Genomic DNA, 115343 nt, shown 5'->3' with positions numbered 1-115343 from the left:
CAAAAAAACTGGAAAATGAAGGATTTTTGTCCAAGGCGCCTACGGATGTGGTGGAAAAAGAGCGCAATAAGGAGAAAGACTACCGTGACATGCTGCAAAAGGTAAAGCAGCGTCTGAAAATGCTTGAAGGATTAAAATAAGTCAGGTGAGTCAGGGGACGGTTCCTTGACTCAAATTATGAGTCAAGGAACCGTCCCCTGACTCATCCCTGACTCAATCCCCGAGAAAGAAGGGAATAAAATGGCAAGTTACAAAGAAGCTCTGGAATACATCCATGGCTTGAACAGATTCGGTGCAAAATTGGGTCTGGAGAACATAACGCACCTGCTCGATATATTAGGCAATCCCCATCAGGGCGTAAAAATCATCCATGTGGCGGGGACCAACGGAAAAGGCTCCACATGCGCCATGCTGGATTCGATTCTTCGGGAGGCGGGATATAAAGTTGGCCTTTATACGTCGCCTTATCTCGAGGTTTTTAATGAAAGAATAAGAATAAACGGCCAGAACATTTCCGATGACGATATAGCCCGAGTGACTCAGAAGGTGCGGGATGCCATATCCATCATGCTTCAAAAAAATTTAAACCATCCCACGGAGTTTGAAGTTGTCACTGCAATCGGGTTTGTTTACTTCAAAGAGCAGGCTGTGGATTTTATCGTGCTGGAAGTGGGCATGGGAGGCAGGCTGGATGCTACGAATGTGGCGCTTCCTCTTGTGAGCGTCATAACTCCGATTAGCTTTGACCACCAGCAGTACCTGGGGAATACGCTGGGCGATATCTCCTGGGAAAAATGCGGAATAATAAAGCCGGGCGTACCGGTGGTGTCCGGCCCCCAGGAGCAGGAAGCTCTGCAAGTAATACGCAAAACGTGTATTGAACTAGGATGCCCTTTGACTCTGGTGGCGGGAAAACATGTTGATTTTGATATCCGGGCGGAGCAATTAATAAAATATACATCCTTGCAAAACAGTATTGGTGGCCAGATTTTTAATGTTTATACCCCAAAAAATGATTATAAAAATTTAAAAATAAATCTATTGGGCGACCATCAGTTGGAGAATGCTGCAACTGCAGTGGGAGCCATTGAAGCCCTGGAGCTTTCCGGAATAAAAATACCGAGAAAAGCAATTTATTCAGGTCTCGAAAAGGCCCGCTGGCCGGGAAGGCTTGAGATATTGAGAGAAAAACCGATTGTACTCATAGACGGAGCTCATAATATTGCGGGCATAAAAATGCTGAAAAAAGCCATATTAAAGTATTTTCCACAAAAAAGAAAAATCCTTGTGCTCGGAATTCTGGGAGACAAGGATTATAGAAATATGATAGGAGAAATCGCACCTATAGCAGATGAAATAATAACCACTGCCCCTGATAATCCCAGGGCCCTTTCGGCTAAGGCCCTGGCGGAGGCTGTGAAAGAAAGCTGCGCATCGATTGACGGTAAAAAAATTCGGGTTAGCGAAAAAAATGAAATCAGAGAAGCCGTAGACCTTGCGCTGGATTTGGCCTCCCCGGAGGACGTTATTGTTTTTGCAGGCTCTCTTTACATGATAGGAACAGTTAGGACAATTTTCATGCGCCATTAGAATTTTATTTATATAATTTAAACAATGATGTCTTCACATATTCCTCCCAACATTGCATAAAATGTATTATAGATTTATGGGAGGAAGCTGTGATGATCGGGAAGCCTGATGCAAAACATGAAAAATGGGAGGAAAGTTTTCTTGAGGAAATATCAAGAGCCAGAAAGGAGATAGAGTTAGCTGAAAGGGCTTTTCAATGGACGGCAAACGACTCAGAAGCACTGGATGCCGCGCTCTCTAGGATAGAGGCATCTATTGAGCACTATAATTTTTTGATAAAGCAGGCAAAACAAATGGGCATTTATTTAAGTGACAAAGCCCTGTATGCAATGATTGTCAAAACTGTGAGATAATTCAAAAGAGCCATTATGTGCAGGACATTTTATTAAATTGCTGGCTATGAACTGGGGACAGATCTGTGCCCCAGGCCTATAACAACTTCGTTGAGATTTAAAAATCCCACTCCGAAGAACATGGCTACGCTGATGTGCTCACCCCATCGGGCTATGCCGATTTTTCCGCCCACATTTAAACCCATAGCTTTCTGCATAACCTGGGAAATGGCTTCGCGGGTTGCTCCGACCACGGCGCCTTCCAGCACGTGGGTTTCTTCAATTACACCTTCCCGCTTTGCCGCCACAACGGCCCTTTCAATGATTTTTTTTATGGAATTGGCAAAGTCGCCTCCAAAATCTACAGCTGCTACGCGAACCTGCATCTTACCATAGTATGCTTTCAATTCCTGCTCTTCGCTGCGGCTTGAAAGGGCCATTTTAATAGCTATTTTGGCAACATCAATGCTCTCCACAATAACGCCTCCCAAAACAATTTAAATTGCCAGATTCTCCACTTCATTGGGGACCATTCCTTTTCCTGCCCTGGAGAAAGACCCTGGAAAAGGAGTTTGTCCCCTAACCTATTTTATCATGCATTTCAAGGTCCTGGCAATAGTATTTCGAATATTTTCACAAGACACAAGGGACAACATAAACTGCAAAAACCAGGCTGGCAACCGTCCCCTGTCTCAGAAAGAAAAATGCGACAGAAAAAGAACCGTCCCCCCTGTCGCGCAGAAAAAGAACCGTCCCCCCTGTCGCGCATGTCGCATGCTATTCTCACTTACAGTATTTTTCTATGGCTTCGCCCAGCAATCTGGCGTGCACTTCTTCGTCCCGGGCGATTCTCAGCAAAAGTTTCTTCACATGTTCGTCGTCAATCCCAGCAGCCTGCCTCTTATATTCCCGGATGGCGGCCATTTCCCCTTCACGGTTAATGCGGAGAATGCGGCATAGGTCCCGCTCATAATTTACAAAACCGGCATTCCAGTATTTCCCTGTATGCTGGTAGCGCGGGTCAACGCCAAGCAGTTTTATTGCTTCTCCCAGCATGTGAAAATGGTGCATCTCCACCCGCGATATACCCATGAGAAGCTGCGCGACTTCAGCATTGGTTACTACAAGATTGCCGTAGATATACTGGAGGATGGCGGTAAGTTCGCTGTCCCTGCCCGCATAGTCTCCCATGAGGATTTCGGCATATTCTCTGTTTGGGCCTTCCACACTGACGACCGGATAAGGTTCACGGGCATAAAAAACCATTGGTCCTCCCATTGATTGTATAAACATGATCATCCCTCCTGATATATATTATTTTACAGGGATGATTTTTGTGATACCTATTGCATCAGGCGGCTGAGCAAAAAGGCTGCTAGGAATCCCGCCAGAAGGCCCAGGTTTTCTAGGCGCGTTCCTATCTTATGGGCTTTAGGAATCATATCGGTGCCTGTCATAAAAAGGATGGAACCTCCCGAGAAAGCCATTATCATACCCAGCCATACAGGGCTCAAGTTTCTGAGCAGATAGTAACCTGTAAGCGCCGCAAAAGGGTCCAACAGAGCTATTAGAGAGGCCAGCACCATTGCCGTTCTAGGAGAGAGCCGGGCTTCGACTACGAGGTCGCAGGTCGATGACAGGCTTTCCGGAATATTGTGGAGAAAGATGGAAAGAGCCAGCACTATCCCCAGCCTGCCGCTATCGGTAGCAAAACCTATACCCATGCTCAGGGCTTCCGGCAAATCATCTAGGGCGGTCCCCAGTATCATGCCTGTTCCCCTTGCCACGTGTTTTGTCAAGAGCCCCTCGATTACAAAAAAACTGACGCCTCCCACCAGGAAAGCCACAGAAGTAAAAACGGGCCCCGATTGCCGGTAAGCCTCGTGCATGAGAGAAAATGAAAGCACCGCAAGAAGCACTCCGGAACCGAAGGTCAGCACGAAAGCCAGAAGCTTGTCGGGTATTTTCTTCGCACCGAGATATCCTCCTATAATTACGGCCAGACCGGATATGGAACTGTATGTAAAGATCTTGAAAAAAGTGTTCATATTCCACCATCCTAAAAAAAGATTTGTTAAATTTATTTAAACGAGCAGGATTTAAGAAAAAAATGAGGAATATTATTATGTAAAATAGATATATAAGAGCGAAGCGGAGAAATCAGGGTTAACAGAAGGTTTGGGGGGTCTATAGTGCCTTATACCACATGTCCGTACTGCAATAAACGTTCGTACTCTGCTGCAGACTTAAAAGTTTGGATATGCCCTTATTGCGGAAAAAAGATAGAAGAAGAAGACGAAAAAGATAAGGAGCAATCTACAGAAGAGCAGGCTTAAGCGGCCTTGCTCTTTTGTTTTTTACCAGATTTGTGTTAAAATATAATTGTGTGTGTTCACTCACAATAATAATATAACCGAATATAAGGAGGGTAATCCGGGTGGATTTTAAACTGAAGATTGCGGGACTTTTATTGATTATTATTGCGGCCGTTTTAATGCTTGCGGGTTTTCTCACGGAAATAATGTGGTTTAAATCCGTGGGTTATTTAAATGTATTTTGGATAATTTTGTATTCCAGGTGGGCGGTAAGGCTGGTCAGCGGCGCAGTATTCTTTGTATTTCTCTACATCAATCTGCTTTTGGCGGGCCGCGGCCTTTCCAATGTGTGGAGCTTAAAATACAGGGAAGGCATAGTGAACGACGTGCTTTCCCGAGCTTTATCCGGGAAATGGATTAAGAGATTATTCTTTGCTTTCAGCATTGTGATAGCCCTGATATTTACCGCTTTTACATCGACTTACTGGCTGGCGGTTCAAAAGTTTCTCCACCCCGGCACTTTCGGGATAGCGGATCCCATATTCAAAATTGATATAGGGTATTACATATTTAAACTCCCGTTTTTGCAGGCGGTTTATGAGCTCGCGGTCAGCATGGTTTCGATAACCTTGCTTCTTGTTTCAATGCTTTATATAATAGCCCATGTGGAAGAAGGCCCCGTACGGTGGCTTTACATACTCGCCCGGGAGAAACAGGTGGCAGTGCTTCTTGCCACGTTTTTCGCATTGAAGGCTTACGGTTACAGATTGTCAATGTTTAACTTGCTTTATTCGCCCCGGGGCGTAGCCTTTGGAGCAAGCTACACCGATGTCCATGCCGTGCTGCCGGGTCTTAAGATTTTGATGACAATATCCATTGCTCTGGCTTCTATGCTTCTCATAAATCTTGTAATAAACAGGCCTAAGATGCTTTTGTGGGCGCTCGGGACACTGGTGATATCTTCAATACTTCTTCAGGGAATATACCCCGCTCTCGTTCAGCAGTTTCAGGTTACGCCCAACGAGTTTGTGAAGGAAGAGGCATATCTAAAATCCAATATTGAGTTCACATTAAAAGCTTACGGCCTTGACCGGGTGGAAAGGAAGGAGTTTCCGGTCAGGGAAAACGTGTCAGCGGATGTAATAATGAACAGCCCTACGGTAAAGACGCTGCGTTTATGGGACTACAGGCCCCTTCAGCAGACATATAACCAGCTTCAGCGCATTCGCTATTATTATGACTTCAATCAGGTGGATGTGGACAGATATACCATTAACGGCCAGCTGCGCCAGGTGATGCTGGCCGCAAGGGAACTGGACCAGGGCAGGCTTGAGGAAAGGGCTAAAACGTGGGTAAACCGGCGACTTCAGTACACCCATGGTTACGGCCTTGTAATGAGCCCGGTGAATACAGTTACTGCCGAGGGGCTCCCCAACTTTTTCATAAAAGATATTCCGCCGATCACAGTGGATCCGGCGCTGAAAGTGGATGAGCCTCGTATATACTTTGGAGAGCTTACCAGAGAGTACGTGGTGGTAAATTCCAAAACCGCGGAGTTTGATTATCCATCCGGGGAATCCAATGTATATAACGAATATAAGGGAAAGGGTGGAATTCCTCTTAACATATGGTCGCGGTTGCTTTTTGCTATCCGGTTCTGGGATTATAAGCTGCTGGTTTCAAATAACTTTGATTCTAACAGCAGGATAATGTTCGATAGAGATATAAAAACAATGGTTGCCAAAATCGCACCTTTTTTAAGATTTGACAGAGATCCTTACATGGTGGTGGCAAAAGGCAGACTGTACTGGATGATGGATGGATATACGGTATCCGACCGGTATCCTTATTCGGAACCAATAAACGACATAAATTATATAAGGAATTCGGCAAAGGCGGTTATAGATGCCTACGACGGCACGGTGGATTTTTATATCGCGGACGGCAGCGATCCCATAATAAAAAGTTATAACGCCATTTTCCCCGGCATGTTCAAGCCTCTGGACAGCATGCCGGAAGAACTGAGAGCTCATATTCGGTACCCTGAGGATCTGTTTTTGATACAGGCCAGGATATACACCCTTTATCACATGGAAGATGCGAGGGTTTTTTACAACAAGGAAGATGCCTGGCAGATTCCCGACGAGTTATACGGCAGCGAGAGAAACAAGATGGAGCCCTACTATACAATACTCCAGTTGCCTGGTGAAACAAAACCGGAGCAGGTGCTGATGCTTCCGTTCACCCCATCCACTATTGAGAACATGAGGGCATGGATGGCGGCGAGATCCGACGGTGAGAATTACGGCAAACTGGTGGTATACCTGTTTCCCAAGGACAAAACCGTTTACGGCCCTATGCAGATTGAAGCCCGCATAAACCAGGACTCCCAGATATCCCAGCAGCTGACACTTTGGGACCAGAGGGGTTCCAGGGTGATCCGCGGAAATCTTCTGGTGCTTCCCATAGATAGCTCTATATTATATGTGAGGCCGATATTTATCCAGGGCGAACAGAGCCAGCTTCCCGAACTTTCCAGAATCGTGGTGGCATACGGAGAGCATGTGGTCATGGAACGGACCTTTGAAGCGGCCCTGGCAAGGATTTTCGGCGAACCCGCAGTGGAAAAAACCGTGCCGACAGTTCCCACAGAAGAGATGACCGCTGATGAACTGATAAAAAGAGCCGCCACTATTTATGACGAAGCTATAAAGGCCCAGCGGGATGGGGACTGGGCTACCTATGGTCAGAAAATAAACGAACTGGGAGATCTGCTTAAAAAATTAACGGGTAAACCGTAAATGGTTTACCCGTTGAGAATTATTTTCCGCCTATCTGCTTTTCTGCCATTTCAATCATTTTTCGGACCATATGACCTCCAACGGCTCCGCAATCCCGGGAAGCGATATTCCCCCAGTAATCCTCGGAACCGTGGTACACGGGGATATTGAGCTCCCTGGCCACTTCATATTTAAAATTGTCCATAGCGCGATGTATGCCTTTCACCACGTGGGTCTTTCCACCCTGACCTGCTGCCATGATTTATTCCCCCTTCCCTGTCTATTTTATAGATACCCTGAAAGGAGAAATAATATGTTAGGATTTAATGGTCTATTTTCCTGTCCGGGAAAAGTCTTTGAAATTTTTATCAATGTTTAAAATATAAGTTGCAAGATTAAAAGCGTGGTCTCCGACACGCTCCAGATTATTGACTATATCAAGAAAGATTACCCCTGAAGAAGGATTGCATGTTCCTTCATTCAACCTTTTTATATGATGATTCCTGAGCTTGCTTTCCATAATGTCGATTTCTTCCTCGTTTGCAATAATCTTGTTTGCGGTCTTTTTATCACTGTCTAAAAAGGCATCGATAGCCAGCCGGAAAGTTTCGTTTACTTTAGAAGACATTTCCACCAACTCGCTGAGGGCTTCGTTGCTGAAGGGAAGCCTGTGTTCCTCCTTGTATTCGGCCAGTTCCAGGATATTCATGGCATGATCTCCAACTCTTTCCATATCGTTTACCGCATTGATCATATAGGTTATTTGATTCGATTCATCGGTAGAAAGCGGCATCCGGGAGAGCAGGGCCAGGTATCTGGTTGTAATCCGCGCCAGGTCGTTTATCACTGATTCTTTTTCTCTGGTTAGCCTGCCCTTCTGTTCATTGTAATAGAGGAAAATATTCATGGTGTCTGCAAGGGTCTCCAGAGCCAGATTGCCCATTCGGCAGATTTCTTTCTTTACCTGGACGATGGCTATGGGCGGGGTTTCCAGCAGCCTGTCGTCTATGTATTTAGATCCTCTTTCAACAATTTCGGGTGTTCCGGGAATTAAATAAGTAACCAGCTTTACCAGCAGGAAGGCAAACGGCAGCTGAATTATGGTGTTTGTCACATTAAAGAGAGTGTGCGCATTGGCAATTTGCCGCACAGGGTCTGATGACGTATAGCTTACCAGCACCTGAACCAGGGGTAAAATAAGCATAAAAATAATAGTTCCTATTACATTAAACGTTAGATGAAGCAGAGCCGCCCTTCTTGCCGTGATGTTGGTGCCGATGCTGGAAAGGAGCGCAGTGACGCAGGTGCCGATATTGTCGCCGAACAATATGGGCAAGGCTATAGAAATATTTACAACACCCTGGTCCGCCAGCGCCTGCAGGATGCCTATGGTGGCGCTGCTGCTCTGAACTATACCTGTAGTCACGAAACCAGCCACCACACCCAGCAATGGCGTTTTTCCAAAATTAGACATGAAACTGATAAACTCCGGCATTTTCGCCACCGGTTTTAGCGCCACCTCCATGGTCTGCATACCGAAAAACAGGAGGCCGAAGCCCAGTATAACCTGTCCTATAGATTTTTGAGTTTTATGCTTTGCGAAGAGATGGACCGATACGCCGATGCCGATTGCAGGTAAAGCTATTTTTGTAAATTTGAATGCGATAAGCTGGGCTGTCATGGTTGTACCAATATTGGCCCCCATGATGACGCCTATAGCCTGCATCAAATCCATAAGTCCGGCGTTTACGAGGCCCACCACCATCACTGTTGTGGCGCTGCTGCTTTGAATTATACTGGTGACCAGCGCCCCTACCAGCACTCCCATCACCCTGTTTCTGGTGAGGAGTTCCAGAAGGTATTTTAGCCTGTCTCCGGCTGCCTTTTCCAATCCCTCGCCCATGAGTTTCATTCCGTAGATAAACAGGCCCAGGCCTCCAAAAAGAGTAAATACAGAATCCAGAAACAAAATATCCCTCCCCCATCAATATTTTTTCCCTCACCTATTATACCAGATAAACTATTTAAAAGATACTGCGGATAAAATATTATTGAATCAGGCTTAACAGGGGAGGCGTCATAAAGTTATAACCTATTAACCATTTACAATCTCTGAGTGATAAGAAGTATGCCGATGATGATAAACACGATGCCGGCGCCAATGTGGATGTAATGCAAGGGCAGCGTATTTGAAATAAGGGTTCCCAGATATACCCCGATAACCGTATTTGCAATCAAAGCCAGCGAAGCGCCCAGAAAAACGCTTATAATAGACTCGTTGTGAGCGGCCATCAGCATTGTGGAAAGCTGAGTTTTATCCCCCAGTTCGGCCAGAAAAACCAGCGCAAAGGTTGCAATGAAGGTCTTCCATAGGAGCAAAATTACAGCCCCCTTCTGAGCAGCCTTCTCTTTTTATGGGGGAATAGCCCGATTATCTTTACTCCGTTTTTCATAAAGTCTACTACGCTGCCTAAAACGAAACCCAGACCCGCCCCAAGCAGAATGCTGTAAACAAAGGCATCCCCGCGGCCCAACGCTAATTCGAGATTCAATCCGAGGGCGGCCGGTATCCCCATTACCTGTCGGACAGCGCCCATATAGTCGGTATAATAAGGGATCCAGGCTATAATACTCCAGATTATACCAAAAGACAAGCCCTTCTTTTGAGATACAGAAATCATGGTAACACCTCCCGTTTTTTATTAAAATTTTATTCGATTAATACTGGATATATTCGACATAAAAAAAGATTAATCATAACGGACTTATTTAATGAATACAAATTAATAGATAAAAGCGAGGGGGTGGAAAAAATGAATAGAATGCGATTCAATAAAAATATTGTCACATGGATTGCGTGCCTTTTAACTATTCTCGCGACTGCCTTTTCCTGTTTATATACAAATTTGCCCAAATCTTTAAGTGTCTTTGGAAGGATTGACCGCATGGTCCCCATATACAGAGTGGAAACTCAAGAAAAAAAGGTGGCTATCTCTTTTGACGCCGCATGGGGGTCGGACATTACGCCAAAATTGCTGGATATACTGAAAAAACATGATATAAAAACAACATTTTTTTTAGTAAAATTCTGGATGGATAGATATCCAGAAATGACACGCCTGATAGCAAAAGCAGGCCATGAGATCGGAAACCACTCGGCAACGCATCCTCAAATGGGCCGCATTCCCAGAGAGAAAATAATTAGCGAGCTGAAAGAAACGCATGATAAAATAAAAGAACTTACGGGACAGAACGCCAAACTGTTCAGGCCACCCTTTGGAGATTACAGCAATACCCTCATAACCACAGCCAATGAGATGGGCTATCATGTAATCCAGTGGGATGTCGAGCTTCTTACATAAGTTTAGCAAGTAGTAAATTGAGAAAATATTTAACTGCTGAATTAATTGTTCATTTAAAAGAAAAGGGGCTTGATGAAAATTAAAAATACCTAATAGGGGCATTTTTTATTGCATTTTTCAATAAAATGTTTCAATAGGGATATGTGTTCTATTTGAAATATTTCAAAATTAGAAAAAGAGACTGTTTGAAACAAGAATAACAATGTTACTTTAGGGTATACCCCAGTGAAACATTTAAATATTCAACTAGGGGCCAATAAGATATTTCGATAAAATTATAATGAAACTAGAAATAAAAAATAATCTGTGTCATATTTAAGACTGGTTAAGAGAGGATGAATCAAATATGAAAGTCGGCTATATTCGTGTTAGTACAGATGAGCAAAGAACATACAGGCAAGAGGATATTGTTGCGGAATTAGGGGTTGATAAAGTTTACATAGAAAAGCAAAGTGGTAAAAGTGCAGAAAGACCGGTTTTAAAGGAAATGCTATCTTTTTTGAGGGAAGGGGACACTTTAGTGGTAACATCAATTGATAGATTTGCCAGAAATGTGAAAGACCTACTTAATCTGGTAGATACATTAAGCAAAAAAGGAGTAAAGTTTGTCAGTCTTAAAGAAAATATTGATACAAATACTTCAACCGGCAAATTCATGCTGACTGTATTTGGGGCAATAGCCGAGTTGGAGTGGAATTACATAAAGGAAAGGCAAAGAGAGGGTATAGAGGCCGCTAAGAAAAGGGGAGTTTACAAAGGCCGTAAAAAGATTGAACCCGATAAAAAGTTATTTGAAATGATATATAAGCAATGGGCTGAGGGCAGGATAACAGCCATTGCAGCCATGAAGACTTTAGGACTAAAAAGAAATACATTTTACCGTAGAGTCAAAGAGTTTAGAGAATCAAAGGGTACGTGTTTATTACGATAAATCAATTTTTAATTCCTAGAGTTCTTTCCCCATTATATGCTAAACCTATGTCATAATCCGGTGCATTATATAAGTATAGCATAAATGATTGAAAGATATCCTCTGCGTCTAATCCAACTGTAGTATAATTCCTGATAGTGCTGTGTATGTATTTCATTATCGATTTTTTATTTTGAATGGCATATTTTATAGTGGCCTTTCCCCAACCCTGAGTACTCTCTTCCTCTATAGGGGAAGAATAATATAGTTGACGTAATTGTGCTGCTGTTACAACCATTTAATACCCCCTTCCTATATAATTTTAACATTTTTACCCAATGCTGAAAACTGTATCCAGCATTGAGTATATTAAATTTTTATTGGGTTGGTTCATATAAACCAACCCTTCTTAGTCTATTTTTTACCCCCTCGGCTGTCATGCCATATTGGGCGGCAATCTGGCCGGGGGTACACCCTAATAAATATAGTAGTCCGATGTCATAATCACTGACATCGGACCTCTTGGTGTGCCCGGCATGGGTAATAGCTCGGCAGTGAAAGTCTGCTATGGGGCTGGCAGCGGCGACCATTAGCCAAACAGCAAGGGTGTCTATCGTGAGATAGAATCTGAAGGAAGCTGTAAGCAAAGCCACGGCCTGAGGAACACGAACCGCATATAAGGCTATACAGTTCGGATGAGTTTGCCAAACAAAACGAAATCCAACACTGCCAAGGGGCTGTGTAGTAAATGCGGCAGGTATACGGGGCGAAGGCTATTGCTCTTACCCGGGGAGGTCTGGCGGAAACGTTAGGGAAACTAACAACCCGGGCCGAGAGACCCGGCTGAACCGTCAGAAGTCAGCAGAGGCCATAATAGTCGGCATAGACGTCATGCCGACGAAGGGCCGAACACGAAGCGAGGGATAAAACTTGGCAAGTTCGAGAAACATACAACGACAGCAGAAAACCCCGCAAGGGGCCTACCCTGGGAAAGAAGCGGTGAAGCCGCAAGGGTCCCAGGGAGGGCCGAGTATGTATCCGGCACAACCCGAGAAGATATCCCCGAAGGACCATGATATCCACCTGATGGAGAAGGTAGTATCAAGAGAGAATATGACAAAAGCACTGCGACGGGTAGAAGAAAACAAAGGAGCGCCAGGCGTAGACAGTATGCCGGTAGAATCCCTCCGGACATACCTACGAGAAAACTGGCCTCACATAAAAGAACAACTTCTTACGGGGACCTACAAGCCTCAACCAGTGCGCAGGGTCGAAATCCCGAAACCCAGTGGAGGAGTGAGACTGTTAGGAATCCCCACCGTCACAGACCGCCTAATCCAGCAGGCTCTGTTGCAAGTACTAACACCCATCTTTGACCCGGAATTCTCAGAATCAAGCTACGGATTCAGGCCCAACCGAAGAGCCCACGACGCAGTAAGGAAAGCACGCCAATACGTAAACCAAGGATATAACTGGGTAGTGGACATGGACCTTGAGAAATTCTTCGACAGAGTAAACCATGACATACTCATGGCCAGAGTAGCTCGCAAGATAAAAGACAAACGCATATTAAAGCTCATACGCAGCTATCTTGCGGCAGGAGTAATGATAAACGGAGTAATCATGATTACCGATGAAGGAACACCTCAAGGCGGGCCCCTAAGTCCACTTCTTGCAAACATAATCCTTGACGACCTAGACAAAGAACTAGAGAAAAGAGGACACAAATTCGTAAGATACGCAGACGATTGCAACATCTACGTCAAAAGCAAAAGAGCCGGGCAACGGGTAATGGAAAGCATAACAGCTTTCCTGAAGAATAAACTAAAACTCAGAGTAAACGAACAAAAGAGCGCAGTGGACAGACCATGGAAGAGGAAATTCCTTGGCTTCAGCATGTATATCGCCAAAGATGGAACAACCAAAATAAGAATCGCACCACAGAGCATAGACAAAGTCAAGAATAAAATCCGAGAAATAACCTCAAGAAGCAACGGACACGGAATAACACAGAGAATAGAAAGACTAAACACATACCTTGGCGGATGGCTGGGGTACTTCGCGCTATCAGAAACACCCAGCAAACTTGAAGAACTCGACGGATGGATAAGAAGAAGACTACGCATGTGCCTGTGGAAACAATGGAAGAAGGTTAAGACAAGATACCGGGAACTGAGGAATCTGAAACTTCCGGAATGGGCGGTCCATAAACTTGCCAACGCCCGAAAGGGATACTGGCGTATGTCGGGGGTATTAAACACAGCCCTCAACAACGCCTATTGGCAGGGTCAAAGACTCATGAGCTTAGCAAAGAGATATCATGAAATTCGCAAAGCTTGGTGAACCGCCGTATACTGAACGGTACGTACGGTGGTGTGAGAGGTCGGGGGCTAATCGCCCCCTCCTACTCGATTTCTGCTTTTATTATTTTCAATATTTCTTTCCTGGTCATTGTCCACCCCCCTTATGGTATTCACCATAGAACAGGCTTAATACCTGCTCTATGGTAAATATATCACATTGCCCACAAATTTTTTGTGGGCAGGTCAGACAATAGAACTGCTCTATTGTCTGACCCACTCCCTCTAAGAGGGAGCCTCTTCCTCGGGATAGTAGAAACCCGAGGAAGTTCTCGGGACTTCGAATATTTCTTATTTGTTTCAGAAACTCCTGGATTTCATGCTCCAGGAGCCCTTGACTATTTAGTTGCTGGAGTAACTCCAGCAGCCTTTCTCTAAATCCCGATATGCTACTAATCATAAAAATCCCTTCCTTTTGATTTTTTTAGTTTTTTACAAATATCACAAATAAGCTATTTTTTAAAGACTAAAAATATGAATCATTATGTATCTATCGAAATCTGATTACGTAACACCTAAATTATAAAAGATATAAATAATTCCCATAAACGCTATAATGATGCTATCAGGCAAAAAGAAAGACCGCATCAATTTCGATGCGGTCAATTAAAAAAAAGCAAGAAGGAAGCATAGACATGAATAAAAACTAATAAACAATTTATTATCAATAGGAGTATTTTTACATAGTTATTTCATCGCTTAAGTTAATAAAACATACTTTCTTTTAAACTTTAATGCGTATTGATGCGCTTTGGAGCCCGCCTTGCACTTAATCAGGACATCATCGCCAATTGACTGCTCTATCTCTGTGTCCATTCCCAAAAACACGACCTCTTTAACCCCTATTCCTGAAACACTACCAAACGAGCATTTGACTAACTTGACCGTCTCCGGCACGACTACCTTCTCCAGATTACCGCAATTATCAAAAGCAAAAACCAGTCTCTCAACCGTATTAGGTATTACTACTGACTTGATAGTTTGATTACCTGTAAACCTCTCTACTGTCACGACTGGGTAACCATCAATATGTGATGGAATCACGACATTCTCCTTATTTCCAGTGTACAGGTAAATTTCTGCTTTGTCGTTTTTTACATTATACCAGAACCCATAGGCCTCATCGGCACCATTGAATGTCGTATAGGTTTCTACTCCTCCTGTTAAACTGCCTGTTTTTCCGTTTATTACCGCTGTTGAACTGCAATTTTCAATTCCCTTCGGACTACCGCTGCCAGTTATAGCGCTTACATAATCATTACCGCTTATGTTCCCAGCCGTATAGCAATTGCTTATAAACCCAACATTCGTCCCCGCAATACCTCCTACGTATTTTTCACCCTTAATGATTCCGGTTACTTTAACATTTTCTACCCTGCCCCTATTAAGACCTGCTACTCCCCCTACCTCAATGCCTCCTACTATATCAACGTTTTCTAATGTTAGATTTTTGATAACCCCGTCACCAATTTCCTCAAACAAACCTGCGTACATACTTGCAGGTTTATTTACTCTTAAATTGCTTATTTTATATCCGTTACCGTCAAGTATGCCATCAAAAGGCACCCTCTCGCCTTTCTCTGTAATATACATAATTGGCTCCCAATTACATCCCGATAAATCAATGTCGTTCATTAAAATGAATTTTCCCTTGTAATCATTTTTAATATTGTGTAGATCTTCTACCGTGTAAATTGGAATAAATCCTTCAGGTATAACTACACTACCTAAAACTGTTGAAAAACCAAAATTATGTTTATATATGTCTTAAGTATTGTATTAAAAGGGCTATATCCAATGAGTGCAGCCACGAAAGGTGTATTATTAGGGATAGCATAGCTACAGAAGATGGCGAAGAGCTATCCATCTTTGATATAATACCAGATGAAAATGCAGAAGTGTCTGTAAAAGCTTCAGCAGAAGACATTATGAAAGAGATTAAATGTTATCAGTTTTTGGAATATAAATACAATGTGAACATTTTTTTAATCATTTATTTAAGATTGATTCTGGTGTAAAAACCCCCGATTTTCCCATCCAAAATTAACCAAATACAACTTTAAAAATAAAAATTAGCGAAAACACAATAAAAACTACCAAATTATCATGATTTATGCTATAATATATAGGGACAAAGCCAAATACGAACAATGGTAACCTAAAATCATGATAAATGAGGTGTAAAAATGTTCAGGGAAAATACCAACTCCGATGATTAACTTATTGACAACTTCTACTTCAATTACCTGGTAAACTATGCAGTGGGAATCCGGGTCCTGGGAGAAATAAATCTGGCAGAAAAAACCCTATATGATTTCAGAGCAAGAGTATATCGCTATCTGGTACAACACCCTGAACAGGAAGATTTAATCTTTGCCTCCTTTTTAAACCTTACAAAAAACTTTATCAAAGCAGCCGGCATATCTACTGAAGAACAGCGCATGGACTCCACCATGTTCATGAAAAACTAAAGAAAGCCGGAAGAATAGCATTAGCCTTTGACGTTTTGGAAAGGGCAGTAAAATCCGTACCTGAAGACCTTCTTACACCAAACCTCAAAGAAGTCTTAAAACCCGAATTCAAAACAGACATAATCTACAGAGCAAAACCATCGGAAAATGAAAGCAAACTGGACATGCTCCTGAACCTTTGCCTTGATGTTAAGAACATCATAGAAAAAGCTCCTGAAATAAAAGATCCCGATACCTTGAGGATACTCACAAGATTCATATCAGAGCAATCCGTATTTGATGAACAAAAAAACAAACTCAAAGCCAAAGACAATAAAGATATTCCTACCAACTCCTTGCAGTCAGCTTATGATGAAGATGCCACATACAGAAAAAAGGGAGATAAAGCCCAAAGCGGATATACACTAACCATTACAGAAACCTGTTCAAAGAACAATCCATTCCAGATGATCACAGACTACAAGACAGATCAAAACATCAAAAGCGATGCAGAAGTAGGTCAGGAAAGAATACCCGTTATCAAAGAAAACACCGACTGCAAACACCTCTATTTTGATGGTGGATACTACTGTCCTGAAGTAATCTTGCTGGCCCCTCAAGAGAATTGGACCAAAACGCACAACATGATAAAATAACTCTTGAAGGGGGAATTTTTCTATGGCAGCGAGAAAGAATTTTACTACGGAAGAAAAGCTCGCTATCTTATCCGAAGCTCAGAGTTCATGTACCACTAAAATAGCTGTCTGTAGGAAATACGGCATATCAAAAACTACAATCGATTACTGGAGAAAAAAGCTTTTAAACCCTAACGATAGTAACGATGATGACGAAAAAGTAAATCTCAGAAAAGAAAACATCATGCTTCGTTCTATCATCGTTGATAAAGACCTCGAAATTGCTTATCTAAAAGAGCTACTAAAAAAAACCAACCGTCTATAGCCGATAAAATCGATCTAATAAAGCATTTATATTCTGAGGGCTATAATCTAGATTTTCTACTTAAAATTTCTAATATACCCAAAAGCACATTTTTCTATGAACCTCGACAAGAAAGTACGGATTCAAAGCGGGGATGCTCAAAGCCGGGTTATTCAGAAACACTTAGTGGTGAATATATATCCGATGAAATGATAAAGACCCTACTTTTTGATTTAGCTGAGGAATTCCCATTCTTTGGGTATAAAAAACTTACATTTCTCTTAAGGTCAAAGTTTGGAATTATTATCAACAAGAAAAAGGGTTACAGACTATGCAAAGAAATGGATCTGCTTTTGCCAGTTATTAAACACTACGCTTCTTCCAATACTGAAATAGTTTTCAAAAAAGTATCTGTCGAGGCCCCGAATACCCACTGGCAGATGGATATTACATATGTGACCATTTTCCCTAGAATAATCTTTATCCTGGATATAATAGATACATATACCTTAGAGATAGTAGGCTATAAGGCTGGTTTTTCGATAACAAAGAGCGATGTGATAAAAACCGTGACAAAAGCCATTGCATCAAGGCATATAACAGACAGTTTAACAATCAGAACCGATAATGGGCCGCAGTTTAAGTCAAAAGAATTTCAGGAATTTTGTACTAAACAGGGTATACTGCATGAGCGAATACCAGTAAGATCGCCTGAAAGAAACCCAAATATTGAAAGATTTCATAGAACCTTGAAAGAAGAATATGTTAATTTAAATGATTTTGCAAGTTATAGTTCATTTTTTAAAGGCCTGGATGATTATATAAAATTTTATCTTTGCGAAAGGCCCCATGAATCTTTGAATTATATGACACCTTCAGCATTTTATGAAGCATTTTTAAGAAATACTGTGAATCGTGGCGTGTTGGTCGTTTAAGTCCAAATAATAGGGGGCCAGTACAATGTAACATGGTTGTAGGATTTAAGATATTAGCCCATAACTTCAAGAGGTTTGCAAATTACATGATAGAGCAGACCAAAAAACTCATGCCTGAAGATACAGGGATAAGTCTGCCTATTTTAAGCCAATAAATGGTAAAAGGTCCCGGAAAGGGTAGTAAAATACCGGATATTAGATGTGAATATAGCAAAAATTATTCTCGAAGCTAAAATATTTTCCAGTTTATACCTTGTGAAGTTTTCAAGGTTCGGATAAAGGGGTATAAAAACAGGATTTTTACACTGGAATCAAGATTAAAATTAAAAAATAATACTGAGAAGCTGGAAGAAATGCTGGAATTGCTTGTAGGTAAGAAATCTATTGAGAGATTGACCAGGGATGAGGACTTCTTAGAGCTTATCCAGTACTTAGGAGAGTTAGATGAGGAAGATGTAGTTAAGGTTCTAGAAAATACAATACATGGAGCAAATATAATTAGACGCATTGTAAACTAGGGATGAAATTAAATAAATTTAAAGGAGGATTCCCATGAGTAAAAAATACTTTTCCATCAAGAAAATCTGTATACCTTTATTGACCGCCTTAGTATTGAGCCTGCAAACTTCACCAGCTTTTGCATTGCCTGCTGATAGCTTGAATTTCTTTGCTAATTCGCAAACAGCTATAGTAGCTGTGGTGGATACTACCCAATTAAAGTCAGGCTTTTCAGATGTTAAAAGTTCAGACTGGTTCTACAAAGACGTCTTAGAAGCCCAGAAACAAGGATTAGTGCAGGGTATGGGTCATGGTTTATTTGCCCCTAATAAAACCATAAGCTATGCCGAATACATCACAGCGTTGTTAAGGGTAATCAATGTGGATATCAGCAAATACTCACAAGGAAGTCACTGGGCATCTCAAAGTATAGAAGCCGCTAAAGATTCAGGAATAGTAGCAGGAGAATTTACCAATCCTGACGAAGGCATTCCCAGGCAGGACATGGTGAAATATGTTTGCAAAGCATTAAAACTTGAGCCTGCAGATACGCTTCAATACATTTTCGAGGATACCAAAGGGAAATCTGAAGAAGATATCAAGTACATCAACACTGCATTTAATGAATACCTCACAGAAGGAGTAGGTCGTGCACCTTCCGGATTGAGGTTATTTGGCTATGACAAAGTCACTAAAAGAAGTGAGCTGGCAACCATGCTGTTAAGGATAAAAGCATATAGAGCAGACCCGGTAGCTTACAAGAAAGAGCGGGCAGCAATACGGGCACAGGAAGAACAAGCATGGCAGTCAAAGAGTGCCTGGGAGAGGCTTGCTGAAAGCGGAGGAATTACGAGTGAGAGTCAGTTGACGCCGGAAGTGATTGAAAAGATTAAGAGCTTCGAAACATACTCATGGACAGGCTCCATGCATAAAATAGGGACGGTAAAAGGGGAATACTGGGCAACCCCTTCAAGAGAAGATATAAATAAAGCATATATAGAAGCAATTAAAAAATTTTATTCAGATAGAAAATCAGCGGTAACATCAAAAGAATTGTATTTTGAGCGTGAGAATCTTGGTTTTAATGATAGATGGTATAGAGTAATAGTGGATGGTAAGGAAATATATGATGTAGAAGTAGTATATACGGATGGGATGACCAATATACCTGAGGTGACAACTGAAATTGATATCAGTAAAAATATATTTGAAGGCAATTGATTAAAAGGGGGTTGAAGAAGTGAATAAACTAAAGAATAGAATTTTAACAGTCTTAGTTTTGATACTGTTTATTTGTACAACAATGCAATTTAGTGCGGTTGCCGATGAAAATAAAGAATCATTTCCATATGATTATTACGATAAAAATACGGATAGCACTGTAAGATTGGATATTGAAGAAAAAGGTGAAATTGAAAGCAGGGAAAAGGGATTTGAAATAAAATGGTCTGAGCCAGATGAAGCAGGAAATAAATATATAGATGCTATTAAATTTAAAGAGCAATCCACCTATGCCGATTGGCTTCCAAATCATTACTACTACAGAACTGTAGGCTACAGGTATTACCTAACAGTAAAGCCTATGTTGTTTGTAGATGATGATTTGAGCAAAACTACTAATAATATAGTTGCTATATCATCGAGATTCGACAGCACCGGCTCACAATCAAAAGAGTCCGAATTAATGAGGGAGCTAATAAGAGAGAAGTTTAACAGCGCATTTAGTGAACCATATGTCACCAGTCAAACATATCCGGCAGAGTTCTTTGATAAACTTTTTAAAGTAAATGATGTTTTAAAATTACCCGATGTAAAACCAGTATTATGTTTCGACCCAAGATATAAAATTAGTGATGCAAATTATTTAATAAGAGCGGCAGAAATAGAGTTTATAAAGACGGATGACAATAGAGTAGCACACGTAATATCAGGTAAGGAAAATGATGGTATTACAGATATAGGTGTCGCAACGGCTGGGAGTGAGAGTACTGAAAATGCAGAGGCTATAGTTAAAACCCTGATGACAAAAAATAAGACAGGTCCTATATATGATGATTTTATACCGGATTTTCTGACACGTGCTGTTTGTATCCCATTGAGGACTCCTGAAAAAAGAGATGAAGGTGGGGATGCTGGCGGCGGTATAAGGTCTGCTTTTGAATTAAAGCAGATTGATATTATTGAAGATTCCAATGGTAATACAATCGGAGTTAATATTCAGGATGCAAAACTGGATGGGAATAAAATAATAATAGTGCCATATAGCGGTGCAACTCTGAAAGAGTGGGCACTCTCAACAAAGAGGGTGTTACCATTTGATGAGAGTAATATTACTTGGGATAAGGTTAAGAGTTTAGATAAAAGGAGCACAGGTGGACCAAGTGATATACCTGAAATAAGCGAGCTCAATAACTTTTATTTATATGTTAGATACACCATAGGCTCCCAGGGCAATAATCAAAATGTAAATAGCAATGCTATTCTGACCCAAAAGCGTATAACTCGTAATCTGAGTTTATCGAATCTTGGCAATTTACCAACATTTACTTTCAGCTATCCCTCTGCTGGAAAGCACACTCATTACTATACAGATGGTAGTAGTTATGATGTTCCAAGAGACGTTGCAATCGATGATAAATACGAGTATATTATAGGCTATAACAAAGATAGTTTAAATGGCGAAGCAATAGCCAAAACTGGAGACCAATTCACTCCAAGGTTTAAAGGTACCAATATAAAATCTGGTACAGCGGTATGGACTGAAGGCAGCGATAGCGTATCTCCAAATCTATATTTTAATATATGGCGTGGAAAAGACGTACCCACACTAGCATCTTATAAAGAAAGCAGTAATCATCCTCTACTGAGCCTTGGGCTAAAGATAGGGCATACTCCACAAACTGCTAGAAGTAATTCTGGAGGATACTCCGATACAGCTCAAATCAAAATGGACGAGTCTAGCAGAGGCGATTACGAAACGACATATAGGTGTCGCATATGTACTGATGAAAGAACTCAAGACCATGATACCTCCGATAGTTACAATGCAGACGTAGATTTAACAGTTCAATCGTTTATAGGTTCTCCAAATACTGGTAGTGCAGTGCCAATTACCAATATTACATCTTTCCAAATTGGGAATATAACCTTTAATAATGCCAAAGGTTATGCAATTCCGCATAGCGATATGATAAAATTTTATCCTTATGTTCAAATGGCTTACGACCATTTTACAGATGGCAGTGATTCCGCCAGTGTTAAAACGGATGCAGTTAATGTATTAGCCCAGCATGAATCCGCTATAAAGCCTGTAGATTATGTGGAGGTAGGCTGGTATAATCCTAACCCAGCCAACTCTTTAGGTATACAATCAAACATGTGGTCCAGCTATACACGTGCAGTCAATGCATTTGGAAAAAACTCAGTCTTACCGGGTGGCGCTATCTATACATTGAGCACTCCCAGTCCAACAAAAGTAGGTATCAGAACATGGCAGGTTTATATAGACGACAGTTTAAGAGGATATTTAACAGGAGGCAACCAATACAGCAAAGCCAGAGCCGTTAATGAGGATGCCAGCTTTGTTAAGGAGGTTAAAGATACACTGGATACTCTTGATGTAGTCCAGTATGTCTCATCAAATCCAAAAGCTAGCAATGCATTCGGTGGCGTTGAAATACTAGCCAAAGGAGGTCAGGTATTAACAGGTTTAACTGGAGTAAAAACCTCCAGTTATGATAAATACTGGTTAAAGAGGGGAACACCTCAAGCAAGTAAAGGGGCAAATGAGGCTGACTTGGATATTTTAGATGAGTCCCAATCAGTGACCATTTATAGGGTCAGGTCAGATGTAAACGGGAACGTTTACATCGAAAAGAGTACAAATAGTGGTGCTAGCTGGGCCAACTTGCAGACTTTGGGTAAAACTCAGACCATAGCCAATCTCACCAATGCCGAAGCCAAGGGTTTAAATGATAGGACAAAAATCATTACTAATTTCTTATCTGCTTTGGATAGGAATCAGGGTAATGATAGTTCTGTAAGTAACGGTCCAACCTGGTATAATGAAGCATGGGACGGAATCTATGTCTTACGCACAGACAGGATTATTGACGTAGGCTTCGGGAAGCCAAGTACTCTAAGGTCAGTAGCATTAGACCCGAAGCTATGCCCACCATCAAGTGATTTAAGCGATATGTTTACTAAGTATTATCTTAGTCAATTTAGACTGTCGAGTAAGTCATATATAAGATCCGGAGAAGCGGCAGGATATCTTGGGACTTTTGGAGCTGTTAAAATATACATGCCATCAATGGAGAGCATGTATATGACAAGAAAATGGTGGATACCAAATGCAACGGTGATGGATATAGATTTCACGAATTAGTTTATTTGAATAAAGCCCTGCTTAAATAAGAGCAGGGCTTTTTGATTGATAAAAATTATGGTATAATTTTTAAAAACGACTAGAGAAAGGCGGATAATATGAGCATAGCCAGAGCAATGTTTGAAATCATGTATGCATACCCAAAATTAGAGGCTATGGACGAGTATTTTGATACTAAAGCATTATTGCTAAACATGGCGAATGAAGAAGTTATAGAGGATATAAGTGCAAATGGAAAAACAGCACTGCACAGATGGACTAAGCAGCTATCAGGAACGATAATTGGAAATAGGCAAATAATCAATGGGTTAAGGACAAATGAATTAATCCTGCCAGAACCTGCAGTAAATATTCTAAAAGGTGTAGCAGTTACTGATAAGACTCCAGAAGGTATCGATTTGGATGGAGTTTACGGGTATTTTCCACTGCAAGGATTCTTTAAAGTTGTAATAAAGAAACAGCGTGGAGCTATTTTTGAAGCTTACATGGAAATCGAAGGTACGAAGACAGCCTTTAAATTAAATAGCTCTATGGCTATTTATGGAAATGAAGACTACTCCATAGCTTTTAGAACTCTTGACAATTCTTTTGGGTTTGCTTTTATGTATGGCCCTTCAATAGTTGGTGCAAAAGGTAAAAACATGGTAAAAGTCTCTTATTTTGACAAATATGCTTATTATGTTGATGATGCATCTAAATATATAGACGTAGGAAATTTCGGTCAAGGGCTGGATTGACATGAAAAAAGACTATAATTATTTATTGAATAAAGTCTCTTTTTTAGAACCAGTCAATGAAAACGAAGACTGCTCAGAATGTGCTGAGAGAGCTAAGCAGGTTTTAGGAATGGGCAGGATAATAACTTTTATAGGATATAAAAATGGAGAACATTATATCTCTCAATTTAAGGCACCAGGAAGCCTGTATGATAGAGAGTGGTTGTATCATACAGTATTACTAGTATGTTTAAACCGTGAAAAATATATTTTGGACATAACATCAAATTTTAAAGTAATCAAGTATGAGGAATATGTAAAATTTTTAAAAGGTATGAACAGTGAATTAAATTTTCGGCTGTACTATACACGTGATATATGGAATGAAGTAATATACACTTTAAGATGGGATAAATTACCCGGCGGAAAGGTTGTTTAGCATATGATAGGGATTAATTGGGGCTTGTTTAATAGTATGATTCTTTAACCAATAAGGTGGAGGATAACAAAAGACGAGGATGCCGTTAGCGGTGTTTAATACAGTTGGAAGATATAAGCGACTACATCAAAACAAGAAAAAAATTTATAAAGCATGAGAGGTGATTGTATGAAAAAATTTATTTGTTGTATGTTGTTAGCAATTATTTTATTAGCGTCATGTAATATAATATATGCCGATGATGCAGTAGTTGTAAAAGAGGCGGAATACAATGTTAAAGTAAATAATCAAATTGTTGATTGCAATTACGTAATTAGTGATAGCACTTTTGTTAGGTTGAGAAGTTTAGCAGAAAGTTTATCATACACTTCCAGCCAATTTGATGTCGTATGGAATAGTGAGAAAAATGCAATAGAAATAATCACTGGAAAGCCCTATAGTGTTGAGGATATCTCAGACTATAGTTATATGGAACCTTACTATTTGAATAAAAAACATAGTATATTACCAATTAAAATTTATATAAATGGAAAATTGCAGGATATAGAAGCATATAGTATAGATGGAAATACCTATGTTAAATTAATTGATTTGAGTAAGTTGATTCCATTTGACATAATATTAAATAATAAAACTAATGAATTAGGAGATTTATACAAGCTGTTTCACATGCAATGGAATGGTAAAGATAGTAAATTAATAGTTTTACCTGTAATTCCTGAGAATGCATATAGAGTTGAGGTAAATTCCAGTAAATATAATAATGGCGTATCATGCAGGGTTGAGAGATGGAAAACAACTGTGAAGTCTTATATTGTGGATAATAAGGACGATACAATAAGCGTTATAGAGTATAATGAGTATAGCAGGGAAGTGACCATTGAAACTTATGATAGCAATTATAAGTTGATGAAGACAAAGAGTGTAAAAATGGAGTTACCTTTATTTGGAGGATTTTATAGCGGCGAAAAGTATAACTACATAGCATTTGGGCAGGAAAATCTTGAGGAAGATGATGACAAAGAAGTCATAAGAATAGTTAAATACGATAAAGAGTTTAATAGAATAGATAGCGTATCAATATCTGGGGGTGAGTGTTTTACAAAAGATCCATTTGAGGATGGCTGTGGTAGACTGGCCGAACATGGGGATACGTTAGTATTTCATGGGTCACGTACTTGTTATGATAAGAGTGGTAAAGAATTTCAGGCTCAGATTACAATTGAGGTTGACACATCAAACATGAAAGTTAGGAACAGTCTGCAATTGTTTCAAAATTGCCATGTAAGTCAATCATATGACCAATATGTGCAGTTTGATGGAAACGTTTATGTGCTTTTAGACCATGGTATTGCATATCCTCGTGCAGTAGTATTACAAAAACAGGCTGAAGAAGGGTCAGAATATTATAACAGGGCTAATTTATTTAATATACCTGGAGATTTAGGGGCAAATTGCACTGGAGTTTCTTTAGGCGGGTTTGAAGTATCATCTGATAATTATATAGTTGCAATGAATACAATTGACCATTCTAAAGTCAGCAAGTATACATCTTATGAAATGGCAGGATTGGATTTAGACCAGAGAGACATAATTTTATGTGTAATACCAAGAGACAATATTAAAGACGATGCTGTAAAACATATTACAATTGGAAAATACATTGGAAGTGATAAAGTAGCTTCCGTTCCTCAACTGGTAAAAATATCGGACAAAGAGTTTATGGTGTTATGGCAGGAATTTGATGTTCAAGCAGCTAAACAGATGAATGCTTCTTCTGGATATTTATATATGTATGAGCGTGCTAGCAGAATGGTAGGCGATTTAAAATATGTTTTAATTGATGAAAATGGCAATGCAGTAAGTGAAATAAAGACAATCAAATATTTTAGACTATCCGAATGCAAGCCGATGGTTAAAGATGGCAAAGTGCTTTGGTATTTTAATAGTAGAGATGGCTTCAGATATTTTTATACTATTCCTTTTACTGAGGTGGAAGATAAATAGAGGCTTGAATAGCGAATTGAATAATAACATGGAAAATTAGTTGAAGGTTATAAGAATGAATTGTTTCTGGGAAGAAAGCAAGAGTTTCTTCCCATTTTCGTTTAATAGGTGGATGGGTTTGTATTTAACCCACATTTCGCACCCTTCCATGTAATGGATCAATAATTTTTACCAAGTGAAATATAAGTATCTATTCAATAAGATAATGCGGATATTCCCTAATCGAAGTATAAATATCCGGCGTTAAACCGATTAGGGAAAGTATCTTTTCCAAAGGCTCCTCATTAGGAATCTCGGGAAGAGCCCGGCATTCCTTGTCACCTTCAACATAGCCTATGGTCTGTATAGGCTTTAATAACTCAAGAATCCTATTGCCGGTTGGTTTTTCAGTCTTTACTTTGCCTGCTACGAAGATATATTCTCCCTGTTCTTCCAGAGCTTTTCTCATACGCCTTTGCAGTATCTGGTAGATGAAAAGAGCAAGAAAGAGCACATAACACAAAGCTTCTATTCGGCTTTCCTTCTTTAAATATATGGCATCAAGAAAGATGGGGCTCTTTAAAAATCTAAAGGATGTCTCTACAGTCGTTTGATTTTTATACTCTTTTAGAATATCATAAGGAGATTTATCCAGCCTGTTTGTAATAAGTACAAAACAGCTGGCCTGCTCTAAAGCTTTTTGCTTGGCATCGTTGTCGAGTTCACCTAAAGTGCATTTTATCTGGTATACTGTCTTAGTTTGAGGTATATAATCCTTTGGGGGCCTACCTTTACCTTCTCTTTTTACAGGTTTTGTTCTTTCAATTACTTGAAAGTCCAATGGGTAAAAATCATTATCATGATCTTTTTTGAAAAGCTCTATTTGCTTTTGAGCATCGGCTTTGCAGAAAAACTCTCTTGAGCTTAATTCTCGAGTTTCTTTTTTAAGTGTTTTGCATAGTTCATCCAGTTTTTTATCTATGCTTTTGGTCTTTCTTTTATCAAGTTTGGAGGAATGAACTACTACAAACTTGTATTTAATGTCATCAATTGTCCTGATAAATTCCTGAACTTTATACTCGGCGGCATTTTTTTGATTGGAGATTTTGCCTATAAAGGTCCAATCATTCTTTTTCCATGCAAGGTCAATGAGGTTTTTCTCCAGTTCAAAGGTGGCGGGAAATCTTGAAATAAAATACAGTTTTTTATGCATCTTTTTTAGGTTATCTTTTGTTATTAGAGCCGAATCTGCTACATAGATGAGCGATGTTAAGTCAATTTTATCAAGGTCTTTTGACAGGACATCGATAAATTCATTGTTCCATGTTTTATCATCTTTATTTCCATCTAGAGGCTGCCCTAATACCGGTATACCATCTTGATTTACACACAGGCCTATTTTTAGCTGTTTTAGATCCGGGCGGTGATCTTTGCTATGGCCACATACCAGCTTTATGAATGAATTTAGGTCATCGTCTTCTTGATTTTCATATTCACCGTAAACACTTACAGATGTGGTATCTGAGTGAAGATGTGTAATGGTTATATCCTCGCTGCTTAATGCTTGCAGAATAATGGATGATATTATTTTCTTGGGGTTTGATTCTGCAAGTTTATCTAATGCTCTTGCAAGGCAGTCATCGTTTAAATCTTGCAAAAGGACTCCTTTACCAAAGAGGTTGGCAAGATCCTGGTAAAGGTAAAATCTGCTGACTAAATAAAGGGGTGCTCTTGTTGCAAGGATGTTTATGACCAGAGCTTTTATTCTTATCCCCGGGGATAATTTGCACTGGGAAGCATCCCAGGGTAAGAGTTTATCCAGGTTTTTGCCTATATTTAGTTGCTCCCATATGGCGGAGATAACTGGTGCTGGGCCTGCGTTGAATATTTTCATTTTGTTCATCATAACATCACCAGTTATCATAATACAACAATTCTGAAAAAAGTACAAGTCCAATTTTTACCAATTTGGCTTTTTTTGAAAAATTTTTTGAGATGTTCATTAAAAAATGTTAATTTGTTTTTTGAAGGGGTGCGGAATATGTGATTTAAGACAATTTTAAGGGGGTTTATAGAGGATTTTTTATTTTTTAAGTAAAGAAATAAGTAAATTAAAAATCGAAGGTTTAAATGGTATTTTTGCAAGTGTTTAACAAAAAAGTTAAAAATATATTGATAAAATTAAAAATCTAAGGTAGAATTATAATAGAAAATTTGTTTTTGGGGTGTATGGCAAATGAAATATAGACTTAGAGAGTATGTAGATAAATATAATGATACTCTGGAGAATTTGGCAGAGTATTTAGGAATAGCATATCAAACATTATCACGAAAAATGAATGGACATGTAGATTTCACGTTGTCTGAGCTAAGAAAAATAAAGAGGCGTTACAATTTAACTGATGAGCAGATGGGTTATATCTTCTTCGACGATACAGCTGATATTAGGGTTCTTGAAAGAAAAATAAATGGCATAAGCGCATAAGTTACTAGGTTGGCATAGTGCCTTTGAGGCGGATAGAGCTGTCAACGAAACCAAACGGTGCCTATAAATATTGTCGAATTGCTGAGTTTGAAATGGTAATAGCTGGGGTAGTAGTAAGCAACAGAATTTTTGAAAAGTATAAAGAAGCAATGCCATATTATAGAAACGTTCAGAAGGAGGGGGTAGTGTTATATGAAAGAGAAAGTTGACTTATGTAAATATAGACTAGAGCAAGCACGGGAGAGTTTGCAAGATGCACAGTATGGTCTGATGAATAATCGTCTAAAGCTAGCTGTAAAGAAGGGCATTAACAATAATAGACAACTCAATATGATAAGCTTGATCAGGAAGGAAGGTCTTTAAATGGAAAAGGTAGAAAAAGAAATAGCAGCAAGTAGTGAAGGACAGAAACCGAAGTCTAGGATACCAAGAGTTTATGAGTCAATATATTTCTTTGTATCACAGCAAATCAACAGCCTAAGAGACTTTGTAGATATGAAGTTAGAGTCTTACAGGAGAGAGAATGAAGCTAAGTTTAAAGAATTATCTGATAGAATGGATAAGAAATACGAAGAGTTGTCAGGTCAAATGGACAAGAAGTTTGAAGAAGTCTATAGCGAGATAAAGGACATAAAAAATGAAATAAAGGAAGTACGAAATGAAATAAAGGAAGTAAGAAATGAAATAAAAGACATATTAAAATGGGCATTTGCACTATTTGTAACAATAATTCTAGGGTTTGTTGCAGTATACTTAAAATAAAAGAGCTTATTTGAACAGGTACATGGGGGATATTACTAATGTGATAGAATCAAAACTAGTAAGTAAGGAAGGATGAATAGATGACTCTCGAAGAATTGCAAGACATAATACAAGCAGGGGAAGATTCAAAAACACAATTTAAAAGAATGTTTACAAGTCCAGATGCATTGGCTGCTGAAATTGGTGCATTTGCTAATTCTGAAGGTGGTAGGATCATTGTTGGTGTGGATGATAATGGTGATATTGTCGGAATATCAAAAGAAGATGTGACGAGGCTTAATCAAATGATTTCAAATGTATGTGTTCAGAAAATTGACCCTGCTATAAATGTTACTACTGAGAACATAAGATATAAAGACAAGGTTGTTGTGGTGATTAAAGTACCTATAGGTCCAAATAAGTTTTATATGTCAAATGGGACCGATATCTGGGTTAAAGTTGGAGCTGATAAGCGTAGGGCAAAGAGGGAAGAATTAAAAAGATTGCTTCAAGAGTCATCACAATTATTTGCTGATGAACAGATAGTGGATGGCACATCTATTGAAGATTTGGACATATATATGATTAGAAATTTTGTAGAAAAAAGATTTGGCAAAACACTAGATGAAGTTGAAATACCTATTGAAAAATTACTTACAAACTTAAAGATTATGAAAGATGGCAAATGCACTCTCGGAGGACTATTATTATTTGGATGGAAGTCAAGTTTAATCTGGGAACAATACAGTATAAGTGCCGTATCATTTTATGGGAATGACATAAGCGGCACCGAATATAAAGAAAGCGAAGACATTTATGGAAATGTTAGAAAACAATTTGTAGATGGTATAGCATTTATAAAGAGACAGTTAAGAAAAGTTCAGGGTAATCAAAAGTTTAACAGTGTAGGCATTTTAGAAATACCGGAGATAGCTCTGGAGGAAGCATTGATAAATGCCATTGTTCATAGAAATTATTTTATAAACAGTAAAATAAGAATCTTTGTTTTGGATGACAGGGTTGAAATAATTAATCCTGGCACTCTACCAAATACATTGACTGTAGATTCTATTAGTGCCGGCATTCATATAGCTAGAAATCCTGTTATACTGTCTCACATAAAAGAGATACCAGACATTCCATATCGTGGTATAGGCACTGGAATAAGAAGAATCATCAATGAGTGTGAAAAAGCAGGCATCAAAGTTGAATTTTTCAACCAAATAGAAGTTGGGCAATTTAAAGTGGTTTTCTGGAGAGACTTAATATAAGGGCGTGTATTAAGTGCCGAGTCTAATAAATAAAGGAAAAGAGGCATTAAAATTTCATATGAATAATGGCATGATAGCTGAACTGAGTATAGTAAATTATGATATATTGCCTGAAATGCTAAAATCCGGTTAAGTCTAAAGTTAAGGGCTAAAAGTATTGTTATATAAGCTTTAGGAGCTTTACAGCTGAGCGCGATAAGGGCTTAGATACAACTTACTGTGAGCACAAAGCTCTCCATTGTTATTGGTTTGGAATTCGATGTGGTAATATTCGGCCTAGAGAAGTGTAAGAAAAGATGGGTGTTGGTATGGAAAAAGTTACCATGGCATAAATAAGCAAGCTATAGATGATTTTGTACGCATGGTAAAGGAAAGGTACAAGGATAAAATATTAAGAGTAGTTTTGTATGGGTGTGATAATTACTTATTATACAGCACACTTTTTAACCTCAAAAAGTATAAAAAACAGCAAATTAAACTAACCCGGGACCTTCACGTCAGATTGAATAATCCGAATTAAAAGGTGTAAGATTATTTAATCTGAACTTTTTTGTTTAAAAATGGTATAACTTGGAACAATAAAAATATAGAGGGAAAGACCAGACAATTGCTTTCCCTCTAAATAAAATTGAAATTTGATTGTCATGATTAGTATAACCAAATTTCAAGTAATTATTACAAGATATGCAAAATTAGGGAAAGACAATGATTTTCCGGTAATTTGCGGTTGTAGAAACTGTGGGTATGAGGGAAAGCTACATCGCCACGGTTTTTACCAGAGATATGTCATAACACAATATGAAGTTTACAAGGTTTTCATCCTCCGGGTAAAGTGCCCTTCATGCAATAAAACTTATTCACTAATACCGAGCTTTTTGATACCCCATCGTCAATATTGCTTTTATCATATATTCCTTTGCCTTTATTATTCCTTTGTCAAAAGGTACTCCTATCTTAAGATTTTAGAAGTTTTTAAGGGTCTAAATCCTCATACCTTATTTAGCTCCGCCAATATATATTTTTTTAGAAAGCGCATGATAGATGTGACCCCTCATGTGAATCTGTTCTTTGCAAATATCGATGACATGTATTTTGATATGGCAAAGCCCAGTGTATCCTGTATTGTCAATAAAATCTGGCTGTTTATTGAAAAAAAGCAAGACTTTAACCTTGTATACTTTACAAAAATGCCTGCATACTTTTTTAAAAAAATTTCATAGAGAGAATGCGAAGGGACAGGTATGTACTTTTTTAGGTTTTTCACCTCATTTTGGGGTGTTTTTTTGTTTTCTTTACTTTGTTTTAACCTCAAAGATAGATTTTTAACTGGCCTTTTTTGGTATTTTTTCATCCCACATAATTTTTTAAGGGTAAAAGATAGCCTCCTGGTAAAAATATGGATAAATATCAAAAGGAGGTTACTATCCATGGATGAGAGTTTAAAGCAGAAAATAGCTTTGTTTCGGTATTCTTTGATTGCTCCACTTGTGACGGAGACTTTTGCTCAGCCTACTGCCAGAGAGTATCTTGAAGATGTATGCTCAAAAAAATATGATACTCCCCGGGGCACTAAGGAGGAGTTTGCTCCTGAAACTTTAAAGGAATGGCTGAGGAATTACAGGAAGTATGGCATTGATGGCCTTTACCCCAAAGGGCGCTCTGACAAGGGTAAGTCCAGGAAGCTTCCCGATGAGGCAAAGGAGTTTATCGTAAGTTCTAAGGCCAATTTCCCTAGAAGGTCCGCTAAGGCCATATATCAGGAGCTTATCGCCAAAGGGTATATCGGTTATACCGATATTTCTTTGTCTACGGTTCAAAGGTTTATTTCTAAAGCCGATATTTCTAAGATAAAGCTTGAGCCTGTAGATAGAAGGTGTTTTGAGTTTGAATTTGCCAATGAATGCTGGCAGTCGGATATTTCGGTAGGACCCTATCTTACTATAGATGGCAGAAAGCACAAAACATATATTATTGCCATTATTGATGATGCCACAAGGCTCATTATCCACTCTCAGGCTTTTTTCTCCGATAATCTTTTGGCTTTGCTTTCGGTATTTAAAAATGGTGTTGCTAAAAGGGGTATACCCAAAAAGCTTTTTGTGGATAATGGCAAGGTGTATAAAAGTGATCAGATGCAGTTTGTTTGTGCTTCTTTGGGAACTATTCTTTGCTATGCCCGCCCTTTTTCCCCAGAGTCGAAGGGCAAGATTGAGAGGTGGTTTAAAACCCTTCAGGACCAGTGGATGAATGTTATCGACTGGGCAAGTTTTAAGTCTTTGGATGAACTGAATGTTTCTTTGACTCATTATGTTGAGGAAGATTACAACAATAGAATACATTCTGCCATCGGTGCAAAGCCTATGGATAAGTTTTTAAGCCATATAGAGCGCATAAGGTTTGTAGGTTCAAAGCAGGAGCTTGATTACATTTTTCTTTACAGAATTTCCCGCAAGGTTAAAAATGACGCTACGGTATCTATTGATAATTTGCTTTTTGAGGTTCCCATGAATTACATAGGTGACAGAATCAATATCCGCTATGACCCTTCGAGTCTTGATAAGGCGTTTATCTTCTCGGAGGATGGTAAGCTTATGGATACTATTTACCCTGTGAAGAAAATTGATAATTCCAGGATACGAAGAAATGAAAACGTAAAACCCATGGATTTTTCCTGTTTTACAGTAAACTGATTTGGAGGTGTTTTCTTGTGTTTCAGGCTTTTTATGGTCTTTGTTGTGATCCTTTCCCAAAGGATATGGATGTGAAGCATCATTTTAAATCTCAGGATTTTTCCCAGGCTTTAAATAGGCTTGAGTTTTTGAAAAATACTTTGGGTTTTGGGCTGTTAACCGGTGAGCCGGGTGTTGGTAAATCTTTTTTGCTCCGGTATTTTGTAGGCACGCTTAATCCCAATCTTTACAAGTGCGTGTATATACCTATATCGACGTTGACTGTAATGGAGTTCTACAGGGCTTTGTGCAACGGCCTGGGAGTTATTCCTTTCCATAAGAAGGTGGATATGTTCCGCCAGATCCAGGAGTCTATTTATATGTATCGTCAGAGCAAGAATATCACTCCGGTAATTATTATTGATGAGGCTCAGTTTTTAAAGAATCAGGTGCTGGATGATTTGAGGATTATTTTTAATTTCGAGATGGATTCTAAGGATTATGCTATTTTGATTTTGTCTGGTCAGATTCCTTTCATTTCTCAGCTTTCAAGGCAGCCTCATGAGGCGCTTCGTCAGAGGATTGTGGTTAATTATTGTTTGAAGGGGCTTACGAAGGATGAAACAAAAGAGTATGTTTTATCAAGGTTGAAGATAGCAGGATGTTCTGAGCCTGTTTTTACTGATAATGCTTTTGAGCTTTTGTTTTCCAGCACCAATGGTTGTTTGAGGCCTTTAAATTCTCTTGCCAGAATGTGTCTTATCTCTGGTGCTAATGAGAAGTTAAAGTCTATTGATGCTGAGGTGGTTTTTCAGGCTCAAACGGAGCTTAATATTACTGCTTAAGGTGTGTCTTCTCCTTCAGGGAGGATAGGGCTCTGTAGGGATACAACCTGAGCGTCCTGAGGGAAGGGTTATACGCTTAAATCTTCTCCCCCTCTCTCTGGGGGAGAAGGCACACCTTGCTATATTGGAAGGTTTAAGCGGTTACCCTTTAAAAGCGTAAAATCCTGGGGGTCTAAGGGGGCAAAGCCCCCTGTTTTTTATGCTTAAGGGTGGAGCAATGTGACTTTTTTGTTCTGTTTTCAAGGTGCAGATTGTTTAATCTGATTTTTTATGCAGATTAAAACCTGTTTTTAGTTTAATTTAATTTGATTTTTTGAGGATGGAATAATGTGCTACGGAACAATTACTTATGAGAAACAAAAGGCAATTAAACAGGGAAGAAATTTTAAGTTTATTAAGCGAACTTGGTAATATTTTATACCAAAGAAATATTCAAGCTAACATGTTTGTATATGGCGGCACAGTAATGTGCATAGAATACATGATTAGATACCAGACATTTGATATAGACTGCATTTATGATAGTGGAAAATCAGTTAAGAGATGTATTGCTGGAGTATTTTAAAATAGAATCGATACGTGAGAGAAATAAACGGTATAAAAACATAATTGGACGGTTTATAAAGAAGCTATCAGAAAGGTTGATGCAAGATGCTAAGGGTATGTTGTAGCCTCTCACACTTTCTGACCGCATTCTGCTCAAATTGAACGTCCGCAAATTTAACTCACTTTATTTGACCATAAAACCCGGACCTTGAAAATCCCCCTCAAAAGAGGCAAGCATTCACTCCTGCCGTCTTTTGAGGGATAAATAGCTTATACCGCAAACTCATTTTCAATTACAATCCTGACCATATGGTCATCTATCAAACGCTTTTGACTGGCTGAGGCCGAAAGCAGACAGGCAAGGCAGACATTGTTTATCTTTCTTGCAATGCCTCCGGAATATTCATAGATAACATCCAGAGCATCATCAGTGAAGATTGAGGAAGTTGCTCCGGCAATCTTCAGATGGTGGCAAACATATTCTTTGGATTCCTGCCTGTCCATGGGTGGTAGGTGATACCGGAGATTTACTCTCTGAGCAATGGCTTCATAGACTTGAAGCTGCAATACCCTTTTAAGTTCCGGCTGGCCCACCAGTATGAGACTCAAAGGGTTGTAGGAGTCCATCCGGAAATTGAGTAAAAAGCGCATTTCTTCCAGCATTTCTTTATCCAACAGGTGTGCTTCATCGATTATTATGACTGGTGTTTTTCTTTCATTTTCCGCAAGGTCCAATATTACCTGATGAAGCTGTCTTTTAGCCTGGCCCCGGTTAAACTTTGGTTCACATCCAAGCTGCCTTAAAGATTCCCAGTAAAAATGCCTGGGGGTAAGGGCTGAGTCGCTGATGTAGATAACCCTGTATTTATTCGGATTTAAAAGCTCAAGAAGTTTTCTTAAAGCAGTGGATTTCCCCGAGCCCACTTCGCCTGTTATTAGGGCAAAGAGGCGTTTTTCTGCAGTGTATTTTAGCCTTGATACTAACTCTTCATAGGCCGGGGTGCTGAACAGTTTTCCTACAGGCACATCTTTTTGAAAAGGAGTTTTTTCAAATCCAAAGAAAGGCTCAAACATTGTTTTCCCCTCCTTCCATACGGCGGAAGGGGATGGCACCTAATTTGTCTTTCATGCGGTTTTGAGCTTGTTTTTCCAATATGCTCAAAAGTCTTGAACCGGATGATTTTTGAGGAGTTGGGGCATCTTTTTTGCTATAGGACACTTCATTGTATTCTCCTATGATAAGCGGCCTTGCTAAACCCCGTTTTTGACCTTTATGCCATACTTCTATTTCTTCAAGGTCAAAGGGGTCATAGCGTAAATCCACAGTCTTTCTTACCCATTCAAGGCCCACTTCATAGGTTTTGCCGCAAAGTTTTACACAGCCGGTTTTATCAACTTTTCGGCTTTCTTCTCGAAGGAAAGCATCCCTTAGCTCGTCAATATTGGCAAAGCGCAAGCGTCGGGTATCCTTTTGGAATCGACCGGCCGGGGTTTCACCTTCTAAGGAGCTGTGGGAATGATGATTGTATCCTTCTTCCACCCAGGCAAAGAAGGCTTTGTTTAATTCGTCCAATGTCCCGGGGTTTTGGAGGCTTACCTCGGCTAAAAAATCCTCTACGGTGCGGTTAATTCTTTCAATTTTGCCCTTAGACTCTGCGGAATATATTGGGGTATTTATATGGCGGATGCCCAGTTTACCGCAGGCTACTTTAAACCAGTGTGAGATGAATATCTTGCCATTGTCTACATATACCGCATCGGGGATGCCTCGTTTAAGTATAGCTTTCCTGAAACAATCTTCCAGTATGGGAAGCTTTTGATTTAGATAAAATTCACCATGGCATATTAATCTTGTGGCATCATCGATGAAGCATATGAGGTATGAGCGTATCTTTTTCTTTGGATTGGCCGGGTCCGGAAGGTAGGGGCCGTATTTGACGTCAGCTTGCCATAATTTGTTTCTGTGCTCTTTTTGAAATCTCCTGAGGGCTTTGGGCTCTTTTTGCTTTAATTCTTTTTGGGTTAAACCTAAGTTTGCAAGATACCGTGTAAGGGTGGATCTTGCTACATCCCCGGGGGATATGAGCTTTTCCCCCTCCAGGATCTGAAGTATCCTTGTAACACTTCTTTGGGGCAGTTCTTGTTTTAGACTTATGGCTTCTTTTAGGATATCTTCCGGTATGGCTCTTGTTTGTCCCTTATCGGAGCGCTCTTTTGGCATTAATCCATTAAGGCCTTTTTGCCTGTAGGCCTGTAAGTAGCGGCGCAGGGTCCTCTCTGAGATTTGGCCTTTTGAAAGTATTTGGCATCTTCTTTTCCTTCTTTCCGCTGCTTCAAGGTCTTCTTCCAGAAGGGGTGAGATTAGTGCGAAGCGCTCCAGGGCTTTTTCCATACTTTCTTTGTTCATTTTGGTCATCTCCCCTGTTTTTTGTTTATCTAAAGACTACCACCAGGGGGAGACGGCCAAAAGAGCAAACTATGTTGATTTTTTTCCTAAAAGCCACAGGTTTGTGTTTTCCACGAAAAGCCAGGTGTTAATCTTTCCGAACAGGCAGCAGGAAAGAATATCGGGTAATAGTTTTAAAACGGTTTTTAAACGGCTAAAGCAGCTTTCTATTTCCCCGACTATGGATGACGTCTTGCCATACAGTCTGAACGCTATGCTCTCCAGAGTGCCTACAATTTCGCTTGAGAGGAGTTTAAATGTTTTTACCCAGCGTTTTGTGGTGGATATGTCCTGCTCTCCCTCTGTATATTCCGGTGAAATCCGTTTTTCCACCACATCTTCCACCGCTTCTTCAATCACTTTTGCCGGGTAATGCTTATAGGGCAAGATGAAATCCGGTATTATCGCATGGGTTTTCTTGCATCCCGGGCAGTAGTATCTGGCTATTGGGAATTCTTCTTTCCCGGCCGTTGTCTTTATCTTCCTAAGGTACATCCCATAACCTACAAGGGCGCTACCGCATATGGGACAGTGTAGTTTCATTTGAGCTAATTTATGCAAAAAAATATTACGATACTCCTTTACTGTTGAGCCTAAAAATGTTACAATCATAGTGACTTGATATTATGGAGAAGGCCTTCAGTAAGGGTAGGTCGGAAACTATCACCTTACTTGAAGGCTTTCTCTTTTTTCTCCCTCCCATGACTTGCTTCTTTCTCTTTTATTTCTTCAATAGGTGTTAAATTCCTTCTTAAAACGGTCAGGAAATTTGAGCAGGAAGGAGACAAAAAGAGTGGGAGGAAACAGTATGTAGCATAGAAGAATTATTAAACATGGAATTGGAGGGATTAAACTTTGAAATAAGGGAAATCCTGCATAGAATAAAATATAATCAAGAAGATTATATTGAATGGCTATTTAATGTAGATTTAAGCAACATAGAAAAACTAAACAAGAAGCAATTTAAAAACCTTTGCATCCTGGCAACATTCATACAGGTAGCTTTTGCACTCAGGGGAGATGCACCACCAAAGTGGGTAGGTGATAAGAGGCTGTTTATGGAGAGAGCTTTTGTAAGCGATAATTGTTCTGAATTTGATATATTTGAAGCTTATCAGGCGGAATTTGACCATAATGTATTTTATCCAAAGGCTTCTTTCGAGATAATATAATTGCAAAAATTGGTTATATATGGTATAATTAGTTAGAGTTATGAGCCCTTTTATAAACAGCACTTTATGTGCTGTTTTTTATAATAGATAACACCTTTGGGGGTATAACCTATAAAATATCACTAATATTTATATAATTTTTATAAGGGAGAGTGATTGCAGTATGGGGAAAAAAGTATCATCAGTAATACTAGTATTATTGTTAAGCCTGCTAATCCAGGTGCCTGCTTTTGCCAATGAAACCATAAAGACTTCCATCTGCCCCTTGTATAGCACTATAGATAGCTCTTACACCAGCACCTGTATAAAAATAGCAAAACTAATCTACGACAAATATAATTCAAGTGACTTTGGTAAAAAAGTAGATTATGACATTGGGATTAAGAGTTTTGATGGAGAAGACCCAAGAGATACTTTATTCAAAGTCCAACAGTTATTAAGATACTGTTATAAAATAAATATTGATGGAATAGGTATACAGGAAGCGAAGAGTGGGTATTTAATCTCATTGCGTGGTATAGGACCGTCGTTACAGGATGAGATAATACCCGAAGTAGAGGATGAAGTAGATGAATTACTGGGAAAAGCTTTAAAATATAAGTCTGTTAGAGAACAGTTAGCATATATTAATGATACTTTAGCGAATAGAGTAGAATACAAATATTCGTTTGTACCTAGCATTAATAATGTATTGCATATGATTTTAGTAGATAAGAAAGGTGACTGCGGTAGTATAGCGGAAGCATTAAGCGTGTTGTGTGATAAGTTGGATATAAAGAATATCATAATGTTTACGAATGTGCATGCTGCCAATCTTATATATCTAGACGGTGAGTGGCATCTATGGGATTTAACAGCCAATATAAATGATACTCCGGGATTAAAAAGAGTATATGATGTACTTCCAATAGGTAATAAAATCAAAGCTATTGAAGTGCCTGCAGAGAGAACAAGGTTTTTAGTCCCAGTAGATAGTATTACTTTTGAGCATATTTGTAATTATTTACATAGCTATAAGTTGAGTCCAGAGAATTGGAGTTTTATAGAGGCTGAAGTAGCCTTGAAATATCCGGAGTTGAGCCAGAGTTACAATAGCACTGACTACAACGATATAGTAGTTGATGTAGACCAACTCAAGAAAGAAATTGCAGAGGCTGAAGGTTTATATTATGCACCACAAACTCCTCCAGTACAGCCAAATGAGAACCAGAATGTGAATGAGAGTAAGCCAGTAATAATTGATAATACACCAGATTTCATTCTTGATAGTTCTGGTCATCTTAAAGTAGTGCCAAAGAAGTAAGATAGTGTAGGAATGAAGCATAACAGAATACGTTTAATAGTAAAGGACTCATGGTAATAGTTGCCATGAGTCTTTTATTTTTGCCATGAGATTGACTGTTGACAAAGTAGTTGTCAGTAGTATTTTGTATGCATACTTAAAGATAACCGTGGTAATCATTGGGAATGATGAAATGTTAAGGAAAAAATAATAGACCAGATAGAATTAGTGCTTAATGTTATATAATAGCATACTATTATTTTTATATACAGTACTACATCGACCAAAAAAATAATTTTGGGGGATTTTTTCTGTGTGCCATACATTGGCTATTTTTTAAAGGGTGCTCTATGATATTTTTATCAACATGCAAATAAAAAAATGTGAAGTTGATTAATTTATTTCACGGTTAATAAAAACTTGATTGCTTTTGCTTGCTGGCCCCTCAAGAGAATTGGACCAAAACGCACAACATGATAAAATAACTCTTGAAGGGGGAATTTTTCTATGGCAGCGAGGAAGAATTTTACTACGGAAGAAAAGCTCGCTATCTTATCCGAAGCTCAGAGTTCATGTACCACTAAAATAGCTGTCTGTAGGAAATACGGCATATCAAAAACTACAATCGATTACTGGAGAAAAAAGCTTTTAAACCCTAACGATAGTAACGATGATGACGAAAAAGTAAATCTCAGAAAAGAAAACATCATGCTTCGTTCTATCATCGTTGATAAAGACCTCGAAATTGCTTATCTAAAAGAGCTACTAAAAAAAACCAACCGTCTATAGCCGATAAAATCGATCTAATAAAGCATTTATATTCTGAGGGCTATAATCTAGATTTTCTACTTAAAATTTCTAATATACCCAAAAGCACATTTTTCTATGAACCTCGACAAGAAAGTACGGATTCAAAGCGGGGATGCTCAAAGCCGGGTTATTCAGAAACACTTAGTGGTGAATATATATCCGATGAAATGATAAAGACCCTACTTTTTGATTTAGCTGAGGAATTCCCCTTCTTTGGATATAAAAAACTCACATTTCTTTTAAGATCAAGGTTTGGAATTATTATCAACAAGAAAAAGGGTTACAGGCTATGCAAAGAAATGGATCTACTTTTGCCGATTATTAGACATTATGCTTCTTCCAATACTGAAATAGTTTTCAAAAAAGTATCTGTCGAGGCCCCGAATACCCACTGGCAGATGGATATTACATATGTGACCATTTTCCCTAGAATAATCTTTATCCTGGATATAATAGATACATATACCTTAGAGATAGTGGGCTATAAGGCTGGTTTTTCGATAACAAAGAGCGATGTGATAAAAACCGTGACAAAAGCCATTGCATCAAGGCATATAACAGACAGTTTAACAATCAGAACCGATAATGGGCCGCAGTTTAAGTCAAAAGAATTTCAGGATTTTTGCACTAAACAGGGTATATTGCATGAGAGAATACCAGTAAGATCGCCTGAAAGAAACCCAAATATTGAAAGATTTCATAGAACCTTGAAAGAAGAATATGTTAATATAAATGATTTTGCCAGTTATAAGTCATTTTTTAAAGGCCTGGATGATTATATAAAATTTTATCTTTGCGAAAGGCCTCATGAATCTTTGAATTATATGACACCTTCAGCATTTTATGAAGCATTTTTAAGAAATACTGTGAGCCGTGGCGTGTTGGTCGTTTAAGTCCAAGTAATAGGGGGCCAGTACATTGCAAAAATAGTTTACAATCGACATATTACGACATTAAATATTTTGATGATGAATAAGTATTGAAGATATACCGAGAGAGTATGAATAAGTATTTAGATTAAGCTCTATCTTGGTTAATAAGTATTAGAATCAACGTTCTAACGAAATACGGGGCTAAGTGACAAATTTGAAGTCTTAAGAATTGCAAGGTGAATAAGTATTGTAGATATACCTTGATGGGGTGTATAAGTATTATGTGTCTACGTTAATCCGGGAATATGTAATTGGGTTCAAAACTAAAATTTTCAAGGGTTTCAGGGATTAAAAGGATATAATTGAGCGTTGACAAAATACCGTTTATTGAGGAGTGTAAATAGTAGCTTTAAAATAATAAGGATATGGAATTTAAATTTCTTTTCTAATATTGGTTATAAAATCCTGATTCATTATATTGAATCAGAGACTTATTTATTGAGAATAGCATATGTGAAATGGATAGAGTATCTGGATTTTTTTTATCCTTTTTCTAACTGGTTACGAAATTGCTCAACATATGAACCGAAAATGATTTAATTCTATTTTTATAAAATAGATATTTTTCATATCCATTGTACGACTAGTTTTATATAATTATCTTCTATTATGGAATTTATAAATATGACCAAGAAATTGTTCTTGGCTAGCCAATAAGACATTCGCAGCTAAACAGCCTAAAAAATCATAAACATATACAAAAGATTATGTAATTATTTCATAAATTTATTATTTATGTATGAAGAATTAATCAAAAAATGAGTAAAGAGAATTCCGCATGGATTTGGAGGGTTTTTTCTGCTGGGAATTAGGTGTTTTGCCGGAAAATATATAAAGTGTAAAAGGAATAGGGGATAGTTTGAAAAAATAATCAAAAAAATTTTTTTTGGAGTTTGATATTTGAAGCAAAGTATGAAATTTAGGAGGTATTTTCAGTACATGTATTATATGACAGATCATGCAAAGATGAATCTGAGAACATAATAGAACTTTCTAAAGACCTCTATATTTTTATTGACTGTTGTTAAAAAAAGCAGTACATCCAGAAATTGTGACAATTACACTGAAATAGCATTTAAAGATAATAGGGAATCACCTATTAAAAATAAAAATGCCATATTGGTACTTATAAAGAGAGCTCTTAAATGGGCTCTTTTTTTCATGTACATTTGGCTGAAAGAGTCGATTAAAGGGCTTGGGTACCAACAAAAAAGCGTAAATTTATTATAAGCATCTTCATAAAACTAAAGGAGTATGGTGGCTAAAGTTGTCAAGACATTTTTTTGACCTTATATAAGGTGATAAAATTCTCATCCTCCTTTGTTAAAGTTTGGTAATATAATACACAAATGTAATATATTAACTGGAAATTTTCTTTTAAGCTTTTGGCAAAAATTAGTAGTCGGAGCTGTGTGATACTGTGGATAAGTCGAGCATGTCTTTTGCGAGACTTATCCAAGGCACTGTGGAGCTTGTGTGCAAGTCTTGTTTTTCCGACTTGCACACAAATCCATCAGGGCCGGCAGTATCAACAGCTGGTAGTTATTCAGCTGAAGGTATTTATTCAAAATCTTTCAATGTATAGTTCCCGTAGTATACTTCTGCTGGCGTTAAATACTTTAATGATTGATGGGGCCTGTAGTTGTTGTATTTGTCAAAGAACCTTGTGAGGCTTATGCGAGCTTCTCTTGGGCTTGCATAATCGTTTATGTATACTTCCTGGTGTTTAACGGTACGCCAGAGCCTCTCTGTGAATATATTGTCCATAGCCCGGCCACGGCCATCCATGCTTATTTTTATATTGTTTTCGAGCAATATATTTGTGTATTTAAGGCTTGTGAACTGGCTTCCCTGATCGCTGTTTGCAATCTCTGGTTTGTTGATTTTTAATGCCTTGTTGAGGGCTTCTAATACGAAGTCTACTTCAAGGGTATAATCCAGTTCCCATGCCACTACGTACCTTGAAAACCAGTCCATGAAGGCTACAAGATACAGCCAGCCATTTTTCATGGGGATATATGTTATATCGGTGCCCCATATGTGGTTTGGGTATTCTGCCGTGATGTCACGGAGCAGGTAAGGGTATATCTTGTGCTCATGGTTGCGGCGGTAAAGGTTCGGCCCGGGTCTGATTGCGGATATCCCCATTTCCCGCATATATTTTTGTACCGTTGGCCTGCTGATTTTAAAGCCATTACGGTTCAGTATGGCTGTAATTGGTCTTGAGCCCATATATGGGTCATCTGTGTATATACGGTCAATTTCGTGCTTTATAGCGATTTCCTCAGGTGAAGGTGGTACAGGCTTGTAGTAAAGGCTTGAACGGTTTAATGAAAGAAGTTCTGCCTGGACCGTAAGTGGCAATTTCCGGTTTTCAAAGTCCACAAGTTCAATTCTTTCAGCTCTAGTCGAGCTTGATGCCAGATTTTTTTTTGAGCCAGTTGAGCTTAGTGGAAAGCTCACCGATTTGTGTGTAAAGTTCTTGAATATGGTTTTTTAATGCCTCTTTTTCTTTATCCCCCTTTCTGCGGCCATCTTCAAGAAGTTGAGGAAGAGCTTCTAATGCCTCCTTTTTCCATTTTATCAACTGGTTTGGATGAACTTCATACTCGGATGCGATTTGGGAAATGGTTTTTTCTTCCTTAAGAATTTCCAGTACGACTTTGGTTTTGAATTCTCCTGTGTATGTTTTTCTCATATGACTATTATACAATCTATCACCTTAAAGCAATCCGTTTTTTTGTCTGAATTTCTTTATCCATTATAGAGGATGCTAAAACAAAATGAAAAAAGTACATGCGGTACAACCTGGCGACACGTTATATCCCTTTGGTGCTGGTAATAAAATTGATATAGGAGCGCCAAAGGGAGGGGGTTATATTGGGACGGAAATTATTATCGGTGGAGACAAATACAAATTAATGGTGGACGAGGCAGGAAATAGATATCTTGTAAGGTATAATAAAAAATACAAAGTATGGGTGCAATTGAAGTTTATAGGCAATAATTATGACAATTTAGAATCTATAATAGTTGACACTTTACAAGAACAATTTATTCATAGAATTTTAGGAGAGAACCGAGGTTAATAGCCTCGGTTCTTGAATTTTTCTCGAAATAAACGATATAATTATAGCAAATAACATGCGTTAGGGGTGCGATGAAGTGGATGTAACTAAACGGGTAGCTTGTTTATACAGGGTTTCCACGAAAATGCAGGTTGAAGAAGACGATATACCTATGCAAAAGAAAGCCTGCAAGGAATTTATAGAAAAAATGCCTGACTGGAGATGTGTTAAGGAGTACTATGAAAAAGGCGTATCAGGTTTCAAAAAAACATCAGAAGAACGCGATGTCTTAACTGAAATAAGAGAAGACGCTTTAAAGAAAAAATTTGATATACTGCTAGTTTTCATGTTTGATAGGCTTGGAAGGCGGGATGATGAGACACCATTCATTGTCGAATGGTTCGTAAAACAAGGTATCGAGGTATGGTCCGTAAAAGAGGGCCAACAGAGATTTGATTCCCACGTAGATAAGTTACTTAACTACATAAGATATTGGCAAGCAAGCGGTGAAAGCATAAAGACATCTATTCGAGTAGATACTAAGCATCGGCAAATGGTAGAAAACGGCGAGTTTAGAGGAGGGGTACCGCCTTATGGATATAAGCTCGTTAAATCCGGCAAAGTGAATAAAAAAGGCAAGGAACTAAAGGAGCTAGCCATTGATGAAGAAGAAGCAAAAGTAGTGAAACTGATATATAACCTAGCGTTAAATTATGGCATGGGTGGACAACGGATAGCGCAATACTTGAATGAAAATAATATATCGCCCAGAAAGGGGAAACAATGGAATTTAGCTGTTATTAACTACATGTTACGAAATCCAATCTATAAAGGTTACCTTACATATGGAAAGACTACGTCAAAAGGTAAAAAACAGGGCAGGATAAGCCCCAAAAATTGGCTATTATCCCAAGAAAGAATTGATGAGCTAGTAATCATTCCAGAGGAAACGTGGGATAAAATACAGGTTATCCGTAATAGTAGGACACCGGATAAGTATAAAATAGAGAACTTAGACTATAGTAAATATCCTTTGCAGACAAAAAGCTCTTTATTGTTTACAGGGTTTATACGCTGTGGATGTTGTGGCTCTAAACTATCCACGGGTTACAGCCGGCATAAATGGATAACAAAGGATGGGGTTTCACATGTAAAATCGAAAAATGTTTATAAATGTGTGGGGAAGACTTCGGGTAATATAGGATGCTCAGGTAGATATACATATTCTCCAGAAAAGATTGAGGGTCCTGTGCTAGAAGAAATATATAAATATTTAGATACATTAAAAAGTGTGGATTTATCCCAAAAAATAGATGAAATAAATAAAAAGAATATTGAAGATGATGAGATAAAAGTTCATAAACTGCAAAAATTGATTGCAGACTGTGAAAAAGATATAGAAGTAATGAAAAAAGAGATACCTAAAAGCCTAATAGGTGAAAGTGCATTTACACCTGAGATATTAAATTCGGCCATCAAAGAAAGGATTAATGAACTTGAAGAATATAAAAAAGAGTTTGAAAAAGCCTCTAGGATTCTTGAAAAAAAGAAATTAGAAATTAATGATATGATTCAGTTACAGAATATGATACCAGTATGGCGCGAGGAATTTGAAAAGGCTCCAACAGAAGTAAAGAAAATGCTTCTGAGTCAAATCATAGATGAAGTAATAGTATATCCGGAAAGAATTGAGATAAAGCTTAAATTGTTCATAGAGGAATTTTTAAAACTTACAAAAGAAAATATTCCAGAAAGCAGAAAACAGGAGCAAAACCTATATAATAGCCGATTCCCTGGATTGGAAGGATTTGAGCGCTGACGCCATATACGACAGAGTCATGAAACAGATAAAACCCGGCTCAATTGTGCTGTTTCACAATAACGGCAAACATACGGCGGAAGCCCTGGAACCGATCATTGTTGAATTGAAAAGTCGGGGTTATGAAATAGTCCCGATATCCGAACTTTTGATTAAAGGTGATTATTATGTCGACAAATCTACCGGCGAAATGAGGAGTGTGAAGTAGGCGGTAAAAACGTCACCGAAGTTTTGCAAGAAAATGTTGACTTAATATAGATGAAAATCTATAATAAAAGCAGGAATACGGTCAAGAAGTGTCTTGACCTTTTTTTGTAGCAATAGGAAGAGGGGAGGATATTGATATGGCAGATATCAGGATACTCATGGTGGATGACGAAAAGCGCATGGTGGAGCTGGTCAAACTTTATCTCGAAAAAGAAGGGTACACCGTCGACGAAGCTTATGACGGCCAGCAGGCTCTGGATATGATAAATAAAACGAAGTATAACCTTATCATACTTGACCTCATGCTGCCGGTGGTGGATGGATGGACCGTATGCAGGGAGATCCGCAAAAAATACGACATACCTGTAATTATGCTGACTGCCAGGGGCGAGGAATTCGACAAAGTGCTCGGATTCGAGCTGGGCGCCGACGATTATGTGGTAAAACCTTTCAGCCCCCGGGAACTTACCGCAAGGGTAAAAGCTCTTCTCCGCCGCCTGGGCCCCGGCGAGGAGCAGGAAGTAACTCTGGAATTTCCGGAACTTACAATAGAACCGGAAGCCAGGATGGTGAAAGTGAACGGGAAAGATGTGGACCTTACTCCAAAGGAATTCGACCTGCTATATTTTTTGGCCAAAAATAAAGACAAAGTATTTACACGGGAAAAACTGCTGGAAGAGGTCTGGGGATATGACTTTTTCGGCAGCCTCAGGACCGTAGACACCCATGTAAAGCAGTTGAGGGAAAAATTGGGGCGCAGTAAAGCGGCTTCATATATAAGTACGGTATGGGGAGTCGGGTATAAATTTGAGGTGGTTAAATGAACCCCAACAAAAGCATTATTTTCAAGCTCTGGCTTTATATGATTATCCTCACCGTCGTTACTCTTTTATTTTCAGGATTGATTCTATCCAGCGTCTTTGAAAACTTTTATTTTAACATCAGACAAAATGAGATGATAAATGAAGGTCAGCAGCTGATAACATTAATTTTGCAGGGAATTGATCCCATGGAACTTATGGATATAAGCAAGTTCATAAACGCCCATGCGGTGGTTGTAGACAGGCAGGGGCTCATTCAGGCCAGCTCAAATATTTTGAAGTTTAAGGGGATGCCGATGGCCGGTAAGGAGTTCTCGGAGGTGTTGAAGGGTAGTATTGTGATTCATAAGGGCTTTATATCCCAGTTCGGTGCGGCTATGCTGACGGTGGCGTTGCCTATAAAAACTGAAATGGGAGTAATGGGTGCGCTCATTCTTTATTCCCCAATGGCTTCCATTGAAAATTCCATCTGGCAGATCCGCCGCCTCATACTGCTGGCAGCGGCAGGTGCGGTTGTAATGGCTACCGCATTGAGTTTCGTTCTTTCAAAGACCGTATCAAGACCTCTGGTGGAGATGAAAAAACTGGCGGAAAGCATGGCTGAGGGCGATTTTGAAGGAAGGGTAGAGGTTGCCACTGAAGATGAAATAGGAACTTTGGCAAGGACAATCAACTATCTTTCAGATGCCCTGAAAAAAAACATAAATGCCCTGTCCCAGGAAAAAGAACAGCTTAAAAAAGTGCTTTTGAGCATGACCGACGGAGTTATTAATTTCGACGCAGATGGCCGGTTGATAATGGCAAATCCGCAGGCCATGGACATGCTTCGATCCGGGATGGAAGACGAAGAAAAAGAAGGGTTTAAGATGCTGTATCCCCTGCTTGATAGAGTCAGGGAAACCAAAAAACCCCTTCAGGAGGAACTGAAGCTGAGCGGCAGGATCATCAGCGCCAGGATGGCCCCCCTTATGGATGAGGGCATGAATCTCTGGGGGGCGGTGGTGGTGCTGCAGGATGTGACCAGGGAAAGAAAACTGGAGCACCTGCGCAGGGAATTCGTGGGGAACGTTTCCCATGAGCTACGGACTCCGCTATCGTATCTCCAGGGATATACGGAGGCCCTTCTCGATGGAATGGTAGAAAACCCCGAGGAAAAGAAAAAATATTTAAATATAATACTTGATGAAACCCTGAGATTGCGCCGCCTGGTAAATGATCTTCTCGATCTGTCCCAGATAGAAAGCGGTCACCTTAATCTGAAAAAGGATAAAATATCCCTTAAAAATCTTATAGAGAGAGTTGTAAAGAAGCTTGCCCCTCTTTCTCAGAAAAAAGGAATTAATATATTTACGGAATATGAAGAGCTTCCGTTGATAATGGCCGATGAAGATAGAATAGAACAGGTAATGATAAACCTAATCGACAATGCTATGCGGTATAATGAGGATAATGGGGAAATCAGGATAAAAGCTAAAAAAGGCGAAAGTGGCGTCGTGGTTTCCGTAAGGGACAGGGGCCCCGGCATTCCAGAAGATGAACTGCCGTTTATCTGGGAGAGGTTTTACAAAGTGGACAAGTCCCGCACAAGAAATACCGGAGGCACCGGCCTGGGCCTTGCCATTGTAAAAAATATCATAGAAGCCCACGGCGGCCGCGTTTGGGCCAAAAACTGCCCGGAAGGCGGCACGAGTTTTTACTTTTCTCTGCCCGAGAGCCTCGAAGAAGATCAAACTTGAAAATCCCCGGAAAATCCGGGGATTTTATATTTACATGCCCTTCAATACATCTTCCACCGGGCAGTAAGGCAGATTGTGGGCTTCGGCCACCGCTTTGAACGTTACTTTTCCGTCGAGGACATTTACACCTTTTGCCAGAGCGGGATCATCGATTACGGCCTGCTTCCAGCCCTTGTTTGCTAAGTTAAGAGCATATGGCAGTGTGGCGTTTGTCAAAGCGAGAGTCGATGTCCTGGGAACCACGCCGGGGATGTTGGCTACCGCATAATGCACGACCCCGTATTTTACGAAAACCGGATCCGCATGTGTGGTGGGATGGTCTATGGTTTCAACGCATCCTCCCTGATCAATGGCTACATCTACAATGACACTGCCGGGTTTCATGTTCTTTACCATTTCTTCAGTGATGAGTTTCGGGGCTTTTGCACCGGGAATCAGGACGGAGCCAACGACCAGGTCGGCGCCGCTTACGGCTTCCATAAGGTTGAACCTATTTGAATAGAGGGTCTCTATACTGTTTCTGAAAATATCTTCAAGATAGCGCAGTCTATCGATGTTTATATCTACCACTGTCACTCTGGCGCCTACGCCCACAGCCCTCTTCACCGCACTGGTGCCTACCGTGCCGGCACCTACCACCACCACCGAGGCGGGTGGTACTCCTGCGACGCCATCCAGCAGGACGCCTTTTCCGCCATTTATTTTTTCAAGGTAAGTAGCACCGACCTGGACCGCCATTCGACCGGCGATTTCGCTCATGGGAGTAAGCAAGGGCAGGCTTCTGTCCGACTTTTGTACCGTTTCATAAGCAATAGCGACAACTTTCTTATCCATCAAGGCTCTGGTCAGTTCCGGTTCGGGAGCAAGATGCAGATATGTGAAAAGAATGAGGCCGGGTCTGAAATACTTGTATTCCGAAGGCAGCGGTTCTTTTACTTTTATTATCATATCGCTGCGTTCCCAAACGTCGGCTGCATCGGCTACTATTTCCGCACCCACTGCTTTGTAATTTTCGTCGGGGAAACCCGCACCTTCACCTGCTCCCTTTTCAATCAGCACTCTATGACCGGCTGCTACCATGGAATCAACGCCGGCGGGAGTCATGGCGACACGGTTTTCCTGAGCTTTTATTTCCCTGGGAACACCAACAATCATTATTTTTTTCCTCCCTCAAATTTGATAATTTTTATTTATATTATTTGCAAGAAGCGTGCCAAAGGCTTAAAGGAGGGCGGAAAGTAATTTTTTCGGCGCTAATTACAATAAAAACACCTATTAATGTAAATAATATAATTTCCATATGGAAATAAAAAGTTCCACATGGAATTGTTAAATAGATAAACCGTACTTTTTAATCTTCTTTATTACCGTGGTATGGGAGACGCCGAGTATCTTGGCGGCTTTCCTGGCGCTTCCTCCCTGCGAAAGAGCCCGTATCAGCGTTTCCTTTTCTGTTTCTCTTACGGCATCTTTCAGATGATAATACTTTTCGGAAGGAGATACCAGGAAATCCGGGGCATTAATTATTATGTCTCGGGGTTTTATTATATTATCCCTGGAGAGATTCATGGCCCTCTCCATGACATTTTCTAGTTCCCTTATATTGCCCGGCCAGTCATAACGCATGAGGCATTCAAGGGCTTCTGGGGATATGCCCTGAACTTTCTTGCCCAGCCGCTGATTGAACTTGTTGATGAAGTAATTTACCAAAACGGGGATGTCTTTTTTATGTTCTCTGAGAGGAGGGAGATATATAGGTATCACGTTTAGTCTATAAAAAAGATCCTGTCTGAAGTCACCCCTCACGATCATTTCTTCCAGAGGGCGGTTGGTAGCGGCTATGACCCGGATGTCCACACGTATTTCTTCCATTTCTCCCAGCCTGCGGACGCTTCCCTCCTGAAGCACTCTCAGAAGCTTTGCCTGCACATAAGGAGGTAATTCCCCTATTTCATCGAGAAATATGGTGCCGTGGTGTGCAAATTCGAAAAGCCCCTGACGCCCGCCCTTTCTCGCTCCGGTGAAGGTCCCGTCGGCATAGCCAAAAAGCTCGCTTTCCAGAAGAGTGTCGGGGATTGCCGCACAGTTGACCGCCACAAAAGGCCTGTCTTTGCGTGAACTGGCCATGTGAATGGCCCTGGCGAACAGCTCCTTGCCGGTGCCGCTTTCTCCGCGGAGGAGTACGGTTGAATCTCCATGAGCGATGGTTCTTGCAAGTTCGATTATTTCCTTCATTTTCTTGCTTTCATATATTATATCGTCGAAGGTCACCATCACCGGTCGAGTGAGGGAGTGAGCCAACCGGCGCACCTCGGACATCTTTTGAAAGCTCATCACGGCACCGGCCGGCTTCCCTCTGTCGTCAAAAACGGGTTTTGAATTTACCATAAGTCTCAACCGGCCCCGGGAAGTGGGGATGCTGATTTCTTTTTGCTCCAGCGGCATGCCCTCCTGAAAATGTTTTAAAATTTCCGGCGGAATCTCAAAAACATCGGTCAACGGTTTACCGACAGGTGGCTGTTCCAGGTCCAAAAGCTCCGTTGCCCTCAGATTGCAGGTGTTAATGACAAAGTTTCCATTTACTGATAAAATTCCATCCTGGACCGAGTTTATGACATTCCTGAGCTGCTGTTCCGCAAGCTCGTGGGGCATCCATTCTATGGGAGTGACTTCATAAACATCCTGTATTAAAGCAATCTCCTGGGTAATGTAACGTAATTTTTCTTCGTTCAATGGTTCCATCTGCAGGTAAATTTCTCCGGGCCGCACAGAAAGAGAAAGGATATTGGCACCGCATTTTGCCACTATTTCCGAAATATCGCGCACCATTCCCACCCTGTCATCAAACCTGATACGGTATCTGTATTTTTTCAAATTTACACCCCCATATTCAGGATATATTTATTATATAATTCGATATTAAATTTTACATATCCTGCATGATTGGAAACTATGGAAACAAAAAATTCCATTTTAATATTGCAATAATTAAATAATAGCAATAAAATTGTAAAATATGACATTGGTATGTATTTTGCAAAAAAATAATGTATAATATAATTATTAGCAAAGTTACCTGCTAATTACGGTATAATAAATTCATAAAAATTTATACAGCAATTCGATCTGTCAATTAATAATTCAAGGGGGGATGAACAAATGGTGTAAAATGACGTAAGCAGTAATCTCATTAAAAAATAACATAACATTGAACAGGAGGGTTTTGTTTGGACGCATTAAAAAATTTTTTGGATACGGTTGACGGTATAGTATGGGGGCCGCCGATGCTGGCACTGTTAGTTGGTACTCATATATACTTAACTTTCAGGCTGCGAATAATTCAGCGGTATATTTTTCCCGCCATTAAACTTTCGCTCACCAGGACTTCGGAAGGAGAAGGAGATGTAAGCCACTTTGGAGCTTTGACCACCGCTCTTGCAGCAACCGTGGGAACAGGAAACATAGTGGGCGTGGCTACCGCGGTAGGTCTTGGCGGGCCCGGCGCGGTATTCTGGCTGTGGATTACAGGCGTTTTCGGTATAGCCACCAAATATTCGGAGGCGCTTCTTTCAGTTAAATACCGTGTAAAAAATTCCATCGGGCAGATGGCCGGCGGCCCCATGTATGTTCTTGAGAGGGGACTCGGCATGAAATGGCTCGGTGTTATATTTGCGCTGTTTACAGCCATTGCGGGCTTCGGAATAGGCGTTTCCACCCAGGCTAACTCAATAGCAGGTATGGTAAAAGCCACTTTCAATATTTCTCCATGGGTGACCGGACTTGTAATTGCGGTTCTGACCGGAATTGTCATTATCGGCGGTATAAAGAGCATAGCAAGAGTATGTGAGGCCCTGGTGCCTTTTATGGCGATAATCTATATCCTGGGATGCCTTATCATTTTGGGGATGAATATTACCGCTCTGCCCGGAGCCATAGTCACCATACTCAAGAGCGCTTTTACCGGCCAGGCGGTGGTGGGAGGATTTGCCGGAGCGACCATGATGGCAGCCATCCGGTATGGTGTCGCCAGAGGACTATTCTCCAACGAGTCAGGTCTTGGCAGCGCCCCTATAGCCGCAGCAGCCGCCCAGACGCCCAATGCCGCAAGACAGGCGCTGGTCCAGATGACGGGAACATTCTGGGATACAGTGGTGATATGCCTGATGACGGGCCTGGTGCTTGTAACGACCGGTGCATGGCAGACGGGCCTCAAGGGAGCAGAGCTTACCAAGACGGCATTTGATCAGATTCCGACAATAGGACCAATTACGCTAACCATAGGGCTTTTGACCTTCGTATATTCCACAATCCTTGGCTGGTCATACTATTGCGAAAAGGCTGTGGAATATCTCTTCGGCGTTGGAGCCGTCAAACCCTATCGGTGGCTGTGGGTCGCGGCTGCCTTTGTTGGCTCAGTAACAACTCTTGACATAGTTTGGGCTTTTTCTGATATAATGAATGGCCTTATGGCCATTCCAAACCTGATATCGCTTCTTGCCCTCACCAGCGTGCTGGTGGCTGAGACCAGGAAATATGTATGGGAGGGCAATATACTGGAAGAGGATAAGTCAATAATGGGGGTATAAAAATTCAAAGCCGGGATTTAGCGCATGAGTAAATGTGATGGTAATCAGTTTGTCTATGGTAGTAAAAGTTAAAAAAATATTTCATTATGTCGGCAAGGAACGGTATATTTTTACCGTTCCTTTAAATTTCTATAATTTGAGATAAATGTTTTATCATCAAAAAAAATCGGCAGGAAATATGACCTGCCGATTGGAGGGCTTATAGCCCTTATAAAATAAAGGGGGATTTTAGGAGGATTAGCCTTGCTGTTGGTAGTTCCTCCTGCTGGTTGCAATTATATTATAACCTCGAATTTTGGTGAAAATTTGGCTAAATTGTGAGGTTTTTGTGAGGGAAAAATATAACTTTTTCATCGCTATGTAAAAACGTGACTTGTCTGATATAATAAAAATATAATAAAAACAGGCATCAAATAAAAAAGATTGGATGCACGGAGGGTTTTATGGAAGAAAAAATAAACCGGGACGAGGATTTCTGCGATGTTTTTTGCCTGAACGAGGATAAAGTGAAGAAACTCATGGGCAAAGTCCCTGATATGACAGGGCTGGCAGAGCTTTTCAAGGTGCTGGCCGATGAGACCAGAGCAAGAATAGTATATCTGCTGTCCAAAGAGGAGCTCTGCGTGTGCGATATCGCCACAATCCTGGGCACAACGGTCTCCAATGTGTCCCATCATCTGAGGATTCTCAGGACTTCGCACCTGGTGAGATTTCGGAGGGATGGGAAACAGGTCTTCTATACCCTTGATGACGACCATGTGGACCACATCATAAAAGAAGGATTTGACCATGTAAACCATACTGCGGGGGATAGGTGAGAACCTTCCCATCTGTGATATAATGTTAGGTGACACACCTTCTTTTCTAGGGATAATAGGTATGGGGACGCACCTCCTTATAGCAGAGGTCGGACTTCAGAGCTCAGATTAAGTAGGATTTGCCGAAAGGCAAATCCTTCTATTCCGACTTCCGACATCCGGCTTCTGATATTGGGGGAGGTGGAGGAACATCCCCAACTAGGCTGGGGTAGGCGAAGGAGTGGCCCCAATAAAGTGGGAGGGATTATTTATGTTCAATCCCGAAAGGATAGCTTCATTTCCGGAAAGACCCGGAGTTTATATAATGAAGGATAAGAGAGGCAAAATTATTTATGTGGGAAAGGCCGTTTCTCTAAAGAACCGGGTAAGGTCCTATTTTCAGTCGCCAAAAAATCTTCCCGTCAAAGTGGCTTCCATGGTACCCATGATAGAGGACATTGAATATATCGTCACGGATTCTGAAGTGGAAGCCCTGATTCTGGAATGCAACCTCATAAAATTTCATCGCCCCAAATACAATATCCTTCTCAGGGACGATAAACAGTATCCCTATATAAAAATTACATTAAATGAAAAGTTTCCGCGCCTTTTGGTGGTGCGGAAAGTGAAAAAAGACGGCGCAAGGTATTTCGGCCCTTATGCCGATGCCGGAGCAATGAGAGAAGCCATAGACGTGATAAGAAAAATATTTCCGGTGAGAAGCTGCAAAAAGGATTTGAGCGAAGTGCCGTTAAAGGAGAGGCCCTGCCTGAATTTCCATATAAATCGTTGTCTTGCTCCCTGCCAGGCTAAGATCAATGTAAACGATTACAATGAAATTATCAGGAATGTAATAATGTTTCTGGAAGGAAAGCAGCAGACGCTTATTGATATTCTCAGGCAGAAGATGGAAAAGGCTGCTGAAAACCTTGATTTCGAATGGGCGGCTGTATTGAGAAATCAGATACTGGCTCTGGAAAAAGTGCTAGAAAAACAAAAGATCGTGTCTTTCGACACGGCCGACAAAGATGTGATTGCCATGGCGAGAGGCGTTGACATAGTATGTGTTCAGGTATTTTTCGTGAGGGAGGGCAAACTCGTGGAACGCGAGCCCTTTATACTGAAAAATACCGAAGGTGCCGAAAGAAAGGAAATCCTCGCATCTTTTATAAAACAATTTTACGACAGTGCATCATTTATACCGAAAGAAATCATTGTGGACGAAGAGGTCGAAGATATCGCCACCATTAGGGAGTGGCTTACCCGGAAAAAAGGCTCGAAGGTATGCATTACCGTTCCAAGTCGCGGCGAAAAAAGGAAGCTGGCGCAGATGGTGGCGGAAAATGCCAGGACTTATCTTGAACAGAGGGAAAGTGTGGAATACAGGGAGAAGATAAAGAATCAAAAGGCTCTGGAGGAGCTTAAAGCATATTTGAATCTCGACGGGATTCCTGGCCGCATAGAAGCCTTTGACATATCCAACACTCAGGGCGCCGAATCTGTGGCATCCATGGTTGTCTTTGAAGATGGAAGTCCCAAAAAACAGGATTATCGCAAGTTCAAGATCAAAACCGTGGAAGGTCCAAATGATTTTGAGAGCATGAAGGAAGCCGTAACCCGCAGGTTTAAGAGAGCGCTGGAAGGAGATGAAAAATTCAAAGAACTGCCGGATTTACTGCTCATAGATGGAGGGAAGGGGCAGCTCAAGTATGTCAGGGAAGCGCTCAGGGAGTTAAACCTTGAATATATTCCCACTATTGGCCTTGCCAAGGAATTCGAGCATATTTTTGTGGAGGATAGAGACGACCCGATCATTCTCCCCCGGGATTCTGAAGCGCTGTATTTGATACAAAGGGTCCGGGATGAGGCCCACCGCTTTGCTGTTACATTTCACAGAAATCTGCGCGCAAAAAGGAACCTTCATTCTGCGCTGGATGATATCCCCGGCATAGGCAAAGTCCGGAGGCTGGCCCTGCTTCGCACCCTTGGAAGCGTTGAAGGCATAAAAAAGGCTTCGGTGGATGAACTGTCTAAAGTTCCGGGGATGAACCGGAAGGCAGCGGAAGAGGTTTATAATTATTTTCATAAGAAGATATGATTACCGGGCCATCTCCGGCAGCGGATTTGATTTTTACATCTTAAAATTCCCATATTGGGGCCGCTTTTAACGGGTCTTCTCTTTGCACGGGGTGCAGGAGTAATCACCGATATACTTGATATAATTTACTATACAAAAGTAAACAACAAAAGTAAACAGGAAGTTAAAGACTCTTATGTAGAAATGTTTTTTAAGTCCGGCGTATCAACCGGGCTTTATTTTATGCAAATGTTTGATGTCATCCTTCATAACAAAAAAAATTTTATATATCGAGAAGGAATTTTGAATTTAATATCGAATTATATAATTAAAATAGATAACGATTACATAAATAAATTAAAAAACCACAGAAATCGTTTCAAACATATCTACAATATAAAACAGGGAAGGGATATAAAAAATGCCGACCATAAAAGACGTGGCAGCAAAAGCAGGAGTTTCAACCGCAACGGTCTCCAGAGTTCTAAATGGGGAGAAAGTAAAGGAGGAGACAAAGGAAAAGGTTTTAAAAACAATTAAACTTCTCGGGTATAGGCCAAACCAGATAGCACGTAGCCTGAAGACTCAGAAGACTCACACCGTCGGTTTCGTCGTTCCTGATTACGGTCAATTCTTCATGCAAATAGCCAAGGTCGTTGAAGACGTTTTAAACGGCTATGGTTACAGCCTGGTGGTTTGCTACAGTGATGAAAATCCTGATAGAGAAAAAGCAAGAATAAGGATGCTGATGGAAAAGCAGGTAGACGGCATGCTGGTAGTCCCCACCAGTGATGAGGATAATTATCTTATGGAGCTAAATAAGCGAGGTATACCTGTTATTCTTATCGACCGTATGGTTAAAGACATACAGACTGATTGCGTCCTGGTGGACAATGTAAACGGCGCATACCAGGCGGTTGAACACCTCATTACAAAGGGATACCAGCGTATAGGCATCATCAACGGACGCCAGGAAGTCACCACCGGAGAGGAGAGGTACCGCGGATACTTAAGGGTACTTGAAGATTATAATCTACAGATAGATAGAGATATTGTCCGTTTTGGTGACTTTTCTACGGAGAGCGGCTATACGTTGATGAAAGAATTGATGTCTTTGCCTAACCCGCCTGATGCAGTCTTTGTTGCAAATGCCTACATGACCATAGGCGCCATGCTCGCGATTGACGAGATGAAAATAAAAGTTCCGGATGATGTGGCGATAGTGAGCTTTGACGACACGGAACTCACGCGCCTTTCAAACCCGCCGCTTACAGCAGTGGTCCAGCCGGTGAGGGAGATGGGCGAAGCAGCGGCAAATCTTCTGTACAAAAGAATATGCGGGGATACATCCGATTATCCGAAAATGTACAGATTGAAGACAAAACTGCTTGTTCGCACTTCAACTGACCCTGGATGGAGGATGAATTTAACAAAAATGGAGGGAACACAGAAATGAAGAAATATGGAGTGTTAAACAAGGAACTGGCCGGAGAGCTTGCGGGCCTCGGCCACATGGATGAATTCATAATTTGCGACGCGGGTTTTCCTGTACCAAAAGACGCGAAACGAATCGACCTTGCGCTGTCAAAAGGAATACCTACATTTATGGATACCCTAAGAGCCGTGCTGAGCGAAATTGTAGCAGAAAAGATAGTGATTGCCGAGGAAACTCAGAAAGTAAGTCCCGAACTCTATAATGCGTGGAGAGGCATATTCAAATACCAGAAGTTTGAACTTATCCCCCACAGCCAGTTTAAGGAGAGGGCCAGAAATGTAAAGTTTATTGTGAGGACGGGGGAATTTATCCCCTACGCCAACATGTTGATTGTGGCGGCCTCTCAGGCGGAAGAATTTAAAAAGAATTTTGATGTTACATTTTAAAATATATATTTTTAATAACCCAAAAATTGGAAATAGCAAAAAGAGGAGGAATTGCAAGTGAATAACACTAATTTCAGATTAATCGGCAGCCTACCAAAGATAGGAATACGGCCAATAATAGACGGCCGGCGCAAAGGTGTCAGGGAAGCACTGGAAGACCAGACTATGGGAATGGCCAAAGCCGTGGCCCAATTGTTATCTAAAAACCTCAAATACCCCAATGGCCAGCCGGTGGAATGTGTCATAGCGGATACGACTATCGGCGGGGTTGCGGAAGCGGCAAGGTGCGCTGAGAAATTCGCACGGGAGGGCGTCGGAGTATCCATTTCTGTCACACCATGCTGGTGCTACGGATCAGAGACCATAGACATGGATCCTTACATTCCCAAGGCAATCTGGGGATTTAACGGTACGGAAAGGCCCGGTGCCGTATATCTGGCGGCGGCTCTGGCGGGCCACAGCCAGAAGGGCCTGCCTGCTTTTGGAATATACGGCAGGGATGTTCAGGATGCCGCTGACAAAACCATACCTGAAGATGTGAAGGAAAAACTGCTGCGATTTGCCAGGGCGAGCCTCGCGGCTGCGCTGATGAGAGGAAAGTCGTACCTTTCGATGGGCAACGTTTCCATGGGCATAGCCGGTTCAATTGTCGACCCCACATTTTTTGAAAGCTATCTGGGCATGAGAAATGAATATGTGGACATGTCCGAATTTATCCGCAGAATCGATGAAGGAATTTACGATAAAGAAGAGTTTGAAAAGGCATTAAGATGGACCAGAGAACACTGCAAGGAAGGAAGGGACAACAATTCTCCGGCCATTCAGTCGACGAGGCAGCGAAAAGACTGGGAATGGGAATTTGTTGTAAAGATGGCCATGATCGCGCGGGACCTCATGGTTGGAAACGAGAGGCTGGCCGAGCTCGGTTTCGTGGAAGAAGCCCAGGGGCACAATGCTATAGCTGCCGGTTTCCAGGGCCAGAGGCAGTGGACGGACCATTTTCCCAATGGAGATTTCATGGAGGCCATACTCAATTCATCCTTTGACTGGAATGGCATAAGGGCTCCCTATATAATGGCCACCGAAAACGATAGCCTTAATGGCGTAGCCATGCTGTTCGGCTATCTTTTGACAAATACCGCTCAAATCTTTGCTGATGTTAGGACTTACTGGAGCCCTGATGCAGTAAAACGCGTCACCGGCAAAGAACTTACCGGTATGGCGGAAAACGGCATCATACACCTGATAAATTCTGGAGCGGCTGCGCTCGATGGAACCGGGCAGCAAACAAAAAACGGCGAGCCTGCTATGAAACCCTTCTGGGAAATAACCGAAGAAGAAGTCAAAAAATGTCTGGATGCCACAAGCTGGAGGCCGGCCAACAGGGAATATTTCCGCGGCGGCGGATTCTCCTCCAATTTCCTCACAAAAGGCGGAATGCCGGTCACAATGATGAGACTGAACATAATAAAAGGGCTCGGCCCGGTTTTGCAGATTGCTGAAGGATATACCGTAGACCTGCCGGAAGACGTTCACAGGACCCTTGATGAACGCACCGATCCCACATGGCCAACCACGTGGTTTGCGCCGAGATTGACAGGCAAAGGTGCATTCAGGGATGTTTATTCCGTCATGAACAACTGGGGAGCAAATCATGGCGCTGTAAGCTACGGCCATATAGGGGCGGATTTAATAACGCTGGCTTCGATACTTCGTATACCGGTTTGCATGCACAATGTTTCTGAGGATAAGATATTCCGGCCCAGCGCATGGAACGCCTTCGGCACACAGGATCTGGAAGGCGCTGACTACAGAGCCTGCAAAAATTTCGGGCCGCTTTATGGTAAGGGAATGTAGGGCGCACATCGATTGAGGTGGTAAAAATGGGTGAAATTCTTGTAAAGATGGAAAACATTGAAAAATCCTTTCCGGGCGTTCATGCCCTCAGTCAGGCTCAGTTTGAATTGCGCTTCGGAGAGGTGCATGCTCTGGTTGGCGAAAACGGTGCCGGAAAATCGACTCTGATGAAAGTGCTTACCGGGATATATCCTAAAGATTCGGGACGAATTGTCTATAAAGGAAAGGAAGTTGAAATTCCAAATCCAAGAGCTGCTCAGGACATGGGGATAAGTATTATTCACCAGGAACTTAATTTGATGCCCCATCTTACTGTGGCCCAAAACATTTTTATCGGGCGCGAGCCTCGCAAGAGTGTGAATTTTTTTCTGGACGAGAAGGAAATAAACGAGAAGACAAAAGAACTGCTCGATATGATGCATCTTGAACTGGATCCACAGACAAAGGTCTCGAATTTGACCGTAGCCAAGCAGCAGATGGTGGAGATAGCCAAAGCGCTTTCCTTTAGCTCTGAGGTGCTGGTAATGGATGAACCCACTTCAGCACTTGCCGAATCGGAGATAGAAGAGCTTTTTCGCATCATATGCCAGCTTCGCGACAGGGGGGTGGGGATAGTCTATATAACTCACCGCCTGGAGGAGCTGTGGCAAATCGCAGATAGGGTTACTGTCATGCGGGACGGCCGCTATATAAATACTGCGGGGATAAATGATGTCACAAAAGACCAGATTATAAGCATGATGGTAGGGCGAGAGATTTATGAAACCGCTCGTCCCGAAGCGAAAAGCAAAAGTCATGAAATCGTTCTGGAGGTTAAAAACCTCAATCGCGGCAGAGCGATAAAAAATGTAAGTTTTTATCTGAGAAAAGGGGAGATACTTGGCTTTGCGGGTTTGATGGGGGCCGGGCGTACAGAGGTTGCGCGGGCTATATTTGGAGCCGATCCAGTTGATTCCGGCGAAATATTTATTAAAGGCAAAAAAGTAACTATAAAAAGTCCCAAAGATGCTGTTAAATATGGTATCGGATATCTATCTGAGGATCGCAAAAGGTATGGACTTGTACTCGGAATGGATGTAGAAACTAACATTGTACTCGCCGCTTATGAAAAATTTCAAGGCGTTCTGGGATGGATTAAACAAAACAAAACACGCAGGGAAGCAAAGTCGCGTGTAGACGAGCTTAAAATCAAGACACCCAGCCTGCAGCAAAAAGTCAAGTACCTTTCCGGCGGCAATCAGCAGAAGATTGTCATAGGAAAATGGCTGACCAGAGATTGTGATATCCTGATTTTTGATGAACCAACCCGAGGTATAGACGTAGGTGCAAAGAGCGAGATATACAAGCTGCTCAACGATCTGGCGGAAAGCGGCAAATCAATCATCATGATTTCTTCAGAATTGCCGGAAATATTGCGCATGAGCCACCGGATCATAGTAATGTGTGAAGGTCGCATCACGGGTGAGCTTGATGCAAAAGATGCAACTCAGGAACGCATCATGCAATATGCCACTAAACGTGAGAGTGCAACACACACTGAAATTGGGGGTCTGAAATATGCTTAATAAAACCGCTGACGGCAATATAGTTCAAAAAAAGACCTTGTTACGATCAGATGCTACACAAAAAATCCTGGCATTTGGCAGCTTAATTATAATGTTTATCGTGTTTTCACTGGCATCACCCAATTTTGCAAAATTTGATAATATAGTTGGTATTTTACTAGCTACCGCTGTAAACGGTGTGCTGGCTGTTGGTGTTACTCTCGTTATTATCACATCGGGCATAGACCTTTCTATAGGAACCGGCATGACATTTGCCTCAGTTATGACAGGAGTTTTCATAACTTACTGGAAGTTACCCATAATTATCGGCGTTCTGGGCGGCATCACGTCGGGTGCTTTGTGCGGTCTGATAAATGGTACAGTCATATCGAAGATGAAGATTCCACCTTTCATAGCAACACTGGGAATGATGATGATAACTAAAGGTCTATCTCTGGTAATTTCCGGTGCAAAGCCTATATATTTTACCAATACACCCGTTTTCAATCAAATAGCCATGGGCTCCATTGCAGGTATTCCCAACGCAGTTCTCATTTTTTTCGGAGCCGCCATTGTTGTAAATATTATACTTACAAGGACGGTACTGGGACGATATACCTTTGCAATGGGCAGTAATGAGGAAGCTGCCCGCCTCTCCGGCATCAACGTTGCCGGATGGAAAATTGCCGTTTATACAATGTGTGGCATACTTTTTGGCTTGGCAGGGGTTCTGATGGCTTCCCGCCTTAATTCTGCCCAGCCCGCACTGGGCCAGGGTTATGAAATGGATGCCATTGCCGCAGCGGTTATAGGCGGCACTTCTCTGAGCGGAGGAGAAGGAACCATCCTGGGGACCGTAATAGGTGCATTTATTATAAGTGTCCTGACAAATGGCCTGCGCATTCTTTCGGTTCCTCAGGAGTGGCAGATGGTTGTTACAGGTTCCATTGTTGTTATGGCTGTATATATGGATATTTTGCGTCGCAAAAAATCATGATGAGGGGGGATCATTATGTAAGCTCCAAAATAAATAAATGCAAAATACAGGAAGGAAAAAAGAAAAAAACGGGAGGGAAAGGTAAATGAAAAAGGTTCAAAAGATTTTTGCTGTCGTAGTAAGTTTATTGCTCGTAGTGGCGTTACTTGCAGGCTGCGGTCAAAAAGCAGAACCCAAGCAGGAAGAAACCAAACATACCCAAACTCAGCAGACAGAAACAAAATCCACTGAACCTCAGAAGATGTATATCCCTGTTATTTCCAAGGGATTCCAGCATCAGTTCTGGCAGGCTGTTAAGTTAGGCGCAGAGAAAGCCGCCAAGGATTATAATGTGGAAATTACTTTTGAAGGGCCGGAAACCGAAGCAATGGTTGATAAGCAAATTGAAATGCTTCAGGCTGCTCTTAATAAAAACCCTAGCGCCATTTGCCTTGCCGCCCTGGACAGCAAAGCAGTGATACCTTACCTCGAGAAGGCAAAAGAAGCAAACATTCCCGTTATCGGATTTGACTCCGGCGTAGACAGCGACATCCCGGTAGCCACCGCTGCCACAAACAATGTTGCCGCCGCAGCGGCTGCCGCTGACAAAATGGCTGAACTTATCGGGGGCAAAGGGGAAGTCGCCGTTATCGTGCACGATCAGACTAGCCGTACCGGCATTGATCGCCGTGATGGTTTCGTAAGACGAATCCAGGAAAAATATCCGGACATCAAGATTGTGGATATACAGTACGGCGGCGGTGACCAGCTTAAATCTACCGATCTTGCCAAGGCCATAATTCAAGCCCATCCGAATTTGAAAGGCTTCTTTGGCGCCAATGAAGGATCTATAATCGGTGTATTAAACGCCGTGAAAGAATTGAAAAAGGAAGGAAAGATTGTCGTAATCGGCTACGATGCAGGTAAACAGCAACTGGATGCCATCCGTAGCGGAGTGGAAGCCGGCGCCATCACACAGGATCCTATTGGTATCGGATATAAGGCTGTGGAAGCTGCCGTCAAGGCTGTGAAAGGTGAAAAACTGGAGAAGAACATCGATACTGGATTCCATTGGTATGATAAAACCAATATAGACTCTGAAGAAATCAAGCCTCTGCTGTATGAATAATTTAATTATGAAGTTAATTATGAAGGCTTGAGAAGCCAAAAGCCGGGTCATTCCATTGGCCCGGTTTTTTTTTTACGGTTTCATGATTTTCAATGCCTTTCATTGGAAAGTGCTTTATCAGCTTCTTATTCCAATCTTTTTGAAAGATTGTCTAGAACAAAACATACTGCTCGTGGTATAATAAATAAAAATGAATTCAAATAATAATTCAGATAAGGAGGTATGGCGAATCATGGGTAATGCAAAAATAGAGATAGAAGTGCCTTCTGAATTGTTAAAATATGTGAACTATAGAGACAAAGATTATCAAAAGAGAATCCAGGAGCTTATGATATACGAATTAATAAAGGATGGAAGGATATCTTTTGGCAAGGGTGCCGAGTTGTTGGGTATAGATAAAATAGCACTGATAACGGACCTGGGAAAAATGGGCATACCTTATTTCGATCTTGATATTGAAGATGTACTAACAGATGTTGCTAATATCGAAAAAGCCCTGGGAGGCTTAAATAAATGCAAGTAGTTAGCAATACTACTCCAATCATTTCATTTGTAAAAATTGAAAAATTGGATTTGCTTGAAAAGATTTTCGGTAAAATTATCGTTTCAAAGGGCGTTTACTCTGAATTAACATCAAAGGCAGGGCTCAAAGAAGTAAATTATATAAAGGATTCGAGTTTTATTGAGGTATTAGAAGTAAAAAATGAATTTGCAGTTAAAATAATACAAAAAGCGTTTAACCTTGATAGGGGCGAAAGTGAATCAATCATCCTTTCTGAAGAGTTAAACGCTGATTTATTATTAATAGATGAAAAAAAGGGAAGAAAGGCAGCAAAATCAATGGATATTAAAATATCCGGAACATTAGGCATATTGTTAGAAGCTAAGAAAATGGGATTAATTTCAGAAATCAAGCCTTTTATGGATAAGTTGGTTGAAAATAATATTCGTATCAGCGATAAATTATATCGGGAAATCCTTGAAAAAGAATAGTTCATATCTTCCATAAAAGCCAAAAACCGGGTCATTCCATTGGCCCGGTTTTTTTTATTACGGTTTCATGATTTTCAATGCCTTTCATTGGAAAGTGCTTTATCAGCTTCTTATTCCAATCTTTTTGAAAGATTGTTTTACCAGTCAGGGCTCCCTCTTCCAGCTTTTCCAATAACATTTTATTTAAAACGGCATGATATGTGGTATAATATGTTGCAATGATAATAAATAGACGGTAATTTGCGAAAAGTCGCAATCCAACAAAACCTTCCACTGCAATGGCATGACTATTGCATAAAATGTGAAAAGAGGTGATGCCTATGAAAGACCGCCTTTTGCAGCTTATCAAGTCTGAGGATAAGAAAAACCCGTATACGGATGACCAGCTTGCCGGAATATTGGGAACACGCCGGGATGAAGTCACCATATTAAGAGGAGAACTCGGCATACCGGATTCAAGAGAAAGAAAGAAGCCGTATCTTGTGAATGCACTGAAGGAATTGCTTTTGCAAAACCTAAAAATATCCGACAGGGAATTGACCCGTCTGCTCAACCGCCAGGGCTTTAATGTATCCAGGTTTATCGTTTCTCAGTTGAGAAAAGAGATAGCGGAAAAGATATCCTTGAAAAATGCATCCGGTATTGTGTCCGCTACTGTAGATAACGCAAATAATCAGAGTGTTGAAAAAGCGGGTAATTTCGGAACGACAAATAACAGTATAGCATCCAGAGCCTTTGAAAGGATAATAGGATTTGATGGAAGTCTGAAGCCCCAGATTCAGCAGGCGAAGGCTGCAATCCTTTATCCCCCCCACGGTCTTCATACACTGATACTAGGCCCTACCGGTGTTGGAAAGAGCAATCTGGCTGAAGCCATGTACAATTTCGCGATTGAATCAGGGAGACTTTCAAAGAATGCTCCTTTCGTTATATTCAACTGCGCGGATTATGCGGAAAACCCCCAGCTGCTTCTGTCGCAGCTTTTTGGCCACGCAAAAGGGGCGTATACAGGAGCGGATACCGCCAAAGAAGGCCTGGTGGAAAAAGCCGATGGAGGCATCCTTTTCCTTGACGAAGTACACCGCCTTCCTCCCGAAGGGCAGGAGCTGCTTTATTATTTGATCGATAAGGGCAAGTTCCGCCGCCTGGGAGAGACGGAAACCGTCAGGACTGCCAACGTCATGATAATTGCCGCTACCACTGAAGACATAGAATCGTCGCTTCTTTTGACTTTTCGAAGAAGGATCCCAATGATAATAGAACTTCCACCGCTATCAACGCGGCCCATATTGGAGCGATACAACATAATAAAGGAGTTTTTCGGCAAAGAAGCTGACAGAATAGGCGCCTCAATAAAAGTAACTCAGGAGGCATTAAGGGCTTTATTGCTTTACGATTGCCCGGGAAATATCGGCCAGCTGAGAAGTGACATACAGGTGGCCTGCGCCAGAGGGTTTTTAACCTATGTGGGCGGGCAGCAGCAGAGAATTGAGATAGATCTTATTGATTTGCCCATACATGCCCGCAGAGGGCTTCTCAAGATACAGAACCGCAGCCCTGAAACGGAAATATACCTGAAAGGCGACTTCATTGTAAGTCCCGGGCAGATGAATACTAAAAACATGCCGAAAGAGGACTTGTATATTTTCCCGCAGGAAATTTATCAGTATATTGAGGAGAAATATCAGGAACTCCAGGAACAGGGATTGAGCCAGGAGGTCATAAACAGAGTAATCGGAGGCGAACTGGAAATAAGGTTCCAGCAACTGGTAAAGCAGTTTGAGACAAACCGCCAGCTGTTGGGCAAACAAGAACTGGAAGGAATTGTAGGCGAAAAAGTGGTGGAAATGGCTGAAAAGATGGTAAAAATTGCCGAAAAAAAACTGGGCAAGATGGACAGCCATCTGTTCTACTGCCTTGCCATCCACTTGAGCGCAACGCTGGAACGACTACAGCATAACAAGCCTATAATAAATCCACAGCTTGAAAAGGTTAAAAATGAATACAGACTGGAATACAAAGTGGCAAAAGAAATGGTGGAAGCCGTAGAAAAAATAGCCGATTACAAAATGCCGGAAGACGAAGTCGGTTTTGTGGCAATGTATCTTCGCACCATAACCCATCCGGTTGATGTAAAGAAGGGCCGCGTCGGAGTGGTGGTGCTTACCCACGGCCATGTGGCTCAAGGCATGGTGGAAGTTGCAAACAGGCTGCTGGGCGTAAACCATGCGGTAGGCATAGAAATGTCCCTGGATGAAAAACCCGAATCAGCCCTTCAAAAAGCCATGGAAGTAGTGCGGAAGATAGATGAGGGGAAAGGCGTTCTTCTCTTAGTAGACATGGGTTCACTTATCACTTTTGGAGAAATCATCACCCAGAAAACCGGAATCCAGACCAAAACCATCGGCAGGGTCGATACCATTATGGTCCTTGAAGCCGTCCGCAGAGCCATACTGCCTGATACTGATTTGGATGAAATTGTGGCAAATATTGATAAGGATAAGGTGGGCCTTGGAAGGTTTATCCCTGTCGAAGACTTAAAAATAGAGGATAAAAGAGAATATAAAAAGGCGATTGTTACATTGTGTATTACTGGAGAAGGAACTGCCATAAAATTGAAAAAACTCATCGAGAAAATGATTCCTGATATTTTGGAAAGTGCAGATATAATTCCCATAGGCATAATTGGCAGAGAAGACGGTTCAAAACAAATTGAAAAAATAAAAGCTGAAAGATGCCTGGCAGCTATTGTTGGGACTGTGAATCCGAAAGAAAGTGACATTCCTTTTATTTCTGTTGAGGAATTGATAAGCGGCACAGCGATAGAAAAGCTCAGAGACGTGCTGAAATTAAAAAGCAAGCCACATTCACATCCGATTCAAAAATCAGTCGTTTTGCCGCTGGCAGAAGTTTTATTCAACGATTTGATTCTGGTTCAGGCTGATTTTGCTACAAAAAACGATGCAATAGACGGGCTTGTGGAAGTGTTGCTCAAAAAAGGGTATATGTCAATGAAAAATATCTGCTTGATGTTTACAAGCGAGAAGTAATGGGTCCTACGCTCATAAGAAACCATATAGCCATACCGCATGGCAATTCAGAAAATGTATTAAAGCCTGCCATCGCTATAGCTTTTTTGAAAGAACCGGTTGCATGGTCGGCAGATAAAGAGGCAGACGTTGTTTTTATGCTGGCATTGAAAGAGGATTCGAAGGATATATTGAATGATTTATTTTATGTAGTAAACGATGAAGATTTGATTTATAAGTTGAGTCTATTAAAGGATGGCGATGAGGTCAAGAAAGCTATATTGGAATATATAATAAGTCGCAACTAAACCTGCCATTTGAATTGGTACGGTATTTGCTTGATTATTATTTGTGAAATTGAAATTTCATGCCAAATCTCATTGAGTTATATTTATTTCGCCCAACACTCCAAATATTTAAGTTTTACTAATCAAAAAACAGCTTAAAACTTTCCACAATTTGAAGGAGGCTAAATAATGCCACAATTAAACTTTTTAAATCCCGAACTCATACAAATCGATGCAGAAGCAGAGGGGAAAGAGGAAATAATAAAAAAGCTGGCAAGTTTATTGATTTCTAAAGGGTATGCGAAAGAAAGTTATTTAGAGGCGATTTTGGAGAGAGAAAAGGTGTTTCCTACAGGCCTTCCTACAGAAGGTGTTGGAGTAGCAATACCGCATGCGGATATAAAACATGTTATAAAACCTGCTATTGCTGTAGCAATACTTAAAAACCCGGTCCAATTCAATGTGATGGGGAATCCAGAGGAAAAAGTAAACGTTAAAATAATTTTTATGCTGGCAATAACAGATCCGAATGTTCAATTAGAATTGTTGCAGGATTTAATGGAAGTATTTCAAAACAAAGAGCTTTTATTGAAACTATCGGTTTCAAAAGATGTGGATACTGTTTTAAGGCTTATGACGGCAAAGGATGATGACAACGCAGAAAAAATGGATATGGCTGGAAACTATTAAATAAAATCCACTTCACTATTTAATTAAGGAGGTGATGGATAAAAGTAAGAATAAAGAATTTCAGTATAATAAAAAGCATAATGCAAAAAAATAAGGAGGGTGTTTATGAGCATTAAAGCAGCGGTTGATTTTGTTTTAGGTTTGGGTCCCTCGGTCATGTTGCCAATTATTTTAACAATATTTGGCATGGTTTTGGGACAGGGATTTAAGAAATCTTTCAGAGCAGGTCTTACCATTGGCGTTGGTTTTGTAGGGATTAATCTGGTAATCGGTTTGCTGACGAGCGCTTTAGGACCCGCAGCCCAAGCCCTGGTCAAATCCATGGGTTTAAATCTTGACGTTCTTGACGTGGGCTGGCCAATTGGTGCCGCCATCTCGTTTGGGACACCTGTTGCTCCATTGTTGATTCCCATCGTACTCGTATTAAATGTTATACTGCTGGCTATTAATTTTACAAAAACAATGGACGTGGATTTGTGGAATTACTGGCATTTCATATTCGCCGGTTCAATTGCTTACTATGCTTCCCACAATATGTTCTTCGGCATTTTGGTGGGTTGCCTGACGGCAATAGTCATTTTCAAACTGGCGGATTGGACCGCACCGGTTCTGGAGCATCACTTCGGCCTCCCAGGCGTATCGCTGCCCCATACGGAAACTGTAGGTTGGGCTCCGCTTATGTATGTGCTGGAAAAGATAGAAAGCAAAATACCGGGTTTGAACAATATTCATGCCAGCCCGGAAGATGTTCAGAAGAGATTCGGTCTTTTCGGCGAACCTCTTTTGATGGGTCTTATCCTCGGTTTGATAATGGGTGTTTTAGGGAAGTACGACCTCAAGGGAATATTGACGCTGGGCGTTCAGATGGCGTCGGTATTGGTTCTGATGCCCAAAATGGTGGCTATTTTAATGGAAGGGCTAATACCTCTGTCCGAAGGCGCCCGTGAATTCATCCAGAAGAGATTTCCTGGCAAAGAAGTTTATATCGGACTGGATGCGGCCATTGTAATAGGGCATCCTGCCGGCATGGCTGTTGCGCTGATAATGGTACCGATAACAATTTTGATGGCTGTGGTCCTGCCGTACAACCGCATGCTTCCATTCGCCGACCTGGCTGTTCTGCCGTTCATAGTAATTTGGGCTACCGCTGTATCAAGAGGCAACATCGTAAAAGGTATTCTGAATTCGATCATTTGTATGGCGATAATATTCTTCATAGCCACAAACTTTGCAGAATTGGCAACCACCATGGGCAAAGCGGTCGGTTTCCAATTCCCTGAAGGAGCCAATATGATAAGCGGTATAGATCTAGGATCCCATGTGGTACCGTGGATTATCATAAGAATATTGCAACCCGATAGCCCTGCGATATTTGTCGCAGCCATAGTTTGTGCCATTGTTTACGCAGCACTGTGGTGGTGGGTAAGAAACGATATAAGGAAGCAATACGCAGAAGAAATTAATGCAAGCAAATAATAAAAATTATTAAAACTTTTGGAGGTCCTAATCATGGCTAAAAAAAGAATTTTAGTCGCATGTGGAACAGGAATTGCGACCTCTACCATGGTCGCAAAGAAAGTGGAAGAAGCTTTGAAAGCACGGGGCTATGATGTATTGGTTGAACAGTGCAAGGCTGCCGAGGCTCCTGCAAAGGCTCCGAACTATGATCTAATTGTTAGCACAACCACTTTGCAGAACTGTGGTTCCACACCAGTCATCAGAAGTATATCATTTTTATCCGGAGTAGGCGTCGATAAAGATATTGAAAAAATCGTAGCAGCTTTAGGAGATAAGTAATTTAAAGAAGCAAATTCACTCTAGCTTATTACAGCTAGAGTGAATTTGCTTAGGTTTCATATTTTAAAAATGCCTCACTGAGGAGGATATTGCTTGAAGGTTTATAAGTATAAGTATTCTTATTATCTTATATCCCAATTAATTCCTGCAATTTTAATAATCGGTGTTTTTGTGTGGTCCATCTACCAACGCATATATTTCCCGGAAAATATTCTGTACAGACTGCTGATTGTAGTGATGCCGGTAGTTATTATATCGACTTTTATAACCTTAAACACTCCTCATAAAGTAATAATAGATGGCGACAATATACATTTTTTCAGTTTTGGAATGAAACATTCTTATAACCTGTCTAAAATAAAGAAAATAAATGTCAACGAATTTATTTTCAGCGACAAATATCTGGTAAGGGTAGGAGAACCCAGCGTTCTGAGGGGGCGCTACTGGATCAGCAACAATATACTAGGGCATGATGAACTTCTAGCTTTCTTTAAAGAAAAAGAGAAATATTTTAATACAAAAAAGCAATATGATAGCAAAAAAACAAAAAAAAGAAAATAAATCTGCTTCAGGAGTGGTTATAGTGAAAGCAAGTGTTTTTTATGATGTAGGAGATTTCAGGTATGAAGATCTTCAGGTTCCAAAAATCAACGATGATGAAGTTTTAATTAAAATGAGAGCATGCGGATTGTGCGGAACAGATGTCCACAAAGCTGTGGCTAAAACCGTTACTCCCCCAATCGTGCTGGGTCATGAGGTTTCCGGTGATATTGTAGAGGTGGGTAAAAATGTGACGGATTTTAAAGTGGGCGACAGGATATTTGTTGCACATCACGTTCCATGTTTTACCTGTCATTATTGTCTCCACGGTCACCACACTTTATGCCAGCAGTTTAAGACCACTAATATAGATCCAGGAGGATTTTCGGAATACATCCGCATACCCGCTCTAAATGTAAAGCATTCGATGCATAAAATTCCTGATGATATGACGTATGAAGAGGCTGCTATGGCTGAACCGGTGGCATGCTGTATCCACGGCCAGAAATATGTGAAAATAATGCCTGAAGATACGGTCCTGATCATGGGAGCAGGTCAGATTGGAATAATCCACGGCCAGCTGGCTAAAGCCCAGGGAGCCGGAAAAGTATTTATCAGCGATATATCGGATTTCAGGCTGCAAAAGGCTCTGGAATTTGGCATGGATATTGCAATAAATGTTGCGAAAGAAGATTTGGCTGAAAAAATTAAAGAACTTACCGGAGGGTTGGGCGTCGATTTAGTCATAATTTCTGCAGGGGTTTCCAGCTTGCTTACTCAAGCGGTTGAAGTTGTGAGAAGGGGAGGAAGCATTATAGTTTTTTCGCCTTTTGACAAGAATCCCATGATTAATATCAATTCGCGCAGATTTTTTGAAGATGAAATATCGATTATAGGAACTTATTCTTCCACTCCTTTTGAGTATATTGAAGCTCTGAAGATGATTCACGACAAAAAAGTAAAAGCAAGAGAAATGATCACACATGTCTTTGATTTAAAGGATTTGGGGAAAGCCATAAATCTTGCATCCAATCCAAAAGAAAAATACTTAAAGGTAATGATTCGAGAGGATTCGTAAATCAATAAAAGATATTAAGGAGATATCCAAAATGAGTTTTACAGGCAATACAGCAGTGATAACCGGTTCCGGCAGCGGCATAGGGAAGGAAGTGGCAATCTCCCTGGCCTCTAAAGGTTGTGAAGTGTTCTGTATGGATATTAATGAGGGAGACGGCCAAAAAGTGGTGGAAGATATCAATGCTGCTGGCGGAAAAGCTTATTTTTATCATGTGGATTTAACAATTGAAAGCGATGTGGAAAAAACCGTTGAAGAAATATTAAAAAACCATAGCAAGATAGACATTCTTGTGCATAGCGCAGGAATATCTACAAAATGTGCACTGGCCGATGTAACCCTGGAAATGTGGAATAAAATATTGAATGTTAATCTGACCGGTACCTTCCTAATTACAAAAGCAGTAAGTAAGGCTATGATTAGACAAAATTATGGGAGGATTATAATCATATCTTCAGGCTCTGCTATAACGGGGTCGGGTGGCGGACCGCATTATGCCGCTTCCAAAGCAGGCCAAATAGGGCTTACCCGAAGTCTTGCCAACGAACTGGCGGGTTATAATATTACGGTTAATGCCATTGGTCCCAGGAGTATAGATACTCCGTTGCTGGATAAGCTGTATGGCGAGGAATACAAGAAGGCTATTATAAAAAAGATTCCTGTGAGGAGAATGGGGACAGCGAAGGATGTGGCGGAATTGGCGGTATTTCTGGCATCGGATGTCAGCGGCTTTATAACCGGTCAGTTTATTTTGGTGGACGGCGGCCGGACATTTTCAAATTGACTTATATAAACTAATAAAATTGACTTATATAAACTAATAATAGGAGAGTGAAAACAAATGAAACTGGCAATAGGTTGCGATGAAGCCGGATTTGATCTAAAACAGGTGATAATGGAATTTTTAAAAGAAAAAGGTATAGACTTTGATGATATGGGGTGTTACTCGAAAGATCCTGTGCTATATCCCGATGTGGCGGAGAAAGTGGCACTGGCGGTGGCTGAAGGTAATTATGATAGAGGAATATTAATCTGCGGAACGGGAATAGGGATGGCGATTACCGCAAATAAAATTCCAGGTGTGCGTGCGGCATGCTGCCATGATGTATACTCTGCCGAAAGAGCCAGAAAAAGCAACGATGCCCAGATAATGACAATGGGTTCGAGGGTAATCGGCCCTGAACTTGCCAAATCGCTGGTGGCTGTGTGGCTTGAAAGCAATTTTTCTGGAGGCAGGTCTATACCAAAGGTTGAAAGAATGAATGAAATAGATGCGAAATACAGGGCTACAAAGAAGGTGGGATAAGACATGGGCAAAGTAACTGTACTGGGTGCAGGAGTGATGGGAACAGCTCTGGCAATTCACTTGGCGAAACAAAAAAATGAGGTTAAATTATGGGGTACTAGGTGGGATACCAGTACTATTGAAAATTACAGGGCTACCGGAAGATGTGAAAAATTAAATTCCGATATTCCTCAAAGCGTGGAATTTTTTATGGCCGATGAACTGGAAAAGGCACTGCAGGACAGCAGTATTATAATACTGGCGGTCACATCCGATGGAATCCGAGACATAACCAATTCCATTTCAGGTTATATTGACGAGAATGTTATCATAGCAAACATTGCTAAAGGTATTGAGGAAGAATCCCTGATGACCATGTCGGAAATTATAGAAGACTGCCTGGCCGGGCAACAAAAAAATATTCCGGTAGTAAAAATCGGAGGCCCGTTGAGAGCGATTGAAGTTGCCAATGAAGTTTTTTCCGAAGCAATTTTTGCCTCAAAAAATATTGAAGCCGCCAGAGTTCTGCAAAAAGCTTTTAAAGCGCCATACTTCAAGTCGAACGTTACTCAGGATATTATTGGGGTTGAAATCTGTGCAGCTTTGAAAAATTCTTACGCTATAACAATAGGAATTTGTGAAGGAATGTATGAAAATATGGACAATCCAAAGGCAGCATTGATTGCCAGGGGATGTATGGAACTTGCTGCGTTGGTAAAGGCAAAAGGCGGAGACGTAGAAACGGCTCTGGGGCTTGCCGGTGTCGGAGACCTTTATGTGACATCCCAGGGGGGAAGGAATAGAACTTTAGGGAAACTGCTGGGGCAGGGCAAAACCATGAAAGAAGCAGTCGAAGAAATGAAAAATCAAACCGTAGAAGGATACCCGGCGGCAAAAGTGGGATATAAACTGGCAGCAACCCTTGAACAACAGGGAAAATTAAACTTAAGCGATGTTTCTTTGCTGGTAGAACTTTACAGGATTTTATACGAGGGCAAACCCGCCGTCGAGGCATTAAAAGATTACTGGAGCAACTAAAAAATTACCTTAATAAAAGACAATAAATCCCCGTTATCCTCAATAACGGGGATTTTTAAAGAAAGGCGGTGGCCACCGTGAAACTTGTAACTATAGATATCGATGGGACTCTCATTCGAGATGATCTTAGCATATCGCAGCAAACTGTAAAAGCAATAAAAAAAGTGATGGATAAAGAAATATTAGTCGCACTTTGTACCGGTCGGCCCCATGTAGCGGCCGAACATTTTGCGAAAATGCTTGGCATAGAGGGTTTTCAGATATCTCACAACGGCGCTTATATAAAACATAACATTAGCAAGGAAACGATACTTCACGATACTTTGCCAAAGGGCGTGGCGGAGGATATAAACACAATGTGCAGGCGGGATCCAAGACTTTGCCTCTCGCTCTTATATGGAGATTGCTGTTATTATGAGAGATATGATGACTTTGCAATGCATGTAAACATCGATGTCAATTTTGTAACTCCTATAAGAGTAAAAGATATTAATGAACTAGTTGCACAAGAGGAAAAAAACCCCACAAAAATATTAATAACCGGTGAAGAAAGGCCACTGGATGAGTTCATGGCTGCGCTGAAAAAATTGTATGACAGTCAGGTAAATATATTGAAATCAGGGCCACGTTATCTGGATGTAATAAATAAAAAGTCATCCAAAGGGAGAGCATTGAAAATATTATCTGCGAAATTGGGAATAGATAGAGATGAGATAATGGCTATAGGTGACAACTTTAATGACATGGATATGTTGGAATTTGCAGGGATAGGAGTGGCGATGGGAAATGCTCCGGAAGAGGTAAAGAAAATGGCTGATTTTGTGGCTCCTACAAATAATGAAGACGGCGTTGCATATGCTCTGCAGAAATTGCTTTCGTGAAAGATTATTTGCCGACATCATATAATCGTATTGCATATGAGGCAAAGAAAATATATGATAAATCAAAGGAGTTGATGACAAATGAAAATTTTATTGCTGGGCGGGACATCAGACACCAAGGCGGACAAACTTTCCAAGCAGTTGATTGATGGATGCAAGAAAAAGGGAGTGGAAGTTGAGATTATAACAGCCAATATATTTGCCAGCGATTTAAAAGAAATCGAGCAAAAGGAAAAACCCGATGTGATTGTTTTGGTTGGCACGAAAAAACTGGAAACGACGCTTCCTGTAGTCAATGGTCTGCCTCTTGTTTATCCATGGATGGGAGCAGAAAAAGTAATTGATGAAGTAGTGAAGTACAATAAGTAAAGACGGGGGAATTTTCACGTGATTGTCATCGGCATTGATGTGGGAACCCAGGGGATACGCACGATAGCAGTCGATGAAAGAGGAAAAATGATTTTTACAGCCCACGAGGCGCTGCAGCCATCCGTTAGCAGGAAAAACGGATGGAAGGAACAAAATCCGGGCGACTGGGAGAAAAAATTCAAGATTTGTTTTTGTAGATTAATTGAGGGAATAAAAAAAGAAGGATACCATTTGTCAGAGGTCAAGGCTATCTCAGTGGATGGCACATCCGGCACTGTTATCCCCATTGACAGGGAGAAAAAGCCCCTTACAGATGCCCTTATGTACAATGATTCCAGGGCGACGGAGGAGACAAAGAACATACAAAGACTGGCTGCCGATTTTTCTGAAAAAGTTGGCTATAGCTTCAACTCATCCTTTGCGCTGCCAAAAATACTTTGGATTAAAGAGAAGTTGCCGGAAGTGTACCGCAATACATGGAAGTTTATTCATCAATCCGATTACATTGTCGGGGTTATGACCGGAGTTTACGATATTACCGATCATTCAAATGCCCTTAAAACAGGATTTGACCTGGTGGATTACAAATGGCCGGAAGCTATCATCGAAAAATTGGGTCTTGATATGGAAAAATTCCCACAGGTTATCAGGCCAGGGTATAGGATAGCGAATATAAATAAGGAGTTTGCGGAACAATCGGGGCTTTCCACCGATACAGCAGTGGTAGCTGGGATGACCGACGGGTGTGCGGGACAGGTGGCCTCTGGAGCTGTAAAGGAAGGCACATGGAATTCCATTCTGGGGACTACGCTGGTGGTAAAGGGTATCACAAGGGATTTGATCAAGGACCGGCAGGGCAGGATATATTCCCACCTTCACCCCGAAGGATTCTGGATGCCTGGCGGAGCCAGCAACACCGGCGGTGAATGCCTTGAAAAAATTTTCCCCGGCATAGATTATAAAGAATGGGATATTAAAGCCGAGCAGTATTTTCCTACGAATCTGATAGTGTATCCTCTGGTGAAGAAAGGAGAGAGATTTCCCTTCATAGATCCTGGAGCTGAAGGGTTTATTGATGGGAATCCGAGAGACGATATTGAACTTTATGCAGGATATATTGAAGGCGTTGGCCTTTTTGAAAGACTGTGTTATGACATGCTGGCAGATCTTGGAGCGAGAATATCCGATGAGGTCTATGTCACTGGAGGCGGCACCAGGAGCAAAATCTGGATGAAAATAAGAGCCGGCATTTTAAACAAGACCCTTCTGAAGCCGGAAATCAGCGACCCATGCATGGGGAGCGCTGTAATTGCCGCATCCAGAACAGTTTATAGCAATATTGTAGAGGCTGCCTCGAATATGGTAAGGCCGGGGGAAGTCATTCAGCCGGATCAATGTTTTGTAAGCATCTATGAAGAAAAATATAATAAATTTAAACACATTATGAAACAAAAAGGTTTCATCCCATGAGGAGGTCTTTATGAGCATATTTAAAGCCTGTGATATTAGAGGAACATATGGCAAGGATTTGACAGCAGACGATGCGTTCAATATAGGCAGGGCTTTTGGCACGATGATTGAAGGCAGAAGTGTGGCGGTAGGCGGAGATGTAAGACTCAGCACACCCGCGCTGAAGCGGGAATTGATGAAGGGGCTTTCCATGAGCGGATGCAAAGTAATCGATATCGGTACTCTGCCGACACCGGCTTTTTATTATGCAAAGCGCCGCCTTGACACATACGCCGGGGTCATGGTGACCGCATCCCACAACCCCGCCCGCTATAACGGATTTAAGATAGCATTCGGTACACTGCCTGTGCAAGAAAAAGATATCGAGTATCTTGAAAAATTGACCAAAAGTAAGGATTACAAGCCTGGATACGGCTCTATTGAGAATAATCCGATGCTGGAAGAATACCGGAAATATATTAGAAGCCTCTTTAAACCAATCTCAGGTAATTTTAAAGTTGTAATCGACGCAGGCAATGGGGTATGCGGCCCGGTTGCTTTGAGACTATTTTCGGAACTTGGATACGAGACGGTACCGCTTTTCTGCGAGCCCGACGGAAATTTTCCAAACCGGGAGCCCAATCCTGCCATTGCCGAAAATCTGGAACATCTGCGAAATATGGTTATTGAAACAAAGGCGGACCTAGGGATTGCCTTTGATGGAGATGGCGATAGAGTTGCCTTTGTAGACGAAAAGGGCCATATTTTATCCAGTGAAAGAGGCATAATAATTTTTGCAAAGCATTTATTTGAAAAATATGGTCCCGGCAAAGTAGTCTATGACCATAAATGTTCCACCATAGTAGAAAAAGAAATTCTTAAAGCTGGGGGCACCGCCATAAGGGAAAAATCCGGGCATGCCTTTATCAAGCGGAATTTTCTCATGCAGAATGCAGTGATGGCGGGGGAAATCAGCGGCCATTACTTTTTTAAGGAACTTGCCGGCGATGACGGGATTTACGCTGCCCTGCTGATGGGCGAAATATTGAATACAAAGGGGGTAAAATTGTCCCTGCTTTCATCACAGATACCGGATTATTATATAACCCCTGATATTCGCATACCTTATCCTTATGATGATAAAGGAGAACTTTTAAAAAGCGTAAAAGAAAGATTTAAAGAATACCCCATCGATACACTGGACGGAGTGCGGGTGATATTCCCCAAGGGCTGGGGGCTTATCAGGATTTCGGTTACGGAGCCCATGATTACCATGAGGTTTGAAGGAGATACCCCTGAAGCTCTCGCTTCAATAAAAGAAGAGTTCATGGGGGCTGTCCCAAAAATAAAGGCACTTGTCAAGGACTAAATGGTAAACCTCCACCAATCGGATGTCGGATGCCAGATTAAGTTAGAATTTGCGACTCGCAAATTCCTTCTATTCCGACTTCTGACTTCTTAAAAAAAGCGGCAGAGAGCTGCGGTGCCGGGTCATCTACGGCAGGAAAGTGATTTATTGCACAAAATCAAGATTGATTTTAGAGTAGGAGGATTTTTTTCATGATAAATCTCGAAATGAAAGAAGAAGTGGTGAAAATAGCTAAAAAGGCGGATCAAATGGAACTGTGCCGCCACAAGTCAGGCAATTTCAGCGTGATAGACCGAAAGGAAAAGCTTATTTATATAACGCCGTCGGGCATATCCCGGGAAGATCTTACACCTGAAAAAATAATCGTAGTGGACATGGAAGGCAATATAGTGGATGGGAACCTTCAGCCATCAATAGAAACTTCCATGCACATTACGGCGTATAAAATAAAGCCGGAAGCCGGAGGGGTAGCCCATACCCATTCCAGGTATTCTACCATTTTTGCATGCATGGGAAAAGAGATTCCTCCCGTGAGCATAGAGGCTATTCATTATGGCGGAAAACCCGTAAAAGTGGCTGAGTTTGCGCCTCCCGGGAGCAAGAAACTTGCCCAAACCATAGTTGAACCCATGAAAGAATCCGATGTGTGCCTGTTAAAATACCATGGAGTCATTGCCGTTGGCGAAGACCTGGAAAAGGCGCTCATAAAACTGATTTATGTGGAGGAAGTGGCTTTTCTTTACTATCATATGCTCGCCCTGGGGCAGAAAGAATTCATGCCTTTAAATCTTTTCGATGCGATATTGAATGGCTGATTTTGTATATTTTATATTTCTACCTCATAATAGTTTTTCACTTGAATCTATTTGGCAAATTGTGATAAAATAAAAGCGGAGGGAGAGTAGATGGGTATGCCGCTGGAGGATATGGAAAAAGCCAAAAAAGAAGCTGCGAGTGGAGTGGACGAGCAGCCGCAGAAAATGCCGGAGATGGGATATTTTCTTTTGGCTCAGCAAATCAATTCTTTGAGTCAGCAGATGAGTTCTTTTCGCACGGAGTTGAAGCAGGATATCAATTCTTTATGGACTGAAACTAAGCAAGATATTAGTTCTATCCGTGCGGAGATGAGTTCTCTGCGTGCGGAATTAAAACACGATATAGACTCTTTGCGGGCTGAAACAAAACAAGATATTAGTTCTCTCCGTTCAGAAATTAGTTCTCTCCGTTCAGAAATGAAGCAGGAAATAAATTCTTTCCATTCAGAACTAAAACAGGGATTAGATTCACTGAGCAATCAAGAAAAACAAGACATAACAGAACTAAAACGTGAAATAAATTCTTTCCATTCAGAACTAAAGCAGGGATTAGATTCATTGAGCAATCAAGAAAAACAAGACATAACAGAACTAAAACGTGAAATGAATTCTTTCCGCTCAGAAACGAAGCAGGATATATCAGGGATAAAAAGTGAAATAAATGAATTGAGGTCAGAAATGAAAACGTATATAAACACCATACAGGCAGAAATTGCAAGCCTCCGCCTGTGGTCAATAGGAACAGTAGTGGCAATATTTATTGCTGCCGTAGGATGGTTAATAACATGGATAGCAGCAAAACCGTAATCCTATACAACTGCTCCCATTACATCTTCTATATATTCTTTAATTATCTTAGCGGATTTTTTAAGGTCCGCTTTTTCGCTGTTGGAAAGCCTTGGTATCAAAACTCTATCAGCTCCACGTTTATTTACCACGCACGGCAGGCTGAGGTACACATCCAGGACCCCGTCCAGGTCCTCGACATATGTGGATACGGTGAGAATGGAATTCTCATCTCTCAGGATGCTCTTCACTATCTTGGCAACAGCAAGGGCTATGGCATAATTTGTGGCGCCTTTTTTCTCTATGACGGTATATGCCGAGCTGCGGACTTCATTTTCAATTTGTTTTTTAATGTCAGCCCTGCAACCGGGGATGTAACTATGACAGAATTCATCAAAATTAATTCCCATGACGTTGGTGAGGCTCCAGGCGGCAACCTGAGAATCGCCGTGTTCACCCAGGATGTAGCCGTGAATATTTCGTGCATCCACCCCCAGCTTTGCGGAAAGTGCCGCCCTGAACCGGCAGCTGTCGAGAACCGTCCCGGAACCGATTACCCGGTTTTTGGGAAAGCCCGAAAGCCTGAAGGCAGCATAGGATAGCACATCCACCGGGTTTGTGACGATGAGCAAAATACATCTATCGTTGTATTTTATTATCTTCGGTATTATCTCTTTAAATATTTCATAATTCTTGCCTGCCAGATCAAGCCTTGTTTCATTTTTCCCAATGCTAGGCCCTGCGGATATTATAACGATTTCGGCCCCTGCTAGATCGCAGTAATCACCAGCGTATATTTGTACGGGATGGACGAACGAAGTGGAGTGCGTAAGGTCCAGTGCTTCACCTTCTGCCTTGTCCATGTTTGCATCAATTAATACCATCTCCGAAGCTATTCCCTGAAGCAATAATGCATAGGCTGTAGTGGCACCTACATAACCTGTTCCGACCAGTCCGATTTTCACATTGAACCATCCTTTCTGATATATTGTTATTATAATATTCCATAAATGAGGCTTTTTAATTAAAGTTTTTCCAGTGAAACGATTGTAGAAAAACTTGACTTGCCATTGTGGATAGTATATTATTCTTTATAGATTGAAAAAAAGTATTCCGCAGAAGTCTTTTTTCACTGCATAAAGCGAGCGGAGGATGGTGGAAGCTCCGCAGCATAAAAAAGGCGTGGCAGCGGAATATAATTTTCGCTTCTGAATGCTGTGAAACATTGGCGAAATGACCGGTTACAGCTTCGGAGCGGAAAAATGCTAAAAAATGAAAAATCGTAAAAAATCGTTTTTAAAAGCGGCAGGCAGTAACCCCTCCCTTAAACAATTATTATTTGCCTGCAACTAGGGTGGAACCGTCCGTGCAAACTGGACCCCTAGGCCGTTGGTTTGGCCTGGGGGTTTTAAAATGCTTCATAAAATCTTAGAAAAGACGCCGGCCGATATTCGGCCCTTCAGGCGCCTTAAAAAATAAAATTGGAAAATAATATTGGAAAGGGGAATTTTTGTGGCAGAAAACGGCGAAAAACTCATGAACAAGATCATTTCCTTGTGCAAGCGCCGGGGCTTCGTGTTTCAGGGTTCCGAGATATACGGCGGCCTTGCTAATACCTGGGATTACGGCCCCCTGGGAGCCGAGCTCAAACAAAATGTGAAGCGCGTATGGTGGAAAAAGGTGGTCCATGAGAGGGAAGATGTGGTGGGCCTCGACAGCGCTATACTGATGCACCCCAGAGTGTGGGAGGCTTCCGGCCATGTGGCTGGCTTCAACGATGCGCTGATTGACTGCAAACAGTGCAAGTCCCGTTTCAGGGCCGACCACCTTATCGAGGATGCTCTGAATATGCATGTAGAGGGAAAGAGCGTCCAGGAACTGACACAGATCATACACGGCAATAAAATAAAGTGTCCGGTCTGCGGAGATGTGGCCTGGACCGATGCTCGGGTGTTCAACTTGATGTTCAAGACCCACCAGGGGGTGACAGAGGATTCCAGTTCTGTGGTGTACCTGCGCCCCGAAACCGCCCAGGGTATCTTCGTAAATTTCAAGAATGTGCTGGATACAAGCAGGGTGAAGCTGCCTTTCGGCATCGCACAGATAGGAAAGGCTTTCAGGAACGAAATAACACCGGGGAACTTTATTTTCAGGACAAGGGAATTCGAACAGATGGAACTGGAATACTTTGTAAAACCCGGGGATGATATGAAGTGGTTTGATTTCTGGCGCAACTTTACAATGGATTTCTTCCTGGCACTCGGAGTGAAAAAGGATAATCTGCGCCTTCGGGACCATGCTCCCGAAGAACTTTCCCACTACTCAAAGGCAACCACCGACCTTGAATATAAGTTCCCCTTCGGCTGGGGAGAACTCTGGGGTGTGGCAAACCGCACCGATTTTGACTTGACCAGGCATATGGAGTACTCCGGCAAGACCCTCACATATTTCGACCAGGCGGAGAACCGGCAGATCACACCGTATGTCATTGAGCCATCGCTGGGCGTGGATAGAGCCATGCTGGTAATCCTCTGCGATGCTTATAGGGAAGAAGATGTGGAAGGGGAAACAAGAGTAGTTTTGGGCCTCCATCCCGAAATGGCCCCCATCAAATGTGCGGTCCTGCCGCTGTCTAAAAAGGAGCCCCTTGAGGAATTGGCAAGAAAAATCTACCACGACTTAAAAAAATACTATCATATGGAATATGACAACACAGGCAGCATAGGCAAGCGCTACCGCCGCCAGGATGAAATCGGTACACCTTATGCCATAACAGTGGATTTCGACAGCCTGGAAGATCATAAAGTTACGGTAAGGGATAGGGACACCATGAAGCAGGACAGGATAGACATTGCAAACATAAGAGAATACTTGATGGATAAAATGGGATTTTGAGTTTATATATTTTGATTTTGAAATACTTAGATTGCGAACTATTAAAAAATTATATTGCTGATAAAAATAAAAAAATATGCCCTTGATATGCCCTTGCAAAAGGGCTTTTTTCATATAAAAACAATTTTATGTTAATGCTATAATTTGTTAATATAAAATTTTTTTCTCAATTTTTATTAACCTAAGAAGGATTTTATGTTTTTTTGTAGAATAATATAAACAAACAGTTAATAAGAAAATATTTTATTGTTGTTATTAATTGTAACCCCTTACAAATTAGAAAATTGCAAAAAATATCATGAAAAAGGCAAAAAAGATAAAGAAATAAAAAAGGTTTCAAGCTTATGTTTATTTTGATATATGTAACCGCTTACAATTATAAATTACTAAATTCAATTTTAATTATGTTAAATTATCGAATTATGAAAAACTTATGCTAATCAGTGTAAAATATAAATTTTAATTAAGGAGGGAAAAGATGAAATTAAATTTTATTGAAATTTATGTTTGAATTTATGTTACTAAAATAAAATAAAGGAGGAGAACGATGTTTGAACATTTAAATGTGCGTGTTAATTATAGTAATTTAAGTTATGCTGATTTAAATATTGATAAAAAAGATAGAGATGTTTTAAGAAATTTAGCTTATAAAATAGCTGAAATTTCGAATCGACCAGAACAGGAAGAGAAGAAAAAGTTATGGATTAAACATAATTCGCTTGGAGATACAAGGGCATTAATAATGTGCGATCCAGAAAATGGATGGAATGAGATAATTACAGACGAACATGTGCTTTGCGAAAATGAAGTGGCCAGGCATTGGGAAGTAACCTTAAGAAAGCAATTATTTTGGGGAGAAAAAATGGGTGACGATACTGTCATTGAACCATATTTTGACATACCATATGTTTATACAGAAAGTGGCTGGGGAATGCAGGAAAAGAAAATTGGTGGAGAGATAAAAACGTATAGACTAGATGGCGGTTCATACCGATGGGATCCTCCTTTGAAGGATTTTAAAGATATGTCTAAATTGTCTTTTTCAAAAATAATTATTGATTATGAAACAACAGATAGAGTATTTAATATTGCTAAAGAAATTTTTGATGGAATTTTAAATGTTCGTTTAAAAACTATCTGGTGGTGGTCTTTGGGTTTAACAGATGATTTGGTTCATTTGAGGGGTATGGATAATATTTTATATGATGTGTATGATCATCCTGCTGAACTCCATAAACTTATGGCTTTTTTGAGAGATGGTACATTAGATAAAGTAGAATTTTTAGAGAAAGAAGGTTTATTGTGTCTTAATAATGATGGTACCTTTGTAGGTTCTGGTGGCTATGGATGGTCTTGTGAACTTCCTCAAAGGGATTTTAATGGCAAAGTGCGTACAAAGGATATGTGGGGAATGAGCGAAAGTCAAGTCACTATTGGTTTTTCACCCCAAATGTTTGAAGAATTTGTCTTTCAATATCAATTGCCAATAATAGAAAAATTTGGATTAAATTGTTATGGATGCTGCGAACCATTAGATACAAGATGGGAAATTATAAAAAGAATACCCAATTTAAGGAGAGTTTCAGTGTCACCATGGGCAAATGTTGAAAAAATGGCTCAGAATCTTCAAGATAAATATATATTTTCTTGGAAACCTAACCCTGCAGATTTGGCAACATCCACAATAAACGAGGATGATATAAGGAAGAAAATACGCGAAACTTTAAAAATAACATCCAAATATAATTGTAAGGTTGAAATTATAATGAAAGACAATCATACAATCGGGGGAAATCCACAAAATGTAATAAATTGGTGTAGAATTGCAAAGGAAGAAGCTGAAAGATTATAAAGCTTTTGGAAAGTAAATACATTAAAAAACTAATAATTTTTATCAAGGGAGATGAAACTATGGAAATATTAAAGGAAATATCAGAATATTTGCAAGCGGGTAATGCACCAAAGGTGAAGGAATTAGTAAAAACAGCATTAGAAAAAGGATTTTCACCGAAAGATATTTTACAAGAGGGTCTCATTGCCGGTATGGATATAATAGGTATTAAATTTAAGAACAATGAGGTTTTTGTGCCAGAAGTATTAATAGCTGCTCGCGCCATGTACGCGGGGATGGAGGTTTTAAAACCGGTTCTCAGTACATCTGGAGTGAAGTCCTTAGGCAAGGTCGTCATTGGAACGGTAAAAGGAGATTTACATGACATAGGTAAAAACCTGGTGAAAATGATGATGGAAGGTGCAGGTTTTGAAGTAATAGATTTGGGTATTGATGTGTCAGTGGAAAAATTTATCGAAGCTATAAAAGAAAATAAACCGAATATCGTAGCTATGTCTGCATTATTAACCACTACCATGCCGTACATGAAAACAGTTATAGATGCTATAGAAAAAGAAGGATTAAGAAATCAAGTAAAGATTATAATTGGTGGAGCTCCAATAACCGAGAATTATGCTAATAAAATTGGTGCCGATAGATATGCACCAGATGCTGCATCAGCCGCTGATGCATGTAAACAACTTATTAAGTGTTAAGTTTATTTTGATATTATTAAAAGCTTTAATGCTTCAAGCCTAAGAAGCCAAATCCAATTTATAGAATTAAGTAATGGCAGTCTTGACAAGGAGGAATGACATGAGTTTTACACAAAAGCTATATAAAGGGACTATGCCAGTGGCACCTCTTATGGGATTTCCAGGAATTCAATTGACCAAGACAAGCATAAAGAAGAATTTGGAAGATGCTGATGTACAGTTCAACACATTGCGGAAATTAAAACAAAAGTTTAACCCCGATGCAATGTTTTTTATGATGGATTTATCTGTAGAAGCAGAAGCACTTGGTTTAAAAATCAGAAAACCTGAAAATGAATCTTATACAGTAATAGAACATCCTATAAGAAACATAGAAGATTTGAAAGATTTATTCATACCTGACCCTTATAAAGATGCCAGAATGCCATTGTTTCTCGATGTTATAAAAAGAATGTCAAAAGAATTTTTAGATATACCTAATATCGCGTATTGTATTGGTCCATTCACCCTGGCGGGTTTAATGACGGGCGCAGAAGAAACATTAATGAATATTATTTTAAATCCGGAATTTATAGAAGAAGAAATAAAATTTACTACCAGAGTAATAAAAGATTACGGCAAAGCCCTTATTGATGCTGGAGCAGATGCAGTCTGTATATTGGAGCCTACTGCTACGGTACTGTCGCCGCAGATGTTCGATAATTTTTCCGGCAAGTTTATAAAGGAATTGAAAGAATCATGGAGCAAACCCACTATTTTGCATATCTGTGGTGATACTAGTAGAATAATTCCAAATATGGTGAAAACAGGCTGTGATGGCCTCAGTCTTGATTACGCGGTAAATTTAAAAGAAATAAGAGATGAAGTTCCTGAAAATATCTTTATCATTGGTAATATCAATCCCGTAGCTTCAATAGCTTATGGCAAAAGAGAGGATCTGGAAAATGAAGTAAGAGAATTAGTGGAGAATATGAAAGATAGAAAAACATTTATACTTTCCTCGGGATGCGATATTCCATCCGATGCAAATCTTGATAATATACAATTGATGATAGATATAGCAAGAACAATAAATTTTTAAGCGAGGCGATTTAATGCCTATAATTTCTATGCCGGTTAAAATAAACAAAGTTGCAGTTTTGAAGAATCTCGGATATAAGGATATAAAAAAAGAATCCGTTCCTCAAGAAATTTTAAGTCTAATTGAAAAGACTATTGAAAAATCTTATAATATTATAACTCCAAAGATATGTTATGAAAAGTATAGTTTTTCCCTTGATGAAGCGGCAAAAAAGATTATCTTTGAGAATGGTAATTATTTTTCTGGGGATTATATTGTTAAAAAACTTGCTGGAGCGGATTATTTGATAGTTTCTGTTGCAACACTTGGAAGCGGCATTGACAAAAAAGCTTTAGAGTGTTTCTCTAATAGCGATTATTTGAAAGGCATGATTTATAATGCCATTGGAGACGAAGCTCTTAGCTATATATGCCGAAAGTTCTGGTTGGAATTAGTAAAAGACGCTAAAAGAGAGGGATGTGGTATAACTCACAGACTTTCCCCGGGTCATAATGATTGGGACATTAAAGATCAAGCGGTGGTATTTCAGTTGTTGAATACATGTTCCATAGGGGTAACCTTGAATGACAGTTTCATGATGGAACCAATTAAATCTGTAAGCGTCATATACGGTTTAGGTAAAAATATCGAAATTTCCACAGTGGATCACGATTGTATTGATTGTGAATTAGAAAATTGTAATTATCGGTTGATGCCAAGAAAATTTATTTAAAAATATAAATAAAAAATCAATAATATAGTTCTATATTTAAAGAAGGAATTTTTAAGTTTCTGTAGAATTATATAAATAAACACTAAATAAAGAAACCATTAATTTTTCAATTTATACTGTAACCCCTTACAAAATAGAAAATTATGAAAAATACTTTCTAATCAGTTTTTTAAAGAATTGTATTTAAGCCCAATAAATGAAACCGCTTACAATATTCTTACAAATACAACAATTTACTTTGCTTATTATACTTTAGTTATCTATAAAAAACATCAAAAAATATAAAATTTTAAAAGCGGAGTGTTTGTTTATGCCTGTAACAATTTATGACGTGGCCAAAAAAGCAAGAGTTTCAATAGCCACTGTTTCAAGGATTTTAAATAACAGTGGTTCCGTATCGGAAAAAACCCGTCAAAGGGTAAAAAAAGTAATGGAGGAGTTAAATTATACCCCTAATGTTATAGCATCAGCTTTAACAAAAAAATCCACACTAACTTTAGGGCTTTTAATACCAGATATATCCAACCTTTTTTTCGCAGAGCTGGCAAGGGGGGTTGAGGATGCCTGTAATGATTTCGGGTTTAATATAATAATATGCAATACTGATTATAGTTCTGAAAAAGAAACCACTTATATTAATCTTTTAAAACAGAAAAGTATAGATGGGTTTATTATTTCTTCAGCATATTACAATGATCAGAATGTAATTAAACTTTTAAAAGCGAATGTCCCTTTGATACTATTAGGCAGGGATATCGATGATTCTGAAGGGCTTCCTATAGACATTGTGGGTTCTGATAATGTAAAAGGAGGATATATTGCTACTAAGCATCTTATAGAACTAGGACATAAAAATATTGCTTGTCTACTGGGTCCTCCGCAAATTAAAGTCAATTTGGAAAGAGAAAAAGGATATTTGAGAGCCCTGGAGGAGGCAGGCCTAAAAGCATGCCCTGAAGCAGTTGGATATGGAGATTTTAAAATTGAATTTGGTTTTAAAAAGACTATGGATATATTAAAAGGGCCTTGTAAACCGACAGCTTTCTTCGCTGCTAATGACTTAATCGCATTAGGTGTAATAAGAGCTATAAGGGAGTTCGGTTTAAAAGTCCCACAGGATATTTCTGTAGTTGGTTATGATAATACTATGTTTGCTGAAATGATTGAACCTCCGTTGACTACGGTAAATCAGCAGATGAGAAATATGGGATATATTGCTACGGAACTTTTAATAAAGAGGATCAAAGGCGAAAGAATGCCAGGCGAAAAAAAGATTCTGGATACGGAGTTAGTAATAAGAAAGTCAACTAGCAAAGTAACTAATGGATAGAAGATAAATATCTAAAGTATATGCAGGCTTGAAACCATAATATAAAAAGAGAGGGGGATAAAAAATGAGCTAATTCAGCACAAAAATTTCGAGTAGCGCTGGCAAACTGTTAAAAATTTGATTATGAAAGGGGTAGATTTAAATTGAAGTTAAACAAAATTTTGGTAATTACATTAATCTTTATATTAGGCATCAGTTTATTAGTAGGTTGCGGTAAATCCACATCTCAAGAAGGAGTAGAGCAACAGAAAGAACAGAATCAACAAGGAGAAACAAAAAGTAAGAAAGTTATCGGTGTATTGCTATGCGACTTTAGTGATCAGTTCCAGGTTTATATGAAAAAGGGTATGGAAGAAGCTGCGAGTAAATTGGGTGATGATTACCAAGTGGTTTTTTATGATGCAAAATATGATGCCAATAAACAGTTAGAAGAAGCAGAAAATCTTATTAGTCAGAAAGTAGATGTTGCGGTTTTAATGCCAGTTGATGCTGAAGCTGCAAAGCCGATAGCTTTATCTTTTAAAAAAGCCGGAATTCCTTTAATAAGTGTTAATAGAAAATTAGCAAATCAAGAATTAGCAGTATCTTATGTAGGTTCAGATAGTGTGCAATCGGGAGAAATTGAGATGGAAGCTATGGCAAAAGCCATGGGCGGCAAAGGAAATATTGTAATTTTGCATGGTTCATACGGTCATGAACCTGAAATAAAGCGTCAGCAGGGATATGTAAATATATTAAAAAATTATCCTGATATAAAGATTGTTGCTGAAGATACTGGCGATTGGTATAGAGATAAAGCCATGTCAATTACAGAGAACTGGATACAATCTGGTTTGAAATTTGATGCAGTTGTTGCACATAATGATGAAATGGCTATAGGAGCTTGTTTAGCTTTAGAAGATGCCGGTTTACTCAAAAAGATATTAGTTGGAGGAATCGATGCAACACCGGAAGCAATTAAGTTTTTAAAGGAAGGTAAATTAACTGTTACCGTTTTTCAAGATGCAAAAGGCCAAGGGAGAAAATCTATAGAAGTTGCTGCACAAGTAGCTAATGGTGAAAAGGTTGATAAAGAATACATGATACCTTATGAGCTTGTAACTCCAGAAAAAGCCGATGAGTATTTAAAGAGATATCAATAATAATCTTAATTATTAAACTCCAAATTTTTAACATTGTTTATTAAAAGGAGATATAAAGAGGGTGAGCGCAATAGATCAAAATGCTGATTTTGCGCAAACCCTCTCCAATGAGACGTGAAATGGGGTATAGACTATGAGTAAAGAATATATTTTGGAAATGGAAGGGATAAGCAAGGAATTTCCCGGTGTTAAGGCATTGAATAATGTGCAATTTAAAGTCAAAAAAGGGACTATACATGCCTTAATGGGAGAAAACGGAGCTGGGAAATCTACCCTCATGAAGATTTTAAACGGCCTTTATGCTCCGGATTCCGGGAAAATAAAATTTAAAGGCAAAGAGATTAAATTGCGTTCACCTCATGACGCAATATGCAACGGTATTTCCATGATACATCAGGAATTAAATCCAGTTCCTTATATGACCATTGCCGAAAATATATTCCTTGGAAGGGAACCGATTAGAGGGAAAACTGGATTTGTAAATGATAAAGAAATGGATAAAAAGACAAATGAGCTTATGCAAATGCTGGATATTAACCTGGATCCAAAAATTAAAATGAAGGATCTAAGCATAGCCAATATGCAAATGGTGGAAATAGCCAAAGCTATTTCATGTAATGCTGAGTTAATAATAATGGATGAACCAACATCTGCTATTTCGGAAGAAGAAGTAGAACATTTATTTGAGATTATGCGTTCGTTAAAAGAAAAAGGGGTATCCATAATCTTTATTTCACATAGGATTGATGAGATATTTGAAATCGCTGATGAAGTAACTGTCTTGAGAGATGGAGAATATATTGGAACAGAAAAAATAGAAAATCTTACAAAAGACAGATTAATTGAGATGATGGTCGGCAGAGAATTGAAGAATATATTCCCTAAAGAAGAGGTAGAAATAGGGGAGGTAATATTTGAAGTTAGGAATTTTACTAAAAAAGGAAAGTTTTATGATATAAATTTTTCAGTACGTAAGGGTGAAATACTAGGTATAGCTGGCTTAATGGGTGCCGGGCGAACTGAGGTCGTAGAAAGTATTTTTGGTATCACTAAACCAGATGCGGGAGAAATTTATATAAAAGGTCAAAAAGCAAGAATTAACTCTCCTACGGATTCAATAAAATATAAAATAGGGTTGCTTACCGAAGATAGAAAATTAACTGGCTTGTTTTCACCTCTTTCAGTTAAAGACAATATAATAGTCGCCAGTATAGATAATTATATTAAAGGATTTTTTGTAGATGGGAAAAGAGTCCATGAGGAATGTAGAGATATGATTGAAAAGCTAAAGATAAAGACACCGGATTTAAATCAGATTGTGAAAAGGCTAAGCGGTGGTAACCAGCAAAAGATTTTAATCGCGAGATGGCTTCTTACTTATCCTGAAATATTGATTCTTGATGAACCTACAAGAGGGATAGATGTAGGCGCAAAAGCCGAAATTCACAGACTTATGGTTGGCCTGGCCAGAGAAGGTAAAGCGATTATTATGATTTCTTCGGAACTGCCGGAGATACTTGGTATGAGTGACAGGATTATCATCATGCATGAGGGTAGGATTACTGGAGAATTAACCAGAAATGAGGCTACTCAGGATAAAATAATGAGATACGCAACAGGTTTATAAATAAAAGAGCATTAAACTATGAGAAAACTATTTTGGGAGTGAACAATATTGAATGCGAAAAATATTGAGGTTAAAACAGATTATCGAAAAAAATTGATAATTGAATTGCAACGCTATAGTATAGCCTTTGTTTTTATTTTGATGATTATAATTATGACCATGCTTTCTCCAAATTTTTTAGAACCCAAAAATTTAATGAATGTTGTCAGGCAAATTTCGATAATAGCACCAATAAGTTTTGGCGCGACGATGATTATTATAACTACGGGTATTGACCTATCTGCAGGTTCAGTAGTTGCGTTGGTTTCTGTAGTTTGTGCCAGTTTTGCACATCCAAATGAGTATCCTCTTATAGTGCCTATATTAATAGGGATTTTAGTAGGGGGATTTACAGGCTTAGTTAATGGAGTATTAGTAGCAAAAGGAAAGCTTCCTCCTTTTATTGCAACATTAGGCATGATGACAGCTGCCAGAGGCCTTGCATTGATTTATAGTGATGGCAGGCCAATAACAAATTTTTCTAGCGAATTTGATTTTATTGGTAGAGGTTATCTATTTGGAATAGCTTTCCCAATTTATGTATTGATTATAGTAGCGGTTATTTCGCATTTGCTATTAAAACATACGAAATTCGGTAAATATATATATGCTATTGGAGGTAATGAACAAGCCGCAATAGTTTCAGGAATTAATGTTGATAAATACAAAATAATGGTTTACACTTATGCTGGATTCATGACAGCGATTGCAGGTATACTTCTAACGTCTAGATTAAGTGCAGGACAGCCTACAGCAGGCGTTGGATATGAAATGGATGCCATTGCTGCGTCGGTTATTGGAGGAACCAGCTTAAGTGGTGGAATTGGAACAATCCCTCAGACTATCATAGGTGCGCTGATAATGGGTGTTTTGAATAACGGGCTTGATTTATTGCATGTTTCCGCTTACTGGCAACAGGTTGTAAAAGGACTTATTATAGTCGGTGCAGTTCTTATGGATAAGCAAAGAAGAGTTTAAAATTATGGAGGTGATTTAATGAAGATTTGTTTCAATGAGGCAACGACATTAAAAAATTCGAATCTCAAAATGGATTTGGAGTTATGTGAAAAGTATAATTATGATCTTATAGAGATAAGGTTAGATAAGCTGAAAGAATATTTATCAACTAACAATTTAAAAGAATTATCAGCCTTTTTTAGCCACAGCAGACTGAAACCATTTGCTTTTAATGCACTGGAATTTGTAACGTTTAGAGATGAATCTGATTACAAAAAAATAAAAAAAGATTTGGAGTTGTTATGTCAGGTGGGCGATGAGATCAACTGTAGAAAAATAGTTGTTGTTCCAAGTTTCGACATAGGAGGTTATACTAAAAAACAAATCAAAGAAGAATCAATTAAAATTTTAAATGACCTTGCCGACTCAGCTGAAAGATTTGGTATTAAACTGGCTTTTGAATTTGTTGGATATCCGAATTGTTCAGTCAACACTTTTGGCCAGGCTTACGATATTGTCAAGGCAGTTAACAGAGATAGCGTGGGCATTGTGTTAGATTGTTTTCATTTTCATGCAATGAATTCAAAGATTGAAGATTTAAAGAAAGCTGATGCAGACAAAATATTTATATTTCATATAGACGATGCAGAAGACTTACCATCGGGCGCTTTGAGAGATGAAAATAGGTTATGGCCGGGTGATGGTATAATTGATTTGGATTCAATTTTGAATACATTAAAAGAAATAGGCTACAACAAAATGGTATCTGTAGAATTATTCCGGCCAGAATATTGGAACTTGGATGCAGAAGATACAATAAAAATAGCAAAAGAAAAAACAGAAAAAGTTATCAAAAAGTATTTTGAAATAAAGTAAGTCATATATAAAAAAATTTTAGCTATAAAAATAAAGTCAAGTAAAGTTAAGAAAAAAATTTACCTTAAGGTCTTTTTACAATTCAAGACCTGAAGGTTGTTAATAAAAATAAAAATATTCTATGTTGGAGGGATCTTATTATGACAAAAATGAAAGCGGTTACACTTGTAGCCGACTGGGATCCAAGACCAGAATTTAAGCTGGGAACCAAGGATATCGAAGGGAGGCAGACCTATCTTGGTAGCAAGGTATGGAGAAATCCAAAGCTGGAGATAAGGGAATATGACGTTCCAAAGCCGGGCAAGGGTGAAGTGCTGATCGAGGTAAAGGCCTGCGGCATCTGCGGCAGCGATGTCCACATGGCCCAGCCCGATGATGACGGTTACATCTTTTATCCCGGGCTTACCGGTTTTCCCTGCATCCTGGGGCATGAGCTTTCCGGCGTGGTAGTTGAAGCCGGTCCCGGTGCCATCGACAAAAGGACAAACAAACCTTACAAGGGTGGAGAAGCGGTGACAGCCGAAGAGATGCTGTGGTGCGGGGAGTGCCAGCCCTGCGCTGACGGATGGCCAAATCACTGTGAGAGATTAAATGAAATTGGTTTTAACGTCAACGGTGCCTTTGCAAAATATATCGTGCTGCCGGCAAAATACCTGTGGAGCCTCGAGCCTTTGAAGGATCGCTACAAGGGCGACGACCTGTTCCTGGCCGGGAGCCTTGTAGAACCCACTTCCGTGGCTTATAATGCCGTCATCGAAAGAGGCGGCGGCATAAGGCCAGGCGACAATGTGGTGATTTGCGGAGGCGGTCCCATAGGCCTTGCTGCATGCGCAATCTTAAAGAGGCACGGTGCTGCAAGAGTCATCCTTTCGGAACCTTCTGCAACAAGAGCTGAATTGGGCAAAAAAATAGGAGCAGATTATGTAATTGATCCGACCAAAGTGGATTTTGCCGAGGAAGTGCTGCGGCTCACCGATGGATATGGTGCCAGCTTGTACCTTGAAGCCACAGGTCTGCCCACAGTAGTATATCCCGGCATAGAGAAAGCCATATGGGAAGGCAGGACCTTGAACTCCACAGTGGTGGTCGTAGCCCGGGCCGATGCCAAAATGCCGGTGACGGGAGAAGTGCTGCAGGTAAGGCGTGCAAGAATTATCGGCGCTCAGGGGCATTCCGGCCATGGCACCTTCCCAAGGGTAATCGAGTGCATGGCTACCGGCATGGATATGACACCGCTTATAACAAAGAAGATAAAACTGGAAGAAGTTCCGGAAAATATCATTATGCTCAGGACCGACAGGAAAGAGTGCAAGATAACCTGTGTCATGGATTAAAAAGGTGTGAAACCGGATTTTTCAGGCATAAGACTGTGTTTTCTGCTGGAGTTGACTTTGCACCTCCAGCAGAAAAATAACTTTCCATAATAAAACAATGATTAACTATAGACATGAGAGGAGATTAACCATGGAAAAGCCAAAGGACAAGAAATGGATTTTGACAGAATATCCTGCCATAAAATTTGAAGACAACGAAGTCGGCAGATTAAAGAAGCAAATCTGGGATGCTTCCGAAGAAGAAATCGATGCAATTTTGAAAGAATATGAAATTCCGTCCGAGTCCGAACTGGGAAAACCGGGAACATATATTCAGAATACACCCAGAGTTAAAGTAATAGAAAAGCGTAGAAAGAACGATATTGTATTTGTGCCTATTGGATGCACCGAAAACCATGGTTTGCATGCCAACAGTGGGCTTGACACATTTATGGTTACACAAATATTGGAAGGTGTCCGCCGCTATACCGCAAAGCAGGGAAGGGAAGTAAGCTTGGCATTTCCACCGTTAAATTACGGAGGGCACCCGTACCACCATCTTGGCATGCCCGGCACTATCGTTATGCCCAAAGAAGTGGTGGAAGAAACCATCATCTACACGATGCTTGGACTCTGGAATGACGGGTTCAGGAAGATAATCCTGGTAAACAACCACGGGCACCTTTGGATGCTTGAATCGGCCATTCAGGAATTCATGAAGAGATTCCAGCTACCCGGAATCTTCCAGGTGCTTGACTGGCACAGGGCAGTAAGAGAATTCTTCTATCCAACCGATAGAGAAGACAGCCTGGAAACTCATTTTGTCCACGCCGATGAAAGCGAAACATCCGTAGGATTACTGCTATTCCCCGGCATGATTGATATGAGCGTTGTCCAGGACGCTCAGGGAGAAAGCTTCCTCCCCGATGGTCATTTTGATACCTCTGTCGACCCATTCGGAAGGCCGCACCGCTGGTCCGAAGGAGAAGGCCACGCCGCTATAGAGCGGGCTGCCACGCCGCAGGGAGTTGTAGGCAAACCGAGCATCGCCACTGTGAAAAAAGCCAAACGCCCCATTGCTGCTATACTGAAATATTTGACCCTGCTGCATGACCAGATTCTAGAAACTTTTCCGCCGGGGACAGTGCCTCCTGTGGAAAAGGTTACACTGAGGACGGAAGAAGAAATGAAACCATTCCTGAAAGAACCTTTAAGTGAAGGTTGGAAATCCGTATATGAACTGCCTGCCATAGGTGTTTTTCATAAACTATAAAAAAATTTTTAATAAGATTTCAAAGGTGATTACTTTCATGCCGGAGATGAACGACATCTCCGGCAATGATATAAACTTCCATGGGGGAATTAAAAAAGTATTTAAAACAGTATGCAAAGAGGGTGATGTAAATTATGGATAAAAAAATGAAAATAGGAATCATCGGTGCAGGAAGAATAGGCAAAATGCATGCAGAAAATATTAGAGCAAATTTCAGCAATGTAGAAATAAAATCCGTTGCTGATCTGTTTGCGGACAAAATAAAAGATTGGGCAAATAATATCGGTATTAAAAATGTCTATACGGATCCCGAAAAAATACTAGAGGATGAAGAAATTGATGCAGTTCTTATATGTTCTTCAACTGATACTCATTCTCGTTTGATTATTGAATCAGCGAGGGCAGGAAAACATATATTCTGTGAAAAACCGATAGACTTTGATCTGGAAAGGATACATCAGGCTCTAGATGCTGTAGAAAAAGCCGGTGTCAAGTTGCAGATAGGATTTCAGAGAAGGTTTGATCGGAGTTTTAAAAAAGCTTTTGAGATGATAAGGCAGGGCAAAATAGGAGACCTTAATATTTTAAGGATTACTTCAAGGGACCCACAACCTCCTCCCCTGGATTATATAAAGGTTTCGGGCGGAATTTTTTTGGATATGACCATTCATGATTTTGATATGGCGAGATTTCTTTCGGGGAGTGAAGTTACTGAAGTATATGCATCGGGAGCGGTACTTGTGGATCCAGCTATAGGAAATGCCGGCGATGTTGATACAGCAGTAGTTACTTTAAAATTTGAAAATGGGGCAATTGGAGTAATTGACAACAGCCGCAGATCTACCTATGGATATGACCAGAGGGTGGAGGCATTTGGATCCAAAGGGTGTGTATCTGTATCCAACGATGTTCTGACAAATACGGTGCTTAGCGATGAGAATGGGATTACAGCAGACAAACCAAAATATTTTTTCATTGAAAGGTATAAAGATGCATATGTTGAAGAAATAAAAGCCTTTTTAGACAGCATAATAAATGATAAAAAGCCTCTGGTGACGGGCATAGACGGGCTGGAGCCAGTAATCATAGGCCTTGCCGCTAAAAAATCCCTGGCAGAAGGCAAACCGGTTAAGATACAAAGATAATATGTTAAAAAGCGGGTGGATATTATCAAATGAAATTAAGTATTACAATGGCTAATGATGCAGGTGAAATGGCTCCAATAGTTTTGAGGGGAGATTATACAGAAAATATTAAAAAAGCTTCTGAGTTGGGCTATGATTGTGTGGAAATTCATGTAAACAATCCTAAAACCCTGGACGTAGAACAAATTTTAAAGGCATGTAGAAAATACAATATCGATGTTTCGACCATCGGTACAGGCATGGGATATGTAATAGACGGATTGAGTTTTACCAGTCCCGATGAAGATATCAGGGAAAAAGCTGTAAAGCGGATCCTTGACCATATCGACGTGGCTGAAAAATTGGAAGCAGGGGTTATAATAGGCTCAATGAGAGGTGTAATCCCCGATAGTAGAGAATTTAAAAAGTATAAAGAATATGCTGTAGAATGTACAAAAAAATGCCTCGAAAAAGCTGAGTCAAAAAAGGTTACTCTTTTAATCGAAGCAATTAACAGGTATGAGACCAATTTTATTAATACGGCTGCTGAGGGAATGGAGTTTATCTTGCAATTTAATTCGGAATTTCTCAAACTTCACCTGGATACTTTCCATATGAATATAGAGGAAGACGATATTGCAAAAAGTATAATTCTGGCGGGAAAACACCTGGGTCACATCCACTTTGCAGACAGTAACCGCTGGTACCCCGGCAAGGGGCATATAGCATTCGATGAAATAATTAAAGCATTGAAACAAATAAATTACAAAGGCGTCATTGCTTTTGAATGCCTGCCGCTTCCGAACCCGGAAGATGCGGCAAAAAAAGCGTTAAATTATATTAAATCCATTGAATTATTAAAAGAAAATAATCTCTAACCAGCAATAGTTGTAGGAAAGAAGAAATTTTGCAAAATATCATATGAATATATAGTACAAAAAACTGCCCATCCTAAATTCTTAGGAGGGCAGCTTATGTATTTACTGTAAATTCTTTTTTGCTGCCGCGACTTTTTCATCATAAGAAGGCTAATTTTGAGTCTTATAATGGCTCTTTTAAAAGCTGATGGCTATCTGCAGCTCCTGGCGCAGGGTCCGCTTACCTGGAGCTACTGGAGCTATATGACTTCAAATCTTTTACTGAAATCTACATACATCTTTTCCATCTGTTCATACATTTTATCTTCTAAACTATGCACCATTAGCAATACCCCTTTACAAAATTTATTTATGTTAAAATCTTCATTTTAAAAAATCAAAACAGTCTTAGCGGTTTCAATGCATCCTGTATCTCATTCTTTATTTTTTCTAATCCTTCTTGAGTTCTGGCCTCACACCGCACTATGAGCTCCGGCCCTGTATTGGAACTCCTCACAAGGCCCCAGCCTTCGGGGAAGAGCACCCGGGCTCCGTCCACTTCGATCATGGGATATTTATCCCTGAAATACTCCTTCACTTCTTCAACCTTTTTGAATTTTTCCTCATCGGGGCAGTGCACCCGAAGTTCCGGCGTCGAGTAATAGCGGGGCACATCGGATAAAAGCACTGAGAGCTTGCGGGAGGTTTTTGACAGGATTCTGAGCAGCCGCGCGGCGGCATACAGCGCGTCATCATAGCCGTAGTATTCATCCGCAAAGAACATATGGCCGGACATCTCGCCGGTAAACACTGCACCGATTTCCCTCATCTTGGCCTTTATGAGGGAATGGCCGGTCTTATAGAACATGGGCTTTCCGCCCAGCTTTTGTATCTCTTCCGGAAGGGCCTGGGAGCACTTTACTTCCACGATGGCAGTGGCGCCGGGATGCTTCGGCATGATCTCACGCCAGAAGAGTATCATCAGCATGTCGCCGAATATGACGTTTCCGCTGTCATCCACCACGCCTATGCGATCACCGTCACCGTCAAAACCTATGCCAAGGTCCAGCTTTTCTTTCAATACCAGGTCTCTCAAATCCTTGAGATTCTCAGGCTTTACCGGGTCGGGAAAATGATGGGGAAAGCCCGGGTCGGAATCGCAGTATATGGGATAGACATCAATACCCAGACGTTTGAACAGTTTTTCAGCGAAAAAGGATGCGGTGCCGTTTCCGCAGTCCACACCTACCCGCAGTTTTCTATCAAGATGTATCTTTTCGCAAATCATATTTATGTAATCTTCGGTGGGGTCCAAATATGATAAATTCCCGTTTCCCGTGAGAAAGTCGCCCTTTTCCATCATCCTGCGAAGGTCCTGGATCTCTTCGCCGTATATGGTACCTGGACCGAAGCCTACCTTGAAACCGTTGAACTCCCCCGGATTGTGGCTGGCGGTGACCATGATGCCGGGTTTTATATCATAGCGGATCCGGGAGTAATAAAAGATGGGGGTGATGACGGTGCCAATGTCAACCACATCGCAGCCGGTGGATAAAAGGCCGTCTATTAGAGATTTTTTTAAAGAAGGAGAAGAGGAGCGGTTATCGCTGCCTACCAAGACCTTTTTTTCGCCGTTTTTGACGGCAAAAGTTCCAAATGCCTTGCCCAGGATGTTTGCCAATTCTTCATCAAGGTCCTGTCCCACAATACCTCTTATATCATATTGACGAAAAATATTGGGATTTATTTTCACAAAGACACCTCCGCAAATTTTATCTTGCAGCATCATAATTCTATTATTACTAAATATTATTTCCATATATACATAATAATTGATAAGAGAATTTCTGCAAAAATTAAAATTATGACCATCCATTCCAGACGGGTGCCCCTCTTGGCATGCGCAAGGCCGGTAAAGACATCGGTAATATCAAGCAGCGTTTCTGTCTTGTGACGGATCTTCTCATATCTGTCCCGGAGCTCGAAGAGTTTTTCCAGTTCACTGTATAGATTCTGGCTTTCTTCATTGACCCAGGTTATGTTGGGTTTGTCTAAAAGCATTACATATGATATGGTGTTATATTTGAAACTGAGTATTTTACCCGATACTTTGGCGAGCCTTTCGTCGGAGATGTTCAGATGTCCTTCTTCAAGGAAGTGAATCATATCTTCAATGTCGTCAAGAAGCTCATTTATTCCAACTTCAATCCTGTCTAAAGCTGTAGATTTGGCAAGAACGACGGAAATTATTTCAGCATGAAAGTCCTTGAGCTCTGGAAGTGTCATCTGGTCGTAATTGATTGAAAAATCCTTGAGGGGGTCGATTTCAATGTTGTAATCGTCAAAATAGTCCAAATTAGTATTAGGAATGTCTTTTTCGATTTTCTTCAGATATTCGATAAGGTCTGCTATTTCATGGTGTGCAAAATTCAAGAAAACTATGGAACCAAAGGAAAAAATATATGCCGACTTATCTTTTGGAAACTTAATGATGCCTTCCAACTGCTGGGATGACAAGTATAAAGGTTCATCCCATTGAAACTTTTTGTTAAATCCAAAATGTTTGCCGAGATGGTTGAGATTCAGCTCATTACAGAGGGAAACCGCTTTAAAATGTATTTCACTCATAATGATCAATCCTCCGACATGAAAATTATACCATAAAAAAACCGGTATTAACAAGCGCATTTGCACTGTTCTTGATAATCCGAGCAAAATGAATGAAAAACCATTTTCGTTCTATTGACAACATGAACAAAATACTGTAGAATACGAAAATAGTTAGTCGACAAATAATTAGACAACAAACGAAAATGGGGAGGAAACGATGTGGAATATGATCCCAATGCTCTTGAATGGCTGTTTCGTACTTTTGAGCGAATGCATCACAGCTGCATAAAGTCTGAGTTTGCGAGGCGCGGCCTGAGTGAGGCCAGTCATCCGGCGATATTGTTTGCCCTGAAATATGAAGTGAGAAATATGGCTGCTTCACAGAAGGACATTGCTCAGATGCTTGGAATAAGTCCACCGACTGTAGCCATATCTCTCAAACGAATGGAGAAGGCAGGTTTAGTGCGCAAAATCGTCGATGAAAACGATTTGCGCAGAAATCTCATAACACTCACTGACAAAGGGCTGCAACTGCTTGAGGAATGCGAAAACACATTTTATGAGATTGATAGAAATATTTTTAACGGTTTTTCCGACGAAGAACGGGAACAGTTAAAAAAGTTTTATATCCGCATGATTTACAACCTGGAATCAATGGGGGTACAACCTCCTGCCCAATTGAAAAGGAGAGAATAAAAGGTGATAAAGCAATTATATTCGTATATCGGAAATTATAAAAAATATGTGATGCTGTGTGTGATGTTTGTAATGGTTGATGTGGTGTGCGAATTAATGATACCGCTGTTAATGTCCAAAATTGTCGATGAAGGCATACCCTCAAAGGATATATATTTTATAGTAAAAAACGGCATTTTTATGGTGCTGCTGGCGGCTATCAGTATCATGGCCGGCGGTTTGAACATGAGATTTTCTGCAGAAGCAAGTCAGGGTTTTGCAGCCAATCTACGCAGGGCGCTTTTTGACAGGGTGCAGGCATTTTCCTTTTCAAACATTGATAAGTTTTCCACTGCATCGCTTGTCACGAGACTTACAAGCGACGTGACGCAGATGCAAAATACGCTTCTCATGTGTCTGCGCATGCTGCTGCGTGCGCCTCTTATGCTTGTATGCGCAATTTTTTTCGCAGTGAGCATAAACGCCCGGTTGTCGGTAGTGATTTTTATTGCCGTCTCGCTACTGATTGCGGGAATATTCCTGGTGCTCCGGCCTGCGGAGCAAAAGTTTGCCGAAATGCAGAAAAAAATAGACAACCTTAACGGCACTGTACAGGAAAACCTGACGGCCATACGCGTTGTGAAGGCTTTTGTTCGCGAACGCTATGAGAAGCAGAAATTTAAAAAGTCTAACGATGCTTTGACCGAGGCGGCAATAAACGCGGGAAACCTGATAAGTTTAATTATGCCATTAATGATGTTTGTGCTGAACGGCGCTACTTTAATTGTGATCTGGTTCGGTGGCAGGATGGTAGCCGGGCATGAGATGGGTGCAGGCTCTCTTATCAGTTTTATCAGTTATCTGATGCATATTCTGATGAGTATAATGATTTTTTCCATGATATTTATACTGTTTGCCCGTGCCGAAGCCTGTGCCAAAAGGATTCTGGAGGTGGTCAACACGAAAATCGACATAACGGATAATGATGATACAGATCATAAAAGAGAGTTAAATTCCCCTCTGGTGCGCAAGGGAAAAATCGAATTCAGGCATGTTGATTTTAAATATGCAGAAGGAGGAAGGAACGTTCTCTCCGATATCAATTTCAGTATCGAGCCGGGCGAATATGTGGCGATTGTGGGGGGAACGGGTTCGGGCAAAACCACTCTTGTCAGCCTTATTCCGCGGCTATATGATGTTACAAAAGGGCAGGTTTTAATTGACGGTATTGATGTGCGCGAATATAGTCTTAAACAGTTGCGAGACGGTATCGGAATGGTTTTGCAGAAAAATGTGCTATTTTCCGGAACAATACGAGAAAATTTGATGTGGGGCAACGAAAATGCAACCCAGGAGGATATTGAAAAAGCTGCAAGCTATGCTCAAGCGCACGATTTCATTATCAGCTTTCCGGATGGTTATGACACCAGGCTCGGCCAGGGAGGAGTCAATGTTTCCGGAGGGCAGAAACAGAGGCTTTGTATCGCAAGGGCTCTGCTCAAAAAGCCGCCGATATTGATACTGGACGATAGCACCAGCGCAATTGACACTGCGACCGAAGCCAGAATCAGGAAATCCTTTTCTGAAAACCTGAAGGATACAACAGTGCTGATTATCGCACAGCGAATCAGTTCCGTGAAAAACGCGGATAAAATAGTGGTGCTGGATGACGGCAGGGTGGTCGGTATAGGCAAGCATGATGAGTTGTTTGAAAACAACAGACTGTACAGGGAAATTTGTAATTCTCAACAGGAAGGGCTGGTTATATAATGGCAGAAAACAGGAAAGTCGCTCGCGGTTTCATGAGGGGCCCAGGGAGCATGCCAATCAGATTTGAAAAGCCCAGAGACATTAAAACTACGATGGCCCGGATTTTAGCTTATCTTCGCCACAGCAAATTGCAGATAGCGATAGTCGTAGCCGCACTTTTGACAAGTTCAGGCAGCATGCTTGCGGGTTCATATTTTCTTAAGCCTTTGATAAATGAATATATTCTGCCCGGAAATTTGCGGGGGTTGGCTTTCGCGTTATTGTGCCTGGGCGTTCTTTATCTTGTGGGGGTATGCGCCGCTTATATTCAGACGAGGTTTACTATAAGAGTGGCGCAGAAAACAATCAATATTCTGCGCTCGGAACTGTTCGACAAAATGCAGGAACTGCCTCTGGAATATTTTGACACACATACGCATGGTGAACTCATGAGCCTTTACACCAATGATATCGACAATGTGCAGATGATGCTTGAGCAAAGCCTTACACAATTGTTCTCCAGCATTTTAATGTTTTTCGGATCTATTGCGGTAATGATCATGCTCAGTCCGGCACTGTTTTCCATTACCGCACTTGTGCTTGCTCTTATGATTTTTATAAGCACAAAAATAGGCAAAAAAAGCCGCGGTTATTTTCAAAATCAGCAAAAGATCCTGGGTGAGCTTAACGGTTATATCGAGGAAATCATAGGCGGCCTGAAGGAAGTTAAGGTGTTTAATCATGAAGAAGCTGCAAAGGAATCATTTTATAAAATAAATGAAAGTTTTCGCCAAGCAGCCACAAAGGCGAATTTTCTGGCGGGCATAATCATGCCGGTTATGGTAAATCTCAACAACATTTGTTATGCTGCAATTGCCGTTATGGGCGGCATACTTACGCTGAAAGGTTCATTCGATATTGGTTCCCTTGCCGCATTTTTGCAGTATTCCCGCCAGATTGGCCAGCCGATCAATCAGATTACAAATCAGATAAACAATATTCTTGCGGCAATGGCCGGCGCTGAAAGAATATTTAATGTCATGGACCAAAAGCCGGAGGTTGATGATGGAAATGTCACGCTCGTATCTGTTGAAAAAAATGAGGATGGCACTCTTTCAGAAGTGCCAGGCGACGTGAAAACCGGTATAAAGGCCTGGCGCATAATAGAACCGGATGGGAAAGCCCGTCTTGAGCCGCTGAGAGGGGATGTCCGTTTTTATAATGTCACATTTTCGTATGACAATAAGAAACTCGTCCTGAAGAACGTTTCCCTGTATGCAAAACCTGGCCAGATGATCGCCTTTGTAGGGTCAACGGGCGCAGGCAAAACGACTATCACGAATTTGATAAACAGGTTTTACGATATTAAAGAGGGCCTTATAACCTTTGATGGCATAGACATAAAGAGAATAAAAAAAGAAAGCCTGCGGCGTTCTCTCGGCATGGTCCTACAGGATACGCACCTTTTCACAGGTACAGTTTTGGATAATATACGCTATGGAAATCTCAATGCCACGGACGAGGAGTGTATAAATGCCGCAAAAGCGGTGGGCGCAGATTCATTCATAATGCGCCTTCCACAGGGGTACCATACTGTCATAAGCAAAGACGGCGCAAACCTGTCGCAGGGGCAAAGGCAACTGATTGCCATCGCGCGGGCCTATGTTGCTTCACCTCCGGTAATGATTTTAGATGAAGCGACCAGTTCTATCGATACCCGTACCGAGCGCCTGGTTGAAAAAGGCATGGCAGCTCTGATGAAAGAAAGGACCGTATTTGTGATAGCCCACAGATTATCCACTGTTCGCAACGCCGATGCAATACTGGTGATAGAGAACGGGGAAATCATAGAGCGGGGCAGCCATGAAGAGCTGCTTGAACAAAAAGGTAGATACTACCAGCTCTATACCGGCAGGGAGATTCTAGAATGAATCAATGGTCTTAACAGACTTTCTTTAATGCATAGAACTTAATTCATTGGCGGTGTCTTCAAAACTGAATTGAAAAGAACCTATTTTTTCTGATGGTTTTAGTTTATTCACCTCGTTTGAGGTGTTTTTTATTTTCCGGATTTTGGATTAAGTATCCGGTATTTTTTTATCGCAAAAAACCACATAAACACACGATATTAAAATTAAAAACACAAAATTAACGTGTTATTAATATTAATTTAACACAAAGGTGATATATTTTAGGATGAAAATTGAAGACAAAGGAGGGACATTGAAGAGATTCTGTGTGCAAGAATTCAATATTAAAAATGAGGAGTGACATGAAATGAGACAAAATCTGAAGGCGATCATTTTGCTGATGTTGAGCGCTGTGATTCTATTTACTGGATGTTCCGGAAATAATGGAGCCGCTAATCCGAATACACCCCCGGACGAAAACAAAGCAAAAGCCGAAGGCAAGTATGTTACATACGGGCAGCCCGATGACTGGGCTAACTGGAAAGAAATGTTCCAGGTATTTAATGCGAAATACGGAATAACCCGACAGGATACCGATATGAGTAGCGCTGAAGAGATCACCAAATTCAAAGCAGAGAGGAATAATCCTCAGGCCGATTCTGCAGAAATAGGCATGGTCTGGGGGCCTGTGGCGGTGAAAGAGGGAGTGACCATGGCATATAAAAATGCCAACTGGGATAAGATTCCGGATTGGGCTAAAGACCCCGATGGCAACTGGTTCGGCCTTTACGTGGGTGTGCCCGTTTTTCTGGTAAACAAGGAGATAGTGAAAGATATACCCCAGTCCTGGGCCGACCTTTTAAAACCAGAGTATAAAAATATGGTGGTCATTTCAGACCCCCGTTCATCGGGAAGCGGAGTTAACACCGTGCTAGCAGTCGCTTATGCATTGGGGGGAGATATTAAGAACCTTGATCCGGCAATGAAATATTTTGCCCAGCTCAAAAAACAAGGTAATATCAAAAATGTAAAGGGCAGTATTGCTAATATCCAAAAGGGCGAAGCTCCTATCGTTATATTATATGATTTTCTTGCACAGGGGTACAAAGAAAAATTAAAAAATGAGGTAAACCTGGAGATTGTATTTCCCAAAGAAGGCTCCATCTATGCACCAGGTGCACTTATACTCAATAAATGGGCCCCCCATCCGAATCTCGCAAAGCTTTTTGCGGACTTTGTTACATCCGATGAAGGACAGATAATTTTCGCAAAAGGATATGCCCGGCCCATACGTGCCATAGCGGGAAACCTGACGCTTCCGAAAGAGGTTAAAGACCGCATGCTTCCCGACAGTTTTTATGGTAATGTGGGCAAGCCCCAGACGTGGTCAGAAGTTCCCCCCGAGCTTATTGCCGATCGTTGGACAAAAGAGGTGCTCGGCCAATGAGCGGTAATAAAAAGGGATGGCGGCCTGAATTGCCATCCCTTTTAACCGTGCCCTATCTTGTGATATGTGCCTTCTTTTTGATTTTTCCTCTGACTGCACTCATTAGAACCAGCTTTCAGGATGGATTTGCCGGATGGATTAGGGTGATGCAGAACAGCACTTATTTTATTGCCCTGAAACAAAGTTTGCTTCTTGCTGCGTGGACTACGGTAGAAGCATCCATCGCGGGTGCGGCATTGGCCTTGGTATGGGCACGTAGGTTAAAAAGGCATGGATGGTTCCTGGCCATCCTTAACTTTGCCGCCCACAACGGAGGTATAAGCCTTGCCTTCGCCATTGTGGCCACCCTGGGCACCAATGGTATGCTCACCATATTGCTTAAAAAAGCCGGTATCAATCTTTACCCCGGGTTTCAATTGTCATCCATACAGGGGCTTCACTGGGCATACCTATCATTTCTGATACCGTTTATGTCCATGATTTTTCTTCCCGCAGCGGGAGCGCTACGGCAGGAGTGGATGGAAGCCGCGTCCACTCTGGGTGCTGGAAAATTTCAATATGCTTTCCGGGTCGCTGGACCGGTGCTGCTTCCGGCTTATCTTTCATCGACCGCACTGGTATTTCTCCAGGCCCTGGGGACCTACGCCACGGCGCAGGCCATATCCGGAGACAATGTAAATTTAATCACCATTCAGATTGGATATTTAATACAACAGTCATTGTTCCGGCACGCCGATGCCAATGCCTTATCCTTTATTCTTTTAATAATTATGGTTTTCGTAGTTCTGATATATAGGTCCGCAAACCGAAAAGCAGCGAGGTGGTTGGAATGAAACATGCAGCATCATATGACAACAAAAGCCAGGAACATTGGTTTATGTGGTTGCTTACCGGTTTTTTTCTTATATACACTTTTTTGCCGCTTATAGCGACTCTGCTCTTTTCTCTAGCCCGGCGCTGGACTACTACCATTCTACCCGAATCCTGGACTATCAATGCATATGTTCAAGTTTTTAGAGACCCGGCTTTTGTCGGCACCATGGGTCGATCCCTTTTTCTATCAATACTTGCTTCCATAATCGAAGTGGGAGTGGTAATTCTGGCACTGCTGGCAGTAAATATCGGAAAGAACCGTATTGGGGATTGGCTGGAGGCTCTTGCCATAATTCCGGTGGCGCTGCCGGGAGTTGTGTTGGCTATAGGTGTGGTAAGCTTTTATGGAGAATTCCTGCCGGTATTGCTAGGGCAGCCTGTGTTATTGATCGGTGCGGAGGCAGCCTTTGGACTTCCGTTTGTATACTGGACTTTACAAAACAGCTTTAGGGCCATAAATGTCAAGCTTTTGTATGAAGCTGCCTGTACTCTGCGTTGTACCACCTTTCAGTTTCTAACGAGGATTTTGATTCCATCTCTCAAGAGAGGTATAGCTGTAGCTGGGGCTATGGCTTTTGCCACAGCCTTCGATGACTTTGCCCTGGCTCAGTTGATTGTAGGCGCTGGCTGGGAGACATATCCTGTTCTTTTAAACAAATATTTCCGCATAGACGGGCATCAAACCAGTGCTATGTCTATGATCGCCATAATCATCACCTTTTTATTTACTTCAGTTGCGGGCTACCTGAGCCAGCCTGCTCAAAATGTTCAAAAAGAGGATGATTTTATAATACAAAAGAAAGCGAGTGATATGGGTGAAACAGTTAAGGCTTAAAGGCATAAGCAAGTGGTTTGGAACTTTTCAGGCTTTAAAAGGTATAGAAATAACCGTAGGCGCAGGAGAATTTGTAAGCTTGTTGGGCCCCAGCGGCTGTGGCAAAAGCACCCTCCTTCGGATCATTGCCGGCCTTGAAAGTGCTGATGAAGGAGAAGTCTGGCTTGACGACTGTAATTTTAGCTGCGTCCCTCCGCAGAAGCGCAAGGTGGGCATGGTATTTCAAAACTACGCCCTATTCCCAAATCTAACAGCCCTGGGAAACATCAGTTTCGGTCTGGAGGTACAGGGTATGGAACACGAAAAAGCCCGGCATGAAGCACGATGTTGGCTTGAAAAGGTAGGCCTGGAGGGCTTTGAAAAGCGCTATCCACATGAATTAAGCGGCGGACAACAGCAGCGCGTGGCTCTGGCCAGGGCTTTGGCACCAAAACCGGAAATCCTGCTTCTGGATGAGCCACTGAGTGCCCTGGATGCATCGGTAAGGACGGCACTCAGGAATGAGATCCGGCAAATTCAACAGGAACTAGGGATAACCGCTATATATGTAACCCATGACCAGGCTGAGGCTCTGGCTATGTCGGACCGTATAGCGGTTATGCGGAACGGTGAAATAGTGGAAATGGCCACACCTCAAAACCTTTACAGGAATCCGGCGAGCTTGTTCACGGCAGAATTTATTGGAGCCGCGTCCCGTTTTGACGGCATATTGCTCTCGGTCCACCCGGCCATTGGGCAGTTCGGCCGCTTTACACTACTGCTTCCCGAACTGGCATATTATGCACAGCCGGGCATGCCCATAACGGTCATGATCAGGGCGGAAAGCGTCGGTCTTGCCAGGAATACGGTTGAGGACCGCGCTATAACTGTGCTTCGGGGAGAGGTGCAAATGAACAATTTCATGGGAAATATTATAAGGTTACATGTGGGCCTTTTTCAAGGCGGCACCATGTTGATAGATTTGCCTGCAGAAGATAATTGCATTTTTAAGACCGGCGAGAAAATCGACATAAAGGTATTCCCCGAAGCATGCTTAGTCTATGATTCGAAAAGCGGTTCTTCCCTGCTGAAAGGCGTGCCTCAAGCCCGGGAAATGATAAAAACCGCAGTATAAAGAGCTATATCAAATGGAGGAATCAGAATGGGAAAAGTCATTATGGTTATGATAGATGGATTGCGGTATGACACGGCATGCATGCAGATGGGTTATCTCAATCACCTTGTGGAGAAAAACTTGGCCGCAAGGTTTTTAGTAAAAACGGAATTGCCTACCGTATCCAGGCCTCTGTATGAAGTCCTTTTGACCGGTACCGCCCCTCATGTGAGTGGCATTACGTCAAATGATATTATCCGGCTTTCTGAACAAAAGAGTGTCTTTCATCTGGCTAAGGAAAAAGGATTGAAAACTGCAGCGGCGGCCTACTTTTTTATCAGCGAACTATACAACCATGTGCCTTATGACATTATCGAGGACCGTGAGCAAATGGATGAGAATAGTGCCATACAATACGGCAAATTTTATTTTGATGATTCCTATCCCGATTCTCATCTGATGATAGACGGCGAAATCCTCCGCAGGAGATATGATCCGGATTTTCTGTTAATTCACCCCATGGGCATGGATTATGTGGGCCATCTTTTCGGCCCCGATTCCAAAGAGTATAGAAAACAGGCCATAGAACTGGACAGGTGGTTTGCGCGGTTGGCACCCGGGTGGATGGAAAATAATTACCATATTGTCATCACCGCAGACCACGGCATGAACAACGACGGCTTACACCAGGGTATAAGCCCCGATGAGCGTCATGTACCGCTCTTTACCATAAGCTCTGCTTTTAAGCCGGGATTCTATAGCGAAGAGGTGCCACAGCTTGCCATAGCACCCATGGTTTGCAAACTGCTGAAACTGGAGCTGACAGAGGAAATGAGTACATTTAATATATTAAGTTAATATGGAGGATGTAAAATGTTGGCAAATTATAAAGGAAACATAAAGGCAGTAGTCTTTGACTGGGCTGGGACTCTGGTGGATTATGGCTGTTTTGCACCGGTAGAAGCCTTTCTTGAGCTATTTAAAAAAAGAGACATTCAACTTACGGCGGATGAGGTCCGCACTTTCATGGGACTTACGAAGCGAGACCACATCAAAGCATTGTGTAATATAAAAAGGGTTTCCGATGCCTGGGTGGAAAAGTTCGGTAAAAAGCCCGATGAAGAAGATGTGAATGGTCTTTATAGGGAATTTGTCCCGATTCTTTTGGAGATATTGCCTTATTATTCAAAACCTATTCCGGGGGTTGCAGAGCTCTTTTATAGTTTAAGAAAAAATGGGATTAAGATAGGTTCCACCACAGGATATACGGCTGATATGATGAAAATAGTTGCAAAGAAAGCCGAAGAGTATGGCGTGATACCGGATGTGGTAGTTACTCCTACGGATGTACCTGCAGGGAGACCTTTTCCATGGATGTGCTATAAGAATGCCATGCTGCTGGGGATTTATCCCCAAGAAGCCATGGTTAAAGTCGGAGATACCGTTAGCGACATAAAAGAAGGCCTCAATGCCGGCATGTGGAGTGTGGGTGTAGTGCTGGGTGGTAGTGAGCTGGGGCTTAGCCGGGAAGAAGTAAGCCATATGGACCTGAAACTGCTGGACCAAAAGGTGCTGAAGGCCCGGAAACACTTCAGGCAGGCGGGAGCCCATTACGTCATCGATACCATAGGCGAGTTGGAATATGTAATCCAGGACATCAACATGAGGCTTTTAGAAGGAGAGAAAAATTATGCAGAAGTACGGCCATGAATTGAGACTGGAGGGGGATATAAACATTTCGCCTTACCGGGAAAAATGGATTCTGGATAATATAGACGAAGAAACCAAAAAGTGGCTAAAAAAGGATGCCGAGTTTTTCTTACACCAGTCTTTATCCACACCGTGCCTGGACGTGTTGAATTCATGTAAGGGAATATATCTTGAAGACTTACAGGGCAGGAAGATAATGGATTTTCACGGAAACAATGTGCACCAAGTAGGGTTTGCAAATCCATATGTTATAGATGCCGTCAAGAAGCAGTTGGATATACTTCCTTTTTCTACCAGAAGATACACCAATATAAAGATAATAGAACTAGCCGAAAAGCTTGCCCAAATTGCACCAGGAACTTTAAACAAGGTGTTGTTTGCACCGGGAGCCACTTCTGCCGTTGGAATAGCGTTAAAACTTGCACGCATTGCCACAGGAAGGTTTAAGGTAGTTTCCATGTGGGATTCATTTCACGGTGCTTCGTTGGATGCCATTTCAGTAGGGGGGGAATCAGCTTTCAGTAAAGGTATGGGTCCGCTGTTGCCGGGAGTGGAGCATGTTCTTCCGGTTAACAATTATCGCTGCATAATGGGTAAATGTGATATATGCGATTTAAAGTGTGTAGAATACCTTGGAAATGTGCTGGAGAAGGCGGGAGATGTAGGAGCGGTTATCCTGGAGACTGTCAGAAATACTGATGTGCAACTTCCACCTTCGGGTTATTTCAATGAGATACGAAAATTGTGCGACCGCCATGGAGTTTTGTTGATACTGGATGAAACTGCTATATCACTGGGAAGAACCGGTAGAATGTTTGCTTTTGAACATTATGGTATAGTGCCCGATATGGTGGTTATAGGTAAAGGTCTGGGTGGAGGGATTTTCCCCATGGCAGCCTTAATCGCAAAAGAAGAACTGGATGTAGCACAGCATTTTTCCATAGGCCATTATACCCATGAAAAAAGCCCTGTGGGAGCCGCAGCGGCTCTGGCCACTATAGAATTTATACAAAAAGAGAACTTGCTGGTTCATTGTGAAAAAATGGGCAGCTACATGTACCAAAGGCTTAAAAAACTTAGGGAAAAGTATTCGCTCATCGGAGATGTGAGAGGCATTGGTCTGTTGTTTGCTGTTGAGCTGGTAAAAAATAGAAAAACCAAAGAACCCGCCGTGGATGAAACGGAAAAAATAATGTATTCTTGTCTTGAAAAGGGCTTAAGTTTTAAAATTTCCCATGGAAATATCATAACATTGTCTCCTCCTTTAGTAATCCGGCAGGAGGAAATAGACTTGGCCATAGAGATACTGGATAAGGCTATAGCGGAAGTAAATGAGTGATTCTTAATGCTAAGAAGGAGGAACTAATATATATGAGATTGGATAAACTTCCAGGAAACCCTTATTTGCTGTTTACCCCGGGCCCCCTTTCTACTACTGCCGGTGTAAAAGCTGCTATGCTTAAAGATCAGTGTACCTGGGATGAGGACTATAACGGTTTTGTTCAGGAAATCCGGGAGAGGCTTGTGGGTCTTGCTACAAAAGAAATCCGGGATTACACAGCTATATTGATGCAGGGTAGTGGGACTTTCTGTGTGGAATCGGTCATAGGGTCGGCAATACCCCGGCATGGCAAACTCTTGGTGGTCATAAACGGTGTTTATGGGCGGCGAATAGCGCAAATAGCTGAGATTTTAAACATAGATATGGTTATTTTGGATGACGGGGAGCTTATGCCGCCGGATTTAGGGAAGCTGGAAAATGTTTTAAAAAAAGAGCCAGGCATCACCCATGTGGCGGCAGTCCACTGTGAAACCACCACGGGCATGTTGAACCCTATTGATAAAATAAGTGAAATAGTAAAAAAATACGACAAAGTTTTCATAGTTGATGCAATGAGTAGTTTTGGAGGAATAGAATTTGATGTAGCAAAACTTAAGATAGATTTTTTGATAAGTAGTGCCAACAAATGTATCCAGGGGGTTCCTGGCTTCGGCTTCATCATCGCCGAAAAAGATGCCGTAACAGGATGTAAAGGCCGGGCACGCTCCCTGGCACTAGATTTATACGATCAGTGGCGGACCATGGAGGAACATCACGGCAAATGGCGCTTCACATCCCCCACTCATGCGGTGCTGGCCTTTCATCAAGCGCTGCTGGAACTGGAGGAGGAAGGAGGCATTAAAAAGAGGTATGAACGTTACCGGGAAAATCAGCAGACCCTTTTAAAAGGCATGCAGGATATCGGTTTTAAAAGTCTTCTTCCTTTGGAATACCAGTCTCCAATAGTTACAAGTTTTTTTTATCCTGAAAGTGCCATGTTTGATTTTAAAGAATTTTATAACAGGCTTAAAGCCTGCGGTTTTATCATATATCCTGGAAAGCTCACACAATTGCCTACCTTCAGAATAGGAAGCATCGGGGATATTTCGGTGGAAGATGTAAAAAGATTGGTGGAGACCATTAAACAAAATATATTCTGGAAATAAAAGAAATGGTATAATAGGTTATATAATAGGTTATGGGACACACCTCCTCTTCTGGGGTATGCGTCTGGGGTAGTCGGAGGAATGTCCCCAATGAAGGGGAATATAATGATTTGGGGAACAGATCTCCTTTTCTGGGATTGGAAAACTATAGGAGAGGGAGATATGTCCCCAATGTGGATATTTTGAAACACTCTAAGTGTCACATAATCATAAGTATAATTATTCGCGATTACTATTGGAGGATATTAAATGTCTTTAGTTGGTGAAGATAGGAAGAATTATATTTTAAAACAATTGAATTTACTGGGTAAGGTCGAGACCAGCAATCTTGCAGCTGAACTAAATGTCTCCCTGGAGACTGTCCGCAGATATCTGGAAGAACTGGAGAAAAAAGGAAAATTGACCCGTATCTATGGAGGAGCAGTGAAATTAAATCCAGAACATGAGGAACCACCTCATTTACAAAGGGAAATTAAATTCATAGAGGAAAAAAAGAGGATTGGCAAGGCGGCAGCCCAGCTAGTGCAGGACAATGATATTATAGCCATCGACGAGGGCACCACGACCTTGCAAATGGCGGAATATTTGTTTTATAAGAAGAACCTCACCATATTGACAAGTTCCATTCCCCTTTTAAACCTGTTAATAAGTTTCCGGAAAAACGAATATTTTACAGGAAGTATATTTTTTATAGGCGGCAAGGTAAACCCTGTGCACATGAGAGTTGCCGGTTCCATTGCTGAAAAGATGATGGAATATTTTCATGTGGATAAAGCCTTTATCTCCGCTGAAGGGATTTTGATTAAAAAGGGCATAACTAGCTACGATCCCGACAAAGCGCTGCTTACCAGAAAATATATGGAAAATTCCGAGGAAACCATAGCGCTTTTAGACCATTCAAAGATAGGACTCAGCAAATTTTACAAGATTGCCGATGTGCAAGAAATAGATGCCGTAGTGAGCGATACCCCTCCTCCCGAAGGGTGGCGAGAGGAATTAGAACAGAAAGGAATCCGCTGGATTATTGCTTAGCTGCAGGTTTAAAAATTTTTATCAGAAGGAGTGGATGTAATATGCGAGCTTTAATTTTTTCCGGCGGAGAGATGAAAAAATGCCCCTGCATTAAATCATACCTTGCCAAAGCCGATTTCATAATTTGCGCCGACAGCGGAGTACGCCATGCCTTCGAGTTGGGAGTGGTTCCGGACCTTGTAGTGGGCGACATGGATTCGGTAACACCGGAAGATTTGAAAAAGATAAAGGAACTTGGGATAGACCAGGAAACATTCCCTGCCGAAAAGGATTTTACAGATACGGAGCTAGCCCTGGAAATTGCTTTACAAAGGGGAGCTACAGAGGCAGTAATTTTAGCCGGGATTGGGGACAGGCCCGACCATAGCCTTGCGAATATATTGTTAATGGTGAATTTCAAGAAAAGGGGCCTGGAAGTAAGACTGGCGGGCGGAAACTGGGAGATGTTCCTGATAGAAGGGCAGGTAAAAATATCCGGCAAAAAAAGGGACCTGCTCTCGTTGATTCCATTGAGCGAGGAAGTGTCGGGCATTGAAAGCCGGGGGCTCTATTATCCCCTCAAAGGTGAAACAATACCCATGGGGGCATCCCGGGGGATCAGCAATATTTTTCTTGGAAACGAGGCGATGGTAAAAGTAAAAAAAGGTTTGCTGCTAGCGGTGAAACTTGAGAAGGAATAAAAATCAAAAGTTTAAATCCGGGATTACCAGGCCCGAAGCCTTTTACCTGCGCTATAGGAATAGCTCCCTGCCGTATATACTTGCCATTGATCGGTAGTTATAAAAACTCCGGTTTCTCGGCCCCCGGCAATCTCGGGGTATGTGCCTCCGGAAGAAGCTATAACGGTTCCTCCCGTAGCTGCGGAAAGTTTTATGGAAAAATTTCCTGCGAGATCACATCCAAATAATAATATTTGGGAGCCTCCGGCAAATCGAATATCTCCTTTTTGGATACGGGCGGAAAGGTCTGAAACATAAGCCGCTTTTTTTGTGTCATTGGGGCCGGGCTCGTCGTAGAACCCACTCCAGTTGCTCATGATGATGCCCCGGG

General features: G+C 40.9%; 109 protein-coding genes and 1 pseudogene (2 of these 110 running past the window's edge). 88 read left to right on the top strand and 22 right to left on the bottom strand.

Annotation, left to right across the window (positions count from 1 at the left end; all coding sequences use genetic code 11):
* The 3 genes from AC6I1H_RS03220 to AC6I1H_RS03210 all read left to right on the top strand — a co-directional run.
* Positions 1–140, top strand: the 3' end of a protein-coding gene (locus AC6I1H_RS03220; protein WP_497739580.1) for a valine--tRNA ligase. Its footprint begins 2506 nt before the window's first position; only the last 140 of its 2646 coding nucleotides appear in the window; its start codon lies off the left edge, out of view; its stop codon occupies positions 138–140.
* A gap of 100 nt (positions 141–240) precedes the next feature.
* Positions 241–1590 carry a bifunctional folylpolyglutamate synthase/dihydrofolate synthase gene (locus tag AC6I1H_RS03215; RefSeq protein WP_497739579.1) on the top strand — a complete coding sequence of 450 codons (1350 nt, stop codon included), beginning with the start codon at positions 241–243 and terminating at the stop codon, positions 1588–1590.
* Positions 1591–1682: 92 nt separating this feature from the next.
* Complete coding sequence (locus AC6I1H_RS03210) at positions 1683–1943, top strand: DUF2508 family protein (RefSeq protein WP_497739578.1); 261 nt, start codon at positions 1683–1685, stop codon at positions 1941–1943.
* 44 nt (positions 1944–1987) lie between these two features.
* On the opposite strand, the gene AC6I1H_RS03205 is transcribed toward AC6I1H_RS03210, so the two are convergent.
* The 3 genes from AC6I1H_RS03205 to AC6I1H_RS03195 all read right to left on the bottom strand — a co-directional run bounded on the left by AC6I1H_RS03205 (position 1988) and on the right by AC6I1H_RS03195 (position 3970).
* A complete protein-coding gene (locus AC6I1H_RS03205; protein ID WP_497739577.1) occupies positions 1988–2398 on the bottom strand; it encodes a HutP family protein in 411 nt (136 codons plus the stop codon).
* 307 nt (positions 2399–2705) lie between these two features.
* Entirely contained in the window at positions 2706–3215 is a 510-nt protein-coding gene (locus AC6I1H_RS03200; protein WP_497739576.1) for a ferritin-like domain-containing protein, read from the bottom strand.
* Positions 3216–3265: 50 nt separating this feature from the next.
* Positions 3266–3970, bottom strand: coding sequence for a ZIP family metal transporter (locus AC6I1H_RS03195; protein ID WP_497739575.1), 705 nt, complete (start codon positions 3968–3970; stop codon positions 3266–3268).
* 144 nt (positions 3971–4114) lie between these two features.
* On the opposite strand from AC6I1H_RS03195, the gene AC6I1H_RS03190 reads away from it, so the two are divergent.
* Together AC6I1H_RS03190 and AC6I1H_RS03185 are read left to right on the top strand one after the other, a co-directional pair.
* Complete coding sequence (locus AC6I1H_RS03190) at positions 4115–4258, top strand: hypothetical protein (protein WP_497739574.1); 144 nt, start codon at positions 4115–4117, stop codon at positions 4256–4258.
* Between the two features lie 101 nt (positions 4259–4359).
* Positions 4360–7038, top strand: a complete 2679-nt coding sequence (locus AC6I1H_RS03185) for a UPF0182 family membrane protein (protein WP_497739573.1) — start codon at positions 4360–4362, stop codon at positions 7036–7038.
* A 19-nt stretch (positions 7039–7057) separates the two neighbouring features.
* Here AC6I1H_RS03185 and AC6I1H_RS03180 read toward each other — a convergent pair whose 3' ends face one another.
* The 4 genes from AC6I1H_RS03180 to AC6I1H_RS03165 all read right to left on the bottom strand — a co-directional run bounded on the left by AC6I1H_RS03180 (position 7058) and on the right by AC6I1H_RS03165 (position 9698).
* Complete coding sequence (locus tag AC6I1H_RS03180) at positions 7058–7276, bottom strand: alpha/beta-type small acid-soluble spore protein (protein WP_497739572.1); 219 nt, start codon at positions 7274–7276, stop codon at positions 7058–7060.
* 72 nt (positions 7277–7348) lie between these two features.
* Complete coding sequence (locus tag AC6I1H_RS03175; RefSeq protein ID WP_497739571.1) at positions 7349–8986, bottom strand: Na/Pi cotransporter family protein; 1638 nt, start codon at positions 8984–8986, stop codon at positions 7349–7351.
* Positions 8987–9120: 134 nt separating this feature from the next.
* Positions 9121–9396 (bottom strand): TMEM165/GDT1 family protein, encoded by a 276-nt coding sequence (locus tag AC6I1H_RS03170; RefSeq protein ID WP_497739570.1) that lies wholly within the window; start codon positions 9394–9396, stop codon positions 9121–9123.
* A 2-nt stretch (positions 9397–9398) separates the two neighbouring features.
* Positions 9399–9698 (bottom strand): hypothetical protein, encoded by a 300-nt coding sequence (locus AC6I1H_RS03165; RefSeq protein WP_497739569.1) that lies wholly within the window; start codon positions 9696–9698, stop codon positions 9399–9401.
* A gap of 132 nt (positions 9699–9830) precedes the next feature.
* On the opposite strand from AC6I1H_RS03165, the gene AC6I1H_RS03160 reads away from it, so the two are divergent.
* Positions 9831–10379 (top strand): polysaccharide deacetylase family protein, encoded by a 549-nt coding sequence (locus tag AC6I1H_RS03160; protein ID WP_497739568.1) that lies wholly within the window; start codon positions 9831–9833, stop codon positions 10377–10379.
* 346 nt (positions 10380–10725) lie between these two features.
* Positions 10726–11310: a recombinase family protein gene (locus tag AC6I1H_RS03155; protein WP_497739567.1), complete on the top strand. Its 585-nt coding sequence runs from the start codon at positions 10726–10728 to the stop codon at positions 11308–11310.
* A gap of 1 nt (position 11311) precedes the next feature.
* Here AC6I1H_RS03155 and AC6I1H_RS03150 read toward each other — a convergent pair whose 3' ends face one another.
* A complete protein-coding gene (locus AC6I1H_RS03150; RefSeq protein ID WP_497739566.1) occupies positions 11312–11587 on the bottom strand; it encodes a hypothetical protein in 276 nt (91 codons plus the stop codon).
* A gap of 788 nt (positions 11588–12375) precedes the next feature.
* On the opposite strand from AC6I1H_RS03150, the gene ltrA reads away from it, so the two are divergent.
* A complete protein-coding gene (gene ltrA / locus AC6I1H_RS03145) occupies positions 12376–13632 on the top strand; it encodes a group II intron reverse transcriptase/maturase (protein WP_497740702.1) in 1257 nt (418 codons plus the stop codon).
* A gap of 105 nt (positions 13633–13737) precedes the next feature.
* Here the strand turns inward: ltrA and AC6I1H_RS03140 are convergent, their stop codons facing one another.
* Positions 13738–14049 (bottom strand): hypothetical protein, encoded by a 312-nt coding sequence (locus AC6I1H_RS03140; RefSeq protein WP_497739565.1) that lies wholly within the window; start codon positions 14047–14049, stop codon positions 13738–13740.
* A gap of 299 nt (positions 14050–14348) precedes the next feature.
* Complete coding sequence (locus AC6I1H_RS03135) at positions 14349–15317, bottom strand: ZmpA/ZmpB/ZmpC family metallo-endopeptidase-related protein (RefSeq protein WP_497740701.1); 969 nt, start codon at positions 15315–15317, stop codon at positions 14349–14351.
* A gap of 593 nt (positions 15318–15910) precedes the next feature.
* Here AC6I1H_RS03135 and AC6I1H_RS03130 point away from each other — a divergent pair.
* The 10 genes from AC6I1H_RS03130 (at position 15911) to AC6I1H_RS03085 (ending at position 26020) form a co-directional block, all read left to right on the top strand.
* Positions 15911–16120: a hypothetical protein gene (locus AC6I1H_RS03130; RefSeq protein ID WP_497739564.1), complete on the top strand. Its 210-nt coding sequence runs from the start codon at positions 15911–15913 to the stop codon at positions 16118–16120.
* A gap of 35 nt (positions 16121–16155) precedes the next feature.
* On the top strand, positions 16156–16755 hold the full coding sequence (locus AC6I1H_RS03125; protein WP_497739563.1) for a hypothetical protein: 600 nt from the start codon (positions 16156–16158) through the stop codon (positions 16753–16755).
* A 22-nt stretch (positions 16756–16777) separates the two neighbouring features.
* Positions 16778–17059 carry a transposase gene (locus tag AC6I1H_RS03120; protein ID WP_497737358.1) on the top strand — a complete coding sequence of 94 codons (282 nt, stop codon included), beginning with the start codon at positions 16778–16780 and terminating at the stop codon, positions 17057–17059.
* On the top strand, positions 17056–17973 hold the full coding sequence (locus AC6I1H_RS03115; protein WP_497740700.1) for an IS3 family transposase: 918 nt from the start codon (positions 17056–17058) through the stop codon (positions 17971–17973). The genes AC6I1H_RS03120 and AC6I1H_RS03115 overlap by 4 nt, the downstream gene beginning before the upstream one ends.
* A gap of 353 nt (positions 17974–18326) precedes the next feature.
* Complete coding sequence (locus tag AC6I1H_RS03110; protein WP_497739562.1) at positions 18327–18491, top strand: hypothetical protein; 165 nt, start codon at positions 18327–18329, stop codon at positions 18489–18491.
* Between the two features lie 34 nt (positions 18492–18525).
* Positions 18526–19692, top strand: a complete 1167-nt coding sequence (locus tag AC6I1H_RS03105; RefSeq protein ID WP_497739561.1) for an S-layer homology domain-containing protein — start codon at positions 18526–18528, stop codon at positions 19690–19692.
* A 19-nt stretch (positions 19693–19711) separates the two neighbouring features.
* Entirely contained in the window at positions 19712–22858 is a 3147-nt protein-coding gene (locus tag AC6I1H_RS03100) for a hypothetical protein (protein WP_497739560.1), read from the top strand.
* Between the two features lie 98 nt (positions 22859–22956).
* Entirely contained in the window at positions 22957–23595 is a 639-nt protein-coding gene (locus AC6I1H_RS03095) for a hypothetical protein (RefSeq protein WP_497739559.1), read from the top strand.
* Between the two features lies 1 nt (position 23596).
* Complete coding sequence (locus tag AC6I1H_RS03090; RefSeq protein ID WP_497739558.1) at positions 23597–24013, top strand: hypothetical protein; 417 nt, start codon at positions 23597–23599, stop codon at positions 24011–24013.
* 168 nt (positions 24014–24181) lie between these two features.
* Positions 24182–26020, top strand: a complete 1839-nt coding sequence (locus AC6I1H_RS03085; protein WP_497739557.1) for a hypothetical protein — start codon at positions 24182–24184, stop codon at positions 26018–26020.
* Between the two features lie 190 nt (positions 26021–26210).
* Here the strand turns inward: AC6I1H_RS03085 and AC6I1H_RS03080 are convergent, their stop codons facing one another.
* Positions 26211–27902 carry an IS1634 family transposase gene (locus AC6I1H_RS03080; RefSeq protein ID WP_497737676.1) on the bottom strand — a complete coding sequence of 564 codons (1692 nt, stop codon included), beginning with the start codon at positions 27900–27902 and terminating at the stop codon, positions 26211–26213.
* A gap of 333 nt (positions 27903–28235) precedes the next feature.
* Between AC6I1H_RS03080 and AC6I1H_RS03075 the strand changes: the two genes are divergently transcribed.
* The 8 genes from AC6I1H_RS03075 (at position 28236) to AC6I1H_RS03040 (ending at position 34575) form a co-directional block, all read left to right on the top strand.
* A complete protein-coding gene (locus AC6I1H_RS03075; RefSeq protein ID WP_497739556.1) occupies positions 28236–28484 on the top strand; it encodes a helix-turn-helix domain-containing protein in 249 nt (82 codons plus the stop codon).
* A gap of 192 nt (positions 28485–28676) precedes the next feature.
* Complete coding sequence (locus AC6I1H_RS03070; protein ID WP_497739555.1) at positions 28677–28847, top strand: hypothetical protein; 171 nt, start codon at positions 28677–28679, stop codon at positions 28845–28847.
* A complete protein-coding gene (locus AC6I1H_RS03065; protein WP_497739554.1) occupies positions 28848–29246 on the top strand; it encodes a hypothetical protein in 399 nt (132 codons plus the stop codon).
* A gap of 80 nt (positions 29247–29326) precedes the next feature.
* Positions 29327–30496, top strand: coding sequence for an RNA-binding domain-containing protein (locus AC6I1H_RS03060; RefSeq protein ID WP_497739553.1), 1170 nt, complete (start codon positions 29327–29329; stop codon positions 30494–30496).
* Positions 30497–31140: 644 nt separating this feature from the next.
* Positions 31141–31716, top strand: coding sequence for a DUF6431 domain-containing protein (locus tag AC6I1H_RS03055; RefSeq protein ID WP_497737574.1), 576 nt, complete (start codon positions 31141–31143; stop codon positions 31714–31716).
* Between the two features lie 207 nt (positions 31717–31923).
* Positions 31924–33186, top strand: a complete 1263-nt coding sequence (locus AC6I1H_RS03050) for a transposase (protein WP_497737573.1) — start codon at positions 31924–31926, stop codon at positions 33184–33186.
* A gap of 17 nt (positions 33187–33203) precedes the next feature.
* Entirely contained in the window at positions 33204–34010 is an 807-nt protein-coding gene (locus AC6I1H_RS03045) for an ExeA family protein (RefSeq protein ID WP_497737572.1), read from the top strand.
* Positions 34011–34359: 349 nt separating this feature from the next.
* Positions 34360–34575, top strand: a complete 216-nt coding sequence (locus AC6I1H_RS03040) for a hypothetical protein (protein WP_497739552.1) — start codon at positions 34360–34362, stop codon at positions 34573–34575.
* Between the two features lie 251 nt (positions 34576–34826).
* Here AC6I1H_RS03040 and AC6I1H_RS03035 read toward each other — a convergent pair whose 3' ends face one another.
* From AC6I1H_RS03035 to AC6I1H_RS03025, 3 genes are read right to left on the bottom strand one after another with little or no spacing between them, the layout of a single operon-like run.
* Positions 34827–35630, bottom strand: coding sequence for an ExeA family protein (locus AC6I1H_RS03035; protein ID WP_497737977.1), 804 nt, complete (start codon positions 35628–35630; stop codon positions 34827–34829).
* Positions 35623–36972 carry a transposase gene (locus AC6I1H_RS03030; protein ID WP_497739551.1) on the bottom strand — a complete coding sequence of 450 codons (1350 nt, stop codon included), beginning with the start codon at positions 36970–36972 and terminating at the stop codon, positions 35623–35625. Before AC6I1H_RS03030 ends, AC6I1H_RS03035 begins: the two co-directional genes overlap by 8 nt.
* A 60-nt stretch (positions 36973–37032) precedes the next feature.
* The gene (locus AC6I1H_RS03025; protein ID WP_497740699.1) at positions 37033–37545 is read right to left on the bottom strand and encodes a DUF6431 domain-containing protein; all 513 of its coding nucleotides are present in this window, start codon (positions 37543–37545) and stop codon (positions 37033–37035) included.
* A gap of 290 nt (positions 37546–37835) precedes the next feature.
* Between AC6I1H_RS03025 and AC6I1H_RS03020 the strand changes: the two genes are divergently transcribed.
* The 4 genes from AC6I1H_RS03020 (at position 37836) to AC6I1H_RS03005 (ending at position 41159) form a co-directional block, all read left to right on the top strand.
* Positions 37836–38174: a hypothetical protein gene (locus AC6I1H_RS03020; protein ID WP_497739550.1), complete on the top strand. Its 339-nt coding sequence runs from the start codon at positions 37836–37838 to the stop codon at positions 38172–38174.
* Between the two features lie 163 nt (positions 38175–38337).
* Positions 38338–39477 carry a hypothetical protein gene (locus AC6I1H_RS03015; RefSeq protein WP_497739549.1) on the top strand — a complete coding sequence of 380 codons (1140 nt, stop codon included), beginning with the start codon at positions 38338–38340 and terminating at the stop codon, positions 39475–39477.
* Positions 39478–39963: 486 nt separating this feature from the next.
* A complete protein-coding gene (locus AC6I1H_RS03010; RefSeq protein WP_497737358.1) occupies positions 39964–40245 on the top strand; it encodes a transposase in 282 nt (93 codons plus the stop codon).
* Positions 40242–41159 (top strand): IS3 family transposase, encoded by a 918-nt coding sequence (locus AC6I1H_RS03005; protein WP_497740698.1) that lies wholly within the window; start codon positions 40242–40244, stop codon positions 41157–41159. Before AC6I1H_RS03010 ends, AC6I1H_RS03005 begins: the two co-directional genes overlap by 4 nt.
* A 1599-nt stretch (positions 41160–42758) precedes the next feature.
* Here the strand turns inward: AC6I1H_RS03005 and AC6I1H_RS03000 are convergent.
* Positions 42759–43896 (bottom strand): IS3 family transposase gene (locus AC6I1H_RS03000; protein WP_497740697.1). Its coding sequence is split into 2 segments (ribosomal slippage): positions 42759–43622 and positions 43624–43896, totalling 1137 coding nucleotides; the frame shifts between segments, so codons are not numbered across the junction.
* Between the two features lie 85 nt (positions 43897–43981).
* On the opposite strand from AC6I1H_RS03000, the gene AC6I1H_RS02995 reads away from it, so the two are divergent.
* The 5 genes from AC6I1H_RS02995 (at position 43982) to AC6I1H_RS02975 (ending at position 48849) form a co-directional block, all read left to right on the top strand.
* Positions 43982–44287, top strand: coding sequence for a hypothetical protein (locus tag AC6I1H_RS02995; RefSeq protein WP_497739548.1), 306 nt, complete (start codon positions 43982–43984; stop codon positions 44285–44287).
* 76 nt (positions 44288–44363) lie between these two features.
* Entirely contained in the window at positions 44364–46085 is a 1722-nt protein-coding gene (locus AC6I1H_RS02990) for a recombinase family protein (RefSeq protein WP_497739547.1), read from the top strand.
* The gene (locus AC6I1H_RS02985; protein WP_497739546.1) at positions 46075–46293 is read left to right on the top strand and encodes a hypothetical protein; all 219 of its coding nucleotides are present in this window, start codon (positions 46075–46077) and stop codon (positions 46291–46293) included. The genes AC6I1H_RS02990 and AC6I1H_RS02985 overlap by 11 nt, the downstream gene beginning before the upstream one ends.
* A gap of 136 nt (positions 46294–46429) precedes the next feature.
* A complete protein-coding gene (locus AC6I1H_RS02980) occupies positions 46430–47116 on the top strand; it encodes a response regulator transcription factor (RefSeq protein ID WP_497739545.1) in 687 nt (228 codons plus the stop codon).
* A complete protein-coding gene (locus tag AC6I1H_RS02975) occupies positions 47113–48849 on the top strand; it encodes an ATP-binding protein (protein ID WP_497739544.1) in 1737 nt (578 codons plus the stop codon). Before AC6I1H_RS02980 ends, AC6I1H_RS02975 begins: the two co-directional genes overlap by 4 nt.
* 30 nt (positions 48850–48879) lie before the next feature.
* Here the strand turns inward: AC6I1H_RS02975 and ald are convergent, their stop codons facing one another.
* Together ald and AC6I1H_RS02965 are read right to left on the bottom strand one after the other, a co-directional pair.
* Complete coding sequence (gene ald, locus AC6I1H_RS02970) at positions 48880–50004, bottom strand: alanine dehydrogenase (protein ID WP_497739543.1); 1125 nt, start codon at positions 50002–50004, stop codon at positions 48880–48882.
* Between the two features lie 174 nt (positions 50005–50178).
* Positions 50179–51723: a sigma 54-interacting transcriptional regulator gene (locus tag AC6I1H_RS02965; RefSeq protein ID WP_497739542.1), complete on the bottom strand. Its 1545-nt coding sequence runs from the start codon at positions 51721–51723 to the stop codon at positions 50179–50181.
* Between the two features lie 353 nt (positions 51724–52076).
* Between AC6I1H_RS02965 and AC6I1H_RS02960 the strand changes: the two genes are divergently transcribed.
* The 11 genes from AC6I1H_RS02960 to AC6I1H_RS02910 all read left to right on the top strand — a co-directional run bounded on the left by AC6I1H_RS02960 (position 52077) and on the right by AC6I1H_RS02910 (position 64689).
* Positions 52077–53435, top strand: a complete 1359-nt coding sequence (locus AC6I1H_RS02960; RefSeq protein ID WP_497739541.1) for an alanine/glycine:cation symporter family protein — start codon at positions 52077–52079, stop codon at positions 53433–53435.
* Positions 53436–53878: 443 nt separating this feature from the next.
* Entirely contained in the window at positions 53879–54253 is a 375-nt protein-coding gene (locus AC6I1H_RS02955) for an ArsR/SmtB family transcription factor (RefSeq protein ID WP_497739540.1), read from the top strand.
* Positions 54254–54503: 250 nt separating this feature from the next.
* The gene (gene uvrC / locus AC6I1H_RS02950; RefSeq protein WP_497739539.1) at positions 54504–56330 is read left to right on the top strand and encodes an excinuclease ABC subunit UvrC; all 1827 of its coding nucleotides are present in this window, start codon (positions 54504–54506) and stop codon (positions 56328–56330) included.
* A 400-nt stretch (positions 56331–56730) separates the two neighbouring features.
* Complete coding sequence (locus AC6I1H_RS02945; protein WP_497739538.1) at positions 56731–57765, top strand: LacI family DNA-binding transcriptional regulator; 1035 nt, start codon at positions 56731–56733, stop codon at positions 57763–57765.
* Positions 57762–58190 carry a D-ribose pyranase gene (gene rbsD, locus AC6I1H_RS02940; RefSeq protein WP_497739537.1) on the top strand — a complete coding sequence of 143 codons (429 nt, stop codon included), beginning with the start codon at positions 57762–57764 and terminating at the stop codon, positions 58188–58190. The genes AC6I1H_RS02945 and rbsD overlap by 4 nt, the downstream gene beginning before the upstream one ends.
* A gap of 57 nt (positions 58191–58247) precedes the next feature.
* Positions 58248–60047, top strand: a complete 1800-nt coding sequence (locus tag AC6I1H_RS02935) for an L-fucose isomerase (RefSeq protein WP_497739536.1) — start codon at positions 58248–58250, stop codon at positions 60045–60047.
* 26 nt (positions 60048–60073) lie between these two features.
* On the top strand, positions 60074–61612 hold the full coding sequence (locus tag AC6I1H_RS02930; RefSeq protein ID WP_497739535.1) for a sugar ABC transporter ATP-binding protein: 1539 nt from the start codon (positions 60074–60076) through the stop codon (positions 61610–61612).
* The gene (locus tag AC6I1H_RS02925) at positions 61605–62588 is read left to right on the top strand and encodes an ABC transporter permease (RefSeq protein WP_497739534.1); all 984 of its coding nucleotides are present in this window, start codon (positions 61605–61607) and stop codon (positions 62586–62588) included. The genes AC6I1H_RS02930 and AC6I1H_RS02925 overlap by 8 nt, the downstream gene beginning before the upstream one ends.
* Before the next feature lie 85 nt (positions 62589–62673).
* On the top strand, positions 62674–63696 hold the full coding sequence (locus AC6I1H_RS02920; protein ID WP_497739533.1) for an ABC transporter substrate-binding protein: 1023 nt from the start codon (positions 62674–62676) through the stop codon (positions 63694–63696).
* Positions 63697–63928: 232 nt separating this feature from the next.
* Entirely contained in the window at positions 63929–64219 is a 291-nt protein-coding gene (locus AC6I1H_RS02915; RefSeq protein WP_497739532.1) for a UPF0175 family protein, read from the top strand.
* Positions 64210–64689, top strand: a complete 480-nt coding sequence (locus AC6I1H_RS02910; protein WP_497739531.1) for a PIN domain-containing protein — start codon at positions 64210–64212, stop codon at positions 64687–64689. Before AC6I1H_RS02915 ends, AC6I1H_RS02910 begins: the two co-directional genes overlap by 10 nt.
* Before the next feature lie 31 nt (positions 64690–64720).
* Here AC6I1H_RS02910 and AC6I1H_RS02905 read toward each other — a convergent pair whose 3' ends face one another.
* The gene (locus AC6I1H_RS02905) at positions 64721–64945 is read right to left on the bottom strand and encodes a hypothetical protein (RefSeq protein ID WP_497739530.1); all 225 of its coding nucleotides are present in this window, start codon (positions 64943–64945) and stop codon (positions 64721–64723) included.
* Positions 64946–65009: 64 nt separating this feature from the next.
* Here AC6I1H_RS02905 and AC6I1H_RS02900 point away from each other — a divergent pair.
* From AC6I1H_RS02900 to AC6I1H_RS02830, 15 genes and pseudogenes are all read left to right on the top strand, one after another.
* Positions 65010–68026 (top strand): annotated as a pseudogene (locus AC6I1H_RS02900) (sigma 54-interacting transcriptional regulator).
* Between the two features lie 168 nt (positions 68027–68194).
* On the top strand, positions 68195–68695 hold the full coding sequence (locus tag AC6I1H_RS02895) for a PTS sugar transporter subunit IIA (RefSeq protein WP_497739529.1): 501 nt from the start codon (positions 68195–68197) through the stop codon (positions 68693–68695).
* A 105-nt stretch (positions 68696–68800) separates the two neighbouring features.
* Positions 68801–70171 (top strand): PTS galactitol transporter subunit IIC, encoded by a 1371-nt coding sequence (locus AC6I1H_RS02890; protein ID WP_497739528.1) that lies wholly within the window; start codon positions 68801–68803, stop codon positions 70169–70171.
* Between the two features lie 33 nt (positions 70172–70204).
* The gene (locus AC6I1H_RS02885; RefSeq protein WP_497739527.1) at positions 70205–70492 is read left to right on the top strand and encodes a PTS sugar transporter subunit IIB; all 288 of its coding nucleotides are present in this window, start codon (positions 70205–70207) and stop codon (positions 70490–70492) included.
* Positions 70493–70585: 93 nt separating this feature from the next.
* Positions 70586–71053 (top strand): hypothetical protein, encoded by a 468-nt coding sequence (locus AC6I1H_RS02880; protein WP_497739526.1) that lies wholly within the window; start codon positions 70586–70588, stop codon positions 71051–71053.
* 22 nt (positions 71054–71075) lie between these two features.
* The gene (locus tag AC6I1H_RS02875) at positions 71076–72110 is read left to right on the top strand and encodes a zinc-dependent dehydrogenase (RefSeq protein ID WP_497739525.1); all 1035 of its coding nucleotides are present in this window, start codon (positions 71076–71078) and stop codon (positions 72108–72110) included.
* Between the two features lie 31 nt (positions 72111–72141).
* The gene (locus AC6I1H_RS02870) at positions 72142–72891 is read left to right on the top strand and encodes an SDR family NAD(P)-dependent oxidoreductase (protein WP_497739524.1); all 750 of its coding nucleotides are present in this window, start codon (positions 72142–72144) and stop codon (positions 72889–72891) included.
* Positions 72892–72948: 57 nt separating this feature from the next.
* A complete protein-coding gene (gene rpiB, locus AC6I1H_RS02865; protein ID WP_497739523.1) occupies positions 72949–73413 on the top strand; it encodes a ribose 5-phosphate isomerase B in 465 nt (154 codons plus the stop codon).
* A 3-nt stretch (positions 73414–73416) separates the two neighbouring features.
* The gene (locus AC6I1H_RS02860) at positions 73417–74430 is read left to right on the top strand and encodes an NAD(P)H-dependent glycerol-3-phosphate dehydrogenase (protein WP_497739522.1); all 1014 of its coding nucleotides are present in this window, start codon (positions 73417–73419) and stop codon (positions 74428–74430) included.
* A 77-nt stretch (positions 74431–74507) separates the two neighbouring features.
* Positions 74508–75311 (top strand): Cof-type HAD-IIB family hydrolase, encoded by an 804-nt coding sequence (locus tag AC6I1H_RS02855; protein WP_497739521.1) that lies wholly within the window; start codon positions 74508–74510, stop codon positions 75309–75311.
* An 81-nt stretch (positions 75312–75392) separates the two neighbouring features.
* Positions 75393–75680: a PTS sugar transporter subunit IIB gene (locus tag AC6I1H_RS02850; RefSeq protein WP_497739520.1), complete on the top strand. Its 288-nt coding sequence runs from the start codon at positions 75393–75395 to the stop codon at positions 75678–75680.
* Positions 75681–75698: 18 nt separating this feature from the next.
* A complete protein-coding gene (locus tag AC6I1H_RS02845; protein ID WP_497739519.1) occupies positions 75699–77150 on the top strand; it encodes an FGGY-family carbohydrate kinase in 1452 nt (483 codons plus the stop codon).
* Positions 77151–77160: 10 nt separating this feature from the next.
* Positions 77161–78498, top strand: a complete 1338-nt coding sequence (locus tag AC6I1H_RS02840; protein ID WP_497739518.1) for a phosphomannomutase/phosphoglucomutase — start codon at positions 77161–77163, stop codon at positions 78496–78498.
* A gap of 191 nt (positions 78499–78689) precedes the next feature.
* On the top strand, positions 78690–79313 hold the full coding sequence (locus AC6I1H_RS02835) for a class II aldolase/adducin family protein (RefSeq protein ID WP_497739517.1): 624 nt from the start codon (positions 78690–78692) through the stop codon (positions 79311–79313).
* A gap of 90 nt (positions 79314–79403) precedes the next feature.
* On the top strand, positions 79404–80120 hold the full coding sequence (locus AC6I1H_RS02830; RefSeq protein WP_497739516.1) for a hypothetical protein: 717 nt from the start codon (positions 79404–79406) through the stop codon (positions 80118–80120).
* Positions 80121–80122: 2 nt separating this feature from the next.
* On the opposite strand, the gene AC6I1H_RS02825 is transcribed toward AC6I1H_RS02830, so the two are convergent.
* Positions 80123–81064: an L-lactate dehydrogenase gene (locus AC6I1H_RS02825; protein WP_497739515.1), complete on the bottom strand. Its 942-nt coding sequence runs from the start codon at positions 81062–81064 to the stop codon at positions 80123–80125.
* 571 nt (positions 81065–81635) lie between these two features.
* Between AC6I1H_RS02825 and AC6I1H_RS02820 the strand changes: the two genes are divergently transcribed.
* The 14 genes from AC6I1H_RS02820 to iolO all read left to right on the top strand — a co-directional run bounded on the left by AC6I1H_RS02820 (position 81636) and on the right by iolO (position 97893).
* The gene (locus AC6I1H_RS02820) at positions 81636–82994 is read left to right on the top strand and encodes a glycine--tRNA ligase (RefSeq protein WP_497740696.1); all 1359 of its coding nucleotides are present in this window, start codon (positions 81636–81638) and stop codon (positions 82992–82994) included.
* 547 nt (positions 82995–83541) lie between these two features.
* Positions 83542–84846 (top strand): hypothetical protein, encoded by a 1305-nt coding sequence (locus AC6I1H_RS02815; protein WP_497739514.1) that lies wholly within the window; start codon positions 83542–83544, stop codon positions 84844–84846.
* Between the two features lie 59 nt (positions 84847–84905).
* A complete protein-coding gene (locus AC6I1H_RS02810) occupies positions 84906–85541 on the top strand; it encodes a cobalamin B12-binding domain-containing protein (protein ID WP_497739513.1) in 636 nt (211 codons plus the stop codon).
* 100 nt (positions 85542–85641) lie between these two features.
* Positions 85642–86622 carry a uroporphyrinogen decarboxylase family protein gene (locus AC6I1H_RS02805; protein ID WP_497739512.1) on the top strand — a complete coding sequence of 327 codons (981 nt, stop codon included), beginning with the start codon at positions 85642–85644 and terminating at the stop codon, positions 86620–86622.
* Positions 86623–86635: 13 nt separating this feature from the next.
* Positions 86636–87334 carry a vitamin B12 dependent-methionine synthase activation domain-containing protein gene (locus AC6I1H_RS02800; protein WP_497739511.1) on the top strand — a complete coding sequence of 233 codons (699 nt, stop codon included), beginning with the start codon at positions 86636–86638 and terminating at the stop codon, positions 87332–87334.
* A 310-nt stretch (positions 87335–87644) separates the two neighbouring features.
* The gene (locus AC6I1H_RS02795; protein ID WP_497739510.1) at positions 87645–88664 is read left to right on the top strand and encodes a LacI family DNA-binding transcriptional regulator; all 1020 of its coding nucleotides are present in this window, start codon (positions 87645–87647) and stop codon (positions 88662–88664) included.
* A gap of 143 nt (positions 88665–88807) precedes the next feature.
* Positions 88808–89806: a sugar ABC transporter substrate-binding protein gene (locus AC6I1H_RS02790; RefSeq protein ID WP_497739509.1), complete on the top strand. Its 999-nt coding sequence runs from the start codon at positions 88808–88810 to the stop codon at positions 89804–89806.
* 133 nt (positions 89807–89939) lie between these two features.
* Positions 89940–91433, top strand: a complete 1494-nt coding sequence (locus AC6I1H_RS02785) for a sugar ABC transporter ATP-binding protein (RefSeq protein WP_497739508.1) — start codon at positions 89940–89942, stop codon at positions 91431–91433.
* A 48-nt stretch (positions 91434–91481) separates the two neighbouring features.
* Positions 91482–92450 (top strand): ABC transporter permease, encoded by a 969-nt coding sequence (locus AC6I1H_RS02780; RefSeq protein ID WP_497739507.1) that lies wholly within the window; start codon positions 91482–91484, stop codon positions 92448–92450.
* An 18-nt stretch (positions 92451–92468) separates the two neighbouring features.
* Positions 92469–93305 (top strand): sugar phosphate isomerase/epimerase family protein, encoded by an 837-nt coding sequence (locus tag AC6I1H_RS02775; protein ID WP_497739506.1) that lies wholly within the window; start codon positions 92469–92471, stop codon positions 93303–93305.
* A gap of 149 nt (positions 93306–93454) precedes the next feature.
* Entirely contained in the window at positions 93455–94639 is a 1185-nt protein-coding gene (gene iolM / locus AC6I1H_RS02770) for a scyllo-inosose 3-dehydrogenase (protein WP_497740695.1), read from the top strand.
* 130 nt (positions 94640–94769) lie between these two features.
* Positions 94770–95891, top strand: coding sequence for a 3-dehydro-scyllo-inosose hydrolase (gene iolN / locus AC6I1H_RS02765; RefSeq protein WP_497739505.1), 1122 nt, complete (start codon positions 94770–94772; stop codon positions 95889–95891).
* A 134-nt stretch (positions 95892–96025) separates the two neighbouring features.
* Positions 96026–97036, top strand: coding sequence for an inositol 2-dehydrogenase (gene iolG, locus AC6I1H_RS02760; RefSeq protein ID WP_497739504.1), 1011 nt, complete (start codon positions 96026–96028; stop codon positions 97034–97036).
* Between the two features lie 29 nt (positions 97037–97065).
* Positions 97066–97893, top strand: coding sequence for a 5-keto-L-gluconate epimerase (gene iolO / locus AC6I1H_RS02755; protein ID WP_497739502.1), 828 nt, complete (start codon positions 97066–97068; stop codon positions 97891–97893).
* Positions 97894–98269: 376 nt separating this feature from the next.
* Here iolO and AC6I1H_RS02750 read toward each other — a convergent pair whose 3' ends face one another.
* Both AC6I1H_RS02750 and AC6I1H_RS02745 read right to left on the bottom strand, forming a co-directional pair.
* A complete protein-coding gene (locus tag AC6I1H_RS02750; protein WP_497739501.1) occupies positions 98270–99625 on the bottom strand; it encodes a phosphomannomutase/phosphoglucomutase in 1356 nt (451 codons plus the stop codon).
* Positions 99626–99681: 56 nt separating this feature from the next.
* Complete coding sequence (locus AC6I1H_RS02745) at positions 99682–100500, bottom strand: RMD1 family protein (RefSeq protein WP_497739500.1); 819 nt, start codon at positions 100498–100500, stop codon at positions 99682–99684.
* Between the two features lie 201 nt (positions 100501–100701).
* On the opposite strand from AC6I1H_RS02745, the gene AC6I1H_RS02740 reads away from it, so the two are divergent.
* From AC6I1H_RS02740 to AC6I1H_RS02680, 13 genes are all read left to right on the top strand, one after another.
* Complete coding sequence (locus tag AC6I1H_RS02740; protein ID WP_497739499.1) at positions 100702–101178, top strand: MarR family winged helix-turn-helix transcriptional regulator; 477 nt, start codon at positions 100702–100704, stop codon at positions 101176–101178.
* 3 nt (positions 101179–101181) lie between these two features.
* Positions 101182–102927, top strand: coding sequence for an ABC transporter ATP-binding protein (locus tag AC6I1H_RS02735; RefSeq protein WP_497739498.1), 1746 nt, complete (start codon positions 101182–101184; stop codon positions 102925–102927).
* 50 nt (positions 102928–102977) lie between these two features.
* Positions 102978–104837, top strand: a complete 1860-nt coding sequence (locus AC6I1H_RS02730) for an ABC transporter ATP-binding protein (protein ID WP_497739497.1) — start codon at positions 102978–102980, stop codon at positions 104835–104837.
* A 346-nt stretch (positions 104838–105183) separates the two neighbouring features.
* Positions 105184–106263: an extracellular solute-binding protein gene (locus tag AC6I1H_RS02725; protein ID WP_497739496.1), complete on the top strand. Its 1080-nt coding sequence runs from the start codon at positions 105184–105186 to the stop codon at positions 106261–106263.
* On the top strand, positions 106260–107096 hold the full coding sequence (locus tag AC6I1H_RS02720; protein WP_497739495.1) for an ABC transporter permease: 837 nt from the start codon (positions 106260–106262) through the stop codon (positions 107094–107096). The genes AC6I1H_RS02725 and AC6I1H_RS02720 overlap by 4 nt, the downstream gene beginning before the upstream one ends.
* Complete coding sequence (locus AC6I1H_RS02715; RefSeq protein ID WP_497739494.1) at positions 107093–107971, top strand: ABC transporter permease; 879 nt, start codon at positions 107093–107095, stop codon at positions 107969–107971. Before AC6I1H_RS02720 ends, AC6I1H_RS02715 begins: the two co-directional genes overlap by 4 nt.
* The gene (locus AC6I1H_RS02710) at positions 107952–109085 is read left to right on the top strand and encodes an ABC transporter ATP-binding protein (RefSeq protein ID WP_497739493.1); all 1134 of its coding nucleotides are present in this window, start codon (positions 107952–107954) and stop codon (positions 109083–109085) included. The genes AC6I1H_RS02715 and AC6I1H_RS02710 overlap by 20 nt, the downstream gene beginning before the upstream one ends.
* Positions 109086–109112: 27 nt before the next feature.
* Positions 109113–109922: an alkaline phosphatase family protein gene (locus AC6I1H_RS02705; RefSeq protein WP_497739492.1), complete on the top strand. Its 810-nt coding sequence runs from the start codon at positions 109113–109115 to the stop codon at positions 109920–109922.
* Between the two features lie 15 nt (positions 109923–109937).
* Positions 109938–110774, top strand: coding sequence for a phosphonoacetaldehyde hydrolase (phnX, locus tag AC6I1H_RS02700; RefSeq protein WP_497739491.1), 837 nt, complete (start codon positions 109938–109940; stop codon positions 110772–110774).
* On the top strand, positions 110755–112113 hold the full coding sequence (gene pbfA / locus AC6I1H_RS02695; RefSeq protein ID WP_497739490.1) for a (R)-1-hydroxy-2-aminoethylphosphonate ammonia-lyase: 1359 nt from the start codon (positions 110755–110757) through the stop codon (positions 112111–112113). The genes phnX and pbfA overlap by 20 nt, the downstream gene beginning before the upstream one ends.
* Before the next feature lie 32 nt (positions 112114–112145).
* Positions 112146–113261 carry a 2-aminoethylphosphonate--pyruvate transaminase gene (phnW, locus tag AC6I1H_RS02690; RefSeq protein ID WP_497739489.1) on the top strand — a complete coding sequence of 372 codons (1116 nt, stop codon included), beginning with the start codon at positions 112146–112148 and terminating at the stop codon, positions 113259–113261.
* Positions 113262–113510: 249 nt separating this feature from the next.
* Positions 113511–114293, top strand: a complete 783-nt coding sequence (locus tag AC6I1H_RS02685) for a DeoR/GlpR family DNA-binding transcription regulator (protein ID WP_497739488.1) — start codon at positions 113511–113513, stop codon at positions 114291–114293.
* Between the two features lie 41 nt (positions 114294–114334).
* A complete protein-coding gene (locus tag AC6I1H_RS02680; RefSeq protein ID WP_497739487.1) occupies positions 114335–114973 on the top strand; it encodes a thiamine diphosphokinase in 639 nt (212 codons plus the stop codon).
* Positions 114974–114996: 23 nt separating this feature from the next.
* Here AC6I1H_RS02680 and AC6I1H_RS02675 read toward each other — a convergent pair whose 3' ends face one another.
* Positions 114997–115343, bottom strand: partial view of a hypothetical protein gene (locus AC6I1H_RS02675; protein WP_497739486.1) — the 3' portion only. The gene runs 187 nt beyond the window's last position; the window shows 347 of its 534 coding nt (coding positions 188–534); its start codon lies off the right edge, out of view — the gene reads right to left on this strand; the stop codon is at positions 114997–114999.

Source organism: Biomaibacter sp. TOL (assembly GCF_059717795.1).
Note: the sequence above shows the minus strand (reverse complement) of the source record. Positions and strands in the feature narration are given on the sequence as shown.

Bases quoted from the DNA above. Each gene is read 5' to 3' on its own strand.
- AC6I1H_RS03080 (WP_497737676.1), bottom strand. From the start codon at position 27,902: ATGAACAAAATGAAAATATTCAACGCAGGCCCAGCACCAGTTATCTCC.
- AC6I1H_RS02725 (WP_497739496.1), top strand. From the start codon at position 105,184: ATGAGACAAAATCTGAAGGCGATCATTTTGCTGATGTTGAGCGCTGTG.
- iolN (WP_497739505.1), top strand. From the start codon at position 94,770: ATGGAAAAGCCAAAGGACAAGAAATGGATTTTGACAGAATATCCTGCC.
- AC6I1H_RS03030 (WP_497739551.1), bottom strand. From the start codon at position 36,972: ATGACCAAAATGAACAAAGAAAGTATGGAAAAAGCCCTGGAGCGCTTC.
- iolG (WP_497739504.1), top strand. From the start codon at position 96,026: ATGGATAAAAAAATGAAAATAGGAATCATCGGTGCAGGAAGAATAGGC.
- AC6I1H_RS02820 (WP_497740696.1), top strand. From the start codon at position 81,636: ATGAACAAGATCATTTCCTTGTGCAAGCGCCGGGGCTTCGTGTTTCAG.
- AC6I1H_RS03090 (WP_497739558.1), top strand. From the start codon at position 23,597: ATGAAAAAAGACTATAATTATTTATTGAATAAAGTCTCTTTTTTAGAA.
- AC6I1H_RS02895 (WP_497739529.1), top strand. From the start codon at position 68,195: ATGCCACAATTAAACTTTTTAAATCCCGAACTCATACAAATCGATGCA.
- AC6I1H_RS03110 (WP_497739562.1), top strand. From the start codon at position 18,327: ATGCTGGAATTGCTTGTAGGTAAGAAATCTATTGAGAGATTGACCAGG.
- AC6I1H_RS02980 (WP_497739545.1), top strand. From the start codon at position 46,430: ATGGCAGATATCAGGATACTCATGGTGGATGACGAAAAGCGCATGGTG.
- AC6I1H_RS03155 (WP_497739567.1), top strand. From the start codon at position 10,726: ATGAAAGTCGGCTATATTCGTGTTAGTACAGATGAGCAAAGAACATAC.
- AC6I1H_RS03050 (WP_497737573.1), top strand. From the start codon at position 31,924: ATGGATGAGAGTTTAAAGCAGAAAATAGCTTTGTTTCGGTATTCTTTG.
- AC6I1H_RS03120 (WP_497737358.1), top strand. From the start codon at position 16,778: ATGGCAGCGAGAAAGAATTTTACTACGGAAGAAAAGCTCGCTATCTTA.
- AC6I1H_RS03035 (WP_497737977.1), bottom strand. From the start codon at position 35,630: ATGTTTGAGCCTTTCTTTGGATTTGAAAAAACTCCTTTTCAAAAAGAT.
- AC6I1H_RS03065 (WP_497739554.1), top strand. From the start codon at position 28,848: ATGGAAAAGGTAGAAAAAGAAATAGCAGCAAGTAGTGAAGGACAGAAA.
- AC6I1H_RS02810 (WP_497739513.1), top strand. From the start codon at position 84,906: ATGGAAATATTAAAGGAAATATCAGAATATTTGCAAGCGGGTAATGCA.
- AC6I1H_RS02925 (WP_497739534.1), top strand. From the start codon at position 61,605: ATGCTTAATAAAACCGCTGACGGCAATATAGTTCAAAAAAAGACCTTG.
- AC6I1H_RS03055 (WP_497737574.1), top strand. From the start codon at position 31,141: ATGATTAGTATAACCAAATTTCAAGTAATTATTACAAGATATGCAAAA.
- AC6I1H_RS03140 (WP_497739565.1), bottom strand. From the start codon at position 14,049: ATGATTAGTAGCATATCGGGATTTAGAGAAAGGCTGCTGGAGTTACTC.
- AC6I1H_RS03105 (WP_497739561.1), top strand. From the start codon at position 18,526: ATGAGTAAAAAATACTTTTCCATCAAGAAAATCTGTATACCTTTATTG.
- AC6I1H_RS03040 (WP_497739552.1), top strand. From the start codon at position 34,360: ATGAGAAACAAAAGGCAATTAAACAGGGAAGAAATTTTAAGTTTATTA.
- rpiB (WP_497739523.1), top strand. From the start codon at position 72,949: ATGAAACTGGCAATAGGTTGCGATGAAGCCGGATTTGATCTAAAACAG.
- AC6I1H_RS02805 (WP_497739512.1), top strand. From the start codon at position 85,642: ATGAGTTTTACACAAAAGCTATATAAAGGGACTATGCCAGTGGCACCT.
- AC6I1H_RS03095 (WP_497739559.1), top strand. From the start codon at position 22,957: ATGAGCATAGCCAGAGCAATGTTTGAAATCATGTATGCATACCCAAAA.
- AC6I1H_RS02720 (WP_497739495.1), top strand. From the start codon at position 106,260: ATGAGCGGTAATAAAAAGGGATGGCGGCCTGAATTGCCATCCCTTTTA.
- ald (WP_497739543.1), bottom strand. From the start codon at position 50,004: ATGATTGTTGGTGTTCCCAGGGAAATAAAAGCTCAGGAAAACCGTGTC.
- AC6I1H_RS02785 (WP_497739508.1), top strand. From the start codon at position 89,940: ATGAGTAAAGAATATATTTTGGAAATGGAAGGGATAAGCAAGGAATTT.
- AC6I1H_RS03025 (WP_497740699.1), bottom strand. From the start codon at position 37,545: ATGAAACTACACTGTCCCATATGCGGTAGCGCCCTTGTAGGTTATGGG.
- AC6I1H_RS03200 (WP_497739576.1), bottom strand. From the start codon at position 3,215: ATGTTTATACAATCAATGGGAGGACCAATGGTTTTTTATGCCCGTGAA.
- AC6I1H_RS03180 (WP_497739572.1), bottom strand. From the start codon at position 7,276: ATGGCAGCAGGTCAGGGTGGAAAGACCCACGTGGTGAAAGGCATACAT.
- AC6I1H_RS03215 (WP_497739579.1), top strand. From the start codon at position 241: ATGGCAAGTTACAAAGAAGCTCTGGAATACATCCATGGCTTGAACAGA.
- AC6I1H_RS03070 (WP_497739555.1), top strand. From the start codon at position 28,677: ATGAAAGAGAAAGTTGACTTATGTAAATATAGACTAGAGCAAGCACGG.
- AC6I1H_RS02840 (WP_497739518.1), top strand. From the start codon at position 77,161: ATGAGCATATTTAAAGCCTGTGATATTAGAGGAACATATGGCAAGGAT.
- phnW (WP_497739489.1), top strand. From the start codon at position 112,146: ATGAGATTGGATAAACTTCCAGGAAACCCTTATTTGCTGTTTACCCCG.
- AC6I1H_RS03015 (WP_497739549.1), top strand. From the start codon at position 38,338: ATGGGGAAAAAAGTATCATCAGTAATACTAGTATTATTGTTAAGCCTG.
- AC6I1H_RS02860 (WP_497739522.1), top strand. From the start codon at position 73,417: ATGGGCAAAGTAACTGTACTGGGTGCAGGAGTGATGGGAACAGCTCTG.
- AC6I1H_RS03150 (WP_497739566.1), bottom strand. From the start codon at position 11,587: ATGGTTGTAACAGCAGCACAATTACGTCAACTATATTATTCTTCCCCT.
- AC6I1H_RS03020 (WP_497739550.1), top strand. From the start codon at position 37,836: ATGGAATTGGAGGGATTAAACTTTGAAATAAGGGAAATCCTGCATAGA.
- AC6I1H_RS02890 (WP_497739528.1), top strand. From the start codon at position 68,801: ATGAGCATTAAAGCAGCGGTTGATTTTGTTTTAGGTTTGGGTCCCTCG.
- AC6I1H_RS03165 (WP_497739569.1), bottom strand. From the start codon at position 9,698: ATGATTTCTGTATCTCAAAAGAAGGGCTTGTCTTTTGGTATAATCTGG.
- AC6I1H_RS03160 (WP_497739568.1), top strand. From the start codon at position 9,831: ATGAATAGAATGCGATTCAATAAAAATATTGTCACATGGATTGCGTGC.
- AC6I1H_RS02730 (WP_497739497.1), top strand. From the start codon at position 102,978: ATGCCAATCAGATTTGAAAAGCCCAGAGACATTAAAACTACGATGGCC.
- AC6I1H_RS03085 (WP_497739557.1), top strand. From the start codon at position 24,182: ATGAAAAAATTTATTTGTTGTATGTTGTTAGCAATTATTTTATTAGCG.
- AC6I1H_RS02745 (WP_497739500.1), bottom strand. From the start codon at position 100,500: ATGAGTGAAATACATTTTAAAGCGGTTTCCCTCTGTAATGAGCTGAAT.
- AC6I1H_RS02910 (WP_497739531.1), top strand. From the start codon at position 64,210: ATGCAAGTAGTTAGCAATACTACTCCAATCATTTCATTTGTAAAAATT.
- AC6I1H_RS02705 (WP_497739492.1), top strand. From the start codon at position 109,113: ATGGGAAAAGTCATTATGGTTATGATAGATGGATTGCGGTATGACACG.
- AC6I1H_RS02930 (WP_497739535.1), top strand. From the start codon at position 60,074: ATGGGTGAAATTCTTGTAAAGATGGAAAACATTGAAAAATCCTTTCCG.
- ltrA (WP_497740702.1), top strand. From the start codon at position 12,376: ATGGAGAAGGTAGTATCAAGAGAGAATATGACAAAAGCACTGCGACGG.
- AC6I1H_RS02680 (WP_497739487.1), top strand. From the start codon at position 114,335: ATGCGAGCTTTAATTTTTTCCGGCGGAGAGATGAAAAAATGCCCCTGC.
- AC6I1H_RS02915 (WP_497739532.1), top strand. From the start codon at position 63,929: ATGGGTAATGCAAAAATAGAGATAGAAGTGCCTTCTGAATTGTTAAAA.
- AC6I1H_RS03010 (WP_497737358.1), top strand. From the start codon at position 39,964: ATGGCAGCGAGGAAGAATTTTACTACGGAAGAAAAGCTCGCTATCTTA.
- AC6I1H_RS02850 (WP_497739520.1), top strand. From the start codon at position 75,393: ATGAAAATTTTATTGCTGGGCGGGACATCAGACACCAAGGCGGACAAA.
- iolM (WP_497740695.1), top strand. From the start codon at position 93,455: ATGAAAGCGGTTACACTTGTAGCCGACTGGGATCCAAGACCAGAATTT.
- AC6I1H_RS03075 (WP_497739556.1), top strand. From the start codon at position 28,236: ATGAAATATAGACTTAGAGAGTATGTAGATAAATATAATGATACTCTG.
- AC6I1H_RS02795 (WP_497739510.1), top strand. From the start codon at position 87,645: ATGCCTGTAACAATTTATGACGTGGCCAAAAAAGCAAGAGTTTCAATA.
- phnX (WP_497739491.1), top strand. From the start codon at position 109,938: ATGTTGGCAAATTATAAAGGAAACATAAAGGCAGTAGTCTTTGACTGG.
- AC6I1H_RS02830 (WP_497739516.1), top strand. From the start codon at position 79,404: ATGGGTATGCCGCTGGAGGATATGGAAAAAGCCAAAAAAGAAGCTGCG.
- AC6I1H_RS02685 (WP_497739488.1), top strand. From the start codon at position 113,511: ATGTCTTTAGTTGGTGAAGATAGGAAGAATTATATTTTAAAACAATTG.
- AC6I1H_RS02775 (WP_497739506.1), top strand. From the start codon at position 92,469: ATGAAGATTTGTTTCAATGAGGCAACGACATTAAAAAATTCGAATCTC.
- rbsD (WP_497739537.1), top strand. From the start codon at position 57,762: ATGAAGAAATATGGAGTGTTAAACAAGGAACTGGCCGGAGAGCTTGCG.
- AC6I1H_RS02955 (WP_497739540.1), top strand. From the start codon at position 53,879: ATGGAAGAAAAAATAAACCGGGACGAGGATTTCTGCGATGTTTTTTGC.
- AC6I1H_RS02800 (WP_497739511.1), top strand. From the start codon at position 86,636: ATGCCTATAATTTCTATGCCGGTTAAAATAAACAAAGTTGCAGTTTTG.
- pbfA (WP_497739490.1), top strand. From the start codon at position 110,755: ATGCAGAAGTACGGCCATGAATTGAGACTGGAGGGGGATATAAACATT.
- uvrC (WP_497739539.1), top strand. From the start codon at position 54,504: ATGTTCAATCCCGAAAGGATAGCTTCATTTCCGGAAAGACCCGGAGTT.
- AC6I1H_RS02715 (WP_497739494.1), top strand. From the start codon at position 107,093: ATGAAACATGCAGCATCATATGACAACAAAAGCCAGGAACATTGGTTT.
- AC6I1H_RS02920 (WP_497739533.1), top strand. From the start codon at position 62,674: ATGAAAAAGGTTCAAAAGATTTTTGCTGTCGTAGTAAGTTTATTGCTC.
- AC6I1H_RS03060 (WP_497739553.1), top strand. From the start codon at position 29,327: ATGACTCTCGAAGAATTGCAAGACATAATACAAGCAGGGGAAGATTCA.
- AC6I1H_RS03195 (WP_497739575.1), bottom strand. From the start codon at position 3,970: ATGAACACTTTTTTCAAGATCTTTACATACAGTTCCATATCCGGTCTG.
- AC6I1H_RS03210 (WP_497739578.1), top strand. From the start codon at position 1,683: ATGATCGGGAAGCCTGATGCAAAACATGAAAAATGGGAGGAAAGTTTT.
- AC6I1H_RS02815 (WP_497739514.1), top strand. From the start codon at position 83,542: ATGTTTGAACATTTAAATGTGCGTGTTAATTATAGTAATTTAAGTTAT.
- AC6I1H_RS02835 (WP_497739517.1), top strand. From the start codon at position 78,690: ATGATAAATCTCGAAATGAAAGAAGAAGTGGTGAAAATAGCTAAAAAG.
- AC6I1H_RS02870 (WP_497739524.1), top strand. From the start codon at position 72,142: ATGAGTTTTACAGGCAATACAGCAGTGATAACCGGTTCCGGCAGCGGC.
- AC6I1H_RS02975 (WP_497739544.1), top strand. From the start codon at position 47,113: ATGAACCCCAACAAAAGCATTATTTTCAAGCTCTGGCTTTATATGATT.
- iolO (WP_497739502.1), top strand. From the start codon at position 97,066: ATGAAATTAAGTATTACAATGGCTAATGATGCAGGTGAAATGGCTCCA.
- AC6I1H_RS02885 (WP_497739527.1), top strand. From the start codon at position 70,205: ATGGCTAAAAAAAGAATTTTAGTCGCATGTGGAACAGGAATTGCGACC.
- AC6I1H_RS02995 (WP_497739548.1), top strand. From the start codon at position 43,982: ATGAAAAAAGTACATGCGGTACAACCTGGCGACACGTTATATCCCTTT.
- AC6I1H_RS02945 (WP_497739538.1), top strand. From the start codon at position 56,731: ATGCCGACCATAAAAGACGTGGCAGCAAAAGCAGGAGTTTCAACCGCA.